We start from the raw sequence: 113,905 nt of genomic DNA, 5'->3' as shown, positions 1-113,905 counted from the left end.
GACGGCGCCCACTTGCCCAGGCGCGGCTCGATGACGCGGTCAGTCAGGAACCAGACGATGGGGGTGAAGACAAAGACGACCCCGACGATGAAGAACCAGTTGCCCGCAATATTCACCGAATAGGACGGGTCGATCAGCTGCGCGGCAGGCTCGGTGATGCCGAGAATCAGCGCGTCGCTGGCGCCAGGGAACAGGTTGCCTGCATAACCGCCCGACACGGCGGCGAAGCCTGCGGCCAGACCGGCCAGCAGATGCCGCCCCGCTGCGGCGAAGATGACGGCGGCCAGTGGGATGACGACCACATACGAAGCGTCCGACGCGTGGTGCGACACCATGCCCGTGATGACGATGACGGGCGTCAGGATCGACTTCGGCGCGTTCAGCAGCGCCCCACGGATGGCTGTGGCGAACATGCCGGTCCGCTCAGCAACCGACGCGCCATAGATGATGGTGATCACGATGCCGAGGGGAAGGAAGTCCGCCAACGTTCTGGGCATGCCGATGATCAGCCGTTCCAGGTTTGCGGGCGATATCAGGCTCTCCGCCGTCAACTGCTCGCCAGTCACCGGATTTATGGCCGACCAGCCGAGTCCGGCCCCCACCATGCTCAGAACGATCAGGCCCAGGATAAGCCACAGGAACAGAAAGACAGGGTCGGGCAGTTTATTCCCGATGCGTTCAACCGCATTCAGGGTCCGGCTCGCGACGCTCATTAAGATGACTTTCTGTTACAGATCGGGGCCTTCAGTAGGACTTGGAGAGGGGCGAAGGCGCAACCATTGCGGCTGCGACAAATGGCGCTGCGGCTGCGCTTGTTATTTGCGAGCCATTCTCAATAGAAAAGCAAGTGGTTACGGGGTTTGAACCCCGGCGACGATGGGTCTAAGAAGCGCCGAATCCGCCTCTCCCCGGCGGACGAGGTTCTTTCGCATGAACGCATTTTTGCTCGAATATCTGCCCGTGCTGATCTTCGCCGCCATCGCAGCGGTAATCGGCATCCTCTTCATCGCCCTGCCGTTGCTGCTGGCGCCGAAGAGCCCCGATAGTGAAAAGCTGTCGGCCTATGAGTGCGGCTTCAACGCATTCGACGACGCCCGCATGAAGTTCGACGTGCGATTCTATCTGGTGTCGATCCTGTTCATCATCTTCGACCTGGAAGTCGCCTTCCTGTTCCCATGGGCGGTGTCGATGTTCGACCTGTCGCACGCTGGAATGGTCTTCGCCTTCTGGTCGATGATGGCCTTCCTGGGCGTCCTGACCATCGGCTTCATCTACGAATGGAAGAAGGGAGCCCTGGAATGGGAGTAGTCACCACTTCCGTGGCTTCGGGGGCGGGCACGCCGTCGCTGGTCACCGCTTCTGCCGCGCCGCTGGTCGCTGCCGGATCGGCCGCGCGTTCGACCGTCGAGGGCTATGATCCCAAGGTTCACGACAAGTTCTTTGAAGCCGTGAACATGGAGTTGGGCGAGCGCGGCTATCTGGTCGCCGCTGCTGACGATGTGATCAACTGGGCGCGCACTGGCTCGCTGATGTGGATGACCTTTGGTCTTGCCTGCTGCGCCGTCGAGATGATCCAGATGTCGATGCCGCGTTTCGACGTCGAGCGTTTCGGCATGGCGCCTCGCGCCAGCCCGCGTCAGTCGGACCTGATGATCGTCGCTGGCACCCTGACCAACAAGATGGCCCCCGCTATCCGCAAGGTTTACGATCAGATGCCCGATCCGCGCTATGTCGTGTCGATGGGCAGCTGCGCAAACGGCGGCGGCTATTATCATTACAGCTACAGCGTCGTGCGCGGTTGCGACCGCGTGGTGCCGGTGGATGTCTATGTGCCAGGCTGCCCGCCGACGGCTGAGGCTCTGCTGTACGGCCTGCTGCAGCTGCAGAAGAAGATTCGTCGCACGGGGACCATCGACCGATGAGCTCTTTGGTTGTTCAGGCCCAGCATGAGGCCGCTCTGACCCCGCTGGGCGCGGAGATGGTCGGCGCGCTGGGCGTTGAGGCCCAGGTCGCGTTCGGCGAGCTGACGCTGGTCGCCCCGCGCGAGCGGATCGTCGAAGTGATGACGGCGCTGCGGGACCAGTTCGGTTTCCAGCAGCTGCTGGACGTGTGCGGCGTCGACTATCCGGATCGCGAAGAGCGTTTTGAGGTTGTCTATCATCTGCTGTCGCTGACCCGGAACGCGCGCGTGCGCGTCAAGGTGGCGACCGATGAGGTTCAGCCGGTTCCGACGGTGGTCGAAGTCTATCCGTCCGCCAACTGGTTCGAGCGCGAAACCTTCGACATGTACGGCGTGCTGTTCTCGGGCCACCCGGACATGCGCCGTCTGCTGACGGACTATGGTTTCGAAGGGCACCCCCTTCGCAAGGACTTCCCCATGACGGGTTACGTCGAAGTCCGCTATGATGAGGAGCAGCGCCGCGTGGTCTATGAACCCGTCAAGCTGACCCAGGAATTCCGCACGTTCGACTTCCTGTCGCCGTGGGAAGGCGCTGAATACCCCGCTCCGGTCCTGCCGGGCGATGAGAAGGCCGGAGGCAATGTCTGATGGCTGACGGAGCCCACACCCCCGCATCGCTGGGCGGCACGGACGTGTTCGACGACGTCGTCGACACCCGCACGGCCCACGCCCGCGAGATGGAAGACCGCAAGTTCACCATCAATTTCGGCCCGCAGCACCCGGCTGCGCACGGCGTGCTGCGCCTGGTGCTGGAGCTGGACGGTGAAATCGTCGAGCGCGTCGATCCGCATATCGGCCTGCTGCACCGCGGCACCGAGAAGCTGATGGAGGCGCGGACCTATCTGCAGAACGTGCCGTATCTGGATCGCCTCGACTACGTCGCGCCGATGAACCAGGAACACGCCTTCTGCCTGGCCATCGAAAAGCTGCTCGGCATCGAGGTTCCGTATCGCGCCCAGCTGATCCGGGTGCTGTATTCGGAAATCGGCCGCATCGGGAACCACCTGCTGAACGCGACCATGCAGGCCATGGACGTCGGCGCCCTGACCCCGCCGCTGTGGGGTCACGAAGAGCGCGAAAAGCTGATGGTGTTTTACGAGCGCGCCTGCGGCGCCCGCCTGCACGCCAACTATTTCCGTCCGGGTGGCGTCCACCAGGACCTGCCGATGGATCTGGTCGACGACATCGGCCGCTGGTGCCACGAGTTTCCTAAGGCCCTGGCCGACATTGAAAGCCTGGTCACCGAGAACCGCATCTTCAAGCAGCGCAACGTCGACATCGGCATTGTGTCCAAGGAGGATGCCCTGGCCTGGGGCTTCACCGGCGTGATGCTGCGCGGCTCCGACATCGCCTGGGATCTGCGCAAGTCGCAGCCGTACGAATGCTATGCCGAGCTCGATTTCGACATCGCCGTCGGCAAGAACGGCGACTGCTGGGACCGCTATCTGGTCCGCGTCGAAGAGATGAAGCAGTCCGTGCGGATCATGGAGCAGTGCATCCACAAGCTGCGCAACTGCCCCGGCGAGCCGGTCATGATCGAGGACAACAAGATCGTTCCGCCGCGCCGCGGTGAGATGAAGCGGTCGATGGAATCCCTGATCCACCACTTCAAGCTCTACACCGAAGGCTTCAAGACGCCGGAAGGCGAGGTTTACGCCTCGGTTGAAGCGCCCAAGGGCGAGTTCGGCATCTATCTGGTCTCGGACGGCACCAACAAGCCGTACCGGGTAAAGATCTCGGCGCCGGGCTTCCGTCACCTGGCGCAGATGGACCCGATCAACCGCGGTCACCAGCTGGCTGACGTTTCGGCCATCCTGGGTTCGCTCGACATCGTGTTCGGCGAGGTCGACCGATGAGCCGCGAAGCCGTGGTGCAGGGCCAGCTCGACGCCTACAACGCCCAGGATCTGGCGACCTTCGTCACCTTCTTCGACGACGGCATCACCATTTCCGATCTGAACGGCGAGCCGAACCTGAAGGGGCTGGACGCCTATCGTGAGCGTCACGAAGGCCTGTTCGCGCAGTTCCCGCAAAACCGTGCGGAACTGCTGTCGCGGATCGTCGTCGGAAACACTGTGATCGACCACGAGCGTGTGTTCCGGTCGCCCGATGCGACGCCTTTCGAGGTCGCCGCAATCTATTCGTTCGCTGGCGACAAGATCGCCCGCGTTGATTTTGTGAAGGCCTAGCGGATGTCCGTTCGTCGTCTCGCCAAGGAACAGCCTGCCTCATTCGCCTTCTCGAAGGCGACGATGGAAAAGGCCGAGTGGTGGATCAAGAAATACCCGGAATCGCGCCGTCAGTCGGCGGTGATCCCGATCCTGTGGCTGGTTCAGAAGCAGGAGGGCTGGGTCTCGGAACCCGCCATCCGCGCCATCGCCGAGCTGCTGGACATGGCTTTCATCCGGGTGCTGGAGGTCGCGACCTTCTACACCATGTTCATGCTGGAGCCGGTCGGCAAGACCGCGCTGATCCAGGTGTGCGGCACCACGCCGTGCATGCTGCGCGGCGCCAATGAACTTATGAAGGTCTGCAAGGAGAAGATCGGTCCCAAGGATCATCTGTCCGCTGACGGTCGCTTCACCTGGCAGGAAGTCGAATGCCTGGGCGCCTGCTCGAACGCGCCGATGGCCCAGATCAACGACTATTATTATGAAGACCTGACGCCTGAGACGATGGCCCAGATCATCGACGACTTCGCCGCCGGCAAGTCGCCGAAGCCGGGTTCGTACGCAGGGCGCCATACGTCGGCGCCGACGGGCGGGGCCAAGACCCTGCTTGATCCGAAGCTGTACGACGGCTCGGCCGCCAAGCCGATCAAGAAGCTGCCGAACAGCGACCCGGCGCCGGTCGAGAAGGCGCCTGCCTGATGGCTCGTCCTGATCTCTCAACCGAGGAAGGCCGCGCGGCCTACCGCAAGGAGCTGCGTGGCGTTGGTCGCCCGCTACGCCTTGGCGGCCTGGGTCTGGTCGTCGCCGCCGCTCTGCTGATCCTGGCGTCTCGCAAGGAGATGTTCGGCATCGGCGAGTGGGGCATCACTGTTTCATACGGAATGCTGGCCGCAGGCTGGGCGTTGGTTATCGCCGCCGTGTTCATGCGCACCCGTCATCACAGACGTCGTCTGGTGGAAGGACTCTGAGGACTATGGTCGGAATCCTCGAAGACAAAGATCGCATCTTCACCAACCTGTATGGTTTCCATGATTGGGGCGTTGAGGGGGCGAAGCAGCGCGGCGCGTGGAACGCCACCAAGGACATGCTGGACCTTGGCCGCGACTGGATCATCAACAACGTCAAGGCCTCGGGCCTGCGCGGCCGTGGCGGCGCCGGTTTCTCGACCGGCCTGAAGTGGTCGTTCATGCCCAAGGAAGTGAAGGATCGCCCTCACTACCTGGTCATCAACGCCGATGAGTCAGAGCCCGCGACCTGCAAGGACCGCGAGATCATGCGTCATGATCCGCACCTGCTGATCGAAGGCGCGCTGATCGCCAGCTTCGCGATGCAGGCCCACGCCTGCTACATCTATCTGCGCGGCGAGTACGTGCTGGAGCGCGAGCGGATGGAAGCCGCCGTCAAGCAGGCCTATGAGGCCAAGCTGATCGGCAAGGACAACGTCCACGGCTGGGACTTCGACGTCTATATCCACCACGGGGCAGGGGCCTACATCTGCGGTGAAGAGACGGCGCTGCTGGAATCGCTGGAAGGCAAGAAGGGCCAACCGCGCCTGAAGCCGCCGTTCCCGGCGGGTGCGGGCCTCTATGGCTGCCCGACTACGGTGAACAACGTCGAGTCGATCGCGGTTGTCGGCACCATCCTGCGCCGCGGCGCGGACTGGTTCGCCAGCTTCGGTCGTCCGAACAACACCGGCACCAAGCTGATGTCCCTGTCGGGGCACGTGAACACGCCGTGCGTCGTCGAAGAAGCCATGTCGATTCCGCTGCGCCAACTGATCGAAGATCACGGCGGCGGCGTTCGCGGCGGCTGGAGCAATCTGAAGGCCATCATTCCCGGCGGCGCGTCCTGCCCGGTCATCACGCGCGAACAGGCCGAGACGGTCCTGATGGACTTCGACTCCATGCGTGAAATGCGTTCGTCCCTGGGGACGGCCGGCGTGACGGTGATGGACCAGTCCACCGACATCGTTAAGGCGATCGCCCGCATCAGCTACTTCTTCAAGCATGAGAGCTGCGGCCAGTGCACGCCGTGCCGTGAAGGCACCGGCTGGATGTGGCGGGTTCTGGAGCGCATGGCCGTGGGCGAAGCCGATCCGTCGGAAATCGACCTGCTGCTGGATGTCGCCGGTCAGGTTGAAGGTCACACGATCTGCGCTCTGGGCGACGCCGCCGCATGGCCTGTGCAGGGCCTGATCCGTCACTTCCGTCACGAGATCGAAGAGCGCATCGCCAACTACCGCAGCCGCCGTGCGAACTTCGCCGGCCACGCCATCGCTGCGGAGTAGTCATGCGTCTTTCGCCCGCCATCGTCATCGGAGCCCTCGCTCTCGCCGCCTGCGGTGAGCGCGCGGCTGCGCCGAAGCCGGCGGAAACGGCGCCGGTCGAGGTGAAGGCGCCAGACGCCGTCGCGCCGACCGTGCTGACGGAGGCTGATTTGCGTCGCGTCTGCCGCGCCGGACTGGCCGCCGTCCACGGACAGCAGCCGCTGGCGATCGACGTCGATGGCGTCGAGGGCGGCGTGGTCCACGCTTCGTGGCGCGCCCCGGTCGACGGCGGTCGGATGCGCGCCGACTGCCGCGTGCAGAATGATCTGGTTGAGTGGAAGCCGCTCGACCTGCCAGATGAAACGCTCGTCCGCTGGATGAACCAGCCGGGCGATCCGGTGATCCGCTACGTCATCAAGGGCGCGGCGATCACCATCACACAGACGCTCCCTGATGGGACGACGGAACAGGCCGATCTGGCCGTTCCCGCTGAAGAAGAGGCCCGCTGATGCCAGTCGCCAAGGTCAACGGCGTCGAAACCGAGTTTGAGCCCGGCATGACCGTGCTCCAGGTCGCCGAACGTGCTGGACAGGAAATCCCGCGCTTCTGCTACCACGAACGCCTGTCCATCGCCGGCAACTGCCGGATGTGCCTGGTCGAGGTGAAGCCTGGACCGCCGAAGCCCCAGGCTTCGTGCGCGCTTCCGGCCGCCGACGGCCAGGAGATCTTCACCGATACGCCTATGGTGAAGAAGGCCCGCGAAGGGGTGATGGAGTTCCTGCTCATCAACCACCCGCTGGATTGCCCGATCTGCGACCAGGGCGGCGAATGCGACCTGCAGGACCAGTCCATGGGCTATGGCCGCGACGGTTCCCGCTATGCCGAGAACAAGCGCGCGGTCGAAGAAAAGCACATGGGGCCGACGATCAAGACCTTCATGACGCGCTGCATCCAGTGCACGCGTTGCGTCCGCTTCATCACCGAAGTCGCCGGCGTGCCGGACATCGGCATGATCTCGCGCGGCGAAGACGCTGAAATCACGACCTATCTGGAGAAGTCGGTCGCCTCGGAACTGTCGGGCAACGTCAACGACCTGTGCCCGGTCGGCGCCCTGACGCACCGCCCGTGGCAGTACCACTATCGTCCGTGGGAACTGAAGAAGACCGAGACCATCGACGTCATGGACGCCCTGGGTTCGAACATCCGCGCCGATTACCGCGGCTCGGAAGTCATGCGCGTGCTGCCGCGCGTGAACGAGGGCATCAACGAAGAGTGGCTGTCGGACAAGAGCCGCTATGTCGTCGACGGCCTGACCGCGCGCCGTCTGGACCGCCCGTGGATCCGCGAGAACGGCAAGCTGCGCGCCGCGACCTGGAACGAGGCGCTGGACGCTGTCGCCGCCAAGCTGAAGGCCGCATCGGCTGACCGCATCGGCGTCATCGCAGGCGACCTGCAGGACGCCGAGTCGATGAAGGCGACGCTGGACCTGTTCCGCGCCCTGGGATCGAAGAACACCGACAGCCGCCAGGACGGCGCCGTCCTGGGTTATGGCCCGCGTGAAGGCTGGCTGTTCAACACCGGCCTGGAAGGCATTGAAAAGGCCGACGCTGTGCTGATCGTGGGTGTGAACCCGCGCGTCGAGGCGCCGCTGCTGAACGCCCGCCTGCGCAAGAGCTGGATCAAGGGCGGGGTCGAGATCGCCGTGATCGGCGAACAGGCCGACCTGACGTTCGACTACGCCTATCTGGGCGCCGGTTCGAAGACCCTGGCCAAGCTGCCCAAGGCGGCGACGGACCTGCTGAACAAGGCCGAGCGTCCCGCGATCATCGTGGGCTCCGGCGCGCTGGCCGGGGAGGGCGGCGCCGCTGTCCTGAACGCTCTGGGCGCACTGGCCAAGAAGACCGGCGTCGTCACCGACAGCTGGAACGGCTTCAACGTCCTGCACCACGCCGCCGCACGCGTCGCCGGTCTGGACATGGGCTTCGTGCCTGCTGAAGGCGGCCTGACGGTTGCCGAAATGCTGAAGCCGGGCGCGCTGGACGTGCTGTTCCTGCTGGGCGCCGACGAGGTCGATCCGACCGGCTCGAACGCCTTCCGCGTCTATCTGGGCAGCCACGGCGACCGCGGCGCGCACGGCGCCGACGTCATCCTGCCGGGCGCCGCCTACACCGAGAAGTCGGGCATCTACGTCAATACCGAAGGCCGGGTGCAACTGGCCGAACGCGTCGTCTTCCCGAAGGGCGAAGCCAAGGAAGACTGGGCCATCATCCGCGCCCTGTCGGCACGCGTAGATCAGACCCTGCCTTACGACACGCTGGAGCAGCTGCGCGCGAAGCTGATGGGCGACCATCCGACCTTCGGCCGGATCGACTATCTGCCCGCGCCGGTTTCGTTCGACGTGGCCTCGCTGGGCGCCAAGGGCGACCTGGGCGACACCGTCTTCACCTCGGTCGTCACCGACCCCTATCTTTCCAACCCGATTGCGCGCGCCAGCGCGACGATGGCCGAACTGTCCGCCCTGCGGATCGCCCCGGTCGCGATGGCAGCGGAGTAAACCATGGACCCCGTTTCTTTCTGGGCCACGCCCGTCGGCTGGACGCTGATCACCGTCGGCCAGATCCTTCTGATCACCGTCGGCGTTCTGGTTGGCGTCGCCTTCCTGCTGCTGGCCGACCGCAAGGTCTGGGCCTCGGTGCAGATGCGCAAAGGCCCGAACGTCGTCGGTCCTTTCGGCCTGCTGCAATCCTTTGCGGACATGATCAAGTTCGTGCTGAAGGAAGTCGTGATCCCGGCCGGCGCGGACAAGGCGGTATTCATCATCGCCCCGATCATCACCGTCATCCTGGCCTTCATGGCCTGGGCGGTCATTCCGTTCGCCCCCGGTTGGGTGGTGTCGGATCTGAACGTCGGCATCCTGTACATCTTCGCCGTTTCGTCGCTGGGCGTGTACGGCATCATCATGGGCGGCTGGGCTTCGAACTCGAAGTATCCGTTCCTGGGTTCGCTGCGGTCTGCGGCCCAGATGGTGTCCTATGAAGTCTCGCTGGGCCTGATCATCATCAACGTCATCCTGCTGGCGGGCACGATGAACCTGTCCAAGATCGTGGAAGCCCAGAGCGGCTATTTCTGGAACTGGTTCGCCTTCGGCGGCGGCGCTGGAACCTGGCCGCTGGTGGTCATCCTGTTCCCGATGTCGATCATCTTCTTCATCTCGGCCCTGGCCGAGACGAACCGCCCGCCGTTCGACCTGCCGGAAGCGGAGTCGGAACTGGTCGCCGGTTATCAGGTGGAATACAGCTCGACCCCGTATCTGCTGTTCATGATGGGCGAGTACGTCAACATCGTCTTCATGTCGGCGATGATCACCCTGCTGTTCTTCGGCGGTTGGAACCCGGGCTTCCTGTCGCAATCCTTCCTGGAGGGCCTGCCGGCCTGGATCGCCTATACGATCTATCTGCTGACCTTCGTCACCAAGACCGTGTTCTGGTTCCTGTGCATCTCGCTGGTGAAGGCCTTTGTGCCGCGCTACCGCTATGACCAGCTGATGCGCCTGGGCTGGAAGGTCTTCCTGCCGACGTCGTTGGTCGCGGTTGTGATCGTGTCGGCCTGGCGCGTGTTCGTAGTGGGGGCGTAGATGGCCATACGTTCGATCCTGACCGGACTGATCGCGGTTGCGGCGCTGGGCGCCTGCGGGCCGGTGAAATGGGTGAAGGCTGAAACGCCGTCAGCCGATCAGCAGGCCATTGATCGCCGTCATGATAATGAACTCGCCCGCTTGTGCCAGATCATGAGCCGGGACGACCCGCGCTATAAGAGCGCCGACTGCGATGATAGAAGGCCAGGTGGGCGATGAGCCGTCTCCTGCTTCCATTGCTGATTACGGCGCCGATGCTTCTGGCCTGCGCTGCTGATCCGCGTCTGCCTGAGTCCAGTTATCAGTGGGAACGCCGCCAGAACCGCATCGAGCGGGACTGGCGGGCTGAACAGGCGTCGGCTGCGACGCCGAAGGCCGTTCCCGCCCAGACTTCAACCAACGGCGCCCCGACGCCAGAGGATCGTTTCTGATGTTTTCCCGTATCGCACAGGCTGCGAAGGGCGCGATGATGCTAGACGCCATCGGCGCCATCGGCCTTTCGCTGAAGTATATGGCGCGGCCCAAGATGACCGTGAACTATCCGTTCGAGCGGAATCCGCAGTCGCCGCGCTTCCGTGGCGAACACGCGCTGCGCCGCTACGCCAATGGTGAAGAACGCTGCATCGCCTGCAAGCTGTGCGAAGCCATCTGCCCGGCCCAGGCCATCACCATCGAGGCCGAACCCCGTGCTGACGGCAGCCGCCGCACCACGCGCTACGACATCGACATGGTCAAATGCATCTACTGCGGCCTGTGCCAGGAGGCCTGCCCGGTGGACGCGATTGTCGAAGGGCCCAACTCCGAATTCGCCGTCGAAACGCGCGAAGAGCTGCTCTACGACAAGCAACGCCTGCTTGATAACGGTGACCGCTGGGAACGGCAGATCGCCAAGAATCTGGAACTCGACGCGCCTTACCGCTAAGGCGCTCATCGCTAAACGGGTCGGCGATTCCTCGAACGGGGGTCGCGGCCGATACGAAAGGGGCTTCGTCCCGACATGCTGCAAAGCATAGCCTTCTTCCTGCTGGCGGCGGTCGCCACGGTTTCCGGCCTTCTGGTCGTGACCGCGCGCAACCCCGTGCACAGCGTGCTCTGGCTGATCCTGGCCTTCTTCTCGTCGGCGGGGCTGTTCGTCCTGCTGGGCGCAGAGTTCCTGGCGATGCTGCTGGTCGTCGTTTACGTCGGCGCGGTGGCGGTCCTGTTCCTGTTCGTCGTCATGATGCTGGACGTCGACTTCGTGAAGCTGCGCGAGGGATACGCCCGCTATCTGCCGTTCGGCGCGATCATCTCGGGCGTGCTGCTGGCCGAAATGATCATGGTCTCGGTGGCCGTGGTTCAGGGCGGCGCAACGAACGGACGCACGCCGGTCGAGCCTTCGCTGGACGTGACCAACGTGCAGGCCATCGGGCGGGTGCTCTATACGGACTACATCTACTTCTTCCAGGCTGCGGGCATCGTGCTGCTGATCGCCATGATCGGCGCCATCACCCTGACCCTGCGCCACAAGCCGCATATCAAGCGCCAGAACATCACCGACCAGGTCAACCGCGATCGCAACAAGTCGGTTGAGGTCAAGTCCGCCCAGTCGGGGCAGGGCGTCAGCGCCGAGGAGCTTCTCTGATGGTCATCGGATTGACCCATTATCTGACGGTCGCCGCCATCCTGTTCACGATCGGGGTGTTCGGCATCTTCGTGAACCGCAAGAACGTCATCATCATCCTGATGTCGATCGAGCTGATCCTGCTGGCCGTGAACATCAACTTCGTCGCCTTCTCGACCTATCTGAACGACATCAGCGGACAGATCATGGCGATGTTCGTCCTGACCGTCGCTGCGGCTGAAGCCGCCGTTGGTCTGGCGATCCTGGTGACCTTCTTCCGTAACCGCGGCGACATCGCGGTTGACGACGCTTCTGTGATGAAGGGCTAAGCGTGACTATTCAGACCCTCGTCATCCTGGGCGTCTTCGCCCCGCTGTTGGGTGCGGCCATCGCCGGCTTCTTCGGCCGCCGGATCGGCAACATCCCATCGCAGGCCGTAACGACCGGCCTGCTGTTCTTCTCGTGCGCCGTCGCCTGGACGGTGTTCGGACAATGGACCTGGGGCCACCTTGAGCCCTTCACCGTCCGTCTGGCGCCCTTCATCAATGTGGGCGACTTCCAGTCGGCCTGGTCGATCCGCATCGACGCCCTGTCGGCGACCATGCTGATCGTGGTCACCAGCGTTTCGTCGCTGGTTCACCTGTATTCCTGGGGCTACATGGCCGAGGACGACAGCCGACCGCGCTTCTTCGCCTATCTGTCGCTGTTCACCTTCATGATGCTGGCGCTGGTGACGGCCGCCGACTTCATGCAGATCTTCTTCGGCTGGGAAGGCGTGGGCCTGGCGTCCTATCTGCTGATCGGCTTCTGGTTCAAGAAGCCGACGGCCAGCGCCGCCGCCATCAAGGCCTTCGTCGTCAACCGCGTCGGCGACTTCGGCTTCGTCCTGGGGATCATGACGATCTACTGGATGTACGGCACGATCAACTTCGCCGAACTGTTCCCTCTGATCGGAACCAAGGCTGGCACGACGTGGGAGTTCCTGGGCGTCCATTGGTCCGCGCTGGATCTGGCTGGCTTCCTGCTGTTCATCGGCGCCATGGGCAAGTCGGCGCAGTTCTTCCTGCACACCTGGCTGCCGGACGCGATGGAAGGACCGACGCCTGTGTCGGCCCTGATCCACGCCGCCACCATGGTCACCGCCGGCGTCTATATGGTCTGCCTGCTGTCGCCGATCTATGAGTATGCGCCGGGCGCGTCGCAGATCATCGCCATCATCGGCGCGATCACGGCCCTGTTCGCCGCAACCGTCGGTCTGACGCAGAACGACATCAAGCGCGTCATCGCCTATTCGACCTGTTCGCAGCTGGGCTATATGTTCTTTGCGGCAGGCGTCGGCGCCTATCAGGCCGCCATGTTCCACCTGTTCACGCACGCCTTCTTCAAGGCCCTGCTGTTCCTGGGCGCCGGTTCGGTGATCCATGGCATGCACCACGAGCAGGACATGCGTAAGATGGGCGGTCTGTGGAAGCTGCTGCCCGTCACCTATGCGGTCATGACCATCGGCACCATCGCCATCACCGGCCTGGGCATCCCCGGCGTCGGCGGTTTCGCGGGCTTCTACTCCAAGGACTCCATCATCGAGAGCGCCTACGCCTCGGCGGCTTCGGGTCACTCGGCCATCGGCATGTTCGCCTTCTTCGTCGGCATCATCGCCGCCGGTCTGACGGCCTACTACTCGTGGCGTCTGGTCTTCATGACCTTCCACAACAAGCCTGTCTGGAAGGAAGAGGAGGGCCACGCCCATCACGCGGATGACCACGCCTCGCACGCTCAACTGGAAACCCATTCCGAGCCTGTCGCCGATGCTCATGCGCATGATGATCACGCCCATGACGACCATGGTCACCATGGCCCGCTGAAGCCGCACGAAAGCCCGTGGGTGATGCTGGTTCCGCTGATCCTGCTGTCGGTCGGCGCCGTGGCTGCCGGTTTCGTGTTCGCGCCGCACTTCATAGGCCATCACGAGCATGAGTTCTGGCGCGGCGCGATCTTCGTCGGCGAGCACAACCATGTGCTTCACGAAAGCCACGAAGTCCCGACCTGGGTGAAGTGGTCGCCGCTGATCCTGACGCTGATCGGCACCGCCTTCGCCTACTGGATCTATGTCGCTCGCGAGGGCATGGGCCGCCGCATGGCTGAACGGAACGGCGTCGTGTACCGCTTCCTCTACAACAAGTGGTATTTCGACGAGCTGTATGACTTCGTCTTCGTGCGCGGCTTCCGCGCCATCGGGAACTTCTTCTGGAAGATCTGCGACGTGAAGATCATCGACGGTCTCGGCCCGAACGGCGCTGCCTGGGCGTCTCTCAAATCCGCCGCACGACTGGGCAAGATCCAGTCCGGCTATGTCTATCACTATGCCTTCGTGATGCTGCTCGGGGTGGCTGGTTTGCTCACCTTCGCCATCCTCGCGTGGGGAGCCTGAGCCCGTGCCCTACATCCTGAGCCTTGTCACATTCCTGCCGCTGGTCGGCGCACTGGTCATCCTCGGCGCCAGACTGGCGTCGAAGAACCAGGACGCCGCCGCGCCTGCGGCCCGCTGGATCGCCCTGATCACGACCCTGGTCGTCCTGGGCGTGTCCGTTGCATTGGTCGCCGGGTTTGATCCGTCGAACACCAACTATCAGTTCGTCGAGTTCGCCCCCTGGTTCGCAGGCGCCAGCTATCATCTGGGCGTCGATGGGGTTTCGATCCTGTTCGTCCTGCTGACGGCCTTCCTGATGCCGATCTGCATCCTGGCCAGCTGGAAGTCGGTTTCGACGCGCGTCGTCGAATATATGGCCGCCTTCCTGATCCTGGAGACGCTGGTCATCGGCGTCTTCACCTCGCTGGACCTGTTCCTGTTCTACATCTTCTTCGAAGGCACTCTGGTGCCGATGTTCCTGATCATCGGCATCTGGGGCGGTCAGAACCGGATCTACGCGGCCTACAAGTTCTTCCTCTACACCCTGCTGGGGTCGGTGCTGATGCTGCTGGCCATGCTGTGGATGGCGCACACCGCCGGAACCACCAGCATCCCGGAACTGAAGAAGTTCGCCTTCAGCCCCGCCGTTCAGCCGATCCTTTGGCTGGCCTTCTTCGCCTCGTTCGCGGTGAAGATGCCGATGTGGCCGGTCCACACCTGGCTACCTGACGCCCACGTTCAGGCGCCGACGGCGGGTTCGGTCATTCTGGCCGGCATCCTGCTGAAGCTGGGTGGTTACGGCTTCATCCTGTTCAACGTGCCGATGTTCCCGCAGGCGTCGGAAATGTTCCGCCCGCTGGTCTTCACCCTGTCGGTGATCGCCATCGTCTATACGTCGCTGGTCGCCTGGCGTCAGACGGACATCAAGAAGCTGATCGCCTATTCGTCGGTCGCGCACATGGGCTTTGTGACCCTGGGCATCTTCTCGGGCAACGACGTGGGCATGCAGGGCGCCATCTTCCAGATGATCAGCCACGGTCTGATCTCGGGCGCGCTCTTCCTCTGCGTCGGCGTGGTCTATGATCGGATGCACACGCGTGAGATCGCCTTCTATGGCGGCCTGACGTCGCGGATGCCGTGGTTCGCCGCCATCTTCCTGATGTTCACCATGGCCAACGTCGGCCTGCCGGGCACCTCGGGCTTCATCGGTGAAATCCTGACGATGACGGGGACCTATCACGCCTCCACCTGGGCGGCCCTGGTTGCGGCCTCGGGCGTGATCTTCTCGGCGGTCTATGCGCTGACGCTGTACCGCGCGGTCATGTTCGGCGAGATCACCAATCCGAAGCTGCAGACCATCACCGATATCGACAAGCGCGAACTGCTTCTGTTCGTGCCGCTGATCATCGGCACCATCTGGCTGGGGGTCTATCCGGCCGCCGTCCTCGATTACACCGGGCCTGCCGTTGAGGCCCTGACCAGCGCCTATCGCGTCGCGATCGGCGGGTGAGACTTAAAGATGCCTGATCTGTCCTCCGCCCTGCATCTCGCCGCCTCGGAGCTGACCCTTGCGGTCGGCGCCCTGGTCCTGCTGATGGTCGGCGCCTTCATCGGCGACAAGAGCGCCCGGTTGGTGTCGATCCTGTCGACCCTGCTGCTGATCGCCGCCGCCGTCATCGCCGTCACCGGCCCCTGGGGTTCGGCCTTCAACGGCGCCTATATTGCTGATCCGCTGGCCATCTATGGCAAGAGCGTCATCTATCTGTCGGCCGCCGTGGCCATCATCCTCGGCGATGGCTGGATGAAGCGTACGCGCATCGCCAAGTTCGAATATCCGGTCCTGATCGTGCTGGCCTCGGTCGGCATGGGCATGATGGCCTCCTCGGGCGACCTGATCTCGATGTACGTCGGGATCGAGCTGCACTCGCTGGCTCTGTACGTCCTGGCCGCCTATCACCGCGACGACGTCAAGGCGTCGGAAGCGGGCCTGAAGTATTTCGTCCTGGGCGCCCTGTCGTCGGGTTTGCTGCTGTACGGCGCCAGCCTGATCTACGGTTTCGCCGGTTCGATGCGGTTCGAAGACATCGCCGCGTTCGCCGTGGACCATCCGTCGACTGGCCTGCTGTTCGGTCTGGTCTTCCTGATCTGCGGTCTGGCGTTCAAGGTTTCGGCGGCGCCGTTCCACATGTGGACGCCTGACGTTTACGAAGGCGCGCCAACCCCGGTCGTCGCCCTGTTCTCGACGGCGCCCAAGGTTGCGGCCATGGTGCTGATCGCGCGCGCTCTGGAAGGCGGGTTCGGTGAATCCCACGCTCAGTGGTCGCAGGTTCTGATCGCCATCTCGCTGATCAGTTTCGTCGTCGGCGCGTTCGGCGGTCTGGCGCAAAAGGACATCCAGCGTCTGCTGGCCTATTCGTCCATCGCCAACATCGGTTACGCCCTGCTGGGCATCGCGGCTGGCACCAGCCAGGGCCTGCAGGCCATGCTGATGTTCATGACGCTGTATGTCATCGACCAGCTGGGCTTCTTCGCCATCCTGCTGTCGCTGTCCAAGTCGGGCCGTCCGATCCGCCGCATCGCCGATCTGGCGGGTTTGAAGAAGGATCGTCCGCTGACTGCGGTGGCCCTGACCATCCTGTCGCTGTCGGTTCTGGGGATGCCGCCGTTCTCGGGCTTCTGGGGCAAGTACTATGTGTTCGGCGCCGCTGCGAACGCGGGCCTGTGGCCTGTCGCCGCCGCTGGTCTGGTCGCATCGGTCGTCGCCGCCTTCTATTATCTGCGGATCATCAAGCTGATGTGGTTCGATGCGCCGGTGGATGACGTGCCGACGGACAAGGCGCCGGTGGAGGCCAAGTGGATCGGCTGGGCCTGTGCGGCCTTCTCCTTCCCGCTGGTGATCCTGGGTCTGACCTGGCTGGAGCCGCTGACCAAGGCCGCGAGCGCCGGTTTCGGGAACGGGTAGGGCGTTGACGCCCGCCCCCCTGGTCATCCACGACGAGATCGACTCGACCAACGCCGAGGCGCGCCGCCTTGCCGAGGCCGGAGAGACCGGGCCGCGCTGGATCGTGGCGCGCCGCCAGACCGCAGGTCGTGGGCGGCGTGGCCGCAAGTGGGACATGGAACAGGGCAACCTGGCGGCCACCTTGCTGATCACAACGCCCAAGTCGGCGGCGGAGGCGGCTCAGGCCACCTTCGTTGCGGCTCTAGCGGTGGCGGACCTGCTGGACGTCTTTGTGTCGCCGGCTCTGGTCACGATCAAATGGCCCAATGACGTCCTGCTGGGCGGGGTCAAGGCGTCGGGCATTCTGGTTGAATCCGGCGCCCATGCGAACGGCGACCTGTGGCTGGCCGTCGGGATCGGCGTGAACCTGGCCCATGCGCCCCAAGGCACGGAACGGGGCGCCGCGGCGGTCGCCGACAGCCTGCGCGCCGACCTGACCTATGTGCCGCCCATTGAAGCCGCGGCCGAGATTCTGGCCGAGACCTTCGCTGTCTGGTGGGGCCGCTGGCAGACGCTGGGCTTTGAGCCGGTGCTGGATGCCTGGACCAGTCGCCTGACGGGGCTGAACGGGCCGTGCGTGGCGCGTCTGGACAATGAAACGCTCGAAGGTGTGGCCGAAGGCGTTGAGCCGGACGGTGCGCTGCGGCTGCGACTGGCCGATGGATCGGTGCGTCTGATCTCGGCGGGGGACGTGTTCTTCGGCTCGGCCTCCAAGATCGTGACCGCCTGATGCTGCTGGCGATTGAACAGGGCAACACCAATACGCTGTTTGCGGTCCATGACGGGTCCGAATGGATCGCTCAATGGCGCGCCGCAACCGAGGCCACGCGGACGGCGGATGAATATGCTGTCTGGCTGAACCAACTGATGCTGATGAAGGGGCTGAAGGTCGCTGGCCTGACCGGTTGCATCATCTCCAGCGTCGTGCCGCAGTCGATCTTCAACCTGCGCAATCTGGCACGGCGATATCTGAACATCGAGCCGCTGGTGATTGGTGAGAACGTCAATCTGGGCATCGACGTGCGGATCGCCAAGCCCAGTGAGGCCGGGGCGGACCGTCTGGTCAACGCAATTGGCGCCAAGCTGCTGTATCCCGGCGACCTGATCGTCATCGACAGCGGCACCGCCACCACCTTCGACATTGTCGGCGCGGATGGCGCGTTTGAGGGCGGCCTGATCGCGCCCGGCATCAATCTATCGCTTCAGGCCCTGCACGAGGCGGCGGCCAAGCTGCCGCGCATCGCCATCCAGCGCCCGGAACACGTCATCGGCAAGGGCACGGTCGAGGCCATGCAGTCCGGCGTTTTCTGGGGCTACACCTCCCTGATCGAGGGACTGGTCGCGCGCATCAAGGCGGAGTGGGGCAAGCCCATGACCGTCATCGGAACCGGCGGCGTGGCCAGCCTGTTCGAAGGGGCGACCAACAGCATTGATCATTTTGATCCTGACCTGACCATCCGTGGTCTTCTCGAAATCTGGCGTCGCAACGCCCATTTGACTGACTGAATGAAAAAGCAAACCCAAGACGAACTCGTTTTCCTGCCGCTAGGCGGCTCGGACGAGGTCGGTATGAACCTGAACGCCTACGGGTATGGGCCTGAGAACAATCGCGAATGGTTGATCGTCGATGTCGGCGTCACCTTCGGCGATCTGTCGACGCCCGGCGTGGACGTGATCGTGCCCGATCCCACCTATCTGGAAGGTGAGAATATTCGCGGCATCGTGCTGACCCATGCGCACGAAGACCATATCGGCGCGCTGGGCTGGTTGTGGCCGCGCATCAAGGCGCCGGTCTACGCCACGCCCTTCACCGCCTATCTGATCCGCGACAAGCTGCGTGAGCGCGGCCTCCTTGATGAGGTCGAACTGATCGAGATCCCGCTGGGTGGTTCGGTCCAGTTGGGCCCGTTCGGCGTGACCTTCGTCACTATGACCCACTCGATCGCCGAGCCGAACGGCCTGGCCATCGACACGCCCCTGGGCCTGGTGTTCCACACCGGCGACTGGAAGATCGACGACCAGCCGGTCATCGGCTCCAAGACCGACGCTCCCGCCATCCGCGCCCTGGGCGACAAGGGCGTGCTGGCGATGGTCTGCGACTCGACCAATGTCTTCGTGCCGGGCGTCGCCGGGTCCGAAGGCGATGTGGCGGTGGCGATCACCAAGCTGATCTCGACCCTGAAGGGCAGGGTGGCGGTTGGCTGCTTCGCCTCCAACGTCGCGCGCATGGACAGCGTCATCCGCGCCGCCGAGGCCAATGGGCGGCGCGTCGCCTTGGCCGGTCGGTCGATGCACCGCATCACGGCGGCGGCGAAGCACGTCGGCATGTTGCAGGACGTGAAGCCCTTCCTGTCCGACGAAGAAGCCCGCGTCTGGCCCGCCGATCAGATCTTGTATCTGTGCACCGGCAGCCAAGGCGAGGCGCGCGCGGCCCTGTCGCGCGTGGCGGACGGCACCCATCCGACGGTCAAGCTGGGCCTGGGCGACCACTGCATCTTCTCGTCGCGCCAGATTCCCGGCAATGAACTGGCCATCGGTCGTCTGCAGGACCGTCTCGCGGACCGTGGCGTGCGCCTGTACACCGAGAAAGACAGCCCCGGCATCCACGTCTCCGGCCACCCGTGCCGCGACGAACTGAAGCAGATGTACGAATGGGCGCGGCCCCAGATTGCGGTGCCGACCCATGGCGTGCGCCGCTTCCTGCTGGAACACGCAAACCTGGCCAAGGACATGGGCGTCAAGGAGGCCGTGACGCCGCGCAATGGCGACATGGTGCGCCTGGCACCTGGTCCTGCGGCCATCATCGACGAAGTGCCCAACGGCCGCCTCTATGTCGACGGCGGCATGCTGGTGACGGAACAGGGCGAGGCTCTGAAAGAGCGCCGTCACGCCTCGACCAACGGCGTCCTGATCGTCAGCTTCTGCCTGGACAAGCGCGGACGGATCGTCAGCGACATAGACATCCGCAGCGTGGGTCTGCCCGGCGACCTTGAGAAGCCGCTTGGGGATGTCTTGGATGATCTGGCCGAGCGCGTGGAACAGGTGGTCACCAGCCTGAAGGGCGAGGCGCTGGAAGATGAAATGGTCATCGAACAGGCGGTTGGTCGTGTGTTGAAGAAGGCCAGCCAACGCATCTGGGATCGTCGCCCGATCGTGGAAACCATCGTCCTTCGTCTGTAGAGCATCGTCATGGCTGAGCCGCTTTTCCTCATCAAACCCGACTGGCACGACGCGCACGGCGGACCCTGGTACTGCCCGCCTGGAGCGGTGATTGAGGGCGTACTCAGCTTCTATCCGAAGCTGCGCGAACTGCTGGACGTGGTCTATGTGGACTTCCCCCGCCCGCGCCCGGCTGTGCTGGAGTGGGTCGGGGAGGCGGATCAGAGCTGTCCGCTGCTGGTGCTGGACGGCCAGTTCGACTGGCCTGACGCCCAGGTCAGTGCGACGACTGGCCGCCTGTTCCTGCAGGACGAGGCGATTATTCCCTATCTGGCCGCCCGCTACGGGATCGGTCTGCCGCACCCCTAGAGGTCAGTCATGCCCATCGGCATCTTCACCATGATCGGTATCTACGTCGTCGTCTGGTGGACGGTGCTGTTCGGCATTCTGCCGTTGGGCATGTCGCAGGAATCGCCCGAACCGCCGAAGGACGGCGCCCAGTGGGGCGCGCCCAAGACGCCGAATCTGAAGAAGAAGTTCATCACCACGACCTGGGTGGCGGTGCTGGTCTGGATCTTCATCATGGTGCTGATCTACACGGGCTGGCTGCCTCTGCCTGATTTCTCACGGGCGCCAGCCGTCTAAACGATAAGGCGGCCTAGCTTTCGCCCCGGTCCAACGGCTAAAGCCTTAGGACTGTTTCGACGCCTAGGATTCCTGATCATGCGCCTGTCGCGCTTTTTCCTGCCCACGCTGAAGGAAGCCCCTTCGGACGCCCAGATTGTTTCGCACCAGCTGATGCTGCGCGCGGGCATGATCAAACAGGAGGCCGCCGGCATCTACGCCTGGCTGCCATTGGGTCTGCGGGTGCTGCGCAAGATCGAGCAGATCGTGCGTGAAGAACAGCAGCGGGCAGGGGCGGTCGAACTGCTGATGCCCACGCTGCAACTGGCCGATCTGTGGCGCGAGTCGGGTCGTTACGACGCCTACGGCCCCGAAATGCTGCGCATCACGGACCGCCATGAGCGCGAACTGCTGTACGGACCCACCAATGAGGAGATGATCACCGACATCTTCCGGGCCTATGTGAAGTCCTACAAGTCCCTGCCGCTGAACCTGTTTCACATTCAGTGGAAGTTCCGCGACGAGCGCCGCCCGCGCTTTGGCGTCATGCGCGGTCGTGAGTTCCTGATGAAGGACGCCTATTCGTTCGACGTGGACGAGGCGGCCGCCCGCATCGCCTACAAGCGCATGTTCGCGGCCTATCTGAACACCTTCTCACGTCTGGGCCTGAAAGCCGTGCCGATGCGCGCCGACACCGGCCCCATCGGCGGCGACCTGAGCCACGAATTCATCGTTCTGGCCGAGACCGGCGAGAGCGAGGTCTTCTGCGACCGCAAGCTGGTCGAGATGGATGCGCCGGGGCACAACCTCAGCGTCGAGCAACTGGAAGACGTCTTCAAGGAACGCACGGCTCTGTACGCCGCCACCGAAGAAATGCACGACGTCGCGCGTTTCGAGAGCGAGACGGCGGAGGGCGATCGCCTGTCCGCGCGCGGCATCGAGGTCGGTCACATCTTCTATTTCGGCACGAAATATTCGGCGCCGATGAAGGCCAAGGTTGCCGGTCCTGACGGTCAGGACGCCGAGGTCCATATGGGCAGCTACGGCGTCGGCGTGTCGCGCCTGTTGGGTGCAATCATCGAGGCCAGCCACGACGAAGGCGGCATCATCTGGCCGGATTCGGTCGCGCCGTTCGACGTGGTCGTCATCAATCTGCGCGCCAATGACGAAGCCGTTTCGGCGGCCTGTGAAGACGCAGTGGCTCAGTTGGAGAAGCTGGGTAAGGACGTGCTGTATGACGACACCGACGAACGCCCCGGCGGCAAGTTCGCCACCGCTGATCTGATCGGCGTGCCGTGGCAGCTGACCATCGGTCCCAAGGGACTGGCCGACGGCGTGGTCGAGCTGAAGCGCCGTGCGACCGGCGAAAAACTGTCTGTGCCGCTGGCTGAAGCCCTCGAAAGGTTGACTGCTTGAACCTGCCGTCTCGTCCTTCCGGTCCATTCTCCTCGTGGGAGATCGGTCTCGCCCTCCGTTATCTGCGCGCCAAGCGCAAGGAGGGCGGGGTCGCCCTGATCGCCATCATTAGCTTCATCGGCATTCTGCTGGCCGTGATGGCGCTTATCGTGGTGCTGAGCATCATGTCGGGCTTCAGGAACGAGCTGCTGGGGCGGATGCTGTCCTTCAACGGGCATATGTATGTCCAAGGCAGCGTCCTGACCTCGCTGGATCGAGACGAGGCGTTGAAGCGGATTGCAGCCGTGCCGGGCGTCGTCAGCGTGGCGCCGCTGAACGAGGCGCAGAGTCTGGTTCGCGTCGGCAGCTATACGACCGGCGCTGTCGTGCGCGGCGTGCGGCCCGAAGACCTGGCGGACACCAAGTTCGTCTTTGACAGTCTGACGCCTGCCGAACGGGACAGCTTCGGCAAGGGCGCCTATGGCGGCGACCGCATTCTGATGGGGGCGACGCTCGCCAACTCCATGGGGGTGCGTGTCGGTGATCCCATCACCCTGTTTTCGCCCACGGGCGCCGACAGCGCCTTCGGCAATCTGGGCGGGCTGGAAAAGACCTACTACATCGGCGGCCTGTTCCGCTCCGGCGCGGCGGATTACGACCGCGCCTTCATGTTCATGCCGTTGGAGCAGCAGCAGCTGTTCTTCGGCAAGGAAGGCGTCTGGGACGTCATCGAGATCAAGGTCGCGAACGCCGACAAGGTGGGCGACATGACCGCAGCGGTGCGTGACGCCGCTGGGCCGGGGGCCATCGTCACCGACTGGCGCGAACGTCAGGCCGCATTCTACGGCGCGCTGAAGGTTGAGCGCGTGGCCATGAGCATCATCCTGGGCATGGTGGTCGCCATCGCCGCGCTGAACATCATCTCCGGCATCGTCATGCTGGTGAAGAACAAGACCAAGGACATCGCGATCCTGCGCACCATCGGGGCCAGCCCGTCGTCCATCCTGCGCGTCTTCTTCATGGCCGGGTCCATGATCGGCATCGCGGGGACGGTCGCAGGGCTGATCCTGGGGCTGTTGTTCTGTCTGAACATCGGCGCGATCCAGCACGCGTTGGAGTGGGTGTTCCAGACCAAGCTGTTCAACTCCGACGTCTATATGCTGGACGCCATTCCGGCGGAGGTCGATCCGGTTGACGTGATCTGGATCACCGTCTGGGCCACCTTCATGTCCTGCATCGCCAGTCTGATCCCGTCGTGGGTCGCCACCCGGATCGATCCGATTGAGGCGCTGCGTTATGAGTAAGGCTCCCATCCTGTCCGTGCGCGGTCTGACGCGCACCTATGAGACGGCGCTCGGCGGTCTGACGGTGCTGAAGGGCGTCGATCTGGACGTGTTTCCGGGTGAGATCGTGGGGCTGATCGGTCCATCCGGCTCGGGCAAATCGTCGCTGCTGCACGCGGCTGGCCTGCTGGAGCGGCCTACGGCGGGCACGGTGACGATTGACGGCGAGGCTGTCGGAAATCTGGACGAGCGGGCGCGCACGCGCCTGCGTCTCAGCCGGATCGGCTTCGTCTATCAGTTCCACCACCTGCTGCCCGAGTTCGATGCGCGCGATAATGTCGCGCTGCCCATGAGGATCGCGGGTGTCACGCAGGCGGAGGCCCGCAAGCGCGCCGAAGAGACGCTGACGGTGCTTGGGCTCGGCGAGCGAATGACGCACCAGCCGGCGCAGCTTTCAGGCGGCGAGCAGCAGCGGGTGGCTATCGGTCGCGCCCTGGCGAACGGCCCACGTCTGCTGCTGGCGGATGAACCGACGGGCAATCTGGATCCGACGACCAGCCAGTCCGTCTTCGAGTCCCTGCGCAGTCTGGCGAAGACCACGGGCGTCGCCGCCCTGATCGCCACCCACAACATGGAGTTGGCCGGCCATATGGACCGGGTGTTCGCCCTGAAGGACGGCCACCTGGAAGAGCGCGCCGCCGAGAGCCACGCCTACTGATTTTCAGGTTACGCGGCTCAGTGCCGGGTTGTGTGCGAACGGGTGGACGGGAAGCTGTCGGCGGGGGCCATCAGCCCGTCGCCGTACCCTCCGACAATGGTTTCCGCCTGACGCAACGCCAGCCAGGTCAGGAAGGTGGGCAGGGTGGTGAGGTCCGAGGCGGTGTCGTCCAGTTCCTCTCGCAGCCAGGTCCGTTCCTCCTTGGCCAGGGTCGGCACCAGGAGAGCAGGGGCCCGATAGGTTCGCTGGGCGATGGGGCGGCGCAACAGCAGCTGGACGTCGACCTCGCAAGGGCTGTCCTCCAGCATCTGAGTAAAGCGGTCCAGATACTGTCCGCTGCCTTCAAGACCATACATGACGCGATTGGCGTCGCAGAGGATGACGCCGGCCAATCCCAAGGTTCTGGCATGGCCTTTGCGTAGATCCCTGAGAGCGGGCCAAAGACGACCCGTTTCGAAATCCTGCTCTACGCGAGTGACAAGGATTGCGGCTTCCAGCATGCCGACACGGCGCTCATTCAGTGATTTCATCATCACCTGATGGCTGGACCAACTGCGCTGCTTGATCAATTGCGTGGGACTACGAGGTTTCGCAGATCAACCGGCCTTGTATTTTGTGCGCATGGAAAGTTTGGGACTCTCGACGTTTGATCCTGCAGCATCGAACGACCGCCTTCGCAAGTCGGGAGGCATGGGCGATGAGCAATCGACGGAGCGCGTTGCTCAGGGAACTGATGTGACCCAGGAAATCCTGGTGATCGACGACGACCCTGCGATCCTGGGCATGACGCTGCTCACATTCCGCGAGGCCGGATTTCAGGCGGTGGGTTTCACCGACCCGCTGGACGCCCTGATGTGGGCGTCGGATGCTGACCCGACCTGCATCGTCGTTGATCTGAAGCTGCCGGGCATCGAAGGGTTGGATCTGGTCGGCGCCTTCTGCGCCTTCGGGCGGCACGCGGTCATTCTGGTCAGCGCCTATGTCGATGTGCTGACGACCGTCGACGCCATGCGCCTGGGCGTCGACAATGTCCTGACCAAGCCCACCACGCCAGAACAACTGCTGGGCGCGGCGCGGCGGGCGCTGGACATCCTGGCCTCCATCCCACGGCAGGACACGCTGACATTCACGCGGCGCGAGCGGCAGGTGGCCGAGTATCTGGTTGCGGGCCGCACCACCAAACAGATCGCGCAGGCATTGTCGCTCAGTCCGCGGACTGTCGAGTTCTTCCGCGCCAGCCTGTTGCGCAAGACCCAGTCGCCGAACTCGGCGGCTCTGGCCTCGGCCTTGACGCGCATAGGGTTCACAGCGTCCGACGCTTGACGGGAACAAAATCGGAACATAGAACATTCCCGGAACACAGAAGTTGATCTGGGGATAAGCCGATGCCGCGTTTGATGAGGGATATGCTGTCGCTTGCGTCGTGCGGCGGCTTCGTCTGGATGGTCTGGCAGGCGGCTCTGATGGCCACGTCCGTCTGACGCTCCGACAGTCTGACCGTTTGACGCTCGCTTCTGCGACGCCATATCGGCCAAGCCGTTGGCGTGAGCGCCGAGTCGGCGTCTGATCCGGTCACAGACGAAGGAGCGAACAGTGAGTGCAGCAGAGGGTCAGGGTTTCGTCCATCTGCGCGTGCGCTCGGCCTATTCGTTGCTGGAAGGCGCGATCAAGGCGGGCAAGATCGGCAAGATGGCGGCGGACGCCGGCATGCCGGCTGTCGCGGTCGCGGACCGGGCCAATCTGTTCGGTGCGCTGGAGTTCAGTCAGGCCACAAAGGATTCCGGGGTTCAGCCCATTGTCGCCTGCGCCCTGCCTGTGTTCGGCATCGGAGGGCAGCTCAACGCCCGCTGGGCCAAGATGCCCACCGTCGTCCTATTGGCCCAGAACGAGGCGGGCTGGCTGAATCTGTGCGCCCTGTCGTCGTCCGCCTATCTCGACTCCGGCGAAATGCCCGAACCGGGCGTCGATTGGCGTCAGGTCGTGGAGCGGTCCGAAGGTCTGCTGCTGCTGTCGGGCGGGCCGGACGGTCCGGTCGATCCGCTGCTCGCGCAGGGTAAAAAGGCTGAGGCGGTCGAGGCGCTGGAGGCCATGAAGGCGGCGTTTGGCGACCGTTTCTACGTCGAACTGCAACGCCACGGGCTCGACGATGAACGACGCGCCGAGCCGGGATTGGTCGAATGGGCCTACGCCAATGACGTGCCGCTGGTCGCGACCAACGACGTCTATTACGCCAAGGCGTCGCAGGCGAAGTCGCACGACGCCCTGTTGTGCATCGCCGACGGCGCCTTCACAGGTCAGGAAGATCGGCGCCGGATTACGGGCGAGCACTGGTTCAAGTCCGCCGAGGCGATGCGCGAACTGTTCGCGGACCTGCCCGAGGCCTGCGACAACACCATCGACATCGCCCGGCGTTGCGCCTTCCTGGTCAAGACGCATGCGCCGATCCTGCCGCGCTTCGATACGGGGGCAGGGCGCTCAGAAGCTGATGAACTGGCGCATCAGGCGCGCGAAGGCCTGAAGGTCCGCCTGACCGAGGTCGAGGCCGCGGTTCCCGAAGAGGAATACTGGACCCGCCTGGAGTGGGAGGTCGGGATCATCCAGCAGATGGGTTTCCCCGGCTACTTCCTGATCGTGTCGGACTTCATCAAATGGGCCAAGGAGCATGGCATCCCGGTGGGGCCGGGGCGGGGCTCTGGGGCCGGTTCGCTGGTCGCCTGGTCCCTGACCATCACCGATCTTGACCCCCTGCGGTTCGGCCTGCTGTTCGAGCGCTTCCTGAACCCGGAACGGGTCTCCATGCCCGACTTCGACATCGACTTCTGCCAGGAGCGGCGGGAAGAGGTGATCGACTATGTGCAGGCCCACTACGGCAAGGACCGGGTCGCGCAGATCATCACCTTCGGCACCCTGCAGGCGCGGGCTGTGCTGCGCGACGTGGGGCGCGTGCTGCAGATGCCGCTGGGCCAGGTGGACCGGCTCTGCAAGATGGTGCCGAACAACCCGGCCAATCCGGTCACCCTGGCCCAGGCCATTGAGCTGGAGCCGCGCCTGAAAGAGGCGCGCGACGCCGAGGCTGCGGTGAAGACCCTGCTGGAGACAGCGCTGGAGCTTGAGGGCCTGTACCGCAACGCCTCGACCCACGCGGCGGGCATTGTCATCGGCGACCGTCCTCTGACGGAACTGGTGCCGCTGTATCAGGACCCGCGCTCCACCATTCCGGCCAGCCAGTTCAATATGAAGTGGGTGGAGCCTGCGGGGCTGGTGAAGTTCGACTTCCTGGGCCTGAAGACCCTGACGACCCTGGACCGCGCGCACGGCTATCTGTCGCGTCGCGGGCTGGCGCCGACCTGGAACCAACTGCCGCTGAATGACGCCAAGACCTACGAGTTGATGGCCTCCGGCCAGACGGTCGGCGTGTTCCAACTGGAATCTCAAGGCATGCGCGACACCCTGCGCAAGATGCGATGCAGCTCGATCGAGGAGATCACCGCGCTGATCTCCCTGTATCGGCCGGGCCCGATGGAGATGATCGACACCTATATCGACCGCAAGTTCGGCCGGGCCGAGGTCGACTATCTGCATCCGTCGCTGACCGAGGTGCTGACCGAGACCTATGGCGTCATCATCTACCAGGAGCAGGTGATGAAGATCGCCCAAATCCTGGCGGGCTACAGCCTGGGTGAAGCCGACCTTCTGCGCCGCGCGATGGGCAAGAAGAAGAAGGAGGAGATGGACTTCCAGCGCCTTCGCTTCGTCAAGGGCGCGCTGGAGAAGGATGTCCCCGAGGCCCAGTCCGGCTCCATCTTCGATCTGGTGGCCAAGTTTGCAGGCTACGGCTTCAACAAGTCGCACGCCGCCGCCTATGCGCTGATCTCGTTTCAGACGGGCTGGTTGAAGGCCAATCATCCGGTCGAGTTCTTCGCCGCATCGATGAGCCTCGATCTGTCGAACACCGACAAGCTGGCGGTCTTCTATCAGGATGCGCGGCGGTTCGAAGTGCCGGTCCTGGCGCCGGACATCAACCGCTCGTCCGCCGACTTCGACGTGGCCTGGGACGATGACAAGGGATCGGTGCTTTATGCGCTGGGCGCGATCCGCAACGTGGGCCTTGAGGCCATGAAGCACGTCATCGAGGTGCGCGAAACGGGCGGGCGTTTCCCCGACATCTTCGACTTCCTTGAGCGGGTCGATCCGCGCAGCGTCAACAAGCGGGCGCTGGAAGGCCTGGCCAAGGCGGGCGCGTTCGACAGCATCCATCCCAACCGCCGCCAGCTGGTGGAGCAGGCCGACATCTTGATGGCCTATTGCCAGAGCGTGGCGGCGGAGCGGGCGTCATCGCAGGTGTCGCTGTTCGGCGGCGATCAGGCGCACGCCGCGCGGCCGCGCCTGAAGAATGTCGACCCCTGGGTCGGTCCGGAACGCCTGGATCACGAACTGGCCGCTGTTGGCTTCTACCTGTCGGGGCACCCGTTGGACGAGATGACGACGGCGCTGAAGCGCAAGCGCGTCACCTTTGTCGCCGAAGCGATTCCGCTGGCGGAATCCGGTCACGAAGCCTTCCAGATGGCGGGCATGGTGCGGCGCAGGCAGGAACGCGCCAGCGCGCGCACCGGCGAGAAGTTCGCCTTCGTCACCTTCTCGGACCCCACCGGCGAGTTTGAATGCCTGTTCCCGCCGGAGCAGTTGCGCAAATGCCGTGAGGTGCTGGAGCCGGGGGCGTCCGTCATGGTGCGTGTGCGCGCCAAGTCGTCAGACGGGGAGGTGCGCTTCTTCGGTGATGACGCATCACGAATGGACAACCTGCTGGATGACGCCAACATCGGTCTGCGCATCCATGTGTCGGCCCGAACCGCGGACGCCGAGGCCTTGCGGTCGCGGTTGGAGAAGGCCCGATCCGGCGCGATCGGAAAGGGCGGGGAAGTGTCTCTGGTCGCCTCTCTGGATGGTCGTCAGGAGGTCGAGCTGAAACTGCCCGGACGCTATCGACTGGATGGCGCTTTGCGGGGCGCGCTGAAGTCGGCGCCCGGCGTCGTCATGCTGGAAGAAGCCTGAGGCACCGGCTCAATCGGTTGAATTTGGGAACTTCGCGGGGCGCTGAGAGGTTTGGGGAGTCCACAGGGAGACTACTCCAATGAAATATATCGCCATCGCCAGCGTCGCATCGCTGGCCCTGCTCGCCGCCTGCAGCCAGGGCGGAGACAGCGCAAAACAGAATGCAGCCGAGGCCATGAACGCCACGCAGGACGCCACATCGGGCGTTGTCGGCCAGACCTCGGCCGCCACAGTTGGCGCCAATACGGTGGGCGGTTTCGTCACCGGCCTGGCCACCGGCAATCTGTATGAGCTGGAGGCCGCCAAGGTGGCGGCTGCCAAATCCACCAGCGCTGACGTCAAGGCTTTGGCCGCCATGATCACCAAGGACCATACGGCCGCAGGCCAAAAGCTGGCCGAGGTTGCGCCGACGGCCGCGCCGGATGTGACTATTCCCACCGCCTTGGACGCACGTCGTCAGGGGCTGATCGACAATCTGAACGCCGCCACGCCTGGCGACTTCAACAAGGTCTATCTGGACCAGCAGATCGCCGCTCATAACGAGACGCTGACACTGCTGAACGGGTTTGAGGGCAATACGGATGCGCCAGCCCTGTCCGCCCTGGCTCGTGAACTGATTCCGACGGTCACGGCGCACCGGGATCGCGCCCAGACCCTGCGGGATGCAATCCGATAGGGACAGCTCAACGTCTTGGTGGAAAAGGCGGTCCAGAAATGGGCCGTCTTTTTCGTTGCGGACGAGCGGCGCTTGCCTTTCCGGCCTAACCCGCCTACATCGCGCGGGCATTTCGCAACGCGGGTGAGGCGCGCTTCGGGGAGACATCCCGATACGCACCATTCCGAGGGTCATCTGACCTTTAATCCCCCGCGCCACGTTTGATCGGAAAAAGGACTGAACGATCATGGCTTTGCCAGAATTCTCGATGCGCACCCTGCTGGAAGCAGGCGCTCACTTCGGCCACCAGACGCACCGCTGGAACCCGAAGATGGACCGCTACATCTTCGGCTCGCGCTCGAACATCCACATCATCGACCTGTCGCAGACGATGCCGCTGTTCCACCAGGCTCTGGTGGCCGTGCGTGAAGTCGCCGCCAAGGGCGGTCGCGTTCTGTTCGTCGGCACCAAGCGCCAGGCCTCTGAGCCGGTTGCTGAAGCCGCCAAGCGCTGCGCCCAGTACTACATGAACAACCGTTGGCTCGGCGGCACGCTGACCAACTGGCGCACCGTCTCGGGCTCGATCGCTCGTCTGCGTGAACTGGAAGCCATCCTCGAGAACGGCGGCGAAGGCCGCGTCAAGAAGGAGCTGCTGACGCTGCAGCGCGAGAAGGACAAGCTGGAGCTGTCGCTGGGCGGCATCAAGGACATGGGTTCGATCCCGGACATCATGTTCGTGATCGACACCAACAAGGAAGCGATCGCGATCCAGGAAGCCCGCAAGCTGAACATCCCGATCATCGCCATCCTGGACACCAACTCGGACCCGGACGGCATCACCTATCCGGTCCCGGGCAACGACGACGCCGCCCGCGCCATCCAGACCTACTGCGACCTGATCGCCGACGCCGTCTTGGACGGTCTGGCGGCTGGCGCTTCGGCCTCGGGAATCGACCTGGGCGCTTCGGAAGCCCCGGTTGAGCCGATGCTGCGCGAAGCCTCGGCTCCGGTTGCTGCTGAAGCTGCACCGGCCGGCACGGAAGGCGCTGCTGCTGAACTGGAAGCGGCTGCTGAACCGACCGTCGAAGCTGAGAAGGCTGAGGGCTGATCGCCCTACGGTCTTCTTAGGTGCTAAAGCCTAGCGCCAGGAAAGAAGGCCGTGCGTTGAACTGACACACGGCCGGGCTAAAGCAGCCCGGCCGTTCCCACATCGAAATCCCCCCAAGGAGAAGAACATGGCCGAGATCACTGCCGCCCTCGTGAAGGAACTTCGCGAGCGTTCGGGCGTCGGCATGATGGACTGCAAGAAGGCGCTGGTCGAAAACGACGGCAACATCGATGCAGCAATCGATTGGCTGCGCGCCAAGGGCCTGTCCAAGGCCGCCAAGAAGGCAGACCGCGTCGCCGCTGAAGGCCTGGTCGCTGTCGCGTCGAAGGAAGACGGCAAGGGCGAAGTCGCCGCCGCCATCGAATTCAACGCCGAAACCGACTTCGTCGCCCGTAACGAACTGTTCCAGAACGCCGCCAAGTCGTTCGCCCAACTGGGTCTGGAGCACCACACGGTCGAAGCCCTGCACGGCGCTGAACTGGAAGCCGGCAAGACGGTCCAGGACGAAGTGACGAACATGATCGCCACCATCGGCGAGAACATGCAACTGCGCCGCGCCGCCCGCCTGTCGGTGGAAGAAGGCGTGGTTTCAACTTACGTCCACAATGCTGTCTCGCCGGGCGTTGGCCGCATCGGCGTGTTGGTCGCCCTGGAAGGCGAGGGCGACAAGACCGCTCTGCGCGAACTGGGCCGCAAGATCGCCATGCACGTCGCCGCGACTGCTCCGCTGTCGCTGAACACGGACGATCTGGATCCGGCTGCGATCGAAAAGGAACGCACCGTCCTGACCGAGAAGGCCAAGGAAGAAGGCCGTCCGGAAAACATGATCGCCAAGATCGTCGAAGGTCAGATCAACAAGTTCCAGAAGGACGTGGTGCTGTCCAAGCAACCGTTCGTCATGGATCCGGACGTGACCATCGAACAGCTGGTCGCCAACTCGGCCAAGGAGCTGGGCTCCTCCAACCTGCACCTGGCCGGCTTCGTCCGTCTGGCGCTGGGCGAAGGCGTCGAGAAGGTTGAAGGCCCCGACTTCGCGTCGGAAGTCGCCTCCATGATGGGCGGCAACTAAGCCTCTATCCCCTCATTCGTGAGGGATTTGCATCAGAAGGGCGCGTTCGGCTTTGATGGCTGACGCGCCCTTCGTCTATAAGAAGTCGCCTGATTCAATGGCGCCGCAGTAAAACGGAACCCCCCGCATGCCCGACGCCCCCGCCAACTTCCGCTACAAACGCGTGCTGTTGAAGGTTTCTGGTGAAGTCCTGATGGGCGACCAATCCTTCGGCGTCGACATGGCGACCGTGGATACGGTGGCCAAGGCCGTGGCGCAGGTGGCGGCTGAGGGCGTTGAGATCTGCCTGGTGATCGGCGGCGGCAACATTTTCCGCGGCCTGTCCAAGGCGGCGGCGGGCATGGAGCGCGCCCAGGCCGACTACATGGGCATGCTGGCGACCATCATGAACGCCCTGGCGATGCAGTCGGCGCTCGAGAAGATCGGCGTGTCGACCCGCGTGCAGAGCGCCATTCCCATGGCCGCCATCGCTGAACCCTACATTCGCCGCCGCGCCCTGCGTCACCTGGAAAAGGGACGCGTGGTGATTTTCGCCGCAGGCGTGGGCGCCCCCTTCTTCACGACCGACTCGGGCGCAGCCTTGCGCGCGGCTGAGATGGGCTGCGACGCCCTGCTGAAGGGCACCAGCGTCGACGGCGTCTATACCGCCGATCCCAAGAAGGATCCGACCGCGACCCGCTATGAAACCCTGACCTATCAGGATGTGCTGGCCAAGGATCTGCGCGTCATGGACGCCTCGGCCATCGCCATGATGCGCGACACGGGCATTCCGATCGTGGTCTTCTCGATCCGGGAAGACGATTCACTTCGCCGGACCCTGACGGGCGAAGGCACGTTCACGGTGATCAAGGACGCTGCCTGAGCAGCCCGAGAGACCTGACAGAGACAAGAGAGACCTAGACGATGGCCAAGCCTGAACTGAAAACCTACCGCGACCGCATGGACAAGTCGGTCGCCGCCCTGAAGGAAGAATTCAGCGGTCTGCGCACCGGCCGCGCCAATGCCGGGCTGCTGGAGCCGGTACGTGTCGAGGCCTATGGCTCGGCTTCGCCGCTGACAGCGGTCGCCGCAGTCAGCGTGCCGGAACCGCGCATGATCTCGGTCAACGTCTGGGACAAGTCGATGGTGGTCGCCGTCGAAAAGGCCATCCGCAACGCCAACCTGGGCCTGAACCCTATCGTCGATGGTCAGACACTGCGCATCCCGGTTCCGCCTCTGACGGAAGAGCGCCGCAAGGACCTGGTCAAGCTGGCCGGCAAATATGCCGAACAACAGAAGATCGCCGTGCGCAACGTCCGTCGCGACGCCAACGACGACTTCAAGAAGGCTGAGAAGGGCGGCGAAATCAGCCAGGACGAACAAAAGAAGCTGGAAACCGATGTCCAGAAGGAAACGGACGCGGCTATCAAGCGCATCGACGAAGCCTTGAAGACCAAGGAACAAGAGATCATGCAGGTCTGAGGCGAACCGGCTTGGCGCGGAAGGAAACTCACAGCAGATGACGGCCGCGCCTACAGGTTCGGAGACCGCAGTGATCGGTGTCGATGGCCCACGCCCGCATGGTCCGCGCCATGTCGCGATCATCATGGACGGCAACGGCCGCTGGGCGAAGGCGCGCGGTCTGCCGCGCGCAATCGGCCATCGTGAAGGCGTCCAGGCGCTGAAACGCACCATCCAGGCTGCGCCCGACTATGGCATTGAATGCCTGACGGTTTTCGGCTTTTCGACCGAGAACTGGAGCCGTCCAGAGGACGAGGTGTCGGATCTGATGGGTCTGGTCCGCACCTATCTGGCCAGCGACCTGACGCGGCTGGAGAAGGCGGGAGTGCGTCTGCGCATTCTGGGGCGTCGCGCAGGCCTGCCGTCCGACATCGTTGCGATCATCGACAAGGCCGAGGCTCAGACGGCGCACAACACCCGCTTCCTGTTGCAGGTCGCCTTCAACTATGGCGGGCGGGCCGATCTGGTGGACGCGGCGCGTCGCCACTCGGAAAAACTGCTGGCTGGTGAAACGATCGAGCCGATCAGTGAACAGACGTTTGAGACGGGATTGGCGACCGCGGGCTCGCCTCCGCTCGATCTGATCGTGCGGACGTCAGGTGAAAAACGCCTGTCGAACTTCCTGTTGTGGGAAGCCGCCTATGCCGAACTGGTGTTCCAGGAGGTTCTGTGGCCCGATTATGGACCCAAGGCGCTGGCAGAGGCGGTCGCCGCCTTTGGCGAACGTGATCGCCGCTACGGCGGACGTGACGTCGTTCCTGCGCGGGCGACGGGCTGATGGCGGTCAAGGGGCGTGACATTGCGTTGCGGGCGGCTTCCGCCGTCGTGCTCGCGCCTGCGGCGGTGGCGGCGACCTGGGCGGGGGGCGTCTGGTTCCTGGGCCTGATGGTCGCAGCCTGCATCGTTCTGGCCTTTGAATGGGCGGCGATGAGTGCGCCGCATGCGCGTCGCGTGATGGGCGGCGCTGTGTCGTTCGGCGTCGTCGCTGCGGTGATTAGCGCGCATTTCGGCGCCATGTCCGTCGCCTTTGTCATGCTGGTGTTCGGCGCAGTTGCAGCGGGCGTCTATGCGCGCAGCCGGGGGCAGCAGGCGCTGGATGCGTCCTACGGTGTTCTCTATCTCGGCTGGCCAGCAGTTTTGCTGATCTGGCTGCGGGCGGTCGACAGCCCGGTCGGCCTGCACTGGACGGTGCTGGTGTTCGCGGTGGCCTGGTCTGCCGATATTCTGGCCTATCTGGCGGGTTCGACCCTTGGCGGACCAAAGCTTTGGCCGCGTTTTTCGCCCAACAAGACGTGGTCAGGCTTCATCGGGGGGCTGGTCGCCGGGACGATCGCAGGCGCGGTCATGACGGCCTGGGTCGATATGGGGCGTCTGACGATCTTCTGGGGCGCGGCGCTGGGGTTGGCCGCCGCGCTGGCGACCATGGGCGGCGACCTGTGGGAATCGGCGCTGAAGCGGCGGTTCGGGGTCAAGGATGCGGGCAATACCATTCCGGGACATGGCGGATTGCTGGATCGGGTTGACGGGCTGATGTTCGCCGTCGTCGTGGTCGCGGCCGGGCGTCTGGTCGTGCTGATGCTTGAGCGTGCGGCATGATCCGTCGTCGTGTCACAGTTCTGGGTTCGACAGGCTCTGTCGGATCGTCGACGCTGGACCTGATGGAGCAGGCGGAGGCCACGGGCACGGGGGCTTTTGAGGTTGAGGCGTTGACGGGCGGCGCCAACATCGGCCGTCTGGCCGAACAGGCGCAGCGCTGGAAGCCAAGGCTGGCGGTGACGGCAGACCCAGCCAGACTGAACGATCTGCGCGACGCCCTGGCCGGAACCGGGATTCAGGTCGCGGCGGGCGAGGCCGCCATCGTCGAAGCGGCCACGCGTCCAAGCGATTGGATCATGGCGTCCATCGTTGGCGCCGCTGGTTTGAAATCGGCCTGGGCGGCGGCGGACACCGGCGCGATCCTCGCCTTGGCCAATAAGGAGAGCCTGGTCTGCTGCGGCCCGGCCCTTATCGAGCGCGTCGGACGGGCAGGGGGCAAGTTGATCCCTGTCGATTCCGAACATTCGGCCATTTTCCAGGTCTTCCCCGCAGACGCGCCGGAGCGCGTGTCGAAACTGGTGCTGACGGCGTCGGGCGGACCCTTCCGTCAGGTTTCGCGTGAGCGGATGGCGTCGGCGACGCCGGAACAGGCGGTCGCGCATCCGAACTGGAGCATGGGGGCCAAGATTTCGGTCGACAGCGCCACCATGGCCAACAAGGGCCTGGAGATGATCGAGGCGGCCTATCTGTTCGGCATGACCGAAGATCGGATCGACGTGGTGGTCCACCCGGAATCAATCATCCACAGCCTTGTGGAATATGTGGATGGTTCGACCCTGGCCCAAATGGGTGCGCCGGACATGCGCACGCCCATCGCCTGCGCCTTGGCCTGGCCCGAGCGGATCGCCTGGCCCGCACCCAGGCTGGACCTGCCTGCGCTGGGTCGGCTGACGTTCGAGGCGCCGGATGTGGAGCGTTTCCCGGCGCTGGATCTGGCGCGTCAGGCGCTGAAAACGGGCGGGGCGGCGCCTGCCGTTTTCAACGCCGCCAACGAGGTGGCGGCCTTCGCCTTCCTTGACCGGAAGCTGGCGTTTCTCAATATTGCCGCAGTCGTCGCCGAAACCCTTGAACGTGCGACAAAAGCGGGGATGGTCTTCGGCTCTGGAGATGCCTGCGGCGCGGCCCTTTCGGTCGATGCCGAGGCGCGTCAGTTGGCCAGGTCCATCATCGCCGGACTTGCGAATGCGGCCTGATCGGCCGGGGGAGACGATTTTCGAATGCTAGGCGCCCTGGGTCAGGTTCTGATCTATATTGTACCATTCCTGCTGGTGCTGACGTTCATCGTCACCATCCATGAACTGGGGCATTTCCTGGTGGCCCGCGCCTTTGGCGTGAAGGTTGACCGTTTCGCTGTCGGTTTCGGCAAGGCGATCTTCAGCCGTGTGGATCGGCACGGCATCGAATGGCGGCTGGGTTGGATTCCGGCGGGCGGCTACGTGAAATTCTCGGGTGATCTGGATGCGGCCAGCGTTCCGGATCAGGCGGGTCTTGCCGAACTGCGTCAGCGGCTGATCGCCGAGAAGGGGCCGGGCGCAGAGCGCGACTATTTCCATTTCAAGCCGGTCTGGCAGCGTGCGCTGATCACCGTCGCGGGACCGGTCGCCAACTTCATTCTGGCGATTGTCATCTTCGCTGCCACCTTCATGGCGCTGGGCGACGTCATCATGCCAGCGCGCGTCGCCCAGGTTCAGGAAGGATCGCCAGCGGCTCTGGCGGGCTTCCAGCCGGGCGACCTGATCACGGGCGTGAACGGACGCACGATCCAGAGCGGATCCGATGTGACCCAGACCGTGATGCTGAGCGCCGGTGATCCGGTCCGGTTCACGGTCGAGCGCGGCGCCCAGACGCTGGAGCTGGTCGCGACGCCGGAACGTCGCACGGAAGATGACGCGGTTGCAGGCCGCATCAAGGTCGCGCGCATCGGTCTGGGCCTGGGCGCCAGCCGCGCGGACATCCGCTATATCCGCTATGGCCCGATTGAAGCGGTCGGGGCGGGCGTACGCCAGGTCGGCAGTGTTCTGAGCTCGACCCTGACCTATCTGGGCCGCATGGTGACCGGACGTGAATCCGGCGACCAGTTCAGCGGACCGCTGGGAATCGCCAAGGTCAGCGGCTCTCTGACCAACGAAGTCGTCAAGGCCAGCCCGGATCCCAAGGCGGCCGCAATCAACCTTTCGCTGACTCTGGTTCGCCTCGCTGCCATACTTTCGATCGGAATCGGCTTTCTAAACCTATTGCCCATCCCTGTGCTGGACGGCGGCCATCTGCTTTTCTACGGCTATGAAGCTGTGGCGCGCAGACCGGTGTCGGCGCGGTATCAGGAGATTGGCTATCGCGCAGGCCTTGCGCTTCTGGCGGGATTTATGTTGTTCGCGACGTGGAACGACCTACAGAAGCTCAACATCTTTCAATTCCTCGGCGGGCTCGTCTCGTGAGCCGACGCCAGCCCCCGATGGTTTCACGAATGAACGACATGACCTCTCGCGCCGCCGTCCGAATGGGCGCCCGCTCCAGCCTTCTGGCATTGACTGTGGCCGCCGGCCTCGGCGCACCCGCATTCGCCCAGTCTGCGCCCGCCCAGCCAGCCCCTGCGCCCGCTCAGGCCGCGCCTGCTGACGGTGCGACGCCGACAGTGCAGATGGCCGCGCCTACAGGCGTGCAGATCAACCGGATCGTGGTTCAGGGCGCACAGCGCATCGACCAGACGACGGTGCTGTCCTATCTGCCGATCCGTCCAGGCGACACGGTCGACGCGGGCGTGCTGGACGTCGCCGTCCGCACCCTGTCACGCACGGGCCTGTTCGCCGATGTTCAGCTAGGCGTCCAGAATGGCGATCTGGTCGTTCAGATCGTCGAGAACCCGATCATCAACCAGGTGGTGTTCGAGGGAAACAAGGCGGTCTCGCTCGACAAACTGACCAAGGAAGTGACGCTGAGCCCGCGCGGCATCTACACGCGGGCCAAGGTTCAGGAAGACGTCGGCGCCATTGTCGAACTGTACCGCCTGCAGGGTCGTATCTCGGCGACGGTCACGCCCAAGCTGGTCCAACTGGAGCAGAACCGCGTCGATGTGATCTTCGAAATCGACGAAGGTCCCAAGACCGGCATCAGCGCCATCAACATCCTGGGCAACCACGCCTATTCGGACCGCGATGTGCGCGGCGTTATGGTGACCCAGCGCACCCAATGGTGGAAATTCTTCTCCAGCAACGACAACTTCGACCCGAACCGGCTGGAGTATGATCAGGAGCAGCTGCGGAAATTCTATACGAACCGCGGCTATTATGATTTCCGCATCGTGTCGTCGGTCGCTGAACTGCAGCCGGACAACCAGGCGTTCCAACTGACCCTGACGCTGGACGAAGGTCACAAATACACCTTCGGCGAAGTGAAGGTCGTCACCGAGAATGATCGCCTGAACGCCGCCTTCCTGGAGCGCCTGATCCCGATCCGCTCGGGCGCCCTGTACGAAAGCGATAAGATCGAAAGCGCCGTTGACGCCCTGACGTTCGCGGCGGGTTCGGCCGGTTACGCCTTCGTCGACATCAATCCGACCTATCGCGCCAATCCTGAAACGGACAAGGTCGACGTGACCTTCAACGTGTCGGAAGGCCAGCGCGTCTACATCGACCGCATCAATGTGGTCGGCAACACCCGCACCATCGATCCGGTCATCCGCCGCGAACTGATGCTGACGGAAGGCGACGCCTTCAACCGCGCCCTGATGGAGCGGTCGCGCAACAATCTGCGAGCGCTGGGCTTCTTCAAGGACGTGACGATCCAGGAAGAGCGCGGCAGCGCGCCTGACCGCTCGGTCATCAATGTCGCCGTGCAGGAACAGCCGACCGGCGAACTGTCCGTCGGCGCGGGATTCAGCTCGGTCGACTCCTTCACGGTCAACCTGGGCATCTCGGAACGCAACTTCCGTGGACGCGGCCAGAACGTGGTGTCGCGTCTGGAATGGGGTTCGCTGCGCCAGCAGATCGACTTCCGCTTCACAGAACCGAAATTCCTGGGGCGTGACCTGCGCGCTGGCTTCGACCTGTTCCACTCGCGCTACGATCTCAGCAAGTATTCGTCGTATGACTACCGCTCGACCGGCGGCGGCGTGCGCCTGTCCTATCCGCTGAACGGCAACATGCTGCTCAGCACCCGCTACTTCCTGAAGAGCGATGAGATCATCGTGCCCTACAATTATTGCGGCACGGCTGGCCTTGGATCGTCGGCGCTATGCGATCAGATCGGCAGCTATCTGAACTCGTCCGCAGGCTACACCCTGCAGGTCAACTACACGAACGATCCGGTCCGTCCGACGCGCGGCTGGGCTGGCTCGCTGCGTCAGGACTTCGCCGGCATCGGCGGCGACGTGAACTACGTCAAGACCGAAGCAGACGCCTCCTGGTACTATGGCATCACGCCCAAGTGGATCGTCAGCGTCATGGGGCAGGCGGGCTATGTCACGGGCTGGAACGGCGATCCGATCCGCATCAACGACCGCTTCTTCAAGGGCGGCAACAGCTTCCGCGGCTTCGAAACAGCCGGCATGGGGCCGCGCGACCTGACCACGCGTGACGCCCTGGGCGGCAACTTCTACGCCATCGGCACGGTCGAAGTGACCCTGCCGAATTATCTGCCCGAACAGTACGGCATCAAGACCTCGCTCTTTGCTGACGTGGGTACGCTGGGCGGTCTGGATGATCGCTACAAGCTGACCTCGACGGGTACGACGAACGCGAATATCGTTGACGAAATGGCGCTGCGGGCATCGGCCGGCGTCAGCATCCACTGGAAGTCGCCGATGGGTCCGATCCGCTTCGACATCTCCAAGGTCCTGGCCAAGGAAGACTACGACAAGACCGAATCCTTCCGCTTCTCGACCTCCACTCAGTTCTAAACAGCGGCGAAATCCGTCCGCACGAGGGTAAAATGAAAGCTCTGATCATCGCCGCTACGGCTGCGGCATCGCTTGTTTCCACTGCTGCTCTTGCCCAGCAGGCCGCGCCGCAAAACCCGGGTCCGGTCATTCCGGGCGTCTGCACCTATTACAACGCCCGTCTGCTGGCGCAGTCGTCGGCTGGTCAGGCTGTCGAAACCCGCATGCAGCAGCTGGCGCAGGAAGTTCAAGGTGAACTGCAGCCCTACGCCACCGCGATCCAGACCGAAGCGACGGCCCTGCAAAGCGGCGGCGCCAGCATCCCGGCTGACCAACTGAACCAGCGCCGCCAGCAACTGCAGCAGCGCGCTCAGGAAGCCCAGCAACTGGAAGCCACGCGCGAAAACGAACTGCGCTACACTCTGGGCACGCAACGCCAGAAGATCACCGAAGCCGTCTCGCCGATCCTGACGGCCCTGTACCAGGAGAAGGGCTGCGGCCTGCTGCTGGACCGTGAAAGCGTCTTCATGATGAACCCGGCCATGGACCTGACGGACGTCGCCATCCAGCGTCTGAACGCCGCCCTGCCGACCCTGACGTTCAACCGCATGCCGGTGCCGGCTCAGTAAGCTTCTGGCTGCTGAAAAGGAAACAATGCCCGATACTCGCTTCTTTCAGACCCTGCCGTCCCTGACCGTCGCCGAACTGGCGGCGCAGATCGGAGGCGCGGTCGAGAGGGGCGGGGATCGGTCCATCGCCTCGGTCGCGCCTCTGTCATCCGCTGACAGGGGCGCGATTGCGTTTCTGGGTGATCGCAAGTTCGCCAATGCCCTGGCGCAAACCCAAGCGGGATGTGTGATCGTGCCGCCAGAAGCGGTTGAGGCCGCACCCGCCGAGGCCTCGGTCATCGTCTCACGCACGCCTCAGGCGTCATGGGCCAAGGCCTCGTTGCTGCTGCATCGCGCCATCACGCTCGACACCGCAATCACACCGCAGGATGCGGCCGAGGACGACAGCGTCGTCATCGAGCCGGGCGTGGTCCTGGGGATGGGCGTGCGCATCGGCCGTGGCTCGCGCATCTGCGCCAATACGGTGATCGGCCCAGGCGTGCAGATCGGGCGCGACTGCGTGATCGGTTCGAACGTCACCGTCAGCTTCGCCCTGATCGGGGATCGGGTGAAGCTGTATGCGGGGGCACGCATCGGCGAGGCGGGGTTCGGCGCGACCGGCACGGCTGCCGGTGTCATGGATATTCCGCAACTGGGCCGCGTCATCCTGCAGGACGGGGTGACGGTCGGCGCCAACAGCTGCATCGACCGCGGCGCCTATGATGACACGGTCATCGGCGAGAACACCAAGATCGATAACCTGGTCATGGTGGGCCACAACTGCGTCATTGGCCGCAACTGCCTGCTAGTCGCCAACACCGGGATCTCCGGCTCCGTGACCGTGGGTGACAATGTCATATTCGGCGGCAAGGCCGGGATCGGCGATCACATCACCATCGGCGAAGGCGCGCGTGTCGCAGCAGGGGCTGGCGTGCTGGCCAATATCCCGGCGGGTGAAACCTGGTCTGGTTATCCCGCGCGCCCGATCCGTCAGTTCTTGCGCGAAACCGTCTGGCTCGCCAAACAGGCCTCTGCAAAGAAGGCTCCAAAGGAATCATAGGGATGAGTGACGACGGCAAGATCGACTACGCCGAGGTTATGCGGCGGCTGCCGCATCGCTATCCTTTCCTGCTGGTGGACAAGGCTGAAGACTTCACGCCCGCGACCTCCATCGTCGGCATCAAGAACGTCACGCATAACGAGCCGTTCTTCCCCGGCCACTTCCCGATCGATCCGGTGATGCCGGGCGTTCTGATCGTCGAAGCCATGGCCCAGACCGGCGCGCTTCTGATGTCCAAGACGCTGGACGTGGCGGTGGCGGACAAGGTCATCATGTTCATGTCCATTGACGGCGTTCGCTTCCGCAAGCCTGCGCGTCCGGGCGATCAGTTACGCATGGAGGTCAAGGTGATCCGCGCGCGTGGCGACGCCTACAAGTTCCGTGGCGAAACCTTCATCGACGGCAAGCTGGCCGCAGAAGCCGAATTCATGGCCATGGTCGTGACCGTGCCGGAGCCCGCCGCCTGATGACCATTCACCCGACCGCCATCATCGACGCCTCCGCCCGTCTTGCCGACGGCGTCGTTGTCGGGCCGTGGAGCACGGTCGGGCCGAATGTCGTCCTGTCGGCAGGCGTGCGGCTGGTCAGCCATGTCGTGGTCCAACAGGATACGACGGTCGGCGAAGGCACCATCATCCATCCGTTCGCCGTCATTGGAGGTGATCCCCAGCATAATGGCTATAGGGGCGAGCCGGTGCGGCTTGAGATCGGAGCCAACAACCAGATCCGCGAGCACTGCACTTTCAATCGGGGCACGCCGCAAGGAACCGGGGTGACGGTGATCGGCTCGAACAATCTGTTCATGACCGGCGCCCACGTCGGCCATGACTGCGTTGTCGGCGACAATGTCGTCATGGCCAATAACTCCACGCTGGGCGGTCATGCGCACATTGGCGACAAGGTCTTCCTGGGCGGTCTGTGCGCCGTGCACCAGAACGGCCGTGTGGGGCAGGGGGCGATAATCGGCGGTCTGGCCGCCGTAACGCGCGACGTCATCCCCTATGGCTCGGCCTGGGGTAATCATGCGCGCTTGCGGGGGCTGAACCTGATCGGGCTCAAGCGCAAAGGCTATGGCAAGGATCAGGTTCGACGACTGCTGGCCGCCTATCGCGATCTGTTCGAAGGTCAGGGCGAGTTCGCCGGGCGCATCGATGGCGTGGCGGCGGCCTATTCCGACCTGCCCGAGATCATGGAGATCATCGCCTTCATCCGTGACGGCGGGCGACGTCCGCTGTGCCTGCCGAACGCGGAATGAGCGTCAGCGGAAAGCTGGGCCTGATTGCTGGCGGCGGCGATTTGCCGGCGGCGGTGGCGGCGCGGTGTGATGCGGAAGGCCGCGCGGTGTTTGTGGTGCGGTTGGCGGGATTCGCTGACCCGCACCTGATACGTTGGCCCGGCGATGAGTTCGGCATGGCGCAGATCGGGGCCATTCTGAAGACGTTGAAATCGGAAGGCTGCACATCCGTCTGTCTGGCGGGCATCGTCAATCGCCCTGACTTCAAGACGTTGAAGCCCGATCTTAAGGGCGCGTCTCTGTTGCCCGGCATCATTGCGGCGGCGACGAAAGGCGACGACGCCCTGTTGCGCAAAATTCTGTCGGTGTTCGAGGCCGAAGGTTTCGCCGTCGAAGGCGCCGATGACATTCTGGGTGGCGAGACTCTTCCGTCAGGAGCGCTGGGGCGTGTAAGTCCGACAGCCGAGCAACTATTCGACCTGAAGAAAGCGCTTCATGTCGCTGAAAAATCAGGTGAACTTGATATTGGACAAGGCGCGGTCGTCGTTGACGGCCTGGTGCTGGCCGTTGAAGCCCAGGAGGGCACCGACGCCATGCTGGCGCGCGTCGCTGGACTGCCTGCCGATCTGCGCGGCAGTTCTGCTGAACGGAAGGGGGCGCTGGGCAAGGCGCCCAAGCCGATCCAGGATCTGCGCGTGGACATGCCTGTCATAGGCCCCCGGACGGTCGAACTTGCTGCGGCGGCGGGCCTGGCGGGCATCGGCGGTCTGTCTGGTCATTTGATCCTGATTGACCGCGCCGCCATCATCGCGACAGCGGATCGGCTTGGGCTGTTCGTTTGGGGGGAAGTTCGATGAGCCGTCCTCTGAAAGTGATGCTGGTCGCAGCTGAAGCCTCCGGCGACGCACTTGGCGCGGGTCTGGCGAAAGCGTTGAAGTCGCGTCTGGGACCGGACGTCGTCTTCGTCGGCGTGGGCGGGCCCAAGATGGCGGAACAGGGCGTCGCCAGCCCGTTCGACATCGCCGAACTGTCCATCCTGGGCTGGATTGAGGGCTTGCGGGCCTATGGCAAGGTCAAGGCGCGCGTGGCGGAGACCGCGGCGCTGGCTGCGCGTGAAAAGCCCGACGCCGTGGTGCTGATCGACAGCTGGGGCTTCACCATCCGCGTGGCCAAGGCGATCCGGGCGGCGCAACCGAACGTGCCTTTGATCAAATACGTCGGACCTCAGGTCTGGGCGTCCCGACCGGGGCGGGCCAAGACGCTGGCGGGGGCGGTGGACCACCTGCTGGCCCTCTATGGCTTCGACGCCCTCTGGTTTGAGCGAGAGGGTCTGCCGACGACGGTTGTCGGGTCGTCCGCGCTTCATGTCGATATGAGCCACGCCGACGGCCCGGCGTTTCGGGCACGGCGCGGCATTGGGCCAGAGCCTTCGCTGCTGCTGGTCCTGCCCGGCAGCCGTCCCAGCGAAATCAACCGCATGACGCCTGTATTCGAAGCGACCATCGCAAGGCTGAAGAGCGCCGATCCCGGTCTGGAAGTGGCCGTGGTCGCAGCCGGAACTGTGGCCCAGGACGTCGCGGCCCGCGTCGCCGCCTGGCCCTTCCGGGTTCATCTGATCGATGAGGCCGAGAAATACGACGCCATGCGTGCCGCCAATGCGGCCTTGGCCACCAGCGGAACGGTTTCGACTGAACTGGCCCTTGCTGGCGCGCCGATGGTGATCGCCTATCGGATCGACGGCCTCAGCTATCTGCTGATGAAGCGTTTGGTGACGGCCAAGCACATCACCCTGTTCAACATCGCCGCCGACCAGCGGATCGCGCCGGAGTTCATTCAGGACGAGGCGACGCCTGATGCATTGGCCAAGGCGGTGGGCAGGCTGTTGGCTGATCCGGTCGCCGCAGCGGAGCAGGCGGCGCAGCAGACGGCGGCGCTGGACCTGATGGGGCGCGGCGGTCCGGATCCGTCTGATCTGGCGGCAGACGCTGTCCTGCGGGTGATCGCCGCCAAGGCGCAGGTGGCGCGAGGCTGACGATGGCGCGGCTGCTCAGTCCCCGTCATGCTTCCGAGGTCCGCGCGGCCCTGCAGATGGCGGTCGGCGCGACAGTCTCCCTCTATCTGGCGACGTTTCTGCAGTTGCCGCATCCGTACTGGAGCGTGATCTCAACCATCGTCGTCATCCAGGCCAGCATCGGCGGCGGCGTGCTGACTGTCGCGCGTGACAGGGCGCTGGGCACTGTAACCGGCGCCTTTGTCGGCGCGGCAGTGGCCTTTGTCCGGCCGGCAGGCATGGAGGGGTTGGCCGGCGCCATAGCCGTATCAACGGCGGCCTTGGCCTTTTTGGGCGCAGGACGACCCTGGCTGAAAATCGCACCTGTGACCGCAGCCATCGTGATCGCAGGCGGCAGCGGCGTCGACGGCCCGGCCTCGCTGGCGCTGGATCGCGTCATGGAGATTCTGGTCGGCAGCGGCGTCGGCGTGGTGTCCATTCTGGCGCTGTTTCCCAGACATGCGCGGCAGCATTTCCGTCTTCAGGCGCGCGACGCAGCAGGAGAGGCGGCTGCGCTTCTGGCGCTGGTGCTCAAAGCAGATGATCGCGACCGGGTCGAAATCCGCAAGCGTCACGCCGATCTGAAGCGGCGCTTGGATAAGCTGGATACGGCGGCCAAGAATGTCATCGACCTGCCTGGACCACAACGCGAGACGGCCGACCGTGCGGCTCTGGCGCGGGCTTTCTGGCGGGTTCGAAGCGACATCGTGATCCTGGGGCGCGGCTTCCAGGCCGATGGAGCGTCGGGGCGTCTGGGCCCCTGGTCGAGGGACGCAAATCGCGCGGTTGAAAGGTTGGAGGCCTTATCGGTCGGCAAAGCGACCGATCCGATGGGACCGTTGGACGCGACCCTGGCTCTGTCGGTCGCGGTCGAGGGCGATGACATGGTTCTGGGCGCAGCGGCCATCGGACTGGCGCATATGCACCGCGATCTGGATGACCTGGCAGAGCGGTTCAAGGATTTGCGGCTGGTCTGACCCGCGCTGCATGATGAGCATAGAAAAACGCCGGGGCGACTGCCCCGGCGTTTTGCATTTCTGACCATGATGGGTCGATCAGCCGCGCTGATCGATGGCCACGTAGTCGCGCTCGGTCGGGCCGGTGTACAGCTGACGCGGGCGGCCGATCTTCTGCGACGGATCCGCCATCATTTCCTGCCACTGAGCGATCCAGCCCACGGTGCGGGCCAGGGCGAACAGGACGGTGAACATGGTGGTCGGGAAGCCCATCGCCGACAGGGTGATGCCCGAGTAGAAGTCGACATTCGGGAACAGCTTGCGCGAGGTGAAGTATTCGTCCGACAGGGCGACCTTCTCCAGCTCCTTGGCGACCAGGAACAGCGGATCGTTCTCACGGCCCGTTGCGGCCAGCACTTCATAGGCCGACTGCTGCATGACCTTGGCGCGCGGGTCGTAGTTCTTATAGACGCGGTGTCCGAAGCCCATCAGCTTGAACTTGCGGTCCTTAACACCCTGGATGAACTCAGGAATCTTATCGGGCGTGCCGATTTCCTTGAGCATGTTCAGCGCTTCTTCGTTGGCGCCGCCGTGCGACGGGCCCCACAGGCAGGCGATGCCGGCGGCGATACAGGCGAACGGGTTGGCGCCCGACGAACCGGCCAGACGAACGGTCGAGGTCGAGGCGTTCTGCTCGTGGTCGGCGTGCAGGGTGAAGATGCGGTCCATGGCGCGAACCAGGGCCGGATCGACGTGATAGTCCTCGGCCGGCACGGCGAAGCACATGCGCAGGAAGTTTTCGGCGTACGACAGGTCGTTGCGCGGCGAGATGAAGGGCTGGCCGACGTGGTACTTGTAGGCGCGGGCCGCAATGGTCGGCATCTTGGCGATCAGGCGGATGGCCGAGATGTCGCGCTGCACCGGATCATGGATGTCCAGGCTGTCGTGATAGAAGGCCGACAGGGCCCCGACGGTGCCGACCATGATCGACATCGGGTGAGCGTCGCGGCGGAAGCCCTCGAAGAAGCGGTCGAACTGGGCGTGCAGCATCGTGTGGGTGGTGATGCTGTTTTCGAACTTTTCGAACTCTGCGGCGGTCGGCAGTTCGCCGTGCAGCAGCAGGTGGCACACTTCCAGGAAGTTCGATTTCGACGCCAGTTGGTCGATCGGATAGCCGCGGTGCAGCAGCACGCCTGCGTCGCCGTCGATGTAGGTCAGCGCCGATTCGCACGCCGCCGTCGAGGTGAAGCCGGGATCGAAGGTGAAGGCGCCCGTACCCGCATAAAGCTTGCGGATGTCGATGACGTCCGGGCCGGTGGAGCCCGAAAGGACCGGAAGCTCGATGGTCTTGTCCTCGAAGGACAGGGTCGCCGAGCCGGCGGTTTTGGCTTGTTCAGTCATGAATGCCCCTTTGCATCATACGTCCAGGCGCGGGGAGGCGTCGGGCGCTTTGGTTTGTGGGTGTCACTTAGTCTGTTGCAGCGCATCATCCAAGCGCCCGAGACTTTCGTCGCGGCCAAGAGCGGATAAAGTTCTTGCGATATCAGGCGAAGTTGCCCCTGCGGTAAGAGCCGCGCGCATGGGCGGCCCGATCTTTCCGAAGCCGACATTTTCGGATTCGGCGAAGCTTTTGAGTTCGGCTTCCAGTGCGAAAACATCCCACGACTGGAACAGCGCCAGACGGTCGCGCAGGCGGCCCAGACGCTCCAGCGTCTCGCCCGCCAACATGCCGCGCGCCTTGTCGTCCAGCGCCAGAGGGCGGGCCTTGAGAACGAATTCCGTCTGCTCGGCCAATTCCAGCGTCGTTTTGGCGCGGTCCTTCACCAATGGCATGGCGCGTTGCAGCTTGGCTTCGTCGTCCTCGGCGATTTCACGCCCGCGCTGAAGGTGGGCGTCCAGAGCCAGCTTGGCCAGTCGTTCGTCATCGGCCAGGCGCAGCCAGTGCGCGTTGACATGGGCCAGCTTGTCGAAGTCCAGGCGGGCCGGCGCCTTGCCGATGCCGTCGAAACCGAACCATTCGACAGCCTGGGCGTCGCTGAACAGCTCGTCGTCGCCGTGCGCCCAGCCCAGGCGCGCCAGATAGTTGCGCATGGCCTCAGGCAGGTAGCCCATCTCGGCGTATTCGTGCACCGCCTGAGCGCCGTGACGCTTGGACAGCTTGGCGCCGTCCGGGCCGTGAATCAGCGGGATATGGGCGAAGCTGGGCCGGGTCCAGCCCAGCGCATCATAGATCAGGCTCTGACGGGCGGCGTTGTTCAGGTGGTCATCGCCGCGAATGACGTGGGTCACGCCCATGTCGTGGTCATCGACGACAACAGCCAGATTATAGGTCGGCGCACCATCGGAGCGCAGCAGAACCAGATCGTCGAGGTCGTTCGTCGACCAGCTGACTGCGCCCTGGACTTCGTCATTCACGGTGACCGTCGCGGCCTGCGGCCTGCGGAAACGCACGACGTGGGGCAGGGCCAGATCGTCGACGGTCGGTTCGCGGTCGCGCCAAGGCGATTCGAAGGTCCGTTTCTCGGCCTTGGCTTCGTCACGCAGTCGTCCGGTTTCTTCAGCGGAGGTGAAGTCCCGATAGGCGTGGCCGGTTTCCAGCAAGGCGTTGACCACCTCGCGATGCCGATCAGCGCGCCTGAACTGGAACACCGGTTCTTCGTCGGCGAACAGCTCCAGCCAGCTCAGCCCGTCGAAGATCGCCTTCACCGCTTCGTCGGTGGACCGTTCACGGTCCGTATCCTCGATACGGATCAGGAAACGTCCAGCGTGTCTCTTGGCGTACAACCAGTTGAATAATGCTGTTCTCGCACCGCCAATATGGAGATAGCCTGTCGGCGAGGGGGCGAAGCGGGTGACAACTGTCGAGGAAGGTGAGGTCATTGGGGGAGGGTCCGTAAGCGACGCCCTTATACGCCCCGATGCAGCAAAGCCTACCCCCGCCGCGCGATTGCGCGTTTGGTTGCGCTACCAAATCGAGGCTCAGGCCCTCCGCTGGCGGCTATGGGGCCCGGTCGCCTTTGGGTGCGGCAGTGGGATCTATTTTTCGCTCCGAGCCGAACCGGCGCTTTTGATCTTGATCCTGCTCAGCGGGGCAGCGGTTGGGACATGGTTTGCAGCGCGGCGACGCGGATGGTCGCGTCGGTTCACCTGGCCCCTGATGATTCTGGCCTGCCTGTGCGGCGGCGTCACGGCGGCCAAGCTGCGCACGGACATGGTCACAGCGCCTATTGCGCCTGCCTTGAGCCGACCGACCTCTATCGAGGCCTGGGTGGTCGATGTCGACAGTCCGGGGCAGCGCGGCGCCCGCGTCGTGATCGCGCCGGTCTGGATACGCGGCGTGGCGCCGCAGGACACGCCTGTGCGTCTTCGCGCCACGGTGCGCGGCGAACCGCCCCGGCCTGGAGAGGCGATCCGCCTGTTCGCCATCCTCAATCCGCCGCCGGCGCCCGCCAGTCCCGGCGCCTATGATTTTGGACGAAACGCCTTCTTTCAGGGCATGGGCGGAGTGGCGTTCGGCCTTGGCGAGACGCGTCACATCGACCTGCCGCCTCCGTCCTGGCGGCTGCGGCTGGAGATGGCGGTGAATGGCGCGCGCTATGGCCTGTCCGAAAGGATCGTCGCGCGTCTGGGGCAAAGAACGGGCGGGATCGCCGCCGCCATGACCACCAGCCATGAAACCTGGATCAGCCAGGACGACATCAACATCATGCGGGATTCGGGGCTCGCGCACATCCTGTCCGTCTCCGGACTGCACATGGCCATTGTGGGCGGTTTCGTCTTCTTTGCGGTGCGGCTGCTGGTGGCGGCCGTACCCTGGCTGGCGCTGCGGACGCCGGGCAAGAAGATCGCCGCCGTCGCCGGTTTGATCGCGGTGGGCGCCTATTTGGTCGTGTCAGGCGCGCCGGCGCCGGCCGAGCGCGCCGCCGTCACCGCCTCCATCGCCTTTCTGGCCATCCTGCTGAACCGACAGGCGGTGACGATGCATGGGTTGGCGGTCGCCGCCTTCATTGTCCTGCTGGTGCAGCCGGAAGCGGTCGTCACACCCGGCTTTCAGATGTCGTTTGCGGCGACGGCGGCCCTGGTCGCTCTGGTCGAGGCGTGGCCCAAAAGGACGCGGGAGATATCGGTGCCCTGGCCCATCGCGGCGGTTCAGCGGTTCGGCGGTTGGCTGTTCGCGGCGGTCGCGGCCAGCCTAGTGGCGGGGATGGCGACGGGACCGTTCGCCATGCAGCATTTCAACCGCACGGCTGTGTACGGGCTGTTGGCCAATCTGGGCACGTCGCCGGTCGCCGATTTCATCCTGATGCCTGCGCTTGCGTTGGGGGCGGCGCTGGAACCGCTCGGCTTGGGCGGTCCGTTTCTGGCGGTGGCCGGATGGGGCGTCGACATCATGCTGGCGATCGGGAGTTGGACCGCAGGACTTCCCGGCGCGGTGCAGACGATCCCCAGTGCGCCGGATTATGTCCTGCCCATCGCCTTTCTGGGCATAGTCTTCGTCTGCCTGTGGCGCGGGCGGCTCAGATGGCTGGGACTGCCGTTCGCGGCGGCGGTGATGATCTGGCCGCGTGCGCCGGTCCCCGATCTGTGGATCGGGGATGGAGGAACCAATGCCGCCATCCACCGTGGCGTTGAGGCTATCATCGTCAGACCTGGCGTGCGGGAGTTCGCCGCCGACCTGTGGTCGCGTCGGCGGGGGCTGGAGATGGTCGGACGGGATATCGAGGGGTGGTCCTGTGATCGTTTCTCCTGCCGCCCGAACACTCCGGATGCCGGACCCGTCGCCCTGTGGTGGGGCAAGCGCGCACCCAACGTCGAACAAATGGAGGGTCTGTGTCAGTCAGCCGAGGTGATCAGCATCCGGGCTGCGGTGTCAGATCTGCCTTCGTCCTGTCAGGGACGGTTGATTCTGGATGGCGTTGACTTCGCGCGCGGCGGCGCTGTTGAGCTGTGGCGTACGAAAAATGAAAACGGCCCGCGCTGGCGGGCCGTCTGGACGTCGGATGTGAGAGGTGAACGGCCCTGGTCGCGTCAACCTGATCCCGATGTCAGTGATAACGCCGCATGAGGCCGACCAGCTTGCCCTGAACCTCGACCTGATCCGGGCCGAAGATGCGGGTCTCATAGTTGCGGTTGGCCGGTTCCAACGCGATGGAGGCGCCCTTGCGGCGCAGGCGTTTCAGCGTGGCTTCCTCGCCCTCGACCAGGGCCACGACGATCTCGCCGTTGTTGGCGGTGTCGCCGCGACGGATCACGACCAGATCGCCATTCAGGATGCCCGCTTCGATCATCGAGTCGCCCTCGATCTCCAGCAGATAGTGATCACCCTTGCCCAGCATGGATTCCGGCACCGGCAGGCGTTCCTGTTCGTGTTGGATGGCCGCGATGGGTGTGCCAGCGGCGATCTTGCCCAGCAGCGGCAGTTCGCGGGTGTCGTTGGCGACGGCGGCAACGACGGGGCGAGGCGTATTGGCGCCGCCCTCGATGACATCGGGCTTGAACCCCGCACGTCCACGCGGCGCGCCGGCGGTGGCCTGTTCAGGCAGTTTGGTGACCTCCAGCGCGCGGGCGCGGTGGGCCAGGCGGCGAATGAACCCACGTTCCTCCAGCGCCGTGATCAGTCGGTGAATGCCCGATTTGGACGCCAGATCCAGCGCCTCCTTCATCTCGTCGAACGAAGGAGAGACGCCCGTCTCCTGAATCCGTTCGTGGATGAACATCAGCAGTTCGTGCTGCTTACGCGTGAGCATCGCCAGGCCCTCATGCGCCCCTTCCTCGAATCGGAACGGGCCGTGAACATTGACGATGTTCTGTAAGTGTTCCGTCCTAATGTCAACTTAACGGCGCCGTTAGCGCTGCGTGACAAACAGCGATCAGGCGGCCAGCAGTTGCCTTGTCGCCGTCTCGACATCCGCCTGCCGCATCAGGCTTTCCCCGACCAGGATGGCCTGGGCGTGGGCGGCGGAGACGCGGGCCACGTCATCCGGCGTGAAGATGCCGCTCTCGGCGACCAGCAGGGCGCGGACGGGGCTGAGCATGGACAGGCGCTCCGTCGTCTCCAGATCGACCTCAAAGGTCCGCAGCGAGCGGTTGTTGACCCCGACCAGATCCCCGCCCAGCGCGCAGGCGCGGGCCATTTCCGCCTCGTCGTGGGTCTCGATCAGGGCGTCCATGCCGAAGCGTTCCGCCTCTGACAGCAACTCCGCCGCCAGGGTGTCGTCAATCATCGCCAGAATGATCAGAATACAGTCCGCGCCCAGCGCCCGGCTTTCCGCCACCTGCCACGGATCGACCAGGAAGTCCTTGCGCAGGCAGGGCAGGGACGTAGCGTCGCGGGCCAGCCCCAGATAGGCGTCGTCGCCCTGGAAACTGGGACCGTCGGTCAGCACTGACAGACAGGCGGCGCCGCCCGCTTCGTAGGCGCGGGCCAATACGGGCGGATCGAAGTCAGGGCGAATCAGGCCCTTGGACGGGCTGGCTTTTTTGATTTCAGCGATCAGGGCGGGACGTCCCGTCTCCTCACCCACACGCTCCAACGCTGCCCGGAAGCCGCGAGGCGCAGAGGCGGTCGCCGCCAGGGCCTCAATCGCGGTCTGCGATGTCACAGTTTTACGCGCAGCGACATCCTCGCGCTTATAGGCGGCGATGCGGTCCAGAACGTCGGTCATGCGGTTTCTTCGGTGTCCAGCGGCGTGGAGGTGATCTGGGCCAGTCGCTGCAGAGCTTCGGCGGCGCGGCCTTCGTCAATGGAGGCCGCGGCTATGGCGGCGCCCTCGGCCAGGGTTTCGGCGCGATCGGATACGACCAGGGCGGCGGCGGCGTTCAGCAGGACGATGTCGCGATAGGCTCCGGTCGCGCCCGCCAGCAGGGCGCGCAGAGCAGCGGCGTTTTCTTCGCCGTCCCCGCCACGGATGGCCTCAATCGAAGCGCGGGGCAGGCCTGCGTCTTCGGGCGTGACCTGGAAGCGGCGGACGACGCCGTTCTTCCATTCCGCCACCTCGGTGGAGCCGGAAGTCGCCAACTCGTCCAGACCTTGGCCATGAACGGTCCAGGCGCGCGTGGCGCCCAGTCGACCCAATACCTCGGCCAGCGGCTCCAACAGGCGCGGGTCATAGACGCCCATGACCTGGCGTTTTGCAGATGCTGGGTTCGAAAGCGGGCCGAGCAGATTGAAAACGGTGCGAAAACCAATCTCGGCGCGCACAGGTCCGACATGGCGCGTCGCACCGTGGTAGGCGGGGGCGAACAGGAAGCAGATGCCTGCCTCATCCAGCGCCTTACGCTGTCGGGCCTGTGGCGCCATCAGGTTGACGCCCAGAACTGAAAGCACGTCCGATGAGCCGGACTTTGATGAAATCGCCCGGTTTCCGTGTTTGGCGACCTTCAAGCCCGCGCCCGCCAGCACCAGGGCCGCTGCGGTCGAGATGTTGAAGGTGTGCTGGCCGTCGCCGCCTGTGCCGCAGGTGTCGATGACCTCATAGGGGTGATCGAGCGTCAGGGACGCTTCACGCATCGCCAGGGCGAAGGCGGCGATTTCATCCACCGTCTCACCGCGCATCCGCAGGGCTGTGAGAGCGGCGGCGACCTGAGCGGGGGTCGGTTCGCCGCGCAGGCAGGCGGCGAAGAAGTCGTGCGCCTGTTCTGACGTCAGCGGCTGCCCATCGACCAGCTGCGCCAGCAGCGGCTTGAAACCGTCCGCCATGATCAGGCGGCCGCGAGGCGCTTGACGCCGGCGATCTCAAGGAAGTTGGCCAGCATGTCGTGGCCGTGTTCGGTGGCGATGGATTCCGGGTGGAATTGGACGCCGTGGATCGGGCGGGTGCGGTGCTGCAGGCCCATGATCTCTCCATCCGCCGTCCAGGCCGTGACTTCCAGATCGTCCGGCAGGGTCTCGCGCTTGACGGCCAACGAGTGATATCGCGTCGCCGTGAACGGCGAAGGCAGACCCGCAAAGACGCTTTTCCCCTCGTGCAGGATCGGCGAGGTCTTGCCGTGCATCAGGGTCTTGGCGCGGATCACGTCTCCGCCGAACGCCTGACCGATGGCCTGATGGCCCAGGCAGACGCCCAGAATAGGCATGGATGCAGGCGCCGTCTGGATCAGCGACAGGCAGATGCCGGCCTGATCAGGTGCGCAGGGACCGGGCGACAGCAGCACGGCGGCGGGGTTCAGCGCCCACGCCTCATCCACCGTCAAGTCGTCATTGCGCACCACATGCGTCGGCGCGCCCAACTCCGCGAGGTAGTGGACGAGATTGTAGGTGAAGCTGTCGTAGTTATCGACGACGAGGATCATGACTTGGCTTCTAGGCGTGACAGGCCGTCTCGCCAAGCATGCGTCGCGTTAAAGCGCATCTTAACCGATGGCGGCGTCTGATGGGGGCGTGAAACTGACTGCTGAAAAAGACATCGCCGACAAGATCGCGGCCGCCAGGGACCGGCTGGTCGTGGACGAGCCGAAGCCCAGCGCGCTGGCGGCGCTGAGCGCAGCCGCATTCGCCGCAACGGCTGCGGTCGTGATGGCGGGGGTCGTCGTCCTAGGGCCTGGCGTCCAGATCGATAACCCGAACGCCAGCTACACCCGTTAGCGATTGCCGGTGCGGAAGCGCCAGGCGTCGTCAGCCGCCCGCATGGGCGCACGCGCCTTGTGCTGGGTTTCGGCGTATTCGGCGGCGGGATCGCTGTCCGCCACGACGCCCGCGCCCGCCTGCACAAAGATTCGGTTGTCCGCGAATAGGGCGGTGCGCAGGGTGATGCAGATATCCGCTTCACCGCCGGCCGAGATATAGCCCACGCCGCCGCCGTATCCGACGCCGCGTTTTTCGCTTTCCAGTTCGTCGATGACTTCCATCGCTCGGACCTTGGGCGCGCCGGACAGGGTGCCGGCGGGCAGGGCGGCCAGAAGCGTGTCGACCGCATCCAGTTTTGGATCGGCCTTGCCGCGCACGTTGGAGACGATGTGCATGACCTGGCTGTAGCGTTCGACGACGAAGCTTTCCGTGACCTCGACAGTGCCCGGGGCTGCGACGCGGCCCACATCATTGCGGCCCAGGTCCAGCAGCATCAGATGCTCGGACAGTTCCTTCGGATCGGCCAGAAGTTCGGCTTCCAGCGCCTTATCCGCCTCTGGCGTGGCGCCGCGGGCGCGGGTTCCGGCCAGCGGGCGGATAGTGACTTCGCCATCCTTCAAGCGAACCAGAATCTCCGGGCTGGACCCGGCCAGCTGGAAGCCTTCGAAGTTCAGATAGAACAGATAGGGCGAGGGGTTCTGGCGTCGCAGGGACCGATAGAAGGCGAACGGATCATCCGACCAGGGCGCCGAGAAACGGTGGCTCAGCACGACCTGGAAGATGTCGCCTGCACTGATGTAGTCCTTGGCGCGCGCCACCATCTCGGCGAAACCTTCGCCATCGACGGGTGATTGGAACACTGTGGCCGGTGCAGGCTGCGGCGCCGCGCGGACGGGCAGAGGCTCACGCAGGGCGTTCTCGAAGGCGTCCAGGCGCAACAGGGCTGAATCGAACGCCGATTGCGCCGACACGCCGGCGTCAGGATAGGCGGCCGAGACTAACACGATCTCATGGCGAACCGAATCGAAGATCGCCACCAGAGACGGGCGCGTCAGCACCGCGTCGGGCAGGTCCAGCGGATCGGCATTGGGTGCGCCCAGAGGCTCCAGCAGACGCACCATGTCATAGCCGAACACGCCGAACAGACCGGCGGCCATCGGGGGCAGGTCGGCGGGCAGGTCGAACTTGGACGCAGCGATCAGGGCGCGAAGCGATTTCAGCGTGGGTTCGGCTTCGGCGATGAACCTGCCATTGGCGATGTCGCCGCCGCGCGCCAGCTCGGCCTGATCGCCACGGCAGCGCCAGACGACATCCGGGTCCAGCGTCAGGATCGAATAACGACCCTTCACCGCCCCGCCTTCGACCGACTCGAGCAGACAGGCGTAAGGGCGGTCGCGCCCCAGCTTCAGATAGGCTGAAACCGGGGTTTCCAGGTCGTCGATGATCCGTCGAACCACCACCTGCGGCCGACCGATCGATAGACCGGCGGCGAAGGTTTCGAAATCGGAGCGGTCTGCGTCTTCTGCGGTCATTGCGCCGGGGCTGCGGGAGCGGAGCCCGTGGCGGACAGGCCCAGGGCCGTGCGCGCCAGCGCGGGGTCGTTCTTGGCCTTGGAGCGTTGAGCGCCAGCGGAGAAGGAGGCCTGAACCATGGCCTGGATCAGTTCCTGCGTCATGCGCGGGCGCGCTTGTTCGGCCAGCGGACCAGCGACAGCCGGATCAGCGGCGTGGATGTTGTCCACGCGACCGACGACATAGGCGTTTTCAGAGGCGGGCTGAGCGAAGACCTGACCCTTGGACTGACCAAACAGGCCTTGGACAATGCCCTGACCCAGCGACTGAACCGTGGCCTGATCGCGCACGACGTTGGTGCGCGTGATCAGCGGCGCGTTGACCGAACGGGCGACGGCGGCGACGTCCTGACCAGCGCGAATCTGGCCTGCCAGTTCATCGGCCTTGGCCGACAGGCGGCGCATGACTTCACGACGGGTCCATTCGACGGCCAGAGGCTCGCGAACCTCAGCCAGGGTCGGCAGGGCCGATGGGCGGATGTCGTTCAGGCGCACGGCGAAATACTGGCCCTGACCGGCGTCGATCACATCGCTTTCGCCGCCCTTGGCCAGGGTCCAGGCGGTCTGGAAGATTTGCGGCGGCGCGTTCAGGCCCTGGCCGTTAGGCAGTTTGCCGTCCTGGGTGAAGGGCGGCAGGTCAACGATGCGGGCACCGGCTTCACGTGCAGCGTCCGCCAGACCCTTGCCGGCCTGGTGGGCGGCTTCGTACTTCTCGACCTTGGCGTAGGTCTGGGTCTTGGCGTCTTCAGCACGCAGTTCTGCGATGATCTCCTGACGGGCGCTTTCAAGCGTTGCGGCTTGACCGGCCTTGATGCTGGTCACCTTGGCGACAGCGAAACCGACGCCAGCCTGGATCGGTGTGGACACCTGATCCGCTTGCAGACCGAACACAGCCGCCGCAACAGCCTGGTCGCCCAGGGCGCTGCGCGGTTGATCGGTGAAGGTGGCGGGCGTGACGTTGTTTTCGCGTCCAGCGTCGACGGGCGACTTACCGGAGCGCAGGGCGGCGGCGATCTTGTCTGCCGTCTCACGGTTCGGCGCGGTCAGAGTGACGAAGGTGCGGGTCTCGGGCTGGCCCAGGCTGTCCTTCTTGAAGTTGAAGCGCTCGACGATGCGCGCTTCCGGGATCGGCGCGTTGGCGGCGGGATCCGGCGAGAACAGCACGACCGAAACCGTGCGGAACTCCGGCGCGCGAAGGCGGGCGGCGTTTTCCTGAATGAAGGCGTTCAGTTGCGCGTCGGTGGGCGCAGCGACCTGACCCGCCATGGCCTGGGTGACTTCGAACCAGCGGCCGTCGCGGCGTTCGAACGCCTGCCCCGCCAGAAGCGCGCCATAGATGCGCGGCACGCGGGCGCCGGCATAGACGGCGGCGCCGAAGTGTTCGGTCGCGTACTGGTCGCGAAGATCCTGCTCCAGCATGGCCGGGGTCAGGTTCTGTTGGGCCAGTGCGGCCTGGTAGGCCTGCTGATCGAACTGGCCGGTGACTGAGTTGAAGAAGGCGGGGATCTGGCGGATCTGCTTGATGATCAGCTCCTTGCCGGGACGCAGACCGGCCTTCCAGGCCCAGTTCAGGAAGCCCAGCTGCTCGGTCTGGCTGTCCAGGAAGCGGACGTGGATGTTTTCCGCCACCAGGTCGGCGTTCGTCAGCGGACGACCGGCCTGCTCCTGCACGCGTTCACGCACGCGGTCGAAGGCTGTGCGGAACTCGACTTCGCTCATCGAGCGATCGCCCGCGCTGATGACGTGCTTGGGCCCAAGGTTGTCGAAGACATCCATGCGCGCGCCGACGATCACGAAACTGACCGCAATCAGGACGAGCAGGCCGGCGGCCCATTTGGATCGGGAAAAGGCGCGGAAGGCGGTGATCATTCGAAAACCCGGGACTGGCCGACAGTGGCGTCACTTCGGCGTATAGTCGGGCGACACGCGCCCCCGCAAGGACGGCATGATGTTCAGATTGCGGCGACGGGTCTTGGCTTACCTGTTTTGGGCGCCTAGACAGGGCCGCATGAAACAATCCGTGAAGTTGATCGCTGGCAATTGGAAGATGCACGGCCTGACGGCCTCTCTGGCCGAAGCCCAGGCGTTGCAGGACGCAATCAAGGCCCAATCCGCCAACTGCCGCGTGGCCCTATGCCCGCCCGCCACCCTACTGGATCGGATGCGGAGCACGCTGGACGGCGGCAAGGTCGAACTGGGCGGGCAGGACTGTCACGACAAGCCGCAGGGCGCATTCACCGGCTCGGTGTCGGCGGAAATGCTGACCGATGCGGGCGCTACGCTGGTGATTCTGGGGCATTCGGAACGTCGTGCTGGTTTTGGCGAGACGGACGCAGATGTGGCGGCCAAGGTCGAGGCGGCCATAGCCGCCGGGCTGGAGCCGATTGTCTGCGTCGGCGAAACGCTGGAGCAGCGCGAAGCGGGCGATGCGGTCGCCGTGGTGTCGGCCCAGGTCGCCGGTTCGTTGCCGGATAGTCTGGCAGAACGTGATTTCGCCGTCGCCTATGAGCCGGTGTGGGCCATCGGCACCGGCCTGACCCCGACGCTGGAGCAGATCGCCGAGGTGCACGCGGCGATTCGGTCTGCAATCGTCGCCCGGTTGGGGCAGGGCGCGGCGAAGACGCCTATTCTCTATGGCGGCTCGGTCAAACCCGACAATGCAGCCGACATTCTGGCCACGGCCGAGGTCGGCGGCGCGTTGGTTGGCGGCGCTTCCCTGAAGGCGGACGATTTTCTCAAGATCATCAGGGCCGCATGATGTTTGCCCCGCGCGGGCTTCAATGATAGAGCCCGCCGCTTGATCGGCGCACATCCGCGCCCACATGAATGACGCCATGCTCCAGACCATCCTGCTCGTCGCCATCATCATCGTCGCCATCTCCCTGACGGGCGTTGTGCTGCTGCAGCGCTCCGAAGGCGGCGCGCTCGGCATGGGCGGAGGCCCGTCGGGCTTCATGACGGCGCGCGGTGCCGGCAATCTGCTGACGGTCGTGACCTGGTGGCTGGCGGGCATCCTTTTCGCCCTGACCATCGCCCTGACCGTTGTCGGCAACATGGATCGCGCATCTGTCTCCATCATCGACGCCAACGCCGTTGGCTCGCTGGCGACGCAGCCGCAGACTCAGCAGCAGCAACCGGCTCAGCCCCAGCCTGCCGCCCCGGCACGCCCGACCGCGCCTTCGCTGGACGATCTGGAAGCCAGCCTGCCTTCGGCTGCCGCCCACACGCCTGCTCCGGCGCCTGCGTCGCCTCCCGCCCAGTAAGCCGGACGGCCACAATCGACTTCCCGAAAGCGCGCCGCAGGGCGCGCTTTCTTCTTTTGATCAACAGTTCGATTTGCTCCGGGCCGTACGCCGGGAGCGAATCATGGAGTAAGGTGTCCCCCCATGGCTCGCTATGTGTTCATCACCGGCGGCGTGGTTTCCTCGCTAGGAAAAGGCCTCGCCTCCGCCGCTCTCGGCGCTCTTCTGCAGGCTCGCGGCTATAAGGTCCGCCTGCGCAAGCTCGACCCCTATCTGAATGTCGATCCGGGCACCATGAGCCCGTATCAGCACGGCGAGGTCTTCGTGACCGATGACGGCGCCGAGACGGACCTGGATCTGGGCCACTACGAGCGGTTCACCGGCGTGTCGGCGGCCAAGTCCGACAACATCACGACTGGCCGCATCTATTCGACGATTCTGGAGAAGGAGCGTCGCGGCGACTATCTGGGCGCGACGGTGCAGGTGATCCCGCACGTCACCGATCAGATCAAATCCTTCTGCCTGACGCCTGCTGTGACCGACGCGGGCGAAGACGTGGACTTCGTGCTGGTCGAAATCGGCGGCACTGTCGGCGACATCGAAGGCCTGCCGTTCTTCGAAGCCATCCGCCAGCTGGGCCAGGACCTGCCGCGCGGCCAGTCGTGCTTCGTCCACCTGACCCTGTTGCCCTTCATCAAGACCGCTGGCGAGATGAAGACCAAGCCGACGCAGCACTCGGTCAAGGAGCTCCGCTCGATCGGCATTCAGCCCGACATCCTGCTGTGCCGCTGCGAACAGCCGATCCCGGCTGAGGAAAAACGCAAGATCGGCCAGTTCTGCAACGTGCGGGAAAGCGGCGTCATCCAGGCGATGGATTCGGCCGACATCTACGCCGTGCCGCTGGATTATCACCGCGAAGGCCTGGACCGCGAAGTTCTGGCCCATTTCGGCATCACCGATGCGCCCGAGCCCGACCTGACCCTGTGGCAGGAAATCGCGCGCCGCCGCCTGCATCCTGACGGCGAAGTCACCATCGCCGTGGTCGGCAAGTACACCGTCCTGAAAGACGCCTATAAGTCGCTGATCGAGGCGCTGCATCACGGCGGCGTAGCCAACAACGTCAAGGTCAATATTGATTGGGTCGAGGCCGACACCTTCGAAGGCGATCCGGAGGCCTGCGAAGAGCGTCTGCAGGGCGCGCACGCGGTTCTGGTGCCAGGCGGCTTTGGCGAGCGCGGCTCGGAAGGCAAGATCGAGGCGGCCCGTTTCGCCCGTGAGCGCAACATCCCTTATTTCGGCATCTGCTTCGGCATGCAGATGGCGGTGATCGAGGCGGCGCGGAACCTTGCGGGCTATCCCAAGGCGTCCTCGACCGAATTCGGTCCGACCGAAGAGCCGGTCGTCGGCCTGATGACCGAATGGACGCAAGGCAATCAGCGCGTTCTGCGTCAGCAGGGCGGTGATCTGGGCGGCACCATGCGTCTGGGCGCCTATGAGTCCACGCTGAAGGCTGGATCGAAGATCGCGGAGATCTACGGCTCGACCGACATCAGCGAGCGGCACCGTCATCGCTACGAAGTGAACATCAACTATCGCGAAGCGATCGAGCAGAAGGCGGGCCTGGTCTTTGCCGGTCTGTCTCCCGACGGCGTGCTGCCCGAGACGGTCGAGCGCCCAGACCATCCGTGGTTCATCGGCGTTCAGTATCACCCCGAACTGAAGAGCCGCCCGTTCGCACCGCACCCGCTGTTCGCCAGCTTCATCGGCGCTGCTGTGGTCCAAAGCCGCCTAGTTTGATATAACCCTGTTCACAAGGCCGCGATTTAGCTTAACGTCGGCCTTGCGATATCAAGGTTAGGGCGGACTGGCCTGTTCAGCCCGCCAACTGGGGCGGTCGATGATTGGCGAACTGCTTTACCATCTGCACCGGCATATCCGGCTGGTGCTGCTCGTCTGCGGCGTTGGCGCGCTGACGACGGCGGCCGTCGTCGCCTATGCGACGGCCAAGCATTTCGCGATCCTGTAGCCGAGACGGCTGACAACAGGTCCGCCTTAAACCGACTTTTTGTCCACCAGTGGCAAGCCCGGCGCGTCGGGCGCTGTCTCGGCGCCCGAGTTCAGAGGCAGTTGCATGAAGATGACGTCGCGCCAGTCATCGTGCTTCCAGCCCGCGGCCTTGAAGACGCCTGCGTCGGAGAAGCCCCGGGTGCGGTGCAGGGCGATGGAGCCTGTGTTCTCCGCATCCCCGATCACCGCCACCATCTGACGCAGGCCCATCGCCTCGCATCGCACGATCAACGCGTCGAGCAGCGCCCCGGCGACGCCGCGCCCCCGAGCCTGTGGCGCGACGTAGATCGAATCCTCGACCATGTAGCGATAGGCCTGACGGGTGCGAAACGGCCCCGCATAGGCATAACCGACCACCGCGCCGTCGATCTCCACCACGAGGCGAGGCAGGCCCAACGCCTCGACAGCCGCAAAGCGCGACCGCATTTCCGCCTCGTCTGGGGGCTCCAGCTCGAAAGTGCCGCGACCGTTGGCGACACTCTCGGCGTAGATGGCGGTTATGACGGGGAAGTCGTCGGACCGAACGTCGCGCAGCAACAGTTCGCTCACGCCTTCTCCCAGCCCTTGTCGATGGCCCAGATGGCGAAGGCGTAGTCGTGGGCGACCTCCTTCAAGTAGTCGAATCGGCCCGCCGCGCCGCCATGCCCGGCCTCCATGTTGATCTTCAGCAGCACCGGCTTGCCGGAGGTGGTGGCGGGACGCAGCTTGGCGACCCATTTTTCCGGCTCCCAATAGGTGACGCGCGGGTCCGACAGGCCGCCGGTCGCCAGCACCGCCGGATAGGCCTTGGCCTCGACCTGATCATAGGGGCTGTAGCTGTACATATAGTCGTAGGCGGCGGCGTCCTCGATGGGATTGCCCCACTCGGGCCATTCCGGCGGCGTCAGGGGCAACGAGGTGTCGCTCATGGTGTTGATCACGTCGACGAAGGGCACCTGGCCGATCACGCCCGCCCACAGGTCGGGCCGCATGTTGTTGACCGCGCCCATCAGCATCCCGCCGGCCGATCCGCCCTGGGCGACGATGTTTCCAGCGGCGGCGTAGTTGCGGTCGATCAGGTGTTCTGCAGCGGCGATGAAGTCGGTGAAGGTGTTCTTCTTGGTCATGCGCCGGGCGCCCAGGAACCAGCCCCAGCCCTTGTCCGAACCGCCGCGGATATGGGCGATGGCGTAGATCCAGCCCCGGTTCACCAGCGACAGTCGGTTGGCCGAGAAACTGGCGGGCATGGGAATGCCGTACGAGCCATAGCCGTAAAGCAGCAGGGGCGCCGAGCCGTCGACCGGGGTGTCCTTGCGCCGCAGCAGCGTCACCGGCACCAGCTGCCCGTCGGATGCGGGGGCGTTCAGCCGCTCGACGACATAGTCGGCGATGTTGTGGCCCGAAGGGATTTCCTGCGTCTTGCGCAGCGTCCGCTCACGCGTCGCCATGTCGTAGTCGAACGTCTGGGTCGGCGTCGACGGCGAGTTGTAGGCGTAGCGGGTCTTGACCGTGTTGAACTCCGACGCACCCGCCAGCGACAGGGCGAAGGCGGGTTCATCCACGGCGATCTCGTGCTCAGCGCCGGCGCGGTCGCGGATGATGATGCGTGTGTTGGCGTCCGCGCGCTCCTGACGGGCCAGGTGGTCCCTGGTCAGGTCCAGGCCTTCGATGAAGCGGCCGGGCGTATGGGCGACCAGATCCTTCCAGTTCGCCTTGGCGGGCGATGCGGTCGGGGCCTCGATGATCTTGAAGTCCACGGCGTCGTCCGCATTGGTGCGGATCACCCAACGGTCTGCCCAGTGATCGACATCGTAACGGGTCGCCACCACGCGCGGCTCCAGCACGACAGGTTCAGCCGTCGGGGTGGCGCCGGGAATATAGCGCGCCTCTGAGGTTTCCTGGTTCTGGATGCTGATGACGATGAACTGGTCGTCGGAGGTGCGGCCTACGCCGATGAACATGCCGTCGTCGGCCTCCTCATAGACCAGGGTGGTTTCACCGCCGCGCACTGGGCGACGGAAGATCTTGTCCGGGCGTCCGTTGTCGTCGCGGTTGGTCCAGAAGATCCACTGGCTGTCCGGCGAGAAGGTGAAGTCGCCGGTGGCGCTTTCGATAACGGCGGGCAGGACTTCGCCCGAGGCGATGTCCTTGACGTAGATCTTGTGAACCTCGGAGCCTTGCGCGTCCTCGGCATAGGCGAACAGGGCGTGGTCGGGGCTGTGGGAAGCCGCCGAGATTTCCGAATAGGCCTTGCCCTCGGCCAGGACGTTGGCGTCAAGCAGAATGGTCTCTGCGCCGCCGTCACGCGGCTTGCGGCAATAGAGGGGGTGCTGGTCGCCGGTGTTGTAGCGGACGTAGTATTCCCACGGGCCGTCGGGGGCGGGAACGGAGGAATCGTCTTCCTTGATGCGTCCGCGCATCTCCGCGAACATCGTCTCTTGCAGCGGGACGGTGGAGGCCATCATGGCTTCGCGATAGGCGTTCTCGGCGGTCAGGTGCTCCTTGACCTCGGCCTTGATCAGGGTCGGATCACGCAGGACAGCCTGCCAGTTGTCGTCCTTCATCCATTGATAGTCGTCGGTCCGGGTGCGGCCCAATTGTTCGATGACGACAGGGATTTTCTTGGCGACAGGAGGTTGGGGCATCGAGGGTCCGGTAGGCTGGCGGGCGAGGGCGGGCGTGGCGACTGCGGCGGCGGTCATCGCCGTAGATAGGATCATTTCGCGTCGATTCATGTCGTTGCCCCCTGGTTCGAGTGACGGACCTTGTGCGGCGCCGGGGGGCGGCGTCAAATGAAGAAAAGCCAGAAAAGCCGGTTCGATTGATGTTCGCCGATCAGATTTCAGCCCCTGCACCCGTCGAGACGGCTTTTGCAGAGGCGAGGGCGGCCGACCCGCGGCGCGACGCTGCAGCGGCGGTCATCAACGCCACGGTCCAGATCGACCAGCCGTCGGGCGAGGGCCTGCGAACTGTTGCGACAGCCTTTCTGGTCAATGCACCACGCCCGAACGGTGCGCCGCGAACCGTGCTGGTCACCGCGCGTCATGTGCTTGAGCAGATGCCGGAGCGGTCCGCGAGGGTCGGGTGGCGGGTCCAACAGTCGGATGGGGGATGGCGTTTCAGCCCTCAGCCGCTGGAGATTCGAGATGCAGCGCTGAACCCGCTCTGGAGCACGCCGCCCGATCGCGACATTGCGGTGATGGAGGTCACGGCGCCGGAGGCCTTTGCACGGGCCGCGATTCCCCTGGCCTGGCTGGCGGAAGCCGAGGAGTTTGAGACTGCGGGCGCAGCAGCGGGGGACGAGTTGTTCACGTTGGGCTTTCCGGGCGGCCTGTCATCAAATCGCGCGGGCTTTCCGATCCTGCGGGTCGGACGGATCGCCTCGTGGCCGTTGACGCCGATCAGGGTGTTTCCGACCTTCCTTTTGGACTTCCGCGTGTTTCCCGGCGATTCCGGCGGCCCGGTGTTCAGGCCCGGCGGCGGCGCAGCGGGGCAGCCGCCCGTCATCGCCGGCGTGGTCATCAAGGAGGTCGTGGCCCCAGGTCCGGTGGGCCAGCCCCAGGGGCAAGGGCAGGGCATCGGGCTGGGCGTCATCGCCCATACCGCCTATGTTCGGGAAGCCATCGCGCTGTTGGATGCGCCGGGTCGGCCTTGACCCGGCGCTCCGTGCGATCCCCGATCAGCCGGCAAGCACGTCAGCGCTGATCCGGCGCAGCAGGTCGCCGCCCTGGCCGACGGCGGCCAGACGGCTCGACACATGGCCCAGCACATTGGCGGCATAGACTTCGTACAGGTCCAGCTTGCCCTGCAGCCAGACCGGATCGCCGTCGTTGGCGTCCAGCTTCGCCTTGGCCGCCAGCGCGCCCTTGGCCAGCATCCAGCCGCCGACCACGTCGCCCAGCAGTTTCAGATAGGCGTCGGCGGCGGCCAGCACGTCGGCGGCGGCGTCCGGGTTGGTCTTCTGGTCCAGCAGCCACAGGGTGGCGTCCTCAACCGCTTCGATGGCCGTGTCGAAACGCTCGACCGGCTTGCCCGAATAGAGGCGCGACAGGTCCGCGAGCGTGGCCTTCATGTCAGCGATCAGGACCTTGGCCGACTCGCCGCCGTCCATCGACAGCTTGCGCCCGACAAGATCCATGGCCTGGATGCCGTTGGTGCCTTCGTAGATCGGGGCGATGCGGGCGTCGCGGTAGTATTGGGCCGCGCCGGTTTCCTCGATGAAGCCCATGCCGCCGTGAACCTGAACGCCCAGCGAGGCGACCTCGCAGCCGACATCGGTTGACCAGGCCTTGGCGATGGGGGTGAACAGGTCTTCGCGGGCCTTCCACTTCTTGCGGTCGGCCTCGCTCACGGCGTGGCGGGCCAGATCGGCGGCGACGCCGGTGGACAGGCAGATGGCGCGGGCGGCGGCGGTCTTGGCCTTCATCACCGCCAGCATGCGGCGCACATCGGGATGGTCGATGATCGGGGCGTTGGCTTCGCCGGTCCAGACGGAGCGGCCCTGACGGCGCTCCAGCGCATAGGCCAGAGCGTGCTGATAGGCCCGTTCGGCGATGCCGACGCCTTCGACGCCGACGGCCAGACGCGCGGCGTTCATCATGACGAACATATGGGCCAGGCCCTGGTTAGGCTGACCGACCAGTTCGGCGCGGGCGCCTTCATAGCTCATGACGCAGGTGGGCGAGGCGTGGATGCCCAGCTTGTGTTCGACCCCGACCGGGCGGAAGGCGTTGCGGTCGCCCAGGCTGCCGTCATCCTTGACCGCGAACTTGGGCGTCAGAAACAGGCTGATGCCCTTTGGTCCCTTGGGCGCGTCCGGCAGGCGGGCCAGCACCAGATGGACGATGTTGTCAGTGGCGTCGTGGTCGCCCCAGGTGATGAAGATCTTCTGGCCGTTCAGCGCGTATGTGCCGTCGCCGTTCGGGGTGGCGGTGGCGGTCAGCGCGCCCAGGTCGGAACCGGCGCCCGGCTCGGTCAGCACCATGGCCCCGGTCCATTCGCCGCTGATCAACTTGGTCAGATATTTCGATTTCTGGTCTTCGGTTCCGACCTGCTCCAGCGCCTCAATGGCGGCCAGGGACAGCATGGGGCACAGGCCGAACGCCATGTTTGCGGCGTGGACGGTTTCATAGGACGCCAGCTCCAGCGCCTTGGGCAGAGCTTGACCGCCATGCTCGGTCGAGGCCGACAGACTGGTCCAGCCGCCTTGCGCGAACTGGCGATAGGCGTCGACGAAGCCGGGCGCGGCGGTGACGGCGCCATTGGCGTAGAGCGAGCCCTTCTGGTCGCCGATACGGTTCAGCGGCGCCAGCACGCCTTCTGAGAACTGACCCGCAGCTTCCAGCACGGCGCCCGCGACATCGACGTCATAATCCGGGAAGGCGCCGGTGGCCGCCAGATCAGGCATTCCGGCGATGGCTTCCAGCGTGAAGGCCAGGTCACGGACGGGGGCGCGATAGCTCATGGGTTTCCTCGGTATTCTTTACGGCCTAAGTGCCCCGTCTCCATCGTTCGCCGCAAGCGGCTTGGCGCGTGGACCTTAGTCGAGGCACAGTGACGCCATGCCGTCACGGAAGGGAAGTCATGGCCGAACCGCGAAACCGCTATTCGATCGTGTCGCTGATCATGCACTGGACGATTGCGGCGGCCGTGCTAGCGCAAGTCCTGCTGGTGACGGCGCATGAGGCGACCGAGGGGCCGATTTCGCGTGAGTTCATCAGCCTGCACAAGTCGGTCGGCCTGACCATTCTGGTGCTGACCCTGGCGAGAATCGGCTGGCGTCTGGCCAATCCGGCCATCGCCCTGCCAGGCGATATGTCGCGATGGGAGAAGGCTCTGGCGCGCGCCGTTCACGTGCTTTTCTACGCGGCGCTGATCGTCATTCCCCTGACGGGCTGGATGGCGTCGTCGGCGGCGGGGCGGGAGATTCTGTGGTTCGGTCTGTTCGATTGGCCGCTGCTGCCGATTTCCGGCGGTCGTGATGCGGCGCGTGGCTTCATGACCGCGCATGGTCTGGTGGTGAAGGGGCTGTATGTCCTGATCGCCCTGCATGTGCTGGGGGCGCTGAAGCATCAGTTCGTGGACCGCGATAATGTGCTTCACCGCATGATCCCCCTGATCCCGCGCCGACCATGAGCGATACTGTCGAACAGGCCGCGACCTGCCTGCGCCGCGGCGAGCTGATTCTGCTGGCGACCGAGACCGTCTATGGTCTGGGCGCCGACGCCGGCAATCCCGATGCGGTAGCGGCCATATTCGAAGCCAAGGGAAGGCCGCGTTTCAATCCGCTGATCTCCCACGTTTCCGATGCGGCGGCGGCCGAGGAGATCGGCGTTTTCGGACCACAGGCCCGGGCCTTGGCCGAAGCCTTCTGGCCGGGGCCGCTGACCTTGGTGACCCCTGTGCGGGACGCCGAGCGCGTGTGCGATCTGGCGCGGGCCGGACTGGACAGCGTAGCGATCCGCGTGCCCGGCCATGCAAAGGCCAGGGCGGTTCTGGCCGCGTTCGGCGGGCCGGTCGTGGCGCCTTCCGCCAATCGTTCGGGCCGCCCCAGCCCCACGACCTTCACCGATGCCGTCGAGGAGACGGGATTCGCCGTCGGTGCGGCGATCGACGGCGGTCCCTGCATCGTCGGCCTGGAAAGCACGGTGGTCTCGGTGCTGGGCGGGCAGGTGTCGCTGCTGCGTCCCGGATCGGTGACACGGGCAGAGATTGAGGCAGTGGTCGGGCCGCTGGCCGACAGCGGCGAGGGGCATCGGTCGCCCGGTCGGCTGACGCTGCATTATGCGCCGGATGCTCCGGTGCGGATCGAGGCGGATCAGGCACGCGATGGCGAGATCCTGCTGGGGTTCGGCGCGGGCGTCGGCGATGCGCGCTGGAGCCTGAGCCCGACCGGCGATCTGCGTGAGGCGGCCGCCAACTTGTTCCGACTGCTGCGTGAGGCAGACCGGACTCATCCGGCAGGCATCGCCGTGTCGCCCATTCCAGCCGAGGGGTTGGGCGAGGCCATCAACGACCGTCTCACGCGCGCTGCGGGCCATGTGGGCTAGGCGAAGCGGGCCTGAAGATCGACGCTGGCGCGCAGGCCCACAGTTGGGCGACAGGTGTTGAGCCAGTCATCGGCGGCCGCACGTCCTCGCGCCTTCAGGTCGTTGAGGAAGGTCCATTCGGTGTTGAACTTGGTCCGCAGCGCAAGATCGCTGAGCCAGCCGTCCGCTTCGATGGCGTGAAGGCGAACGGTGCGGAAGGCGCCGGGTTTCAGACTTCCCTCGGCCGCCAGCTCCTCCGCCATCGCCAGGGCGCGCAGTTCGGCGACCAGCGGGGCGTTGAAGACGATTTCATTCAGCCGGTCGACGATATCGCCCGACGACTTGGGCGTTTCATCCCGCAGCATCGGGTTCAGGGTGACCAGCAGCACGTCGTCGGGCGTGTCCTCACCCGTCAGGGGCCATAGCGGGGGATTGGTCAGATAGCCGCCGTCCCAGTAGGGCTCTCCGTCGATCTCCACCGCCTGGAACAGATGCGGCAGACAGGCGCTGGCCATCAGCACATCGGCCGAGATTTCCGACGAGGTGAACAGGCGCGTCTTGGCCTGGCGCACGGCGGTGGCGGCGACGAACAGTCTGATGTCAGACCCGCGCACGGCCTCGAAATCCACCGATGCCTTCAGAACCCGGTTCATAGGATTGTGGTTCAGTGGATTGAATTCATAGGGAGACATGGTCATGGCCAAGGTCTCGCCCGCGCGCCAGAAGGGGTTGTCCGTCAGCCATTCGGGCGGGCGGGCCGCGTTCCAGATGGCGCTGTCGCCAAAGACGTTGCGGCCCCCGGACTGATTGACCTCGCGCCACAGCTTGTCCAAGGCGGCGCGACCGCCTTCCGAACCGCCCGTCGTCAGGCCGGACACCAAGGCGGCGCCGTTCATGGCCCCCGCCGAGACCCCGGAAACGGCCTTTATATCAAGTGTGTCGTCCTCAAGCAGTCGATCCAGAACGCCCCACTGGAAGGCGCCGTGCGCGCCGCCGCCCTGAAGCGCCAGACTGATCGACCGTTTGGCTGATGAAGGGGCAACAAGCTCGGCCGGTCCAGCGGCCTTGCGTTTGAAAATCGCCATGCCGCTGTCCGTTTCAGATGATTATTGCGCGGTCCAGCCGCCGTCGATGGAGAAGCTGGCCCCGTTGGCCGAGGCCCCCAGGTCCGAAACCAGATAGAGGAAGATGCCCGCCAACTGGTCCGTGGTGACGAACTGTTTGGTTGGTTGGGCTGCCAGGATCACGTCAGTCAGCACCTGCTCTTTGGTCAGGCCGCGCGTGCGGGCCTGATCGGCGATCTGCTTCTCCACGATCGGCGTTTCGACGAAGCCGGGGCAGATGGCGTTGCAGGTGATGTTGTCGCGCGCGACTTCCAGGGCGACCGTCTTGGTGAAGCCGATCACGCCGTGCTTGGCCGCGACATAGGCCGACTTGAACGGGCTGGCGACCAGACCGTGGGCCGAGGCCATGTTGATGATCCGGCCGCGGCCTTGCGCCTTCATGATCGGAATCGCCGCGCGCGTGGCGTAGAAGGCCGAGGACAGGTTGATGGCGATGATCTGCTCCCACTTGTCGGTGGGGAATTTCTCGACAGCCTCGACGTGCTGGATGCCGGCGTTATTGACCAGGATGTCCAGGCGGCCCAGCTCGTGCTTGGCGAAGGCGACCATGTCGGCGATCTCCTCGCCGCGCGTCATGTCCGCGCCGTGATAGCGGATGCGTGCGCCGGACGAGGCCTCAAGCTCGGCGCGGGTGCGTTCGATCTCGGCCGGGTCGCCCAGGCCATTCAGCACCACGTCGCCGCCCCGCGCCGCAACCGCTCGCGCCAGCGCTAGACCGATGCCCGAGGTCGAGCCGGAAATCACGGCCACCTGGCCCTTGAGATCACCGATGTCGCGAAACTCAGGGGTTTCGCCGTGCGCAGCTGCGCCGCCGTTCGATGATTTGGACCGCTGGAACATGGGCTCGCCTTCTGGTTCTTGTGGAGTGAGATTAGCGGCAGTCACCCCTCGCGATCAAGAATTTCCCGATCTGGTGAATATCCACTCGCTTTCGGTTGATGCGGCCTTGTTGAAACGATAGCCGTCGCGGTCGAAAGCCTTGAGGTCCTCGGTCCGTTCCACACGTTCGTCGATGGCGTAGCGCGCCATGGCGCCGCGCGCCTTCTTGGCGAAGAAGGAGATGATGCGGCTCTCGCCGTTCTTTTCCTCGCGGAACTGGGGCGTCACGACTGGCAGCTTCAGCGCCTTGGCGTCGACGGCGCCGAAATATTCCTGGCTGGCCAGGTTCACCAGGGTCGGATCGGCCTGACCCTCAGCGTCTGCATTCAACTGTTTGGAGATACGGTCGCCCCAGAAGTCATAAAGGCTGGCGCCGCGCTTGGTCTCAAGGCGGGTGCCCATTTCAAGGCGATAGGGCTGGATGCGGTCCAGCGGACGCAGCAGGCCGTAGAAGCCGGACAGGATGCGCAGGTGGTCCTGGGCGAAGTTCAGGGCCGCTTCATCCAGTTCACGCGCCTTCAGCCCCTCATAGACGTCTCCGGCGAAGGCGAAGGCGGCCTGGACACCGTCCAGCGATTCGGGGTCGAAGGCCTTGAAACGTTCGACGTTCAACTGGGCCAGATCGTCGGAAATCTTCATCAGGCGGCGCAGATCCGCCTTGGTCTGGCGCTTGGCGGTCTTGGAAAGGGCAGTGGTGTCGTCCAGCATCCGACGCTCGGACGCCGGCAGGGTCGACACGGGCTCGGTGAAGTCGAGCCGCTTTGCGGGAGAAAGTACGATCAGCAAAACCAGGCTCCTTGTCGAAGGCGCCGACATAGGCCGCTTCGGTGACGATTTGAACCGGGCTTGAGGTCTCACTACGCGCACGGCTCGTCGCTCCGACCGTTTTTGACGGAGGGAGTGAGGCCCGAGTGGAGGGCAAGGCGAGGCGCCGGGCCTTCGCCCGGAATTTGGTTTGGTGGTTACCGTTTCGACGAAGGTTGGACGCCCTGCGCGTATGGTTGGATCCTCGCCACAAGGGCGAGGATGACGGCTTTGCGCGTGTGCTAACGAAACGGCTGTACCGCGGCTAGAACAGCACAGCCGGGTTCATGATCCGCTTGGGATCAATGGCGAGGCGGATGGCGGCCATGGTCTCGATCTCGAGGGCGGACTTGTAGCGTTTGACCTCTTCGGTCTTGAGCCGTCCCAAACCGTGTTCCGCCGAGATGGAGCCATCGTAGCCGCCGACGACGTCGTGGACGACCTGCGACCCCTGTTTCCAGCGGCCGATGAAGGCGGGGATGTCCTCGCCGACGCCGGGCAGGATGTCGTAGTGCAGATTGCCGTCGCCGACATGGCCGAAGACAGAGACGCGGGCGCCGGGGTGGAAGCGCTCGACGGCGGCGGTGGCCTCGTCGATGAAGTCGGCGATGCGGCTGATGGGGACCGAGACATCGTGCTTCCAGCCGCCGCCTTCGGGTTTCAGAGCCGCAGAATGTTCTTCGCGCAGACGCCAGAAGGATGTGCGCTGGGCGTCGTTCTGGGCGATGGCGGCGTCGTTGATCAGACCTTCTTCGAAGGCGACCTCCAGCAGGCGTTCAAGCTGGGCCTCGGCGCCGCCCGGCGTGCCGGACGTGATCTCGATCAGAACGTACCAGTCGGGCGTCGAATCCAGCGGTTCGCGGGTGTCGGGGATGTTCTTGAGCACCAGCTCCATGCCCAGACGCTTCATCAGCTCAAAGGCCTCGACGCCGCCGCCCGTTTCGGCCTTGGCGCGGGCCAGAAGTTCGACCGAGGCGGCAGCGGTCTCAAGCCCGACGATGGCGACGGCGCGCGAACGCATGATCGGGAACAGCTTCAGGGTGGCGGCGGTGACGACGCCCAGGGTGCCCTCGGCCCCGATCAACAGCTGCTTGAGGTCGTAGCCGGTGTTGTCCTTGCGCAGCCGCTTCAGACCATTGAAGATTTCGCCATTGGGCATGACGGCCTCGATGCCCAGCACCAGATCGCGCATCATGCCGTAGCGCAGAACCTGGGTGCCGCCAGCGTTCGTCGAGATGACGCCGCCGATGGTGGCCGAACCTTCCGCCGCCAGGCTGAGCGGGAAATAACGGCCCGCCGCCGTCGCCGCCTGCTGCGCCTCCAGCAGGGTCAAACCGGCCTCGACGGTCATGGCGTCGTCCAGCGGGGTGACATCACGGACGGCGCGCATCTTGCGCGTCGACAGCAGGACCTCGCCAAAGGGAATCTGGCCGCCGACCAGGCCGGTGCCGCCGCCGTGGGGCGTGATGGCCACGCCTTCACGCGCGCAGATGGTCACGGCCCTGGCCGTTTCCTCGACCGAGCGCGGTGTCAGCAGGATCGGCGTATTGCCAGTCCACCGATTGCGCCATTCCGTCAGCGACGGGGCGATGACGTCGGCGTCCTGGGTCCAGCCGCCGGGACCCAGTGCGGCCTTCAATTCGTCGAGAACAGCGGAGGAGGGGGCGGTCGTGCTCATGGCCCCCTTTTGTCAGGCGTCGCCGTTCGTTGGAAGGCGTTTTCGCCGTCTTTGGTACGTGATGTGACCACGCCGCAAGGAGAGGCGGGACGGCTCTAGCCGAAGGTGAAGGCGAAGACCTGGACGCCGGGGTCGAGGAACTGGATCTCGAACGTGTGCTCGCCGACGGGGGCGGCCTGACGGATCAGTTGATACAGGCGTTCGCTGTCGACCTGACCTTCGCCTTGGGCATCGATGTCGACGCCTGCGTCAGGGCCGGGCGCAACACCGTCGATCAGGACGCGGAACCGCACCTTGGCGCCGCTCTGGCTCGGGCCCATGACCAGATGCAGGTCGCGGGCCTTGAAACGGAAGGACAGGCGTCCGCCTGCGGTTTGCAGGTCCGCGTGCTCACGGGTCACGCGCCAGCGGCCCAGCAGGCTCCAGTCATTGAGGTTCAACGGGCTGGCGACGTAATCCTTGACCGCATCGGCGGCCAGACCGCCCGGAGAGCGGAAATTCTCGGCGCGGGCATAGCCGACATAGGTTTCGGGCGAGGCGATCTGGTCCATGTCGGCGGCGGCTTCGGCGCCCCTGGCCTGAACCTGCACCACGCCGCTGGCGACATTGGCCGCGCCGGCCTCTCGCAGCAGTTGCTGGATGACCCGTTCAGAGCCGTCGTAGTCGCCTTCGCCGAAATGGTGGTGGCGGATCTGGCCCTTGGCGTCGATGAAATAGTGGGCGGGCCAGTAGTTGTTCCTGAAGGCGCGCCAGATGGCGAAATCATTGTCCATGGCGACAGGGTAGGTGACGCCCAGACGTTCGACCGCCTGGCGGACATTGGCCTCTGACTTCTCGAAGGCGAACTCGGGCGTGTGGACGCCGATCACGACCAGACCCTGATCCTTGTATTTCTCGGCCCAGGCCCGGACGTACGGAATGGAGCGCAGGCAGTTGATGCAGGAATAGGTCCAGAAATCGACGACCACGACCTTGCCGCGCAGCTGCTCGGTCGTCAGGGGCGGGGAGTTGATCCAGGTGACCGCCCCCGTCAGCGGCGGCATGACGCCCTCGACCGGCAGGTTGGCCAGATCGGTCGGGGCCTGGTTCACGGGCGCACCGCGACCGATGGTGGTCAGCAGCGTCTGTTCGATCCGGCCCGTGCTGCCCGCCGACACACGGGGCAGCAGTCCGGTGTCCAAACCCAGGGCGATGGCGGCGACGCCGATCAGGACCAGAACGCCCAGCCCCCGCCTGATCCATTCGCCTGCGCCCAGCGCCCCCTTCATCGCCTTGAACACCCGCCCGCCGACCAGCAACGCCAGGGCCAGAGACGTGGCGGCCCCGCCCGCATAGGCCAGCAACAGGATGGTGGTTCCCACGCCTGCGCCCTGCAGCGCCGCGCCGGTCAGGATGACGCCCAGGATCGGACCGGCGCACGGCGCCCACAGCAGCCCTGTCGCCACCCCCAGCAGCAGAGAGGCGCGGACATCGCCCTGATCGCCGGAATGCCGCTCGGCCCGCTCGGTCAGCCACGACCCCATCGCCACGAAGGGCCGCATCAATCTGTCGCCGACGGAGGGCAGCAGCAGGCTGAGGCCCAGCACCGCCATGACGGCCAGTGCGATCCAACGTCCGGCCTCATTGGCGCGCACCGCCCATCCGCCGCCCAGCGCCGCCAGACTGGCCACGCCTGCGAAGGTCACGGCCATGCCGATCAACAACGGGAAGCCGTTCCTGACGAACGGCTTGTCCGCCCGTGCGAAGACGAAGGGCAGGACGGGCAATATGCAGGGGCTGACGATGGTCAGGGCACCGGCGAGATAGGACAGCAGGAACAGGATCATTGGGGCCGCCTGATGCGATGTGACCCCTCAGATACGAACGCCGGAGCCATTTGGTTACTCTTGGGCGCGCTTATTCCCAGATAGAAGCGCGAACAGGGGACGGACGGGCTAGACTTCCGGCTTCCGATCCCCGATTCGCAGTGCCATGACGATCCACGCCCCGCCGCCGGAAGGCGGCCGCATCATCGACGAGCCGATGGAGACGGCGCTTAGCCGCCGCTATCTGGCCTACGCCCTGTCGACCATCACCAACCGCGCGCTGCCTGACGTGCGCGACGGGTTCAAGCCCGTGCACCGGCGCATCCTGTACGCGATGCATCAGATGCGGCTGAACCCGCAGGCTGCGGCGCGCAAATGCGCCAAGGTCGTCGGTGAAGTCATGGGTGGTTATCACCCGCACGGCGACGCCTCGATCTATGAGGCCCTGGTCCGCCTGGCCCAGGACTTCGCCCAGCGCTATCCGCTGGTCGACGGTCAGGGAAACTTCGGCAACATCGACGGCGATAGCGCCGCAGCCATGCGCTACACCGAGTGCAAGCTGACGCCCGCCGCCGTGCTGCTGCTGGAAGGCATCGATCAGGACGCCGTCGATTTCCGCCCCACCTATGACGATCAGGATGAAGAGCCGATCGTCCTGCCCGCCGGGTTCCCGAACCTGCTGGCCAATGGTTCGTCCGGAATCGCGGTCGGCATGGCCACCTCGATCCCGCCGCACAATGTCGGCGAACTGATCGACGCCTGCCAGTTGCTGCTGGAACGGCCCGAGGCGACGACGGCGGAACTGGTGCAGATCGTGCCGGGGCCGGACTTCCCCACGGGCGGCGTGTCGGTCGAGGGCGCGGCCTCGATCCTGGACGCCTATGAGACGGGCCGGGGCGGGGTGCGCCTGCGCGCCAAATGGGTTGAGGAGAAGCTTGATCGCGGCGCCTATCAGATCATCATCACCGAGATGCCGTATCAGGTGCAGAAGTCGCGCCTGATCGAGGCGCTGGCGGACCTGATCGAGAACAAGAAGGCGCCCCTGCTGGGCGATGTGCGCGATGAGTCGGCGGAAGACATCCGCCTGATCCTGGAGCCCAAGAACCGGACCATCGAGCCTGAAATGCTGATGGAAAGCCTGTTCAAACTGTCTGATCTGGAGGTTCGCTTCCCGATCAACATGAACGTGCTGGACGCCAGCGGCACGCCCCGTGTCATGGGCCTGAAGGATTGCCTGCGGGCCTTCCTGGATCACCGTCGCGAAGTGCTGAACCGCCGGTCGGAATGGCGAATCGCGCGGGTCGAGAAGCGGCTGCACCTGTTGGAAGGGCTGCGGATCGTCTTCCTGAATCTGGACGAGGTCATCCGCATCGTCCGCGAGGAGGAGCAGCCCAAGGCCGTCCTGATCGCCCGGTTCGGACTGACGGAAGTTCAGGCCGACTTCATCCTCGACACCCGGCTGCGTCAGTTGGCGCGTCTGGAAGAGATGACGATCGAGAAGGAATTCAAGGAGCTGTCTGAAGAACTTGCCAACCTGAAGGCGCTGACGTCGTCGGAAGGCAAGCAATGGAAGGCGATCTCCAAGGAACTGGAAGCCGTTCGCAAGGCCCTGATCTCGCCGCGCCGGACCACCATCGCCGACGCCGTGGATGCCTCGGCCTTCGTCGCGCCCGAGGCCTTCATTCCGCGCGAAGCCATCACCGTCATCTTGTCGGAACGCGGCTGGATCCGCGCCGCCAAGGGCAAGGTCGAGGACCCGTCGGAGCTGAAGTTCAAGGAAGGCGACCAACTGGCCTATCTGGTCCCGGCCTATACGACTGACAAACTGCTGGTCGGGGCGTCGGACGGACGGATCTTCACCATCGGTGCGGACAAGCTGGCGTCCGGGCGCGGGCACGGCGAACCCTTGCGCCTGATGATCGACCTGGATGAAAGCGCCCAGATCATCAATCTGCTGGCGCACCAGCCGGGCGGAAAGCTGCTGATCGCGTCAAAGGCCGGTTACGGCTTCATCGCGCCGGAAGACGACACCCTGGCCCAGAAGCGGGGCGGCAAACAGGTGCTGAACGGCGAGCTTCTGGCCATGCTGCGGGTGAATGGCGATCACATCGCCACCATCGGCGAGAACATCAAGACGCTGATCTTCCCCCTGGCCGAACTGCCCGAAATGGGGCGCGGCAAGGGCGTCAAACTGCAGAACTTCAAGCAGGGCGGTCTGGCCGACGTCGCGGTGTTCAACGCCGAAACGGGGCCGGAATGGGCGGATGGCGGCGGGCGTCGCCGCAACTGGCCCGACTGGAAGGACTGGCTGGGCAAGCGCGCCGGGGCCGGACGCCAGGGGCCGCGCGGCATGCGCAAGTTCCGCGCATGATTTGTCGCAGCTGACCTGTCACGATTTTCACTAGGAAGGGGGGCTGCGGCTCTCCATATTCCGCATTGAATTCTGGAGGGAGACCCAATGATCACCTTGATCATCATCGGCGTTGTCGTCGCTGTAGTGCTGTTCGCCGTTGTGGGCGCTTACAACCGCCTGGTGAAGCTGGACCAGTCGGCCAACCAGTCGTTCGCCGACATCGACGTGCAGCTGAAGCAGCGTCAGGACCTGATCCCCAATCTGGTCGAGACGGTGAAGGGCTACGCCACGCATGAGCGCGGCACGCTGGACGCCGTCACCCAGGCGCGCGCCGCCGCCTCCGGGGCCCGCACCGTCGACGACAAGGTTCAGGCCGAGAACATGCTGACGGGCGCCCTTGGCCGCCTGTTCGCCGTGTCCGAGGCCTATCCGGACCTGAAGGCCAACACCAACTTCCAGCAGTTGCAGATGGACCTGTCGGACATTGAGAACAAGCTGGCCGCCGCCCGCCGCTTCTTCAACAATGCGGTCAGCGAGTTCAACGCCGTGCGCCGCCAGTTCCCGACCGTTCTGTTCGCCGGTTTGTTCGGCTTCGGTTCGGACAAGCCCTTCTTCGACGTGGGCGATGGCGAACGCGCGGCCCTGAACGCCGCCCCGCCGACGGTGAAGTTCTAAGCGTCAATGGCTGTCTTCGGTCAGGCCGTCGGCCTGCAGACCCACATCTGGCAGAACAACACCCGGTCAGTGATCCTGCTGGCCGGGTTCCCGATTCTGCTGGTCGGCATCCTGTTCGCCGTTCAGGTGCTGATGATGGGCTTCGGTGTGTTGCCTAACTCTGGCGGCGATCTGGGCCAGGATCTGGCAAAGGCCGCTGGCATGCTGGGCTGGACGGTTCCCTTCGCCGCCATCGCCGCCGCCATCTGGTTCGTCATCGCCTATTTCGGCAACCAGATGATGATCGACGCCATGACCGGCGCCCGCCCGGTCGAACGCCGCGTCGAGCCGGAACTTTATAATCTGCTGGAGAATCTGGCGATCTCGCGCGGCATGAAGACGCCGACGCTGCGCATCATCGAAAGCCCGGCGCTGAACGCCTATGCGTCCGGCCTGCATGAGGGAAACTACAGCGTTACGGTCACGCGTGGTCTGATGCAGACGCTTAACCGCGACGAACTGGAATGCGTCCTTGCTCACGAACTGACCCACGTCATCAACAAGGACGTGCGGACCATGGTGATCGCCTCGATCTTCGCGGGCATCATCAGCGTCATCGCGGAACTGATCTTCCGGGGCCTGTTCTACATGCGCAGCGGGCGCGACCGCGACAACAAGAACGCCATGCCGCTGATCCTGATCGGTCTGGCGGTCGGGGCCATCGGCTTTGGCCTGGCGGCGGTGATCCGCATGACCCTGTCGCGGACGCGTGAATATGTGGCTGATGCGGGCGCGGTCGAACTGACCAAGAACCCGGACGCCATGATCTCGGCCCTGCGCAAGGTGTCGGGTCAGTCCAAGCTGGAGGCGCCGGACGAACTGCGCGGCATGTTCCTGGACAACACGGCCAATAAGTCGGAGTTCTCGGGCCTGTTCGCCACGCACCCGCCCATCGAAAAGCGGATCGAGGCGCTGATCAGGTTCGCAGGCGGTCGGGACGAGGGGCCGTGGGGTGCGGTCTCATCCGTGCCGGTTACGCCGTCGCGCGCCAGCACCTCGGTGCCGACGACGTGATCATTCTTAGGTTAAACCTATATTCAGTTGTTTCGCTTTTCGGATCGTCATTCCGGGGCTGAGCGTAGCGAAGAACCCGGAATCCAGAGCCACGGTCGCGCCGCTGGTCGCATTCGACGCCTAATGCGAGCCTCCTGGGTTCCGGGTTCGTCCTTCTGACGCCCCGAAATGACGGCTTTGGTCCGCATGTCGTGAACCTAAGGCAGGCGCTCCCAGCCCAGGGGCCTGAGCGCCTCCATCGGGCGGAAGTCGGCCTTGTAGTCCATCTTCTCGGAGCCCTGGACCCAATAGCCCAGATAGACGAACGGCAGGCCGACGATCTCGGCCTGTCGAACGTGATCCAGAATGGCGAACCGGCCCAGGCTGCGTTTTAGCAGGGTCGGGTCATAGAAGCTGTAAACCATCGACAGGCCGTCGTTCAGCAGGTCGGTCAGGGTCACCGCGACCAGATCGCCCGGCCCGGCGTCGGTCGAGGGCAGGCGATACTCGATCAGATGGGTGCGGACGGCCGTGTCCTCGACCATGGCCACATAGTCCAGCCAGCCCATGTCGCTCATGCCGCCGGTCGGGTGGCGCGTGGTCAGATAGCGGCGCAGAAGCTGGAACTGCTCGGTCGTGGCCTCGGCCTCGACCAGACTGCGCGACAGGTCGTTGTTGCGCGCCAGAATCCTGCGCTGGGACCGACTGAAGGTGAAATCGGCCACGGGCAACCGCACCGACACACAGGCGTCGCAGGCCTCGCACGCGGGGCGATAGGCGATGTTCTGGCTGCGACGGAACCCGGCGACCGTCAGTTCGTCATTGACGTGGGCGCCGTCGGTGAAGGGCAGGTTGGCGAAGACCTTCCGCTCCGTCTTGCCCGGCAGATAAGGGCAGGGCGCGACTGAGGTCATGTAGAACCGGAGCTGTCTTGTCGGTACGTGCTGCGTCACGGCCTTAGGTCCGCATCCGATCTTGCCAATATTGCGACAGGTCCGTCGCGTGGAGACAATTTTCCGCCATTCGGCGCCGGGCTGCAAGCGGCTTCGCGCTGCAGCCGAACCGGATCACAGCGAGGTGTCCATAGGCAGGACCGGCGCTTCACGCAGCAGGACGATGGCGATGCGGCGGTTGCCCGCCAGCGACGGGTCGTCGGGGTAGAGGGGATCGGACCCGGCCTTGCCCGACACCGAATAGATGCGATCCGGGTCGACCCCGGCGTTCTGCAGCACCAGACGCGATCCGTTGGCCCGTTCCGAGGACAGGGTCCAGTCGCCCGGCGCGCTGGCCCGGTTTGATCCGGCGGCGGCGCTGGTGTGGCCGGTGATCGAAATGCGGTTGGGCAGTTGGTTGATGACCTTGGCGATGGCGCGCAGCAGCACCTGAGCGCGGGCGTTAGGCCGCCCCGAGTTGTTGTCGAACATCGAGCGGCCTTCCTGATCGACCAACTGGATGCGCAGGCCTTCAGGCGTCTGATCGACGATCAGCTGTTTCGACAGTTCGGCCAGTTCCGGCATCGACTGCATGGCCTGACGCAGAGATTCGGCGGCGCTGGCGAACTGGGCGGCCTCGCGGCGTTCGATCTCAGCCTGCAGGGCCGCGTCGCTGGCGGAGGACAGATTGGCGCTGGCGCCGGGGCTGGTCGCATCGGCGGGCGCCTCAAGCGCTAGCTGCTCGATCACGGACATTGAGCCGGAACTCTTGGACCCGTCGTCGCCCAGCGCCGTGCCGCCCAATATGCCGCCAGAGCCGGAGGTGGCCGTGGAGACGTTGGCGGGGGCGAAATACTCTGCGATGCCGCGCTTCTGCTCCGGGTCGGTCGCATTGATCAGCCACATCAAGAGGAAGAAGGCCATCATGGCGGTGACGAAGTCGGCGTAGGCCACCTTCCACGCGCCGCCGTGGTGGCCTCCGCCGGAGACCTTCTTGACCTTTTTGATGAGGATCGGGCGATCACTCGCGGGCATGGCTGGGCATCTCGACGGCTGGTGTCCCATTCTGACCCGCCCAAGGTTAACCGCGCGTTGCACTTCATCTGTCGCTTGAACCCTGCGACGACGCGGCCTAGTCGGGCGCGGGAACAAAGGAGCCTGTCATGAAGATCGCATTCGCTGGCCTGGGCGTCATGGGCGCCCCGATGGCGCGACATCTGGTCAATGCGGGGCACGATGTGACCGGCTTCAACCGCACGACGGCCAAGGCCCAGGCCTGGGCGACGGCGACGGGTGCCCGGTTCGCACCAACGGTGGCCGAGGCGACCCAGGGCGTCGAACTGTTCATCCTGTGCGTCGGCAATGACGACGACGTGCGCGCTGTCGCGACCGAGGCCCTGCCGCATCTGGCGGCGGGCGCCGTCATCGTCGACCACACCACGACCTCGGCCAAGGTGGCGCGCGAAATGGCGGAAATGGCTCAGGCGCAGGGACGCTGGTTCATCGACGCCCCGGTGTCAGGCGGTCAGGCTGGAGCCGAGAACGGCCAGCTCAGCGTCATGGCTGGCGGCGATGCAGACGCCTTGGCTAGGGCAGAACCGGCGCTGAACACCTATTCCAAGGCGATCAAGCACATGGGACCGGCGGGCTCCGGTCAACTGACCAAGATGGTCAACCAGATCGCCATCGCCGGCGTGGTGCAGGGTCTGGCCGAGGCGGTGCATTTCGCCCAGGTCGCAGGCCTGGACACCGACGCCGTCTATGAGGCCGTGTCCAAGGGCGCGGCGCAAAGCTGGCAGATGGACAATCGCTGGAAGACCGCGGTGAAGGGTGAGTTCGAGTTCGGCTTCGCCGTCGACTGGATGCGCAAGGATCTGGGTCTGGTGCTGGACGAAGCCCGCACGAACGGCGCCATCCTCAGCCAGACCGCACTCGTCGATCAGTTCTACGCCGAGGTCCAGGCCATGGGCGGCGCCCGCTGGGACACCTCCAGCCTGGCGGCCCGTTTGCAGGCCCGCACGAAGGGCTAGGTCCTCAGTCCGCTCCTGCCTTGTGTGCCTTCCAGTCGAACAGTTCTTCCAGCACCTGAATGGCCTGGCCGCGTTCTGAGGTCAGGTCCGGGTCGCGGTTCATGATCAGGCGGGCGTCGTCGGCGGCGGCCAGCATCAGACTGCGATGCCGGATCGGATCGGCGAAACGATAGGCGGGGAAGCCGCTCTGTTTCAGGCCCAGAGGATCGCCGCCGCCCCGCAGGCGGAAGTCTTCCTCGGCGATCTCGAAGCCGTCCTCGGTGCGGCGAAGGGTCTCCAGACGTTCCTTGGCCGTTTCCCCGAGCGCGCCGTCCTGACCGCCGTACAGCAGGATGCAGGAACTGGCCTTGGCGCCCCGGCCCACGCGGCCTCGCAACTGGTGCAGCTGGGCCAGGCCGAAGCGATCGGCGTGTTCGATGACCATGATCGAGGCGTTGGGCACGTCCACGCCCACCTCCACGACGGTTGTGGCGACCAGCACGGGGATGCGCCCGTCCGCAAAGTCGGCCATGACGGCCTCGCGCTCGGCGCCGGGCATCTGGCCGTGGGCCAGTCCGACCTCGACGTTCAAGAGGCGACGCAGATCATCGGCGCGGTCAACGGCGGCGGCCAGGTCGATGGCTTCGGATTCGGCGACCAGCGGACAGATCCAATAGGCCTGCGCGCCGCTTTCGACGGCGGTCTTCAGCCGGGCGGCGACTTCGCCGATGCGGGCAAGCGGCAGGACGGCGGTCGTGACGGGCGTGCGGCCGGGCGGTTTCTCGGTCAGGCGGCTGACCTCCAGTTCGCCGTACTGGGTCAGCTCCAGCGTGCGCGGGATGGGGGTCGCCGACATGGTCAGCAGGTGGACGGCGCCGATGCGGGGGTCGCCCTTGGCCTGAAGCCGCTGGCGTTCGTTGACGCCGAAACGGTGCTGTTCGTCGATGACGGCCAGGGCCAGCCGGTCGAAACGAACGGCGTCCTGGAACAGGGCGTGGGTGCCGATGGCGATCTGGGCCTGACCCGAGACCAGGGCCGCCAGCTTCTCGCGCCTTTGGCCATTGGTGTCGCGCCCGGTCAGCAGCACGGCGGTGACGCCAGCCGCCGCCAGCATCGGGCCGAGTTTTTCATAGTGCTGGCGCGCGAGGATTTCGGTCGGGGCCATCAGGGCGGACTGGAAGCCGCTGGAGGCCGCATCGACCAGGGCGAGCGCGGCGACGGCGGTCTTGCCCGAGCCGACATCGCCCTGCAGCAGCCGCCCCATCTGCTGGCCGGACGCCAGATCGCGGCGGATTTCGGCGACCGCCTGGGCCTGAGCATTGGTCAGTTGGAAGGGCAGGGCCTGAAGCAGATGCTCGGACGCTGCGCCCGGTGCGATGACCGGGGCCAGTTTGATTGCACGCGCACGACGGCGGCGGGCCAGGGCCAGTTGGTGAGCCAGAAACTCGTCATAGGCCAGACGTTGGCGCACCGGCGCGTCGGGCGTCAGGTCCAGTTCGCCAGTCGGCGCATGAAGGGCGTCAAGCGCGGCGCGCCAGCCCAGCCAGTTCTGCTTCTTCAGCCAGGCGGCGTCCTGCCATTCCGGCAGGTCGGGGGCGGCGGGCAGGGCGGTCTGAACCAGTTTGCGCAGCTGGCGGGAGGTCAGGCCCTGTGTCGCGGGATAGACCGGCTCTGACGATGGGATGTCCGTCGCCTTGTCCACCGTTACGATGTCGGGGTGGACGATCTGGACCTCGCCGTTGAAGCGTTCGACCTTGCCCGAGACCAGACGTGTCTCGCCGCGCGGCAAAAGGCGGTCGACATGCTGGGCCGAGCCGCCGAACCAGACCATGTGGACGAAGCCGGTCGGGTCACTGGCCCGCACCTTCAGGGGGGCGCCCGGGCGGCTGGGAACGAACATCCGGTCGATGGTCACTTCGAAGACGCCGACCTCGCCATCGACGGCGGTCGCGGCCTGCATCGGACGGCGCACGATGACGCCAGAGGGGCTCAGGAAGGCAAGGTCACGCACCAAGGGCCCCGCGACCTTTTGCACCAGCGGCAGGACGCGAGGACCCACGCCCTTCAGGGTGGAGACCTCGGCGAACAGGGGAAAGAGAATCTGCGGACGCATCGCCGTGAGCATAGCGTGACCATCACGGGTGGCGAAGTGGCTCCGGGGACGCTATTTGACCCAACCTGTTTGAAAGTCTGGACCGGGCAAGGATTCTTGTGGCCGAAATCGACGCGCGTCCCCCAAGCGAAAGTGGCGACGAAATGACCCCCGAACGCCGGCAGCGGCTGGGCCGCATCCAGTTCCGCTCATGGCGGCGGGGCTTCCGTGAGGCCGACATGGTGCTGGGTCCATTCTCGGATCAGGTGGCGCCGACCCTGAGCGATGCCGAGCTGGATGAGTATGAGCGGCTGATCAATGAAGAGGATCAGTGGCTTTACGGCTGGATCATCGAACGTGATCCGACGCCGCCCGAGTTCGAGACGCCGGTGATGGCCAGGCTGCGGACCTTCATGCGCGCGCATGTGGCCGCCGAGGTCAGCAAGGGGATCGGCTGATGGACGCGCAGGTGCATCGGACCGACGCGGAGCTGGGCGGCGCGCCGGAAGGCCTTGACGCCCTGATCGTCGCCGAACGGGTCAAGGCGTCGGGCGGCGTCGGCCTGTTCGTCGCACGCGATTATCAGCGTTCGGGGGCATTCGTTCAGGCGTTTCAGTTCTTCACGCAAGATATTGAAGTGCTGGAATATCCGGCATGGGATTGCCTGCCTTACGACCGGCTCAGCCCGACCGCCGGGATCGCCGCCCAACGCATGGCGACCCTGACGCGGCTGGCGCAGCGCAAGCCTGACGATGCGCCGGTTCTGGTGGTCACCACGGTGTCGGCGGCCATGCAGCGCACGCCGCCCCGGTCGGTGACGACGCTGGCGGGTTTCGACGCCAAGGTCGGGCGTGATCTGGATATCCAGGCGCTGGAGCGGTACTTCGCCGCCAATGGCTATGTCCGCGCCTCGACCGTATCCGAGCGCGGCGAATTCGCGGTGCGCGGCGGGGTGGTGGATGTCTTCCCGCCCGGCTTCGCCGAGCCGGTGCGTCTGGACATGTTCGGCTCCGAGCTGGAATCGATCCGCACCTTTGATCCCGAAACCCAGCGTTCGACCGGACAGATGAAGGCGGTCGCCCTGGCGCCTGTGTCCGAAGCCCTGCTGGACAAGGAAGCCATCTCGCGGTTCCGCACGGGATACCTGAACCTGTTCGGGGCGCCGGGCGACGACCCGCTGTACGCCACCATCAGCGAGGGCGCGCGACGCCAGGGCATGGAGCAGTGGCTGCCGCTGTTCTACGATGGGCTGGACACCCTGTTCGACTACCTGCCGGATCAGGCGCAGGTCTTCCTGGACAATCAGGTCGAGACGGCGCGCAGCGAGCGCTGGGATCTCGTCGCTGACGCCTATGAGGCGCGGGCAGAGGCCGCCAAGACCAAGGGCGGGGCCAGCGCCAATCGCGCCCTGCCGCCAAAACGGCTGTACCTGGAGGAAGGCGACTGGAACCAGGCCCTGGCCGGTCGTGCTGTGCGGCGCTTCACGCCCTTCTCCAGCGGTGGAGAGGATGCAGGCGGACGGCTGGGTCGCACGTTCGGCGCGGAGCGGGCCCAGGACAGCGTCAATCTGTTCGAGGCCGTCGCCGCCCACGCCCAGACTTTGAAAAGCGAGGGCAAGCGCGTTCTGTTCGCGTCGTGGACAGAGGGTTCGTCTGACCGTCTGGCGACCATGCTGGCGGACCACGGGCTGGATCACATCGTCGCCGTGCGCGACTGGGACGACGTCCAGAATGCGCCCAAGGACATCTACCTGCGCGGCGTGCTGCCGGTGGAGCATGGGTTCGTCACCGACGACGTGGCGGTGATCTGTGAGACGGACATCCTGGGCGATCGTCTGGCGCGGCCAAGGAAGAAGCGGCGGGCGTCGAACTTCCTGGCCGAAGCCTCGGCCCTGACGACCGGCGATCTGGTCGTGCACCTGGATCACGGCATCGGGCGGTATGAGGGGCTGAAGACGCTGGACATCCAGCAGGCGCCGCACGACTGCCTGGAGCTGTTGTACGCCGGTGAGAGTAAGCTCTATCTGCCGGTTGAAAACATTGATCTTCTGACCCGATACGGCTCGGACTCGGAAGGCGCGCAGCTGGACCGGCTGGGCGGCGCTGGCTGGCAGGCGCGCAAGGCCAAGGCCAAGGAACGCCTGCGGGCGATGGCCGAGGGGCTTATCGCGCTGGCGGCCAAACGTGCGCTGCGTGAAACCGAAGCCGTGGTTCCGCCATCCGGCCTGTTCGCCGAGTTCTGCGCCCGCTTCCCCTACGAGGAGACGGACGACCAGTTGAACGCCATCGGCGATGTGCTGGAAGACCTGGGCAAGGGCACGCCGATGGATCGCCTGATCTGCGGCGATGTCGGCTTCGGCAAGACCGAGGTGGCGCTGCGGGCGGCCTTCGTCGTGGCCATGACGGGCCAGCAGGTGGCCATTGTCGCGCCCACGACCCTGCTGGCGCGCCAGCACTTCAAGACCTTCACCGAACGCTTCGCCGGCTGGCCGGTGAAGGTGCGGCAGTTGTCGCGGATGGTGGGGTCGAAGGAGGCGGCGGAGACGCGGCAGGGGCTGAAAGACGGTTCGGTCGAGATCGTCGTCGGCACCCATGCGGTGCTGTCGGAACAGGTCGGGTTCCGTGATCTGGGCCTGGTGATCGTGGATGAGGAGCAGCACTTCGGCGTCAAGCACAAGGAGAAGCTGAAGACCCTGCGCGCCGACGTGCATCTGCTGACCCTGACCGCGACGCCGATCCCGCGCACGCTGCAGATGGCGCTGTCGGGCATCCGCGAGATGTCGATCATCGCCACGCCGCCGGTCGACCGTCTGGCGGTGCGGACCTACGTCACGCCTTGGGACCCTGTGCTGGTGCGCGAGGCCCTGCTGCGCGAGAAATATCGCGGCGGTCAGGCCTATTATGTCGCGCCGCGCCTGAAGGACCTGCCGGACATCGAGAAGTTCCTGCGCGAGCAGGTGCCGGAGGTGAAGTTCGTCGTGGGCCACGGCCAGATGAGCGCGACCCAACTGGAGGAGGTCATGAGCGCCTTCTACGACGGCGAATACGACGTGCTGGTCTCGACCACCATCGTGGAGAGCGGGCTGGATATTCCCACGGCCAACACGCTGGTGGTGCACCGCGCCGACATGTTCGGTCTGGCGCAGCTTTATCAGATCCGCGGACGGGTCGGGCGTTCCAAGGCGCGCGCCTTCGCCTATCTGACCACCGATGCGGTCAAGCCGATGACCCTGTCGGCCGAGCGGCGGCTGCAGGTGCTGCAGTCGCTGGATAATCTGGGAGCCGGGTTCCAACTGGCCAGCCACGATCTGGATCAGCGCGGCGGCGGTAATCTGCTGGGCGATGAACAGTCGGGCCACATCCGCGAGGTCGGCGTCGAACTGTACCAGCAGATGCTGGAGGACGCGGTCGCCGAGCTGCGCGAAAACGGCGAGCCGGGAGCGGTGGATCGCGGCTGGTCGCCGTCGATCAATGTGGGCGCTTCTGTTCTGATTCCAGAGAACTACGTCCCAGACCTGAACGTGCGTCTAAGCCTTTATCGACGCCTGTCCGACGCCGAACAGGCCGAGGACCGCGAAGCCCTGGCTGCTGAACTGATCGACCGGTTCGGCCCGCTGCCGGACGAGGCGCAGCAACTGCTGAAGATCGTCGGCATCAAGGCGAACTGCCGCAAGGCCTGTATCGAGAAGATCGACATCGGCCCGCGCGGCGCCGTGCTGACCCTGCGTGACAACAGTTTCCCCAACCCCGTCGGGCTGGTGGGGCTGATCCAGAAGAACCAGGCGTTCTGGAAGATCAGGCCGGATCAGAAGATCGTGGTGTCAGGCGACTGGCCGACGGCAGAGGACCGGCTGAAGGTGGCGGAAGGGATCACGGCCGACCTGGCCCGGGTGGCGGGGGCGTAGGCGCCCCGCCTGCGGTTGATCTAGCGCGTCCGTTCGAACAGATCGGCGGACGCGCGTTCCAGCAGGGCGCCGGGGGCTTCGCCTTCGCGCATTTCAGCGACGCCCACATCGAACTCGGCCACGAAGGGCGAGCGGTCGGCGCCTGCGTCAAACGCGGTGCAGCCGATGACGGCGGCGATGCGTTCAGCGGCCAGCCGGGCCTGGGCGGCATGGGTGGCGGGCAGAGCCAGGGCGAACACTTCCTTGGCCAGACGCGCGGGCGTGTCCTCGATGCGGACCAGACGCGACACCATCGCCCCGATCTGGGGCATGGCCCGATCCAGCCAGCTGCCCTGGCGCGCCCAGGCGACGGCCTCGGTTTCTCGAACACGCAGGACGCAGACCGACAGGGGACGACGGCGCGCGCGGGCGCCTTCGGCGATGCGGCCCAGGTGGGCGGCGAACAGCTCAGGGGTGAACAGGCCTGTCGTGGGGTCCATCACATCCAGGCTGCGCACCGAATCCAGCGTCCGGCGGATCGACAGGTGGCGACGATGGGCCGCCGCTAACGCCAGCAGACGCTCGGCCGTTTCATCCTCGGGCGTGTCGGCGGCTGCGACGTCGGCGAATCCGCGATTGAACAGCTCCGACAACCCCATCTCGGTCTGGCCGCGCAGATAGAGCATCAAGGGGATGTGATAGAGGCGGGTGTTCCGCTTCATGCCCGAGGCGATGGACAGGGCAGGGGCGTGATCCTCCGCCCCCCACAGGACGGCGGCGTCGAACGGGCTTTCGTGCAGATAGTCGAAGGCGGTGTAAGGCGTCGGCGCAGCGATCACCTCGACCCCCTGGGCGGTCAAAAGATTGGACAGGGCCAGGAAGCGCCGGTCCGCCGACCCGGCCGCCAGGATGCGCAAGGGGGCTTCGCCCTCCGGGCGGGCGGTCAAATCGACGCCGCGCAGGGAGAAGGTCGTGGTGCGGAGGTGATATTCCTCTTCGGCGATGGAGGCGCGGACCAGCTGCTCCAGCCGCAGGGCGGCCTGAGCCGGGTGCGGCGGCGCGGACATGACCAGATCAGCGCCTTCGACGGTGTCAGGTCTTGCGCCGACGACCAGAACCGGAAGGCGGCGCGGTTCGGCGGCGGCGCGCAGGCGCAGGGCCGCGTCAGGCGCAAAAGAAGCGATGTCGATGATGGCCGCTTCCAGGGGGAAGTCCTGCAGCGTGGCGGCGGCGGAAGCCAGATCGCGAGCGGTCACGGTGCGCCAGCCCAGCGCATCCAGTCCCTCGGCCAGCGGCCCGATCCGACCGTCATCGGCCGCCAGGATCAATACACGCGCGTCGAAAGCCAAGCAGATCGTCTCCAGGGGACGCCCCCGTCCCAACGCGCCCATACCGCCTGGACCGCGCGCGGACCATAGGGATGCTATGCTTAAGGAAGTTATGTCGTGGACGAACGTCCCAATACGGGAACATTCACGCGGTTGCGACTTCCTTGAGCGCGGGAATCCGCTAGGTTCCGCCGCTTGGCGTAACGGTTGTGGGGACCGGCTTGAGTGACAATCTGACCCGTTCGGTGCTGAAGGCGCCCAGATTCTGGGGCGGCCTTGCGGTCCGGGCCTTCACGCGCAGCTGGGGCCGGGACGTGATGCTCTACACGGGCGGGGTGTCGTTTTTTGCGCTGCTGGCCGTGTTTCCGGCCATCGCCATCCTGATCGGTTTCTACAAGCTGGGCCTGTCGATCAATGAAGTCAGCGCCCAGGCGACGGCTCTGTCGGATCTGCTGCCCAGCGCTGCGCAGAACATTTTCCAGAGCGAGATCACGCGGCTGAGCAACGCCTCAGCGCGGACGGTGTCGGCCCAAAGCGCATTCGCCCTGTTCGTCGGCGCCTATGCGGCGCACCGGGGTTTCAAGGCTCTGCTGGCCGGGCTGAACCTGATCCACGACGAGACAGAGCCGCATGGGTTCTTCAAGTTCAACCTGCTGGCGTTTTTCGTCGCCGTCTTCGCCTTTGCGCTGTTCACCGTGGTGTCGGGCGCCGTCGTGACGGTTCGGATCATGGCCCATGCCGCAAATGCAACGGGCGCGGTCGCCGAACAGGGGCGGTTCATGCCGTTCGATTCGGCCCTGCCGGCCATCGGCCTCGTGATCGGGCTGACCATGCTTTATCGCTATGCCATGAGCCATACGACGCCGGTGGCCTGGGTTCCGGCCATCACGGGCGGCGTGGTCGCAACCTGCATGTCGGTCGTGTCGTCATGGCTGTGCGCCATCTATGTCGAGCAGATCGCGCCGCTGGGCGCCACCTATGGATCGGTGGGCGCCGTGGTGGTCCTGCTGATCTGGCTGTCGTGGAACGTGAACGCCATCTTCTATGGCGGCGCATTCGCCACCGAGATGGAGATCGCCGACAAGGCCCGGCGCGTGCCCGAAGAAGCGCCCGCAGAGGTCGTCAATCTGTCCGAGCGTCGGGCGTCGCGGGTCCGCTCTCGACGGTGAGGTGCAGGACGCCGTCGATGTCCTGGATTTCGACAAGGCGTCCGTTCTTCTGGCTCATCATGAACGGCACATCGATGCGCGCCATTGCGTCGGTCGCCAGCAGGACGAAACGCACACCCGGCGCGGCGTCGGCCATGGCCTTCTGCAGTTTCAGGCTGGGCGTGGGGCAGCGGTGACCGCGCGCGTCGACAATGATGGGTTGGTTCACCCCAGTTGATCCGCCAGCATCGACAGGGCGGTGCGGACGCTGGCCATGCGAATGGCGTCACGACCAATGTCGCCGAACCGTTTCTGGACGTGCGTCAGGCCCTTTGGCCCCTGAGACGCGAAATGAACCAGCCCGACCGGCTTGTCGTCCGAACCGCCGCCGGGCCCCGCGATGCCGGTGACCGAGACGCTGATTTCTGCGCGGGAGTTGGAGACGGCGCCTTCGGCCATGGCTCGCGCGGTTTCTTCCGACACCGCGCCGTGGGCCATCAGCGTGGTCTGGCGGACGCCCAGCATCTGGCTCTTGGCCTCATTGCTGTAGGTGACGAAGCCCCGGTCGAGCGCAGAAGAGGAGCCGGGAACGGCGGTGATGGCCGAGGCGACCAGACCGCCCGTACAGCTCTCGGCTGTCGCCAGCATCAACCCTCGCGCGGTGGACGCCGCGACAATCTGTTGCGCCAGTTGCTGAATGTCATCGGGGAACATGTGCTTTTCATAATCGCCGAACCGGGTTCTAACCAGAGGCATGACCGATTTCGCGGACGCTCCAACGCCAGTCTCGGAAATGAAACGGGATCGGTCGACACCGATCCTGTTCGCCGTCGCCATCTTCACCTCGGCCTGTCTGGTCTTCGTGGTTCAGCCGATGGTGACCAAGCTGGTGCTGCCGACGCTGGGCGGTTCGCCGTCGGTGTGGAACGCGTCGATGGTCTTCTTCCAGACCGCGTTGCTGGCGGGATATGGCTATGCCCACCTGCTGCAGCGGATCGGGTCGATCCGAACCCAGGTCATGGTGCATGTGGGCCTGCTGTTGCTGGCGGCCCTGTTCCTGCCGCTGAAGATCAACGGCCTGTTGGGCGATCCTGACCCGGCGGCGCCTGTAGCCTGGCTGCTGGGCACGCTGGCTCTGTCGATCGGAGCCCCGTTCGCCATCCTGTCGGCGACTGCGCCCCTGTTGCAGGCCTGGTATGCGCGGGTGCGGGCGGGCCACGCCGACGGCAAAAACCCGTATGTCCTCTATGCGGCGTCCAACCTGGGCAGCTTCCTGGCCTTGCTGGCCTATCCGGTGCTGATCGAGCCGCTGGCCAGCCTGTCGGGGCAGCGTTGGGGGTGGAGCGGCGGTTACGCCCTGTTCCTGCTGATGGTGATCGGCCTGTCGCTGGTGGTGTGGCGGCGGCGTGCGGAGGCGGCGCCCGAACCCGCCACGTTGGCCGTCAGCCCGCCGATCTCATGGCGGGAGAAGGGGATGCTGGTCCTGCTGGCGGCGGCGCCGTCCAGCCTGATGCTGGGCGTGACCGCGCACCTGTCGACCGATGTGGCCTCGGCCCCCTTCCTTTGGGTCATCCCGTTGGCGCTTTATCTGCTGACCTTTGTCATCGCCTTCCAGTCGCGGCCATTCATCCCGCCGCACATAGGTCTGGCGTTCCACGGGGCGGCGGCGGCCCTGTGCGCGGCGATGATCGCGTTTCGCACTGGCGAGTGGGCGCTGGTGTTCTTCGTCAATCTGGCGGCCTTCTTCTTCACAGCCCTGATGTGCCACCAGCGTCTGGCGGCGCGACGGCCAGCCCCCGATCGCCTGACCGAATTCTATCTGCTGCTGTCGTTCGGCGGCGTCGTCGGAGGCGTGTTCAACGCCCTGATCGCGCCCGTCATCTTCAACATGGTCTGGGAGTATCCGATCGTCCTGGTCGCAGCGGTCCTGTTGCGCCCGTGGGGACGCGACGCCTTCAAGCCGTGGCAGATCATCTGTTTCCTCGGCGCGCTGGCCATCGCACTGGCGCCGCCGGTCCTGCTGGAGATCATGCGCTACAATCCCGATTTCAGGGCCATGGTCCCCGCGGGCGAGACGCCCCGGATTGCGCAGGGCATTCTGGGCATCGCTGCCGTCATCGCGTTTCTTGTGCGGGATCGGGCGCTGCTGTTCGCCATTGCGCTGGCGACCATGGTCTGGTCGGGGCTGCATATCGCGCGCGGCTATGACTGGGACCTGACGGAGCGCAGCTTCTTTGGCGTGATGCGCGTGGCGACGACGCAGGATCAGGCTCTGGGCGGACGGATCCATGTGCTGATGCACGGCACGACCCTGCATGGCGCCCAGTCGATGGAGGCTTCGCATCGGTGCGCGCCCACCCTCTACTACGCCAAAAGCACGCCTCTGGGGCAGTCGGCGCTCAAGACCCAGGAACGCCATCCCGAGGGCGCCGTGATCGGCGTTGTGGGGCAGGGATCGGGCGCCATGGCCGCCTATAAACGGGCCGAGGACCGGCTGACCTTCTTCGAAATCGACCCGATGGTGGACCGCCTGTCACGGGATCCCAAGTGGTTCAGCTTCATCAATGGCTGCGCCGATGGTCCCGTCCGAACAGTTCTGGGCGACGCGCGTCTGACGATGGAGCGGGAGCCTGCGGGAACCTATGACCTGCTGGTGATCGACGCCTTCACGTCTGACGCCGTGCCGACACACCTGCTGACGGTCGAGGCGATCAAGGGCTATCTGCGTCTGCTTAAACCCGACGGGGTCGTGGTGCTGCACCTGTCGAACCGGAACCTTGAGATCACTCTGCCCGCAGAGGCGGCGGCCCAGGCGCTGAACGTCCCGAACCTGCATCAGATATATTTCGAACGTAAGGACGGGCCAGGCATGTCGGAGGCCTCGACCGAAGCGCTGATCATCGGCAAGTCTGAAGCCGCACTTGCCCCCTATCGCGCGGATGGGCGCTGGCGGACGCTGGAGCGGACAGGCGTTCGTCCGTGGACGGACGACTACGTCAATCTGTTCGGTTCATTGCTCCGGCAATGGAAGATGGCGGAGCGTTAAAGCGCCTGCGGTGCGGGCATGTCGACAGTCGCGACGGCCTGCGCCGCCATGCCTTCGCCGCGTCCGGTGAAGCCCAGGCCCTCGGTCGTGGTCGCCTTGACGCTGACGGCGTCGAGCGGCAGGGCCAGAATGGCGGCGATCCGCTCACGCATGGCCTGACGATGCGGCTTCACCTTGGGCTGTTCGCAGATCAGGGTGACGTCGACATTGATGATGCGGCCGCCGCGCGCCGTCACCAGTTCGGCGGCGTGTTGCAGGAAGCGGTCGGACGCTGCGCCCTTCCACTTCGGATCGCTGGGCGGGAAATGATCGCCGATGTCGCCCTCGGCGATGGCGCCGAGCAGGGCGTCGGTCAGGGCGTGCAGACCCACATCCGCATCGGAATGGCCGATCAGGGTCTGGTCATGCGCAACTTCGACGCCGCAGAGCCAGACCGAGCCGCCGGGCCCCCAGCGGTGAACATCATAGCCGGAGCCGATGCGGGTCTGACGGGGCAGCAGTGCCTCGGCCATGGCGAAATCCTCAGGGTAGGTCAGTTTCATCAGGCGCTGGTCGCCCTCGATCAGGACGACGCGTCCGCCGTTGCGTTCGACGACGACCGCTTCGTCGGTTGGCGCATCTGCGCCGGTCCAGGCGGCGTAGGCGGCCTCGATGGTCTGTCGGCGGAAGGCTTGCGGTGTCTGGGCGCGCCACAGGCCCTCGCGTTCGACCACGCCCGCCATCCGGCCGTTTTCGCCACGGCGCAGGCTGTCGGCCACGGGCAGGGCGGGCAGGGCGCCGTCGGCTTCGTCGAGAGCGGCCGCCAGGCGCTCTATGACGGCCTGGGACAACAGGGGGCGCGCGGCGTCGTGGATCAGGACCGGCTGGTCGGCCGGGCAGGTCAGGGCGGTCAGGCCTGCACGAACAGAATCGGCGCGCGCAGCCCCGCCGGTGACGCTGCGCCAGTTGGACAATCCGGCCAGAACATCGACGGCGCGCGCGTCTTCGCCGGGGGCGACCACGATCACGACCTCATCAGCGCCGGCGTTCAGCAGGGCCTCGACCGACCAGCGCAGGACAGGCTTGCCGCCCAGTGCGCGCCACTGCTTGTCGCCGCCCGCGCGCGAACCAGAGCCAGCCGCAACGATAATGCCTGAAAACCTCATGGCGGCCTTACTAATGCGCGATGCTGAAAAGGTCAGCGCTTTTCAGCGAAACCATCAAACCGCCGCTGTCAGGCTTGACGAACCCGGTCCCAATGCGGCGAAAGGCGGAAATGGCGAAGACCCTGCAAATCGGCGATGTGACGGTGCCCGGACAGGTGCTGATGGCGCCCATGACCGGCATCACAGACCTGCCGTTCCGTGTCCTGGCCTCGAAGCTGGGCGCCGCCTATGTCGCGACCGAGATGGTGGCGGCCAAGGAGCTGGCGCGCGCACGGCCTGACGTGGTGCGTCGGGCGGCTGTCGGCGCAGGTCTGCCGCTGACGGTCATCCAGCTCGTCGGGCGTGACCCGGATCAGATGGGCGAGGGGGCGCGGATGGCCGAAAAGGCGGGCGCCGACATCATTGACCTGAACTTCGGCTGTCCGGCCAAGGAGGTCACGGGATCGGCCGCAGGCTCGGCCCTGATGCGAACCCCCGATCTGGCGTGCCGGATCATGGCGGCGGCGGTTGCGGCGACCAGCCGTCCGGTGACGGTCAAGATGCGCCTGGGCTGGGATGACGACAGCAAGAACGCCGCCGAACTGGCCAGACGCGCCCAGGACATCGGCGTCAAGGCGGTGACGGTCCACGGCCGCACGCGCAAGCAGTTCTATACGGGTCAGGCGGATTGGGACGCTGTCGGCGCGGTCAAGTCGGCGGTCGAAATCCCCGTCATCGTCAACGGCGACATCATTACGGCGGAAGAGGCGCGTGAAGCCCTGGAGCGTTCTGGCGCGGATGGCCTGATGTTGGGGCGCGGGGTCTATGGCCGCCCATGGCTGGCGGCCCACCTGGAGCGGGCGCTGATCGACGGCGTCGCTCTGGCCGAACCTGACGTGGATGAGCGGTTGCAGATCGTGATCGAGCACCTGCGTGCGTCGGTCGCCTTCTATGGGATGCCGCTGGGACTTCGCATGTTCCGCAAGCACCTGGGTTGGTACATCGAGCAGGCGCCGTGGCCGACCGATCCGCAACACCGTCGCGAGGCAAAGGCAAGAATTTGCCGCCTTGATGATCCAGAGGCTGTTGAGCGAGAGATTGCTCAGCTTTGGCGGCGAAATTTGCTGAAATCCGGCAACTCTGTTGTTGAAAGCGCGACACAGGTGGGGGAGACTGCTGTGGCATGACGGATACGCCTCCCCCTGTGAGCTCCTTGCCCGACCTGGTGTCGGACGATGAGTCGTTCTGGGGGCGGCTGCAGGGTGAACGTGCGCGGGCCCTGTTCGGCCTGGCCTATGTCATCGCCGTCGTCATCACCGCAGCGACCATCTGGCTGGTGGCGGTGGCGCCCAGTGCGATTTCAGGCGGCGAAGGTTCGATCGGCAGCCAACTGGTGCTGTATGTCCTGATCGGCAATCTGTTCCTGATATCCGGTCTGGCCTTCCTGGTCGGACGGCGTGTCTTCGCCCTGGCGCGAAGCACCAATGAGGCGGGCTCGCGTCTGCACCTCAGGTTCGTCACGCTGTTCTCGATGGTGGCGGTGATCCCGTCGGTGCTGATCGCCCTGGTCTTCGGCATGCTGGTGACGCGGGGGGTCGATCAATGGTTCAGCCAGAACGTCCAGGCCTCAGTCGAAAACGGCGCCATCGTCGGGCGGGCCTATATCGACGACGTGTCGGGGACCATGGACTCCGACCTGGTGATCATCGCCGACCAGCTGACCGGCGCCCGCGGCCTGTTCGACAACCGCATCCGCTTCAACGACGCGCTGCAGCAGATCGGCGACATCTTCGGCTATCCGGCGGTCTATATTCTCAACAGCAAGGGCGAGGTTCTGGCGCGCGGCGAGTCCGCCAAGGCGCCGCCCTATCTGGCCCCCCCGCGCTCCGAGCTGGAAGCCGCAGCCGAGGGCGGCAAGCCGCCGCAGCAGGTCACGGAGCATCCGGACGCTGTGCGCTCGATCATCGCCCTGCCTGCCTATGGCGACGCCTATCTCTATCTGGTGCGCCCCCTGCAGGAGGGGCTGGTGGCGCGGATGAATGCGTCCAGCCAATCCATCGTCGCCTATCGTGATGCGCAGGAAAGCCGGGCGCGGATTCAGTCGGCCTTCATTCTCAGTTATCTGGAGACGGCGCTGCTGGTGCTGGTGGGGGCGGTCTGGCTGGGCATGTCGGCGGCCAGCAGCATCTCGGCGCCGATCGGGCGTCTGGTGAAGGCGGCGGGCCAGGTGGCGGGCGGCGACTTCACCGCGCGGGTCGACAGTCACGGCGCGCCTGCCGAGGTGGCGACCCTGTCTGAAGCCTTCAACCGCATGACCAGCGATCTGCAGGCCCAGCAGACGGCGCTGAAGGACGCCAGCGAAGAGGCGCAGGATCGAAGCAAGTTCATTGAAACCGTTCTGTCCGGCGTCAGCGCGGGGGTGATCGGTCTGGATCGGCTGGGGCGCGTATCCGCCATCAACGAAAGCGCTCTGCAACTGCTGCACATCGAAGAGGCCGAGGTGCTGGGTCATGAGCTTGGCGGCCTGTCGCCTGAACTCAGCGATCTGGTGCGCCGCGCAGAGGCCCATATCGAAGAAGACATCGACGTCAGCCGCGCTGGCGAGACCTTGCGCCTGCGGGTGCGGATCGAGGGCGGTCTGGGCGGCGAGATGGTGCTGACCTTCGACGACATCACGCGTCTGGTGACGGCCCAGCGCAACGCCGCCTGGCGCGACGTGGCGCGCCGCATCGCCCATGAGATCAAGAATCCGCTGACGCCGATCCAGCTGTCAGCGGAACGGTTGAAGCGGAAATATCGCTCTCGCATCGGCGAGGACGTGGAGATCTTTGACCGCTGCACCGACACCATCATCCGTCAGGTCGGCGATATCGGCCGGATGGTGGACGAGTTCTCGTCCTTCGCCCGGATGCCCGCGCCGCGCTTCGCCCAGGCGAATCCGGCCGAGATGCTGCGTGAGGCGGTGTTCGCACAGCGCGTCGCTGCGCCCGATATTGTCGTCAGCATGGTCGACCCTCTGCCCATGGCGACGCAGACGTGCGACGGCCGAATGGTGGGGCAGGCGCTGCTGAATATCCTGAAGAACGCCGGGGAAGCTGTCGCTGCGCGCCGACTGGCCGACGGCGTCCCTGCGGCCTCGGATCTGCCGGGCGTGATCACGTCGCTGACGATCACGGACGGCATCGCCACCTTTGCGGTCGAGGACGACGGCGTAGGCCTGCCTGCGCGCGACCGCGATCGGTTGACCGAACCCTATGTGACCACGCGCGAAAAGGGCACGGGGCTCGGCCTGGCCATAGTAAAGCGCATCTGCGAGGACCACGGCGGCGAGTTGAAGCTCGCGGACGCGGAAACCCTGCGCGGCGCGCGCGTATGTCTGATTTTCCCATTGAACCCACCCGGCAAGAACGGTGACGCATCGGAGCGCAAGCTTCTGAACGTCGCCGCCGAATAGCGAGGCAAGATGCGACCTACTGGTTCCGACATTCTGGTCGTCGATGATGAGGCTGACATCCGCGATCTGGTGTCCGGCCTTCTGGAGGATGAGGGGCACGCCGTGCGCGTAGCCGCCAACTCCGACGAGGCCCTGGCGGCTATTCGAGCGCGCAAGCCTTCGCTGGCCATTCTGGACATCTGGATGCAGGGCGGGGGCCTTGACGGGCTGGAGCTGCTTGAAGTCGTCAAGGAGATCGACCCCGACCTGCCGGTCGTGATGATCTCTGGTCACGGCAATATCGAGACGGCGGTGACGGCGCTGAAGCGCGGCGCCTATGACTTCATCGAAAAGCCCTTCAAGTCGGATCGGCTGGTGGTGGTGGTCGAGCGCGCCATCGAGGCCGCCAGCCTGCGTCGTGAGAACCGGCGCCTGCGCGCTGCAACCATGACGCCGTCGGGCCTGATCGGGCGCTCTCAGGCGGCGCAGGCCCTGCGCAGCACGATCGCCAAGGTGGCCCAGGCCAACAGCCGGGTTCTGATCTCCGGTCCGGCAGGTTCGGGCAAGGAGCTTGTGGCGCGCCAGATTCACGAGGGCAGCCCCCGTGCCCGCGCCGAGTTCGTGGCCATTTCCGCCGCCGGGATGACGCCGGAACGTCTGGATCTCGAACTGTTCGGCGAGGAAGGCCAGGACGGCCGCCCCAGCAAGATCGGCGTGTTCGAGCGCGCCCATAACGGCACCCTGTATCTGGACGAGATCAGCGACATGCCGCGCGAAAGCCAGAGCCGCATCCTGCGGGTTCTGGTCGATCAGCGGTTCCGGCGCGTCGGCGGCGAGCAGGATGTCCAGGTCGATGTGCGCGTGGTCACCTCGACCTCGCGCGACCTGAAGGCCGAAATCGCCGAGGGCAAGTTCCGCGAAGACCTGTTCCACCGCCTGAACGTGGTGCCGATCCGGGTTCCGGCCCTGTCGGAGCGCCGTGAGGATATTGCTGAACTGGTCGAATATTTCGTGGACACCATCAGCGCGGCGCAAGGCCTGCCCAAGCGGGTCGTCGGCGACGACGCCGTGGCGGTCCTGCAGGTTCACCCCTGGCCGGGCAACATCCGCCAACTGCGCAACAACATCGAGCGCCTGCTGATCCTGGCGACCGGCGATCCCAACGAAACGATCACCGCCGACATGCTGCCGCAGGAGGTGGCCACCTCGAACGGCGCCACGCCGTCGCTGGGCGCGGAACGCACCATCGCCTTGCCGTTGCGTGAGGCGCGCGAGGTGTTCGAGCGGGAGTATCTGGCGGCCCAGATCATGCGGTTCGGCGGCAATATCTCGCGCACCGCCGCCTTCATCGGCATGGAGCGGTCCGCCCTGCACCGCAAGCTGAAGTCGCTGGGCGTGTCGCCTGCGCGGGGCGGCGAAGAGGACGAACCGGCCTGATGTCACGCGTCGCCTATGTGAACGGCAGCTACAGCCCGCATGGGGAGGCCGTGGTCCATATCGAGGATCGCGGCTTCCAGTTCGCCGACGGCGTCTATGAGGTCTGGGCGGTGTTCGACGGCAGGCTGGCGGATTTCGACGGCCATATGACCCGGCTGCATCGCAGTCTGACCGCACTGCGGATCGCCATCCCCATGTCGGTCGCGGCGCTGACGCAGGTGCTGCGTGAGACGATCCGGCGCAACCGCGTGCGCAACGGCCTGGTCTATCTGCAGGTCACGCGCGGCACGGCGCGGCGCGACCACCCGTTTCCGGCCGCCGACACGCCGCCCAGCGTCATCGTCACCGCCAAGTCAGTCAATCTGTCACGCGGCGAGGCCCAGGCGCTGAAGGGCGTCGCCGTCCTGACGCAGCCGGACATCCGCTGGGGGCGTTGCGACATCAAGACGGTGGGGCTGCTGCCCAACGTCCTGGCCAAGCAGGCGGCTCGGGAGGCGGGCGCCTATGAGGCGTGGATGGTCGATGACATGGGGCTGGTGACCGAGGGGGCCTCGACCAACGCCTGGATCGTCGATGAACACGGCAAGCTGCGTACGCGCGATGTGCAGGCCAACATCCTGAAAGGCTGCACGCGCACCAGCCTGATGGCGCTGATCGCCGAACATGGTGTCGAACTGGACGAACGCGCCTTCAGCGTCGATGAGGCGAAGCGCGCCCGCGAGGCCTTCTTCACCGCCGCCGGGGCCTTCGTCACGCCCGCCATATCGATTGACGGGGCCAGGATCGGGGACGGCAAGCCCGGACCCATCACGACCCGCCTGCGCGCCCTTTATCTTGAACAGGCGCGAAGAGACGCCATTTAGGCCGTTGCCCGAGCGGGGAGACGGCGTTTAAGGTCGCCTTTGGCCGTTCCGGCCCCGCGCCGGCTAACCGGCGACGAACAACAAAGAACAGGAACAACCTGCCATGTCGCAAGACAAACGTCAGAACCTTCAGGACACCTTCCTCAACTCGGTCCGCAAGACCAAGACGCCGCTGACCATCTTCCTGGTCAATGGGGTCAAGTTGCAGGGCATCGTGACCTGGTTCGACAACTTCTGTGTGCTGCTGCGCCGCGATGGCCAGTCCCAGTTGGTGTACAAGCACGCCATCTCCACCATCATGCCGTCCGCGCCCGTGCAACTGTACGAGCCCGACGCCGAAGAAGACTGATTGACCCAAAAGCTTATTGATCACGCCGCCCCCGTTCAGCGGGCGGTAGTCATCCACCCCGACGGACGGTCGGAATCGCCTCGTCTGGCCGAAGAACGGCTGGAGGAGGCAACCGGCCTTGCCCGCGCCCTCGATCTGGACATCCAGGGCGAGGAGATCGTGCGCGTGCGCAAGGTGACGCCCGCCACCCTGTTCGGAACCGGCAAGGTCGAGGAACTGGCCGCCCTGATGCGCGCCGCCGAGGCCGATGTGGCCATCATCGATGACGCCCTGACCCCGGTGCAGCAACGCAATCTGGAAAAGGCGTGGGAGGTGAAGGTCATCGACCGCACCGGCCTGATCCTGGAAATCTTCGGCCGCCGCGCGCGGACCAAGGAAGGCCGCCTGCAGGTCGAACTGGCGCGGCTGGACTACGAGCGTTCGCGTCTGGTGCGGACCTGGACCCACCTTGAGCGCCAGCGCGGCGGCACCGGCTCGACCGGCGGCCCCGGCGAAACCCAGATCGAGCTGGACCGACGCCTTATCGCCGACCGTATCGTCAAACTGAAGGCTGAACTGGAAGAGGTGCGCCGCACGCGTGGCCTGCACCGCAAACAGCGCCAGAAAGTGCCGTTCCCGACCATCGCCCTGGTGGGCTACACCAATGCGGGCAAGTCGACCCTGTTCAACCGGCTGACGGGATCAGAGGTCTTCGCCAAGAACCTGTTGTTCGCCACGCTGGACACGACCCAGCGCACGATCCGGCTGCCGCAGGGCCGACCGGCTATTGTGGCGGACACCGTCGGCTTCATCTCCGATCTGCCGCACGAACTGGTCGAAAGCTTCCGCGCCACGCTGGAAGAGGTCGGTGAGGCCGATCTGATCCTGCATGTCCGCGACATCGCCTCCGCCGACAGCGACGCCCAGGCCAAGGATGTCGAAGCGGTTCTGAAACAGATCGAGACGCCGGAGGGCAAGACCCGCCGCGTGCTGGAGGTCTGGAACAAGATCGACCTGCTGGACGAGGAGGCGCGCGAGGCCGTTCTCGGTCAGGCTGAACGGCTGGCGAAGGAAGGCGAGGCGGTCGCCGTGTCCGCATGGACGGGCGAGGGGATCGAGCCTCTGCGCGAAACCATCGCGGGACTGATCGACGACGACCCCGAGACGCGGATGACCCTGGCCCCCGAACAGGGTGAAGCGTTGGCGTGGCTGTATGAGCATGGGCGGGTGACGTTCCGCGAGACGGATGATCTTGGCCGCACTCATGTCATGGTGCGGCTGCACCCTGCGGCGCTCGGACGTTTCGAGCGGCTTTATCCCGACCTGGTCGACTGACACATGCATCTGATCGAGACCGTACTGCTGCTGCTTCTGGCCGTTGTGGTGTCGGGCTCGATCGCCAAGATCACACGGATCGCCCTGCCTCTGGTGCAGATCGGTCTGGGCGCGTCGCTGGTGCTGATCACCGGCAGCACGGTGGATCTAGAGCCGGATGTCTTCTTCCTGCTGTTCCTGCCGCCGCTGCTGTTTCTGGATGGCTGGCGCATCCCCAAGGAGGCTCTGTTCCGGGACCGGGCGGTGATCCTGGAGCTGGCGCTGGGGCTGGTGCTGTTCACGGTCGTTGGCCTGGGCTTCCTGATCTGGTGGATGATCCCGGAGATGCCGCTGCCGGTGGCCTTCGCCCTGGCCGCCATCCTGTCGCCGACCGACCCTATCGCAGTGAAGGCCATCGCCGCGCGGGCGCCCATCCCCAAGCGGCTGATGCATATTCTGGAGGGCGAGTCGCTGCTGAACGACGCGAGCGGCCTGACCTGCATGCGGATTGCGGTGATCGCGGCGACGACGGGCGCCTTCTCCATCGGTCACGCGATAGGGACTTTCGCCTGGCTGGCGGTGGCGGGCGTCGCGGTCGGCGTTCTGGTCACCATGGCGATCAGCTGGGCCAAGAACTGGGTCAACAAGCGCTGGGGCGAGGATGCGGGCGCCCAGGTTCTGATCAGCCTGCTTATTCCGTTCGCGGCCTATCTGGTGGCGGAAGAGCTGAATGCTTCGGGCATTCTGGCCGCTGTGGCCGCCGGGATCACCATGAGCTTCACCGAGCGCGGCGGTGTGGGCGGAAACCAGTCGCTGGCCATGACCCGCATCCGGCGCGGCGTTGTCTGGGACACGGTTCAGTTTGTCGCCAACGGCTTCATCTTCGTGATCCTGGGCGAGCAGATGCCGTCGATCATGGCGCGCGCGGCGGAGGTGGTGGCCGGGACCAGCCGTCCTGAAATCTGGTGGCTGGCGGTCTATGTCTTCGCCATCGTGGCGGCGCTGGCGGCGCTTCGGTTCATCTGGGTGTGGACGTCGCTGAAGCTGACGCTGTTTCGTCGTCGACACAGAGGGCCGCAGCCCAAGGTGGGCCTGCGTCTGACCATGGTGATGTCGTTGGCGGGCGTGCGCGGCGCGATCACGCTGGCGGGCATACTGACGCTGCCGTTCTTCGTGGCGGACGGCACGCTGCTGCCGTCGCGTAATCTGGCGATCTTCCTTGCGGCGGGCGTGATCATCGTCTCGCTGCTGGTGGCGACTATCGCCTTGCCGCGCCTGCTGCAGGATGTCGAACTGCCGCCTGAACCATCGCATGAGGTGGAGGAGGACCGGTGCAGGGTCGCCGCCGCATCCGCCGCTTTGCGCGCCATTGAAGACGCGTCCCACGCCATGGCCGAGAGCAAGCCCGATCCGGACCTCTATGCCGAGGTCGCCAGCCGGATCATGGAGGTCTATCGCCGCCGCATCGAGACCCACACGCATGGCGCGGAGGACGACGCCGCCGTGACGCGCAAGATCGACCGGGTCGAGCGTGAACTGTGGCTGGCGGGGCTGGCGGCGGAACGGTCGGAGCTGGGCCGCCTGATGCGCCTGCGCCAGATCGACGAAGTCACCGCACGTCGCATGATCCGTGAAGTGGACCTGCAGGAAATCCGCTATCTGTGAGGATCAGCGATCCATGAAGGCGGCGACGGCGTCATAGCTGTTGGCCACATGGTGCGCGCCCTTGGCCGTCAGTCGCTGGGCCAGACCCTCGCGCACATGGCCGCCCGCCGTCAGCCCGACGACCGTCATGCCGGCGGACAGGGCCGCCTGCACCCCCGCCTCGCTATCCTCGATCACCAGGGTGCGCGCCGGATCGACGCCCAGCGTCCTCGCGGCATAGAGGAAGACGTCGGGGTGGGGTTTGCCGCGATCGACGTGCAGGGCGGCGCTATAGACCCGGTCGGCGAACATCTCGGACAGGCCGAACCGGTCCAGCCCCAGAGACAGCCAGTCCGGTCCGCTGGATGAGGCGATGCAGCGGGTTTCGGTCCGGCTGTTCAGAAACTCGATCAGGCCGGGCACCGGCCCCATTTCAGACTGGGCGCGTTCTCTGGAAATCCGTGAATAGTTGATGTGAAACTCATCTGGGCAGGGCCGTCCGTGCCGCGCCTCGACCAGGGCGCGGTTGTCGCGCCAGCGCCGCCCGACATATTCGCTCAACACCTCGTCCAACGTGGTCGGCAGTCCCAGCGCGGTGAGCTGTTCCGCCATGATGGTGCTGGTCAGAAGCTCGCTGTCGGCGACGACGCCGTCATAGTCGAAGATGATAAGGTCGTAGGTCACGCGCGGCGCTCAGTTCTTTGCAGCGGTCTTCTCTGCGACCTTTGCGGCGTCCCAGAGGCGATCCATTTCTTCCAGTGTCGATTGGTCGGGCGTGCGCCCATCCCTGGCCAGTTCCGCCTCGATGAAGCCGAAACGGCGGACGAATTTGGCGTTGGCGGCGCGCAGGGCGTCTTCGGGCTCTACGTCCAGCTTGCGGGCCAGATTGGCGACGACGAACAGCAGGTCGCCCAATTCCTCGCGCGCCTTGGCCTTGTCGCCAGCCTCGATCTCGACGCGCAGTTCCTCTACCTCCTCCGCCAGCTTGTCGAACACCTCGTCGGTCGAGGGCCAGTCGAAGCCGACACGGCCTGCGCGCTTGGTCAGCTTGGCGGCACGGGTCAGGGCGGGCAGGCCCACAGGCACGTCGTCCAGCACGCCGGGCTTCTGGCGGTCCTTTCGCTCGGCAGCCTTGATGACCTCCCAGGCGATGGTCTGTTCTTTCGAGGATCGCTGGGCCTCTTCGCCGAAGACATGGGGATGGCGGCGTTCCAGCTTTTCGGAAATCGCGGTCACCACGTCGTCAAACGCGAACAGCCCCTGTTCCTCGGCCATCCGGGCGTGAAACACGACCTGAAACAGCAGGTCGCCCAGTTCGCCTTTCAACTCGGTCAGGTCGTTGCGCTCGATGGCGTCGGCGACCTCATAGGCTTCTTCGATGGTGTAGGGGGCGATGGTGGCGAAGGTCTGCTCCACGTCCCAGGGGCAGCCGCCGTCCGGGTCGCGCAGTTTCTCCATGATGCCCAGCAGGCGGTCGATGGGCCTCAAGACTGCGCTCCATCGCGGGTTTCCAGCGCAAGCCGGATTTCATCGTGACGTTTGGGCGTCAACGGATAGCCCTTCAGCACCAGTGCGGCGGCGGCCAGCAGCAGGCCGGGAACCAGAATGAACAGGATCTGCAGGGTCACAAGCGAGAACTCGCTGTTGCCCTCTGGTCCCGGCAGCGCCTTGAACCCAACCCATTGCAGGATGAGGTAGGGGATCAGGGCCACGACGTGCCCGATCTTGGTCGTCGCGGACAGGACCGAGAACATCAGGCCGGTGCGGTCCACGCCAGTTTCAAGCCGCACCTCGTCGCCCGCGTCCGCCATCATGGCGCGCAGCAGGAACAGGCCCGCTGCATAGGGCAGGCCTGCGATGAACATGACCACCGCCGTGACGGCGAAATTGCCGCCGGGCACAAGCGTCGCGCCGATGTAGAGGACTGCGAAGATCAAGCTGGCGATGGCCAGGGCCTTGTCCTTGCCGACCTTGGTGGCCAGCCAGGCCCAGATGGGCGCGCCGCACAGGCCGGCGATGAAATAGCACAGCATGAACAGGCCGGCCTGGCTGTGGTCATAGCCCTTGATCTGGCCGAAGAAGAAGAACAGCAGCGAGCCGGTGATGCCCGGCGCCACGCCCAGCAGCAGGTCTGCGATCAACAGCTTGCGCACCGTCGGCATGGTCAGAAGGTTCAGATAGGCGCTGGCGCCGCCATGCGGCTGCTGGCCCGAATTAACCGGCTCGGGCACGGCGAACATGGCCAGTCCGATGGTCAGGGGCAGGGCGATCAGGATGGCCCAGCCCATGATCCGCACGCCGTCGGCATAGCTGCCGATGCCGGTCTGGACCACCACCGTCGGCAGGACCAGGATCAGGATGACGCCGATGATGTTGAACACCTGCCACCAGCCATAGACGCGGCTGCGCTGATCATACTGGGGCGCCAACACCGCCGCCCAACCCAGTTGGCCCAGGGTGCCGATGGAAAAGCCGAGGTACAGGACCAGCAACCAGCCAAACAGATAGGCCGGGCCTGCGCCGGGCTGGACCACGACAAACATCATGAAGGCCGACAGCATCAGAATGGGCGTCGAAATCGCCATCCACGGGCGATAGCGGCCGAAGCGGGTCTTGGTCTTGTCCATGCCCCAGCCGATGAAGGGGTCGAACACGATGTCGATCAGGCGCACGGCCATGAAGACGGCTGCGACTACGCCCAACTCCAATCCGACATGGGTGGCGTAAAACTCGGGCAGGGTGACGGGCAGGGCGACGCCGAACGCCGCCAATGGCAGGCAGGGACCGGAAAAGGCGGCCAGCACGGCGTTGGAGCGCCGGGGGGCGGTCGTCGCAGGGGCGGTCGACATGCGTCGTTCCGAAACGGCGCGGCGCGAGTCGGCCGCGCGTCACCATGCCAGCGATTGATGAAGCTTGCACCGGGACTTGTGCGATCACAGGTCAGGCATTCGGACTTGTCGGAACCGGCGGCTTGAGGCTTCCTTAGGTCATGTTGCGAAGTCTGATTGCGTTTCTGATCCTTGGGCTTGCGCTGACGGCGGCGGGCGGCGCGCGGGCCTCTGGTCCCTGCCACGCCGACACCGGCGACTGGAACGAGCAGGGACTGGCCAACGCCGCCTCTTTCTACACGCTGGAATGGGCGCCGTTCGGCGCCGCTGAGTGGGGATGGGAGACCTATCTGCCGCTGATCCAGCAGGAGATCGGCACGGATTGCGGACCGGGAACGCCAATCTTCGCCACGCGGCTGGCCGCCTTCCAGCAGACCTATGGCTTGCCGCCCACGGGCGTGTTCGACGCCGCGACCTTCCAGGTGTTCCGCGGCGTATGGCAGGAACGCCGCCCCTTCGTGATGGCGCGCCTGCGTCAGGAATGTCCCGAGCCGCCGCCGATCAATCAACTGGGCTATCTGGTGGCGTCAGAGGAACACGCGGACCGTCTGACGCGGCTATTGAGGCGTGATGTCCTGGACGCCTATCGCCGACTGGTCGCAGCGGCGCGGGCGGAGGTTCCAGAGGCGGAGGCCGATCCGGAGCTGCTGCAGATCTTCTCCGGCTTCCGCGACCCGGAGGCGGACGCTGCGCGGTGCGCACAGGATCGGAACTGCGACGGCCTGCGCCGCGCCGTCTGTTCGCCGCACCGCACCGGCACGGCGGTCGATCTGTATGTGGGGCAGTTGCAAGGCATGGGCGTCGACTCCACCGCCGCCGCCAGCCGTCAGCACATGAGCCGCACAGCCACCTATCGCTGGCTGGTCGCCAATGCAGGGCGTTTCGGCTTCGTGCCCTATGTCTTTGAACCCTGGCACTGGGAGTATGTGAAGCCGTGGGACGACTCCTTCGCGCCCTGACCGATGGCGAGGCCGCGCTGGCGCGTGAGGCGTTCGGCGACGCCGTCCGTCTGGACACCGTGCGGCTGATCGGCTGGCCGTTCGCGCGGGCGTTCGTCGCCGGACGCTGGTTCGGGCGGGACTGGATCGTCTGGCCTGCGCGGGCTTTGGTTGAGGATTTCGCATCGGCGGCCCTGGGCGTGCAGGGGGTGCTGGTGCACGAACTGACCCATGTCTGGCAGGCGCAGCAGGGGGTGAACCTGCTGTTCGCCAAGCTTAAGGCGGGCGACAGCGTCGCCAGCTACACCTATGCCGCCGACGACACCTGCCGATGGGAGGGCTTGAACATTGAGCAGCAGGCCATGCTGGTCGAGCATCGGTTTCACGCGCGACGCGGGCTGACGGCGCCCGCGAGCCTGAGCTTCTATGACGCGGTGTGTCCGTTTGAAGTTTCGGATCGGCAAGAGGGCTCTTGATCTAAGATGCATCAGCTCCCAAATCTGGAACTGTAGCAGTGACTAATGGTCGCTGCATTGGATGGAGTTTCAAACCATGACTGCCGGGCAAGTCCATAGCGCAGCTTCGAACGGCGGGGCGACGCGTCAACCGGCTGTCTTCTTCGGCCATGGTTCGCCGATGAATGCGCTGGGCGGGCCATTCGCAGATGCGTGGCGCGAACTGGGCCTGTCCGTTGGAAAGCCGACTGGCGTGGTCATGGTGTCCGCTCACTGGGAGACGCGCGGCCTGGGCGTCACAGCGCAGGAACGGCCCGAAACCATCCATGATTTCGGCGGTTTCCCACAGGCGCTTCATGATGTGCAGTATCCGGCGCCGGGGTCGCCAGAGCTGGCGGCGCGGGTGGCGCAACTGACCGGCGCCGTCCAGACCCAGCAGTGGGGACTGGATCACGGGACATGGTCCGTGCTGGTTCACGTTTGGCCAGAGGCGGACGTGCCGGTCGTTCAACTGTCGCTGAATCGCGACCTGACAGCGCGCCAGCATTACGAACTGGCCAGGGCGCTGCGGCCCCTGCGCGATGAAGGCGTCATCATCGCCGGATCGGGCGACTTCGTTCACAATCTGCGGACCTGGAAGCGCGAGCCGGGCGCCGAACCCTATGGCTGGGCGACCAGCTTCAACGAGGCGGTGAAGCACGCCTTCGAACGCGGCGACCACGAGGCCCTGATCAACTGGGTCGGCCTGGCTGAGGACGCGCAAATGAGCGTGCCGACGGACGAACACTATCTGCCGGTCCTCTATGTCGCCGCGCAGCAGGAGCCGGGCGAGCCCGTGGCCTTCTTCAACGACAGCATCGACGGCGGGTCGATTTCGATGACGGGCGTGCGGATCGGCTGATCCGCACGCGCAGACGGCTCAGGCCGCCTTGTCGGTCTCGACCATTTTCTGGATGGCGACATAGTCCGTCTTGCCGGTGCCCAGGACCGGCACCTCGGCGACCTTGACGATCTTCTTGGGCACGATCAGTTCGGGCGCGCCGTTGTTGCGCGCCCATTCGGCCAGCGGGGCGACCTCGGCTTCGGCATGGTCGGTGACCAGAACCAGTTTCTCGCCCTTGCGGCTGTCGGGGATGGAGATGACGGCGTGGCGCTGTTCCGGCCAGACGGCCCCGGCGATGCCCTCCACCGCCGTCAGGGACACCATCTCGCCGCCGATCTTGGCGAAGCGTTTGGCGCGGCCCTTGATGGTGACATAGCCCTCTTCATCGACATCGACGATGTCGCCGGTGTCCAGCCATTCGTCGCCGACCGGATCCCAGGCCAAAGGCTCGGCCTGGGTGACATAGCCGCTCATGACATTGGGCCCCTTGAGCAGCAGGCGGCCGCCCGCATTGATGCCGTCCACCGTCTCCAGTTTCCACTCGATGCCCGGCAGGATCTGCCCCACGGTGCCCGGCGCATTATAGTCGGGATGGTTCACGGCGATGACAGGCGAAGCCTCGGTCGCGCCATAGCCTTCCAGCAGTTCGACGCCGCCGAACTTGGTGTTGAACAGGTTGCGCGTCTCCTCGCGCACCTTTTCGGCCCCGGCGACGGCGAACTTCAAGGTGGCGAAGTCGTCGGGTTCGGCGACGCGGGCGTATTGGCTGAGGAAGGTGTCGGTCGCGAACAGGATCGACGCCTTCACCTTGGGCAACAGGTCGGTGATCTGTTTGGCATGCAGCGGCGACGGATACTGGAAGGCCTTCAACCCTTGCAGCAGGGGCAGGATGACCCCGCCGGTCAGGCCGAAACAGTGGAAGGTCGGCAGCGGGTTGAACATCACCCAGTCCGGCTTCAGGTCGATGTGGGCGGCGACCTGACGGGCATTGGCGACCAGGTTCTTCTGGCTCAGCACCACGCCCTTGGGCGTGCCGAAACTGCCGGAGGTGAACAGCACCACGCCCGGCGCATCCGGGTCGGTCTTGACGCGGAACCGCTTGGGCGCCGCGCCTGCGGCCAGGCCATAGAGCTTGTCGGCCAGACCGATGGTCTTGCGCACATCGTCCAGCCAAACGACCTCTGCGACCGTCGAAAGCTCCTTGACCAGATCGTCCAGCTTGGCCTGTTCGATGAAGCGCTTGGCCGTCAGCACCTTCTTGACGCCTGACGCCTTGATGGCGGCCTTCAGATTGGTCTCGCCCGCCGTGAAGTTCAGCATCACCGGCACGCGTCCATGGGCGTGCAGGCCGAAGAAGGTGACGACCACGCCCATCGACGACGGCAGCAGGATCGCGACCCGATCGCCCTTTTCCGTCATGTTGGCGATCTTGCGCCCCAGGACGAAGGCGGCGCGGATCAGGCCGGTGTAGGTGAGGGGATGCCTGTCCTGATCTTCAAGGATTTCCTTGTCGCCGAACCTTGAGCGGGCCTCGATCAGGGCGTCGATCAAAGAGGCTTCGTACAGCGAGGGATCCAGAGCCTGGCGCAAACGCGTCTCCTACGGAGGGCGCCACCGGCCCTCTCTGTTGTTCGGGCATCTGTCATTAATGACGCCGCGTCATGTTGAAAAGATATGTTACGCGCCGTGAGTTCCAAGGCCAGATCACGCCTGCGGCATATCTGTAACCGGGTTTGGCTTGCCTAAACGGCTTTGAAGTCCGAAATACCGGCCATGGTCACCCTGATCGACACCTTGCAGCGCAAGCCCTCCGAACTCCGTCACCCGGAGAAGCAGAACCGTCCGGAGACGGTGGTTCTGAAGAAACCCGACTGGCTGCGCGTCAAGGCGCCCGGCTCGGGCCAGTACAACGCCACCAAGGACATCGTCCGCTCCAAGGGCCTGGTGACGGTCTGTGAAGAGGCGGCCTGCCCGAACATCGGCGAGTGCTGGAGCCAGAAGCACGCCACCCTGATGATCATGGGTGACACCTGCACGCGGGCCTGCGCCTTCTGCAACGTCAAGACGGGCCTGCCTCAGCCGCTGGACCCGGAAGAACCGGGCAAGGTCGGTCTGGCCGTGCAGCAGATGGGGCTGAACCACGTCGTCATCACGTCGGTCGACCGCGACGATGTGGCGGACGGCGGCGCCGCCCACTTCGCCGAGGTGGTGCGCCAGATTCGCATCCAGGCGCCGGGCACCACAATCGAGATTCTGACGCCGGACTTCCTGCGCAAAGATGGCGCGGCCGAAGTGATGATCGACGCCAAGCCGGACGTCTTCAACCACAACCTTGAAACCGTTCCGCGCCTGTATCTGAAAATCAGGCCCGGCGCCCGCTACTTCCACTCCCTGCGCCTGCTGCAGATGGTCAAGGAGCGCGACCCCAACCAGTTCACCAAGTCCGGCATCATGGTCGGCCTGGGCGAGACCAAGGAAGAGGTCATGCAGGTGATGGACGACATGCGCTCCGCCGGCGTCGACTTCATCACCATCGGCCAGTACCTGCAGCCAACCCGAAAGCACGCCGCCATCGACCGCTTCGTCACGCCCGAAGAGTTCAAGGCCTATGAGGCGATTGCACGCGCCAAGGGCTTCCTGATGGTGTCGTCCAGCCCGCTGACGCGTTCGTCGCACCACGCCGGCGACGACTTCGCCCGGTTGAAGGCTGCGCGCGAGGCGCAACTGAAGCGCTAAGCCGGGAATGGCTGTTCATCGCGTCACGCGCATCCTTCCGTATGCGCCGGATCAGCTTGCCGATCTGGTCGCCGACATCCGCGCCTATCCGGACTTTGTGCCGTGGGTGACGTCCATGCGCGTCTGGAACGACCGTGCAGAGGGCGAAGGCGTCACGATCGTCGACGCCGAGGCGGGCGTCGGCTTCGCCTTCCTGAAGGAGCGCTTCTCCACCTGGGTTCGGCATGACCGTAATGCGCCCAAGGTCGAGGTCGGCCTGCTGCGCGGGCCGTTCAAGCATCTGAAGAACCGCTGGGAGTTCTTTCCGCACCCAGACGGGACGCGGTTGGAGTTCATGATCGACTTCGCCTTCAAATCGAAGATGCTGGATGTCATGCTCCAGGCGAACTTCGATCTGGCGGTCAGCAAGCTGATCGGCTGTTTCGAGGCTGAGGCGAAGCGGAGGTACGGGCCGAAATGAGCTTTGATTTCGATGCGGTCGTTGTGGGCGCAGGCGCGGTGGGCCTGGCTTGCGGACGCGCCTTATCGAAACGGGGTCTGACGGTTCTGGTGCTGGAGAAGGACGTCCACATCGGTCAGGGCGTTTCTTCGCGCAATTCCGAGGTCATCCACGGCGGCCTCTATTATCCGACCGGCTCGCTGAAGGCGCAGTTCTGCGTCGAAGGACGGCGGGCTCTTTATGCGTTCCTGGCCAGCCACAAGATCGATCACTGGAAATGCGGCAAGCTGGTCGTGGCGACGCAGGAACCCGAGGTCGCGCGGATCGAAGCCATCTTCGAGCAGGCGACAGCCAATGGTGTCGAGGGGCTGGAGCATCTGACCGGCGCCCAGGCGCGGGCGCTGGAGCCTGAACTGAACGCCCACGCCGCCATCCTGTCGCCCGAGAGCGGCCTGTTCGACAGTCACGGCTATATGCTGGCCCTGCAGGGCGAGATCGAGGATGCAGGCGGATCGGTCGTGATCTCCGCCCCGTTCGAGGGCGCCGAGCCGTTGGCGGGCGGCGGCTTCACGGTTCGTGTCGGCGGGGAGGGGGCGATGGAGGTGTCCAGCCGCCTTCTGGTCACAGCGCCCGGTCTGTCATCACAGGCGGTCGCCGCCAGCATCGCGGGCTATCCCGCCATCGATATTCCGCCGCGCCATCTGGGCAAGGGCGTCTATTTCCGACTGGTCGGCAAGGCGCCGTTCAACCGCCTGATCTATCCGCCGCCGATTCCCGGCGCGCTGGGCACCCATTACCGCAAGGATCTGGGCGGGCAGGCCGTGTTCGGCCCCGACCTCGTCTATGTCGAGACTGAGGATTATTCGGTCGATCCGGCGAAGGCCGATGAGTTCGCCGCCTATATACGCCGTTTCTGGCCTGCTCTGCCCGAAGGCGCCCTGACGCCCGACTACGCAGGCATTCGCCCCAAGCTGCATGGGCCGGGCGAGCCGCAGCCGGATTTCCAGCTTCATGGGCGCGAGCATCACGGCATCGACGGCCTGATGGCTTTGTTCGGCATCGAAAGCCCCGGCCTGACCAGTTCGCTGGCGATCGGGGAGGCGGTGGCGGACGCCTTGCAGGTCAGTTGACGGACAAAAAGCGGGCGACGGCCAAGGGCCGGGCGGCAGGATTTGAGGTGGCTGAGACGGCGATGATCGCCTGCTGAAGCTTCCCTGATCTTGAGCTGCTTATACGCCTTGAAATCGCCCGCCACTTCATGCATAAGCCGCGCCTCGCGTGGCGGTCCCCCGTTCTTCACTACGAAGGGTTGGAGCCGCCGCTATTGTTTTCGCGCTAGACAGGCTTCGGCTCTGGGCGGCGCCCGACTTAGAAGATTGAGACGGACATGGCCGTTCCGAAGCGCAAAGTATCTCCCTCGCGTCGCAACATGCGCCGCGCCCACGATGCCCTGACCTCCAACGTGTATGTTGAGGACAAGGACACCGGCGAGCTGAAGCGCCCGCACCACATCGACCTGAAGAGCGGCACGTACCGCGGTCGTCAGGTTCTGACGCCGAAGGAAGACTAGGTCTTTCACGGCCTTCCGATCATGATCGGATGACGATTTTAACGGCGCGCGGTGATCCGCGCGCCGTTTTCGTGCGTTCTGCACGGCGAAGCTTTTTTCCGGAGACGTCGCCTGATGATTCGTTTCGCTGCTGTCAGCGCTATGGCGCTTCTCACGCTTTCCGCCTGCGACCGTGGAGAGAAGCCCGGCGAAGCGGTTTCGTCCGGCGCCGCCAGCGCGCCTGCAACGGCGCCTGCCGCCGAAACGGCCCTTACGGCCGATGGACTGGGCGCGGTGCGAATCGGCATGACGGCGGCTGAGGTCGCGACAGTCTGGGGCGCAAACGCCGTCGTCAGCGAGCCGATGACTTGCCAGGTCTATCACCCAGACAAGGCGCCTGATGGCGTGGACGTAATGCTGCAGGATGGCCGCCTGACGCGAATCACCTTGGGGCAGGGCTCGTCCGTGAAGACGGATCGCGGCTTTGGCGTCGGCGACAGCGGCATCGCGATCAAACAGACCTATGGCGGCGCCGTCTTCGCCCAACCCGCCAAATATGATCCGGCGCCGGCCGAGGATCTGTTCGTGTGGGCCAAGGGGCGCTCGACCGCCTACGTCGTCGATCCGGCGGCGCGCGGAATTCGCTACGAGGTTGG

107 protein-coding genes (2 of these 107 running past the window's edge) are annotated in these 113,905 nt (G+C 65.1%); 78 read left to right on the top strand and 29 right to left on the bottom strand.

The features are described from left to right. Positions 1-713, bottom strand: partial view of an AbgT family transporter gene (locus JKF87_RS04360; protein WP_201097654.1) — the 5' end (the start) only. It extends 844 nt beyond the left edge of the window; the window shows 713 of its 1,557 coding nt (coding positions 1-713); the start codon lies at positions 711-713; its stop codon lies off the left edge, out of view. Positions 714-930: 217 nt separating this feature from the next. Here JKF87_RS04360 and JKF87_RS04355 point away from each other — a divergent pair, with 217 nt between their 5' ends. From JKF87_RS04355 to JKF87_RS04225, 27 genes are all read left to right on the top strand, one after another. Continuing rightward, complete coding sequence (locus JKF87_RS04355; RefSeq protein WP_201097652.1) at positions 931-1,308, top strand: NADH-quinone oxidoreductase subunit A; 378 nt, start codon at positions 931-933, stop codon at positions 1,306-1,308. Next, positions 1,278-1,922, top strand: coding sequence for a NuoB/complex I 20 kDa subunit family protein (locus JKF87_RS04350; RefSeq protein WP_201097649.1), 645 nt, complete (start codon positions 1,278-1,280; stop codon positions 1,920-1,922). The genes JKF87_RS04355 and JKF87_RS04350 overlap by 31 nt, the downstream gene beginning before the upstream one ends. Continuing rightward, positions 1,919-2,548 (top strand): NADH-quinone oxidoreductase subunit C, encoded by a 630-nt coding sequence (locus JKF87_RS04345; protein ID WP_201097647.1) that lies wholly within the window; start codon positions 1,919-1,921, stop codon positions 2,546-2,548. The genes JKF87_RS04350 and JKF87_RS04345 overlap by 4 nt, the downstream gene beginning before the upstream one ends. Before the next feature lie 89 nt (positions 2,549-2,637). After that, on the top strand, positions 2,638-3,816 hold the full coding sequence (locus JKF87_RS04340) for an NADH-quinone oxidoreductase subunit D (protein WP_201098191.1): 1,179 nt from the start codon (positions 2,638-2,640) through the stop codon (positions 3,814-3,816). Next, positions 3,813-4,148 (top strand): nuclear transport factor 2 family protein, encoded by a 336-nt coding sequence (locus JKF87_RS04335; protein WP_201097646.1) that lies wholly within the window; start codon positions 3,813-3,815, stop codon positions 4,146-4,148. The genes JKF87_RS04340 and JKF87_RS04335 overlap by 4 nt, the downstream gene beginning before the upstream one ends. Positions 4,149-4,151: 3 nt before the next feature. Further along, positions 4,152-4,829: an NADH-quinone oxidoreductase subunit NuoE gene (nuoE, locus tag JKF87_RS04330; RefSeq protein ID WP_201097644.1), complete on the top strand. Its 678-nt coding sequence runs from the start codon at positions 4,152-4,154 to the stop codon at positions 4,827-4,829. Further along, positions 4,829-5,098: a hypothetical protein gene (locus tag JKF87_RS04325; RefSeq protein WP_201097642.1), complete on the top strand. Its 270-nt coding sequence runs from the start codon at positions 4,829-4,831 to the stop codon at positions 5,096-5,098. Before nuoE ends, JKF87_RS04325 begins: the two co-directional genes overlap by 1 nt. A 5-nt stretch (positions 5,099-5,103) precedes the next feature. Then, positions 5,104-6,417 (top strand): NADH-quinone oxidoreductase subunit NuoF, encoded by a 1,314-nt coding sequence (nuoF, locus tag JKF87_RS04320; protein WP_201097640.1) that lies wholly within the window; start codon positions 5,104-5,106, stop codon positions 6,415-6,417. A gap of 2 nt (positions 6,418-6,419) precedes the next feature. Further along, positions 6,420-6,905 carry a hypothetical protein gene (locus tag JKF87_RS04315; protein ID WP_201097638.1) on the top strand — a complete coding sequence of 162 codons (486 nt, stop codon included), beginning with the start codon at positions 6,420-6,422 and terminating at the stop codon, positions 6,903-6,905. Further along, the gene (gene nuoG, locus JKF87_RS04310; protein WP_201097636.1) at positions 6,905-8,950 is read left to right on the top strand and encodes an NADH-quinone oxidoreductase subunit NuoG; all 2,046 of its coding nucleotides are present in this window, start codon (positions 6,905-6,907) and stop codon (positions 8,948-8,950) included. The genes JKF87_RS04315 and nuoG overlap by 1 nt, the downstream gene beginning before the upstream one ends. Before the next feature lie 3 nt (positions 8,951-8,953). Next, positions 8,954-10,030 (top strand): NADH-quinone oxidoreductase subunit NuoH, encoded by a 1,077-nt coding sequence (gene nuoH / locus JKF87_RS04305; protein ID WP_201097634.1) that lies wholly within the window; start codon positions 8,954-8,956, stop codon positions 10,028-10,030. Further along, positions 10,031-10,249 carry a hypothetical protein gene (locus tag JKF87_RS04300; protein WP_201097632.1) on the top strand — a complete coding sequence of 73 codons (219 nt, stop codon included), beginning with the start codon at positions 10,031-10,033 and terminating at the stop codon, positions 10,247-10,249. Further along, entirely contained in the window at positions 10,246-10,461 is a 216-nt protein-coding gene (locus tag JKF87_RS04295; protein ID WP_201097630.1) for a hypothetical protein, read from the top strand. The genes JKF87_RS04300 and JKF87_RS04295 overlap by 4 nt, the downstream gene beginning before the upstream one ends. Continuing rightward, positions 10,461-10,952, top strand: a complete 492-nt coding sequence (gene nuoI, locus JKF87_RS04290) for an NADH-quinone oxidoreductase subunit NuoI (protein ID WP_201097627.1) — start codon at positions 10,461-10,463, stop codon at positions 10,950-10,952. Before JKF87_RS04295 ends, nuoI begins: the two co-directional genes overlap by 1 nt. Positions 10,953-11,027: 75 nt before the next feature. Continuing rightward, a complete protein-coding gene (locus tag JKF87_RS04285; RefSeq protein WP_201097626.1) occupies positions 11,028-11,651 on the top strand; it encodes an NADH-quinone oxidoreductase subunit J in 624 nt (207 codons plus the stop codon). Continuing rightward, complete coding sequence (nuoK, locus tag JKF87_RS04280) at positions 11,651-11,959, top strand: NADH-quinone oxidoreductase subunit NuoK (protein WP_201097624.1); 309 nt, start codon at positions 11,651-11,653, stop codon at positions 11,957-11,959. Before JKF87_RS04285 ends, nuoK begins: the two co-directional genes overlap by 1 nt. 8 nt (positions 11,960-11,967) lie before the next feature. After that, positions 11,968-14,058: an NADH-quinone oxidoreductase subunit L gene (gene nuoL, locus JKF87_RS04275; protein WP_201098189.1), complete on the top strand. Its 2,091-nt coding sequence runs from the start codon at positions 11,968-11,970 to the stop codon at positions 14,056-14,058. A 4-nt stretch (positions 14,059-14,062) separates the two neighbouring features. After that, the gene (locus JKF87_RS04270; protein ID WP_201097622.1) at positions 14,063-15,547 is read left to right on the top strand and encodes an NADH-quinone oxidoreductase subunit M; all 1,485 of its coding nucleotides are present in this window, start codon (positions 14,063-14,065) and stop codon (positions 15,545-15,547) included. A gap of 9 nt (positions 15,548-15,556) precedes the next feature. Further along, a complete protein-coding gene (gene nuoN / locus JKF87_RS04265; RefSeq protein WP_201097620.1) occupies positions 15,557-16,999 on the top strand; it encodes an NADH-quinone oxidoreductase subunit NuoN in 1,443 nt (480 codons plus the stop codon). 4 nt (positions 17,000-17,003) lie between these two features. Continuing rightward, positions 17,004-17,768 (top strand): biotin--[acetyl-CoA-carboxylase] ligase, encoded by a 765-nt coding sequence (locus tag JKF87_RS04260; protein ID WP_201097617.1) that lies wholly within the window; start codon positions 17,004-17,006, stop codon positions 17,766-17,768. Next, the gene (locus tag JKF87_RS04255) at positions 17,765-18,544 is read left to right on the top strand and encodes a type III pantothenate kinase (RefSeq protein ID WP_201098187.1); all 780 of its coding nucleotides are present in this window, start codon (positions 17,765-17,767) and stop codon (positions 18,542-18,544) included. Before JKF87_RS04260 ends, JKF87_RS04255 begins: the two co-directional genes overlap by 4 nt. Further along, the gene (locus JKF87_RS04250) at positions 18,545-20,218 is read left to right on the top strand and encodes a ribonuclease J (RefSeq protein ID WP_201097615.1); all 1,674 of its coding nucleotides are present in this window, start codon (positions 18,545-18,547) and stop codon (positions 20,216-20,218) included. It begins immediately after the preceding gene. 9 nt (positions 20,219-20,227) lie between these two features. Beyond that, on the top strand, positions 20,228-20,566 hold the full coding sequence (locus JKF87_RS04245) for a DUF3088 family protein (RefSeq protein ID WP_201097613.1): 339 nt from the start codon (positions 20,228-20,230) through the stop codon (positions 20,564-20,566). A 9-nt stretch (positions 20,567-20,575) separates the two neighbouring features. Beyond that, positions 20,576-20,842, top strand: a complete 267-nt coding sequence (locus JKF87_RS04240; RefSeq protein ID WP_201097611.1) for a DUF1467 family protein — start codon at positions 20,576-20,578, stop codon at positions 20,840-20,842. Between the two features lie 78 nt (positions 20,843-20,920). Next, entirely contained in the window at positions 20,921-22,237 is a 1,317-nt protein-coding gene (gene proS, locus JKF87_RS04235; RefSeq protein ID WP_201097609.1) for a proline--tRNA ligase, read from the top strand. A gap of 2 nt (positions 22,238-22,239) precedes the next feature. Beyond that, entirely contained in the window at positions 22,240-23,520 is a 1,281-nt protein-coding gene (locus tag JKF87_RS04230; RefSeq protein ID WP_236261144.1) for a lipoprotein-releasing ABC transporter permease subunit, read from the top strand. Continuing rightward, positions 23,513-24,217, top strand: coding sequence for an ABC transporter ATP-binding protein (locus JKF87_RS04225; protein ID WP_201097606.1), 705 nt, complete (start codon positions 23,513-23,515; stop codon positions 24,215-24,217). The genes JKF87_RS04230 and JKF87_RS04225 overlap by 8 nt, the downstream gene beginning before the upstream one ends. Before the next feature lie 17 nt (positions 24,218-24,234). On the opposite strand, the gene JKF87_RS04220 is transcribed toward JKF87_RS04225, so the two are convergent. Continuing rightward, the gene (locus tag JKF87_RS04220) at positions 24,235-24,609 is read right to left on the bottom strand and encodes a hypothetical protein (RefSeq protein WP_201097604.1); all 375 of its coding nucleotides are present in this window, start codon (positions 24,607-24,609) and stop codon (positions 24,235-24,237) included. Positions 24,610-24,952: 343 nt separating this feature from the next. Between JKF87_RS04220 and JKF87_RS04215 the strand changes: the two genes are divergently transcribed. The 19 genes from JKF87_RS04215 (at position 24,953) to JKF87_RS04125 (ending at position 45,999) form a co-directional block, all read left to right on the top strand. Further along, positions 24,953-25,540, top strand: coding sequence for a response regulator transcription factor (locus tag JKF87_RS04215; protein WP_244999641.1), 588 nt, complete (start codon positions 24,953-24,955; stop codon positions 25,538-25,540). A 270-nt stretch (positions 25,541-25,810) separates the two neighbouring features. After that, entirely contained in the window at positions 25,811-29,269 is a 3,459-nt protein-coding gene (dnaE, locus tag JKF87_RS04210) for a DNA polymerase III subunit alpha (RefSeq protein WP_201097601.1), read from the top strand. 79 nt (positions 29,270-29,348) lie between these two features. Next, positions 29,349-29,945 (top strand): DUF4142 domain-containing protein, encoded by a 597-nt coding sequence (locus JKF87_RS04205; RefSeq protein ID WP_201097599.1) that lies wholly within the window; start codon positions 29,349-29,351, stop codon positions 29,943-29,945. A gap of 226 nt (positions 29,946-30,171) precedes the next feature. After that, positions 30,172-31,032, top strand: a complete 861-nt coding sequence (rpsB, locus tag JKF87_RS04200) for a 30S ribosomal protein S2 (RefSeq protein ID WP_201097597.1) — start codon at positions 30,172-30,174, stop codon at positions 31,030-31,032. Between the two features lie 127 nt (positions 31,033-31,159). Then, positions 31,160-32,101 carry a translation elongation factor Ts gene (gene tsf, locus JKF87_RS04195; protein ID WP_201097595.1) on the top strand — a complete coding sequence of 314 codons (942 nt, stop codon included), beginning with the start codon at positions 31,160-31,162 and terminating at the stop codon, positions 32,099-32,101. A gap of 127 nt (positions 32,102-32,228) precedes the next feature. Beyond that, positions 32,229-32,963, top strand: a complete 735-nt coding sequence (gene pyrH / locus JKF87_RS04190) for a UMP kinase (RefSeq protein ID WP_201097593.1) — start codon at positions 32,229-32,231, stop codon at positions 32,961-32,963. A gap of 41 nt (positions 32,964-33,004) precedes the next feature. Continuing rightward, complete coding sequence (frr, locus tag JKF87_RS04185; RefSeq protein ID WP_201097591.1) at positions 33,005-33,562, top strand: ribosome recycling factor; 558 nt, start codon at positions 33,005-33,007, stop codon at positions 33,560-33,562. Positions 33,563-33,599: 37 nt separating this feature from the next. Beyond that, positions 33,600-34,379 (top strand): polyprenyl diphosphate synthase, encoded by a 780-nt coding sequence (uppS, locus tag JKF87_RS04180; protein ID WP_201097589.1) that lies wholly within the window; start codon positions 33,600-33,602, stop codon positions 34,377-34,379. Beyond that, positions 34,379-35,197: a phosphatidate cytidylyltransferase gene (locus tag JKF87_RS04175; protein ID WP_201097587.1), complete on the top strand. Its 819-nt coding sequence runs from the start codon at positions 34,379-34,381 to the stop codon at positions 35,195-35,197. Before uppS ends, JKF87_RS04175 begins: the two co-directional genes overlap by 1 nt. Continuing rightward, positions 35,194-36,390 carry a 1-deoxy-D-xylulose-5-phosphate reductoisomerase gene (gene dxr, locus JKF87_RS04170; RefSeq protein ID WP_201097586.1) on the top strand — a complete coding sequence of 399 codons (1,197 nt, stop codon included), beginning with the start codon at positions 35,194-35,196 and terminating at the stop codon, positions 36,388-36,390. The genes JKF87_RS04175 and dxr overlap by 4 nt, the downstream gene beginning before the upstream one ends. 24 nt (positions 36,391-36,414) lie before the next feature. Beyond that, positions 36,415-37,632: a M50 family metallopeptidase gene (locus JKF87_RS04165; RefSeq protein ID WP_201097584.1), complete on the top strand. Its 1,218-nt coding sequence runs from the start codon at positions 36,415-36,417 to the stop codon at positions 37,630-37,632. Between the two features lie 29 nt (positions 37,633-37,661). Then, complete coding sequence (bamA, locus tag JKF87_RS04160; RefSeq protein ID WP_201097582.1) at positions 37,662-40,091, top strand: outer membrane protein assembly factor BamA; 2,430 nt, start codon at positions 37,662-37,664, stop codon at positions 40,089-40,091. A 32-nt stretch (positions 40,092-40,123) separates the two neighbouring features. Next, positions 40,124-40,699 carry an OmpH family outer membrane protein gene (locus JKF87_RS04155; RefSeq protein WP_201097581.1) on the top strand — a complete coding sequence of 192 codons (576 nt, stop codon included), beginning with the start codon at positions 40,124-40,126 and terminating at the stop codon, positions 40,697-40,699. 25 nt (positions 40,700-40,724) lie between these two features. Beyond that, entirely contained in the window at positions 40,725-41,738 is a 1,014-nt protein-coding gene (lpxD, locus tag JKF87_RS04150) for a UDP-3-O-(3-hydroxymyristoyl)glucosamine N-acyltransferase (protein WP_201097579.1), read from the top strand. 2 nt (positions 41,739-41,740) lie between these two features. Further along, positions 41,741-42,205: a 3-hydroxyacyl-ACP dehydratase FabZ gene (gene fabZ / locus JKF87_RS04145; protein ID WP_201097577.1), complete on the top strand. Its 465-nt coding sequence runs from the start codon at positions 41,741-41,743 to the stop codon at positions 42,203-42,205. Continuing rightward, on the top strand, positions 42,205-42,993 hold the full coding sequence (lpxA, locus tag JKF87_RS04140) for an acyl-ACP--UDP-N-acetylglucosamine O-acyltransferase (RefSeq protein WP_201097575.1): 789 nt from the start codon (positions 42,205-42,207) through the stop codon (positions 42,991-42,993). Before fabZ ends, lpxA begins: the two co-directional genes overlap by 1 nt. Beyond that, on the top strand, positions 42,990-43,829 hold the full coding sequence (gene lpxI, locus JKF87_RS04135; protein ID WP_201097573.1) for a UDP-2,3-diacylglucosamine diphosphatase: 840 nt from the start codon (positions 42,990-42,992) through the stop codon (positions 43,827-43,829). Before lpxA ends, lpxI begins: the two co-directional genes overlap by 4 nt. Continuing rightward, positions 43,826-45,004 (top strand): lipid-A-disaccharide synthase, encoded by a 1,179-nt coding sequence (gene lpxB / locus JKF87_RS04130; RefSeq protein WP_201097571.1) that lies wholly within the window; start codon positions 43,826-43,828, stop codon positions 45,002-45,004. The genes lpxI and lpxB overlap by 4 nt, the downstream gene beginning before the upstream one ends. A gap of 2 nt (positions 45,005-45,006) precedes the next feature. Next, complete coding sequence (locus JKF87_RS04125; protein ID WP_201097569.1) at positions 45,007-45,999, top strand: FUSC family protein; 993 nt, start codon at positions 45,007-45,009, stop codon at positions 45,997-45,999. Positions 46,000-46,077: 78 nt separating this feature from the next. Here the strand turns inward: JKF87_RS04125 and gltA are convergent, their stop codons facing one another. Both gltA and gltX read right to left on the bottom strand, forming a co-directional pair. Then, positions 46,078-47,379: a citrate synthase gene (gltA, locus tag JKF87_RS04120; RefSeq protein ID WP_201097567.1), complete on the bottom strand. Its 1,302-nt coding sequence runs from the start codon at positions 47,377-47,379 to the stop codon at positions 46,078-46,080. Between the two features lie 63 nt (positions 47,380-47,442). After that, positions 47,443-48,858: a glutamate--tRNA ligase gene (gene gltX / locus JKF87_RS04115; protein ID WP_201097565.1), complete on the bottom strand. Its 1,416-nt coding sequence runs from the start codon at positions 48,856-48,858 to the stop codon at positions 47,443-47,445. Between gltX and JKF87_RS04110 the strand changes: the two genes are divergently transcribed. Continuing rightward, complete coding sequence (locus JKF87_RS04110; protein ID WP_307417401.1) at positions 48,830-51,043, top strand: ComEC/Rec2 family competence protein; 2,214 nt, start codon at positions 48,830-48,832, stop codon at positions 51,041-51,043. The two genes, gltX and JKF87_RS04110, sit on opposite strands and share 29 nt — an antisense overlap. Here the strand turns inward: JKF87_RS04110 and lexA are convergent. The 4 genes from lexA to JKF87_RS04090 all read right to left on the bottom strand — a co-directional run bounded on the left by lexA (position 51,024) and on the right by JKF87_RS04090 (position 54,270). After that, a complete protein-coding gene (lexA, locus tag JKF87_RS04105) occupies positions 51,024-51,725 on the bottom strand; it encodes a transcriptional repressor LexA (protein WP_201097560.1) in 702 nt (233 codons plus the stop codon). The genes JKF87_RS04110 and lexA overlap by 20 nt on opposite strands. A 123-nt stretch (positions 51,726-51,848) precedes the next feature. Then, the gene (gene trpC, locus JKF87_RS04100; protein ID WP_201097558.1) at positions 51,849-52,643 is read right to left on the bottom strand and encodes an indole-3-glycerol phosphate synthase TrpC; all 795 of its coding nucleotides are present in this window, start codon (positions 52,641-52,643) and stop codon (positions 51,849-51,851) included. After that, positions 52,640-53,677, bottom strand: coding sequence for an anthranilate phosphoribosyltransferase (trpD, locus tag JKF87_RS04095; protein WP_201097556.1), 1,038 nt, complete (start codon positions 53,675-53,677; stop codon positions 52,640-52,642). Before trpD ends, trpC begins: the two co-directional genes overlap by 4 nt. A gap of 2 nt (positions 53,678-53,679) precedes the next feature. Beyond that, positions 53,680-54,270, bottom strand: coding sequence for an anthranilate synthase component II (locus JKF87_RS04090; RefSeq protein WP_201097554.1), 591 nt, complete (start codon positions 54,268-54,270; stop codon positions 53,680-53,682). An 88-nt stretch (positions 54,271-54,358) separates the two neighbouring features. Here JKF87_RS04090 and JKF87_RS04085 point away from each other — a divergent pair, with 88 nt between their 5' ends. After that, on the top strand, positions 54,359-54,562 hold the full coding sequence (locus JKF87_RS04085) for a peptidoglycan-binding protein (protein WP_307417395.1): 204 nt from the start codon (positions 54,359-54,361) through the stop codon (positions 54,560-54,562). On the opposite strand, the gene trpE is transcribed toward JKF87_RS04085, so the two are convergent. Together trpE and JKF87_RS04075 are read right to left on the bottom strand one after the other, a co-directional pair. After that, positions 54,559-56,076: an anthranilate synthase component I gene (gene trpE, locus JKF87_RS04080; RefSeq protein WP_201097552.1), complete on the bottom strand. Its 1,518-nt coding sequence runs from the start codon at positions 56,074-56,076 to the stop codon at positions 54,559-54,561. The two genes, JKF87_RS04085 and trpE, sit on opposite strands and share 4 nt — an antisense overlap. Continuing rightward, positions 56,073-57,983: a peptidylprolyl isomerase gene (locus tag JKF87_RS04075; RefSeq protein WP_201097550.1), complete on the bottom strand. Its 1,911-nt coding sequence runs from the start codon at positions 57,981-57,983 to the stop codon at positions 56,073-56,075. The genes trpE and JKF87_RS04075 overlap by 4 nt, the downstream gene beginning before the upstream one ends. A 139-nt stretch (positions 57,984-58,122) precedes the next feature. Here JKF87_RS04075 and tpiA point away from each other — a divergent pair, with 139 nt between their 5' ends. The 4 genes from tpiA to JKF87_RS18485 all read left to right on the top strand — a co-directional run bounded on the left by tpiA (position 58,123) and on the right by JKF87_RS18485 (position 61,382). Continuing rightward, a complete protein-coding gene (gene tpiA, locus JKF87_RS04070; protein ID WP_201097548.1) occupies positions 58,123-58,872 on the top strand; it encodes a triose-phosphate isomerase in 750 nt (249 codons plus the stop codon). Positions 58,873-58,948: 76 nt separating this feature from the next. Then, complete coding sequence (gene secG, locus JKF87_RS04065; protein ID WP_370874286.1) at positions 58,949-59,377, top strand: preprotein translocase subunit SecG; 429 nt, start codon at positions 58,949-58,951, stop codon at positions 59,375-59,377. Between the two features lie 123 nt (positions 59,378-59,500). Continuing rightward, entirely contained in the window at positions 59,501-61,153 is a 1,653-nt protein-coding gene (locus tag JKF87_RS04060; protein ID WP_201097544.1) for a CTP synthase, read from the top strand. Positions 61,154-61,253: 100 nt separating this feature from the next. Further along, positions 61,254-61,382: a hypothetical protein gene (locus JKF87_RS18485; RefSeq protein WP_257903738.1), complete on the top strand. Its 129-nt coding sequence runs from the start codon at positions 61,254-61,256 to the stop codon at positions 61,380-61,382. A gap of 26 nt (positions 61,383-61,408) precedes the next feature. Here the strand turns inward: JKF87_RS18485 and JKF87_RS04055 are convergent, their stop codons facing one another. Beyond that, positions 61,409-61,963 (bottom strand): GNAT family N-acetyltransferase, encoded by a 555-nt coding sequence (locus JKF87_RS04055; protein WP_201098183.1) that lies wholly within the window; start codon positions 61,961-61,963, stop codon positions 61,409-61,411. A 5-nt stretch (positions 61,964-61,968) separates the two neighbouring features. After that, positions 61,969-64,137, bottom strand: a complete 2,169-nt coding sequence (locus JKF87_RS04050) for a S9 family peptidase (protein ID WP_201097542.1) — start codon at positions 64,135-64,137, stop codon at positions 61,969-61,971. A gap of 89 nt (positions 64,138-64,226) precedes the next feature. On the opposite strand from JKF87_RS04050, the gene JKF87_RS04045 reads away from it, so the two are divergent. Next, positions 64,227-65,057 carry a trypsin-like serine peptidase gene (locus JKF87_RS04045; RefSeq protein ID WP_201097540.1) on the top strand — a complete coding sequence of 277 codons (831 nt, stop codon included), beginning with the start codon at positions 64,227-64,229 and terminating at the stop codon, positions 65,055-65,057. A gap of 24 nt (positions 65,058-65,081) precedes the next feature. Here the strand turns inward: JKF87_RS04045 and JKF87_RS04040 are convergent, their stop codons facing one another. After that, positions 65,082-66,866 (bottom strand): acyl-CoA dehydrogenase, encoded by a 1,785-nt coding sequence (locus JKF87_RS04040; RefSeq protein WP_201097538.1) that lies wholly within the window; start codon positions 66,864-66,866, stop codon positions 65,082-65,084. A gap of 119 nt (positions 66,867-66,985) precedes the next feature. On the opposite strand from JKF87_RS04040, the gene JKF87_RS04035 reads away from it, so the two are divergent. Together JKF87_RS04035 and JKF87_RS04030 are read left to right on the top strand one after the other, a co-directional pair. Continuing rightward, positions 66,986-67,537, top strand: coding sequence for a cytochrome b (locus JKF87_RS04035; RefSeq protein WP_201097536.1), 552 nt, complete (start codon positions 66,986-66,988; stop codon positions 67,535-67,537). Beyond that, positions 67,534-68,451, top strand: coding sequence for an L-threonylcarbamoyladenylate synthase (locus JKF87_RS04030; RefSeq protein ID WP_201097534.1), 918 nt, complete (start codon positions 67,534-67,536; stop codon positions 68,449-68,451). The genes JKF87_RS04035 and JKF87_RS04030 overlap by 4 nt, the downstream gene beginning before the upstream one ends. Here the strand turns inward: JKF87_RS04030 and JKF87_RS04025 are convergent. The 5 genes from JKF87_RS04025 to JKF87_RS04005 all read right to left on the bottom strand — a co-directional run bounded on the left by JKF87_RS04025 (position 68,448) and on the right by JKF87_RS04005 (position 74,741). Next, positions 68,448-69,515, bottom strand: coding sequence for a patatin-like phospholipase family protein (locus JKF87_RS04025; RefSeq protein ID WP_201097532.1), 1,068 nt, complete (start codon positions 69,513-69,515; stop codon positions 68,448-68,450). The genes JKF87_RS04030 and JKF87_RS04025 overlap by 4 nt on opposite strands. 21 nt (positions 69,516-69,536) lie before the next feature. After that, complete coding sequence (locus tag JKF87_RS04020; protein WP_236261109.1) at positions 69,537-70,394, bottom strand: 3-hydroxybutyrate dehydrogenase; 858 nt, start codon at positions 70,392-70,394, stop codon at positions 69,537-69,539. 54 nt (positions 70,395-70,448) lie between these two features. Then, positions 70,449-71,219 carry a peroxide stress protein YaaA gene (gene yaaA / locus JKF87_RS04015; RefSeq protein WP_201097530.1) on the bottom strand — a complete coding sequence of 257 codons (771 nt, stop codon included), beginning with the start codon at positions 71,217-71,219 and terminating at the stop codon, positions 70,449-70,451. A gap of 283 nt (positions 71,220-71,502) precedes the next feature. Beyond that, entirely contained in the window at positions 71,503-72,915 is a 1,413-nt protein-coding gene (locus JKF87_RS04010; RefSeq protein ID WP_201097528.1) for an FAD-binding oxidoreductase, read from the bottom strand. Between the two features lie 95 nt (positions 72,916-73,010). Further along, on the bottom strand, positions 73,011-74,741 hold the full coding sequence (locus JKF87_RS04005; RefSeq protein WP_201097526.1) for a cytochrome c biogenesis protein DipZ: 1,731 nt from the start codon (positions 74,739-74,741) through the stop codon (positions 73,011-73,013). 145 nt (positions 74,742-74,886) lie between these two features. Here JKF87_RS04005 and parC point away from each other — a divergent pair, with 145 nt between their 5' ends. The 3 genes from parC (at position 74,887) to JKF87_RS03990 (ending at position 78,801) form a co-directional block, all read left to right on the top strand. Beyond that, complete coding sequence (gene parC, locus JKF87_RS04000; protein WP_201097523.1) at positions 74,887-77,091, top strand: DNA topoisomerase IV subunit A; 2,205 nt, start codon at positions 74,887-74,889, stop codon at positions 77,089-77,091. Positions 77,092-77,178: 87 nt separating this feature from the next. Further along, complete coding sequence (locus JKF87_RS03995; RefSeq protein ID WP_201097521.1) at positions 77,179-77,748, top strand: LemA family protein; 570 nt, start codon at positions 77,179-77,181, stop codon at positions 77,746-77,748. Positions 77,749-77,754: 6 nt separating this feature from the next. Continuing rightward, the gene (locus JKF87_RS03990) at positions 77,755-78,801 is read left to right on the top strand and encodes a M48 family metallopeptidase (RefSeq protein ID WP_201097519.1); all 1,047 of its coding nucleotides are present in this window, start codon (positions 77,755-77,757) and stop codon (positions 78,799-78,801) included. Positions 78,802-78,998: 197 nt separating this feature from the next. Here JKF87_RS03990 and JKF87_RS03985 read toward each other — a convergent pair whose 3' ends face one another. Further along, positions 78,999-79,733 carry an arginyltransferase gene (locus JKF87_RS03985; RefSeq protein ID WP_201097517.1) on the bottom strand — a complete coding sequence of 245 codons (735 nt, stop codon included), beginning with the start codon at positions 79,731-79,733 and terminating at the stop codon, positions 78,999-79,001. Between the two features lie 114 nt (positions 79,734-79,847). Next, a complete protein-coding gene (locus JKF87_RS03980) occupies positions 79,848-80,747 on the bottom strand; it encodes a flagellar motor protein MotB (protein ID WP_201097515.1) in 900 nt (299 codons plus the stop codon). Between the two features lie 128 nt (positions 80,748-80,875). On the opposite strand from JKF87_RS03980, the gene JKF87_RS03975 reads away from it, so the two are divergent. Next, positions 80,876-81,742: an NAD(P)-dependent oxidoreductase gene (locus JKF87_RS03975; protein ID WP_201097513.1), complete on the top strand. Its 867-nt coding sequence runs from the start codon at positions 80,876-80,878 to the stop codon at positions 81,740-81,742. A 4-nt stretch (positions 81,743-81,746) separates the two neighbouring features. Here the strand turns inward: JKF87_RS03975 and recG are convergent, their stop codons facing one another. Continuing rightward, the gene (gene recG, locus JKF87_RS03970) at positions 81,747-83,834 is read right to left on the bottom strand and encodes an ATP-dependent DNA helicase RecG (protein WP_201098179.1); all 2,088 of its coding nucleotides are present in this window, start codon (positions 83,832-83,834) and stop codon (positions 81,747-81,749) included. A 143-nt stretch (positions 83,835-83,977) separates the two neighbouring features. Between recG and JKF87_RS03965 the strand changes: the two genes are divergently transcribed. Continuing rightward, positions 83,978-84,271 carry a succinate dehydrogenase assembly factor 2 gene (locus JKF87_RS03965; RefSeq protein WP_201097511.1) on the top strand — a complete coding sequence of 98 codons (294 nt, stop codon included), beginning with the start codon at positions 83,978-83,980 and terminating at the stop codon, positions 84,269-84,271. Beyond that, complete coding sequence (gene mfd, locus JKF87_RS03960) at positions 84,271-87,717, top strand: transcription-repair coupling factor (RefSeq protein WP_201097509.1); 3,447 nt, start codon at positions 84,271-84,273, stop codon at positions 87,715-87,717. Before JKF87_RS03965 ends, mfd begins: the two co-directional genes overlap by 1 nt. Positions 87,718-87,737: 20 nt before the next feature. On the opposite strand, the gene JKF87_RS03955 is transcribed toward mfd, so the two are convergent. Beyond that, positions 87,738-89,045 (bottom strand): diguanylate cyclase domain-containing protein, encoded by a 1,308-nt coding sequence (locus JKF87_RS03955; RefSeq protein ID WP_201097507.1) that lies wholly within the window; start codon positions 89,043-89,045, stop codon positions 87,738-87,740. A gap of 200 nt (positions 89,046-89,245) precedes the next feature. Between JKF87_RS03955 and JKF87_RS03950 the strand changes: the two genes are divergently transcribed. Continuing rightward, a complete protein-coding gene (locus JKF87_RS03950) occupies positions 89,246-90,193 on the top strand; it encodes a YihY/virulence factor BrkB family protein (protein WP_236261107.1) in 948 nt (315 codons plus the stop codon). Here the strand turns inward: JKF87_RS03950 and JKF87_RS03945 are convergent. Beyond that, the gene (locus tag JKF87_RS03945; protein ID WP_201097503.1) at positions 90,147-90,401 is read right to left on the bottom strand and encodes a sulfurtransferase TusA family protein; all 255 of its coding nucleotides are present in this window, start codon (positions 90,399-90,401) and stop codon (positions 90,147-90,149) included. The genes JKF87_RS03950 and JKF87_RS03945 overlap by 47 nt on opposite strands. Continuing rightward, positions 90,398-90,886: a CinA family protein gene (locus tag JKF87_RS03940; protein ID WP_201097502.1), complete on the bottom strand. Its 489-nt coding sequence runs from the start codon at positions 90,884-90,886 to the stop codon at positions 90,398-90,400. Before JKF87_RS03940 ends, JKF87_RS03945 begins: the two co-directional genes overlap by 4 nt. A gap of 40 nt (positions 90,887-90,926) precedes the next feature. On the opposite strand from JKF87_RS03940, the gene JKF87_RS03935 reads away from it, so the two are divergent. Further along, positions 90,927-93,218 carry a fused MFS/spermidine synthase gene (locus tag JKF87_RS03935; protein WP_201097501.1) on the top strand — a complete coding sequence of 764 codons (2,292 nt, stop codon included), beginning with the start codon at positions 90,927-90,929 and terminating at the stop codon, positions 93,216-93,218. Here JKF87_RS03935 and JKF87_RS03930 read toward each other — a convergent pair. Next, a complete protein-coding gene (locus JKF87_RS03930; RefSeq protein ID WP_201097499.1) occupies positions 93,215-94,363 on the bottom strand; it encodes a bifunctional 2-C-methyl-D-erythritol 4-phosphate cytidylyltransferase/2-C-methyl-D-erythritol 2,4-cyclodiphosphate synthase in 1,149 nt (382 codons plus the stop codon). The two genes, JKF87_RS03935 and JKF87_RS03930, sit on opposite strands and share 4 nt — an antisense overlap. Before the next feature lie 110 nt (positions 94,364-94,473). Between JKF87_RS03930 and dusB the strand changes: the two genes are divergently transcribed. The 7 genes from dusB (at position 94,474) to JKF87_RS03895 (ending at position 103,382) form a co-directional block, all read left to right on the top strand. Beyond that, positions 94,474-95,529 (top strand): tRNA dihydrouridine synthase DusB, encoded by a 1,056-nt coding sequence (gene dusB, locus JKF87_RS03925; protein WP_201097497.1) that lies wholly within the window; start codon positions 94,474-94,476, stop codon positions 95,527-95,529. After that, positions 95,526-97,796, top strand: a complete 2,271-nt coding sequence (locus JKF87_RS03920) for a sensor histidine kinase NtrY-like (protein WP_201097495.1) — start codon at positions 95,526-95,528, stop codon at positions 97,794-97,796. The genes dusB and JKF87_RS03920 overlap by 4 nt, the downstream gene beginning before the upstream one ends. Before the next feature lie 9 nt (positions 97,797-97,805). After that, positions 97,806-99,212 carry a nitrogen assimilation response regulator NtrX gene (gene ntrX, locus JKF87_RS03915; RefSeq protein WP_201097493.1) on the top strand — a complete coding sequence of 469 codons (1,407 nt, stop codon included), beginning with the start codon at positions 97,806-97,808 and terminating at the stop codon, positions 99,210-99,212. Beyond that, on the top strand, positions 99,212-100,075 hold the full coding sequence (locus JKF87_RS03910) for a D-amino-acid transaminase (RefSeq protein ID WP_201097491.1): 864 nt from the start codon (positions 99,212-99,214) through the stop codon (positions 100,073-100,075). The genes ntrX and JKF87_RS03910 overlap by 1 nt, the downstream gene beginning before the upstream one ends. 103 nt (positions 100,076-100,178) lie before the next feature. Next, positions 100,179-100,424, top strand: coding sequence for an RNA chaperone Hfq (hfq, locus tag JKF87_RS03905; RefSeq protein ID WP_003164861.1), 246 nt, complete (start codon positions 100,179-100,181; stop codon positions 100,422-100,424). Then, entirely contained in the window at positions 100,425-101,738 is a 1,314-nt protein-coding gene (hflX, locus tag JKF87_RS03900; RefSeq protein ID WP_201097489.1) for a GTPase HflX, read from the top strand. It begins immediately after the preceding gene. A 3-nt stretch (positions 101,739-101,741) separates the two neighbouring features. Beyond that, positions 101,742-103,382, top strand: a complete 1,641-nt coding sequence (locus JKF87_RS03895) for a Na+/H+ antiporter (protein ID WP_201097487.1) — start codon at positions 101,742-101,744, stop codon at positions 103,380-103,382. A gap of 3 nt (positions 103,383-103,385) precedes the next feature. Here JKF87_RS03895 and JKF87_RS03890 read toward each other — a convergent pair whose 3' ends face one another. Genes JKF87_RS03890 through JKF87_RS03880 form a run of 3 tightly spaced genes read right to left on the bottom strand, consistent with a single transcriptional unit; the run spans position 103,386 to position 106,210 of the window. Then, positions 103,386-104,045 (bottom strand): HAD family hydrolase, encoded by a 660-nt coding sequence (locus JKF87_RS03890; protein WP_201097485.1) that lies wholly within the window; start codon positions 104,043-104,045, stop codon positions 103,386-103,388. 9 nt (positions 104,046-104,054) lie between these two features. After that, the gene (mazG, locus tag JKF87_RS03885; protein ID WP_201097483.1) at positions 104,055-104,849 is read right to left on the bottom strand and encodes a nucleoside triphosphate pyrophosphohydrolase; all 795 of its coding nucleotides are present in this window, start codon (positions 104,847-104,849) and stop codon (positions 104,055-104,057) included. Further along, a complete protein-coding gene (locus tag JKF87_RS03880) occupies positions 104,846-106,210 on the bottom strand; it encodes an MFS transporter (protein ID WP_201097481.1) in 1,365 nt (454 codons plus the stop codon). Before JKF87_RS03880 ends, mazG begins: the two co-directional genes overlap by 4 nt. A gap of 380 nt (positions 106,211-106,590) precedes the next feature. On the opposite strand from JKF87_RS03880, the gene JKF87_RS03875 reads away from it, so the two are divergent. The 3 genes from JKF87_RS03875 to ygiD all read left to right on the top strand — a co-directional run bounded on the left by JKF87_RS03875 (position 106,591) and on the right by ygiD (position 108,543). Beyond that, positions 106,591-107,208: a D-alanyl-D-alanine carboxypeptidase family protein gene (locus JKF87_RS03875; RefSeq protein ID WP_370874296.1), complete on the top strand. Its 618-nt coding sequence runs from the start codon at positions 106,591-106,593 to the stop codon at positions 107,206-107,208. Further along, positions 107,184-107,663, top strand: a complete 480-nt coding sequence (locus JKF87_RS03870) for a hypothetical protein (RefSeq protein WP_307417372.1) — start codon at positions 107,184-107,186, stop codon at positions 107,661-107,663. The genes JKF87_RS03875 and JKF87_RS03870 overlap by 25 nt, the downstream gene beginning before the upstream one ends. Positions 107,664-107,739: 76 nt before the next feature. Further along, positions 107,740-108,543, top strand: coding sequence for a 4,5-DOPA-extradiol-dioxygenase (gene ygiD / locus JKF87_RS03865; protein ID WP_201097477.1), 804 nt, complete (start codon positions 107,740-107,742; stop codon positions 108,541-108,543). 18 nt (positions 108,544-108,561) lie between these two features. On the opposite strand, the gene JKF87_RS03860 is transcribed toward ygiD, so the two are convergent. After that, positions 108,562-110,115 (bottom strand): AMP-binding protein, encoded by a 1,554-nt coding sequence (locus JKF87_RS03860; RefSeq protein ID WP_201097475.1) that lies wholly within the window; start codon positions 110,113-110,115, stop codon positions 108,562-108,564. Between the two features lie 183 nt (positions 110,116-110,298). On the opposite strand from JKF87_RS03860, the gene lipA reads away from it, so the two are divergent. The 5 genes from lipA to JKF87_RS03835 all read left to right on the top strand — a co-directional run. After that, a complete protein-coding gene (lipA, locus tag JKF87_RS03855) occupies positions 110,299-111,261 on the top strand; it encodes a lipoyl synthase (RefSeq protein ID WP_201097473.1) in 963 nt (320 codons plus the stop codon). Between the two features lie 7 nt (positions 111,262-111,268). Continuing rightward, the gene (locus JKF87_RS03850) at positions 111,269-111,721 is read left to right on the top strand and encodes a type II toxin-antitoxin system RatA family toxin (protein WP_201097471.1); all 453 of its coding nucleotides are present in this window, start codon (positions 111,269-111,271) and stop codon (positions 111,719-111,721) included. Beyond that, positions 111,718-112,830: an NAD(P)/FAD-dependent oxidoreductase gene (locus JKF87_RS03845; RefSeq protein ID WP_201097469.1), complete on the top strand. Its 1,113-nt coding sequence runs from the start codon at positions 111,718-111,720 to the stop codon at positions 112,828-112,830. The genes JKF87_RS03850 and JKF87_RS03845 overlap by 4 nt, the downstream gene beginning before the upstream one ends. A gap of 257 nt (positions 112,831-113,087) precedes the next feature. Beyond that, positions 113,088-113,270, top strand: coding sequence for a 50S ribosomal protein L32 (gene rpmF, locus JKF87_RS03840; RefSeq protein WP_201097467.1), 183 nt, complete (start codon positions 113,088-113,090; stop codon positions 113,268-113,270). A gap of 114 nt (positions 113,271-113,384) precedes the next feature. Then, positions 113,385-113,905, top strand: partial view of a hypothetical protein gene (locus JKF87_RS03835; RefSeq protein WP_201097465.1) — the 5' portion only. 70 nt of this gene lie beyond the right edge of the window; the window shows 521 of its 591 coding nt (coding positions 1-521); its start codon is at positions 113,385-113,387; its stop codon lies off the right edge, out of view.

Origin of the sequence: Brevundimonas nasdae (assembly GCF_016654005.1) — a bacterium.
GTDB classification, from domain to species: Bacteria; Pseudomonadota; Alphaproteobacteria; order Caulobacterales; family Caulobacteraceae; genus Brevundimonas; species Brevundimonas nasdae.
Note: the sequence above shows the minus strand (reverse complement) of the source record. Positions and strands in the feature narration are given on the sequence as shown.

Excerpts from the sequence above, each read along its gene's own strand:
- JKF87_RS03895 (WP_201097487.1), top strand. The coding sequence starts at position 101,742 with ATGCATCTGATCGAGACCGTACTGCTGCTGCTTCTGGCCGTTGTGGTG.
- JKF87_RS04125 (WP_201097569.1), top strand. The coding sequence starts at position 45,007 with ATGGCGCGGCTGCTCAGTCCCCGTCATGCTTCCGAGGTCCGCGCGGCC.
- JKF87_RS04245 (WP_201097613.1), top strand. The coding sequence starts at position 20,228 with ATGGCTGAGCCGCTTTTCCTCATCAAACCCGACTGGCACGACGCGCAC.
- lpxA (WP_201097575.1), top strand. The coding sequence starts at position 42,205 with ATGACCATTCACCCGACCGCCATCATCGACGCCTCCGCCCGTCTTGCC.
- JKF87_RS04035 (WP_201097536.1), top strand. The coding sequence starts at position 66,986 with ATGGCCGAACCGCGAAACCGCTATTCGATCGTGTCGCTGATCATGCAC.
- bamA (WP_201097582.1), top strand. The coding sequence starts at position 37,662 with ATGAACGACATGACCTCTCGCGCCGCCGTCCGAATGGGCGCCCGCTCC.
- nuoE (WP_201097644.1), top strand. The coding sequence starts at position 4,152 with ATGTCCGTTCGTCGTCTCGCCAAGGAACAGCCTGCCTCATTCGCCTTC.
- JKF87_RS04020 (WP_236261109.1), bottom strand. The coding sequence starts at position 70,394 with ATGTTCCAGCGGTCCAAATCATCGAACGGCGGCGCAGCTGCGCACGGC.
- JKF87_RS03845 (WP_201097469.1), top strand. The coding sequence starts at position 111,718 with ATGAGCTTTGATTTCGATGCGGTCGTTGTGGGCGCAGGCGCGGTGGGC.
- dusB (WP_201097497.1), top strand. The coding sequence starts at position 94,474 with ATGGCGAAGACCCTGCAAATCGGCGATGTGACGGTGCCCGGACAGGTG.
- JKF87_RS04350 (WP_201097649.1), top strand. The coding sequence starts at position 1,278 with ATGGAAGAAGGGAGCCCTGGAATGGGAGTAGTCACCACTTCCGTGGCT.
- JKF87_RS04335 (WP_201097646.1), top strand. The coding sequence starts at position 3,813 with ATGAGCCGCGAAGCCGTGGTGCAGGGCCAGCTCGACGCCTACAACGCC.
- nuoH (WP_201097634.1), top strand. The coding sequence starts at position 8,954 with ATGGACCCCGTTTCTTTCTGGGCCACGCCCGTCGGCTGGACGCTGATC.
- nuoG (WP_201097636.1), top strand. The coding sequence starts at position 6,905 with ATGCCAGTCGCCAAGGTCAACGGCGTCGAAACCGAGTTTGAGCCCGGC.
- nuoF (WP_201097640.1), top strand. The coding sequence starts at position 5,104 with ATGGTCGGAATCCTCGAAGACAAAGATCGCATCTTCACCAACCTGTAT.
- JKF87_RS04045 (WP_201097540.1), top strand. The coding sequence starts at position 64,227 with ATGTTCGCCGATCAGATTTCAGCCCCTGCACCCGTCGAGACGGCTTTT.
- nuoN (WP_201097620.1), top strand. The coding sequence starts at position 15,557 with ATGCCTGATCTGTCCTCCGCCCTGCATCTCGCCGCCTCGGAGCTGACC.
- nuoK (WP_201097624.1), top strand. The coding sequence starts at position 11,651 with ATGGTCATCGGATTGACCCATTATCTGACGGTCGCCGCCATCCTGTTC.
- JKF87_RS04315 (WP_201097638.1), top strand. The coding sequence starts at position 6,420 with ATGCGTCTTTCGCCCGCCATCGTCATCGGAGCCCTCGCTCTCGCCGCC.
- JKF87_RS04250 (WP_201097615.1), top strand. The coding sequence starts at position 18,545 with ATGAAAAAGCAAACCCAAGACGAACTCGTTTTCCTGCCGCTAGGCGGC.
- pyrH (WP_201097593.1), top strand. The coding sequence starts at position 32,229 with ATGCCCGACGCCCCCGCCAACTTCCGCTACAAACGCGTGCTGTTGAAG.
- parC (WP_201097523.1), top strand. The coding sequence starts at position 74,887 with ATGACGATCCACGCCCCGCCGCCGGAAGGCGGCCGCATCATCGACGAG.
- lpxD (WP_201097579.1), top strand. The coding sequence starts at position 40,725 with ATGCCCGATACTCGCTTCTTTCAGACCCTGCCGTCCCTGACCGTCGCC.
- JKF87_RS04155 (WP_201097581.1), top strand. The coding sequence starts at position 40,124 with ATGAAAGCTCTGATCATCGCCGCTACGGCTGCGGCATCGCTTGTTTCC.
- JKF87_RS03965 (WP_201097511.1), top strand. The coding sequence starts at position 83,978 with ATGACCCCCGAACGCCGGCAGCGGCTGGGCCGCATCCAGTTCCGCTCA.
- trpC (WP_201097558.1), bottom strand. The coding sequence starts at position 52,643 with ATGACCGACGTTCTGGACCGCATCGCCGCCTATAAGCGCGAGGATGTC.
- JKF87_RS04090 (WP_201097554.1), bottom strand. The coding sequence starts at position 54,270 with ATGATCCTCGTCGTCGATAACTACGACAGCTTCACCTACAATCTCGTC.
- lpxI (WP_201097573.1), top strand. The coding sequence starts at position 42,990 with ATGAGCGTCAGCGGAAAGCTGGGCCTGATTGCTGGCGGCGGCGATTTG.
- JKF87_RS04025 (WP_201097532.1), bottom strand. The coding sequence starts at position 69,515 with ATGGCGATTTTCAAACGCAAGGCCGCTGGACCGGCCGAGCTTGTTGCC.
- JKF87_RS04030 (WP_201097534.1), top strand. The coding sequence starts at position 67,534 with ATGAGCGATACTGTCGAACAGGCCGCGACCTGCCTGCGCCGCGGCGAG.
- uppS (WP_201097589.1), top strand. The coding sequence starts at position 33,600 with ATGACGGCCGCGCCTACAGGTTCGGAGACCGCAGTGATCGGTGTCGAT.
- gltA (WP_201097567.1), bottom strand. The coding sequence starts at position 47,379 with ATGACTGAACAAGCCAAAACCGCCGGCTCGGCGACCCTGTCCTTCGAG.
- gltX (WP_201097565.1), bottom strand. The coding sequence starts at position 48,858 with ATGACCTCACCTTCCTCGACAGTTGTCACCCGCTTCGCCCCCTCGCCG.
- JKF87_RS04300 (WP_201097632.1), top strand. The coding sequence starts at position 10,031 with ATGGCCATACGTTCGATCCTGACCGGACTGATCGCGGTTGCGGCGCTG.
- JKF87_RS04165 (WP_201097584.1), top strand. The coding sequence starts at position 36,415 with ATGCTAGGCGCCCTGGGTCAGGTTCTGATCTATATTGTACCATTCCTG.
- JKF87_RS03880 (WP_201097481.1), bottom strand. The coding sequence starts at position 106,210 with ATGTCGACCGCCCCTGCGACGACCGCCCCCCGGCGCTCCAACGCCGTG.
- hfq (WP_003164861.1), top strand. The coding sequence starts at position 100,179 with ATGTCGCAAGACAAACGTCAGAACCTTCAGGACACCTTCCTCAACTCG.
- JKF87_RS03995 (WP_201097521.1), top strand. The coding sequence starts at position 77,179 with ATGATCACCTTGATCATCATCGGCGTTGTCGTCGCTGTAGTGCTGTTC.
- JKF87_RS04240 (WP_201097611.1), top strand. The coding sequence starts at position 20,576 with ATGCCCATCGGCATCTTCACCATGATCGGTATCTACGTCGTCGTCTGG.
- tsf (WP_201097595.1), top strand. The coding sequence starts at position 31,160 with ATGGCCGAGATCACTGCCGCCCTCGTGAAGGAACTTCGCGAGCGTTCG.
- JKF87_RS04060 (WP_201097544.1), top strand. The coding sequence starts at position 59,501 with ATGGCTCGCTATGTGTTCATCACCGGCGGCGTGGTTTCCTCGCTAGGA.
- proS (WP_201097609.1), top strand. The coding sequence starts at position 20,921 with ATGCGCCTGTCGCGCTTTTTCCTGCCCACGCTGAAGGAAGCCCCTTCG.
- recG (WP_201098179.1), bottom strand. The coding sequence starts at position 83,834 with ATGCGTCCGCAGATTCTCTTTCCCCTGTTCGCCGAGGTCTCCACCCTG.
- rpmF (WP_201097467.1), top strand. The coding sequence starts at position 113,088 with ATGGCCGTTCCGAAGCGCAAAGTATCTCCCTCGCGTCGCAACATGCGC.
- tpiA (WP_201097548.1), top strand. The coding sequence starts at position 58,123 with ATGAAACAATCCGTGAAGTTGATCGCTGGCAATTGGAAGATGCACGGC.
- ygiD (WP_201097477.1), top strand. The coding sequence starts at position 107,740 with ATGACTGCCGGGCAAGTCCATAGCGCAGCTTCGAACGGCGGGGCGACG.
- JKF87_RS04325 (WP_201097642.1), top strand. The coding sequence starts at position 4,829 with ATGGCTCGTCCTGATCTCTCAACCGAGGAAGGCCGCGCGGCCTACCGC.
- trpD (WP_201097556.1), bottom strand. The coding sequence starts at position 53,677 with ATGGCGGACGGTTTCAAGCCGCTGCTGGCGCAGCTGGTCGATGGGCAG.
- JKF87_RS03935 (WP_201097501.1), top strand. The coding sequence starts at position 90,927 with ATGACCGATTTCGCGGACGCTCCAACGCCAGTCTCGGAAATGAAACGG.
- JKF87_RS04225 (WP_201097606.1), top strand. The coding sequence starts at position 23,513 with ATGAGTAAGGCTCCCATCCTGTCCGTGCGCGGTCTGACGCGCACCTAT.
- lpxB (WP_201097571.1), top strand. The coding sequence starts at position 43,826 with ATGAGCCGTCCTCTGAAAGTGATGCTGGTCGCAGCTGAAGCCTCCGGC.
- JKF87_RS04285 (WP_201097626.1), top strand. The coding sequence starts at position 11,028 with ATGCTGCAAAGCATAGCCTTCTTCCTGCTGGCGGCGGTCGCCACGGTT.
- JKF87_RS04175 (WP_201097587.1), top strand. The coding sequence starts at position 34,379 with ATGGCGGTCAAGGGGCGTGACATTGCGTTGCGGGCGGCTTCCGCCGTC.
- JKF87_RS04205 (WP_201097599.1), top strand. The coding sequence starts at position 29,349 with ATGAAATATATCGCCATCGCCAGCGTCGCATCGCTGGCCCTGCTCGCC.
- JKF87_RS03850 (WP_201097471.1), top strand. The coding sequence starts at position 111,269 with ATGGCTGTTCATCGCGTCACGCGCATCCTTCCGTATGCGCCGGATCAG.
- JKF87_RS04295 (WP_201097630.1), top strand. The coding sequence starts at position 10,246 with ATGAGCCGTCTCCTGCTTCCATTGCTGATTACGGCGCCGATGCTTCTG.
- JKF87_RS03930 (WP_201097499.1), bottom strand. The coding sequence starts at position 94,363 with ATGAGGTTTTCAGGCATTATCGTTGCGGCTGGCTCTGGTTCGCGCGCG.
- JKF87_RS03990 (WP_201097519.1), top strand. The coding sequence starts at position 77,755 with ATGGCTGTCTTCGGTCAGGCCGTCGGCCTGCAGACCCACATCTGGCAG.
- dxr (WP_201097586.1), top strand. The coding sequence starts at position 35,194 with ATGATCCGTCGTCGTGTCACAGTTCTGGGTTCGACAGGCTCTGTCGGA.
- JKF87_RS03920 (WP_201097495.1), top strand. The coding sequence starts at position 95,526 with ATGACGGATACGCCTCCCCCTGTGAGCTCCTTGCCCGACCTGGTGTCG.
- JKF87_RS18485 (WP_257903738.1), top strand. The coding sequence starts at position 61,254 with ATGATTGGCGAACTGCTTTACCATCTGCACCGGCATATCCGGCTGGTG.
- JKF87_RS04050 (WP_201097542.1), bottom strand. The coding sequence starts at position 64,137 with ATGAATCGACGCGAAATGATCCTATCTACGGCGATGACCGCCGCCGCA.
- JKF87_RS04010 (WP_201097528.1), bottom strand. The coding sequence starts at position 72,915 with ATGAGCACGACCGCCCCCTCCTCCGCTGTTCTCGACGAATTGAAGGCC.
- lipA (WP_201097473.1), top strand. The coding sequence starts at position 110,299 with ATGGTCACCCTGATCGACACCTTGCAGCGCAAGCCCTCCGAACTCCGT.
- JKF87_RS04355 (WP_201097652.1), top strand. The coding sequence starts at position 931 with ATGAACGCATTTTTGCTCGAATATCTGCCCGTGCTGATCTTCGCCGCC.
- JKF87_RS04040 (WP_201097538.1), bottom strand. The coding sequence starts at position 66,866 with ATGAGCTATCGCGCCCCCGTCCGTGACCTGGCCTTCACGCTGGAAGCC.
- JKF87_RS04075 (WP_201097550.1), bottom strand. The coding sequence starts at position 57,983 with ATGATCACCGCCTTCCGCGCCTTTTCCCGATCCAAATGGGCCGCCGGC.
- JKF87_RS04345 (WP_201097647.1), top strand. The coding sequence starts at position 1,919 with ATGAGCTCTTTGGTTGTTCAGGCCCAGCATGAGGCCGCTCTGACCCCG.
- JKF87_RS03910 (WP_201097491.1), top strand. The coding sequence starts at position 99,212 with ATGTCACGCGTCGCCTATGTGAACGGCAGCTACAGCCCGCATGGGGAG.
- mfd (WP_201097509.1), top strand. The coding sequence starts at position 84,271 with ATGGACGCGCAGGTGCATCGGACCGACGCGGAGCTGGGCGGCGCGCCG.
- trpE (WP_201097552.1), bottom strand. The coding sequence starts at position 56,076 with ATGACCGCAGAAGACGCAGACCGCTCCGATTTCGAAACCTTCGCCGCC.
- rpsB (WP_201097597.1), top strand. The coding sequence starts at position 30,172 with ATGGCTTTGCCAGAATTCTCGATGCGCACCCTGCTGGAAGCAGGCGCT.
- ntrX (WP_201097493.1), top strand. The coding sequence starts at position 97,806 with ATGCGACCTACTGGTTCCGACATTCTGGTCGTCGATGATGAGGCTGAC.
- JKF87_RS04005 (WP_201097526.1), bottom strand. The coding sequence starts at position 74,741 with ATGATCCTGTTCCTGCTGTCCTATCTCGCCGGTGCCCTGACCATCGTC.
- secG (WP_370874286.1), top strand. The coding sequence starts at position 58,949 with ATGCTCCAGACCATCCTGCTCGTCGCCATCATCATCGTCGCCATCTCC.
- JKF87_RS03980 (WP_201097515.1), bottom strand. The coding sequence starts at position 80,747 with ATGCCCGCGAGTGATCGCCCGATCCTCATCAAAAAGGTCAAGAAGGTC.
- JKF87_RS04340 (WP_201098191.1), top strand. The coding sequence starts at position 2,638 with ATGGAAGACCGCAAGTTCACCATCAATTTCGGCCCGCAGCACCCGGCT.
- JKF87_RS03940 (WP_201097502.1), bottom strand. The coding sequence starts at position 90,886 with ATGTTCCCCGATGACATTCAGCAACTGGCGCAACAGATTGTCGCGGCG.
- JKF87_RS03975 (WP_201097513.1), top strand. The coding sequence starts at position 80,876 with ATGAAGATCGCATTCGCTGGCCTGGGCGTCATGGGCGCCCCGATGGCG.
- nuoI (WP_201097627.1), top strand. The coding sequence starts at position 10,461 with ATGTTTTCCCGTATCGCACAGGCTGCGAAGGGCGCGATGATGCTAGAC.
- lexA (WP_201097560.1), bottom strand. The coding sequence starts at position 51,725 with ATGCTCACGCGTAAGCAGCACGAACTGCTGATGTTCATCCACGAACGG.
- frr (WP_201097591.1), top strand. The coding sequence starts at position 33,005 with ATGGCCAAGCCTGAACTGAAAACCTACCGCGACCGCATGGACAAGTCG.
- fabZ (WP_201097577.1), top strand. The coding sequence starts at position 41,741 with ATGAGTGACGACGGCAAGATCGACTACGCCGAGGTTATGCGGCGGCTG.